The following is a 115,343-nucleotide window of genomic DNA, read 5'->3' as shown; positions in this document are numbered from 1 at the left end:
AACACGACTAACAGCGGATTATGTGATGCCAACCGAGCGCCAGGATCGTGCGCTCGGTTTTAAGCAGTGTGATCCGGCTTAATTCGCATCCAGCAGAATCAAATTGTTACGGTAGTAGCGCAGTTCCTCAATGGATTCCTTGATGTCATCCAAGGCCTGATGGCTAGCACGTTTTTCAAAACCACCCAGAATACTCGGCGCCCAGTGACGCGCCACCTCTTTGAATGAGCTGACATCCACATTGCGGTAATGTAGCCACTCGCTCAACTCTGGCATGTACTTGTAGAGAAAACGGCGGTCCTGACAAATACTGTTGCCGCACAGTGGTGCGCGGTTTTTGATTGTGTGCCGTTGAATAAAATCCAGCGTTTCAATCTCTGCCTGACGCTCCGTAACCCGGGACGTCTTCACCTTGGTGACCAGTCCGGTTTTATTGTGCGTACGAGTATTCCATTCATCCATGCCATCTAACAATTCTTGTGGTTGGTGAATCACGATCACCGGCCCTTCCGCAATGGTGCGAAGGTCGCCGTCGGTGATGATGGTCGCCATCTCAATAATTCGGTCTTTCTCTGGGTCTAAGCCGGTCATTTCGAGGTCCATCCAGACCAAGGCATTAGGGTTTTGTGGCACAGGCCATCTCCTTACTACGTTTAAATTAGTGGTATAGTTTCAAAAAATCAGCTGGCAAGAATACTATGAACGACGCAATCAATAAACTTCTCAATTTAAACTGCCGAGACTATTCTGATCAGCCACCGCCGCTGAACCTCTCGCAGATCGAGGAGTACCGTCGTCAAACCCCCGAATGGCAGTATTGCGCGACCGAAAATGAACTCAGCCAGACTTTTCGTTTCGCCAACTACGCCGACACCATCAAATTCGTCAACATCGTTGCCGACGTCGCCGAACACGAAGACCATCACCCAGAAATGGAAGTCAGCTTCAAACGCTGCAAAGTCACGTTCTACACACACACCGTACGCGGCGTGACCCTAAAAGACTTTATCTGCGCCGCTAAGATTGATCACAAGACTGAACATGTGACGGCGTAAACAACCTTGATTTCAATCTGAAGTTGATTTGCAAGGCGGGTTTTAACGAGAAAACAAAACTTTAAAAATTAAGGCTTACGAAAAACTACGAGATCGCGTAGTTGTATTTTTATTCATAAGCAAATAATACTCAGCCTCTCTGAGTGTCTTAGTGGTGATCAACGATGAAGAGCAGCTTACAAAACAGTCCCGGTTATTCTGACATTCCCCCTAAGCGCGCCCGGTACGGGCTCGCCATTGAGTATTCCAATCTCGCCTATAAACTTTTTATTCCATTGTGTTGGGTACTTTTTTGTGGATTTAGCGTCGTCGTCATACCCACTGCCGGAGTAATAATCGCTGGTGTTTTAGATGGAAAAACATTATCGGACTTAGTCAATGTGGAGGTGTTATCGACGCCGTCGGTGATGCTTGCACTTGTCGCATGGCCATTAACCTTGGCGCTGGCACTCGCATTCACGCGTCGGGTTAAGGGCATCAATCTACGTGAACAGCGTGCCTACTATGTAAAAGGAAGTGTGCCCGAACTAAATAGCGAGCAAGAATCCGCATTAAGGCTAACCATTGTTGACGGGTACAATGACGGCGCCTGGACTCAAACGCTCGAGTATTGGCCGTGTGAGGCTCGCCTGCCGGAGTTAAAGCGCTTCAAGTTTTTAGCGCTAACTACTAATAACGAGCAACGCGGGCTGCTGGAACAGTGGTGGGGTATCGTCAATGCAAAGCAGTACCACGATATGGTAACGAATCTGCTTGAAGGCCTACATTCCAAACTCTTTTTTGAGGACGCACAGAGCGACCAAAAGACCGCGATGGTGGAACGACTCGCAGGGTTGGTACAACTACCTGAATCCTACATTGAGGGCTGTCTCGACCACAGCTCAGAAGCGCCCGCAAAGTTATTGTGGGGCTTCGATCTCTACCGAATCATTGCTATTGCTCGTTCAGCCTATATGGCAGGTTATATCAGCGAGGAAGAAGCGTGGTCAGATATTCTCAAGGCTGCCAATTATTCACACGCCATCTTTGACAGCTATGAAGACTTTTACAACAACTACCGACTGGGGAACGCTTTCTGGTCAAATGATTTTGAAACTGCCCGTGAAAAGTTGGAGCGCTGGCAGAATTACAATAAAAATTGCAGGTGGCCAATGCGCACCCTTCCTTGGCCAGAGGTCTGTATCACTGAGCTGACGCCACAAATTCGTGATGGTTTTTCGACAAATCAAACGGCACCAAAGTTAGGGTTTATTTGATCCTACTCAGGCGCGTGGCTGTCACTGTCTTTAGCGACAAAACTCTTGCATGAACTCCGTCACACACGTCCGGACATGACGAAAACGATCCGCGCCTAAGTGCACGCCGCCGTACCAGCGTGTGACGATAATGAGGCGATTATGAAGTTGTGCCTGATCGAGTATTTTTAGCATGATATTGCCTGCCCCACTCTCGCCATCGTCGTCTTTGACTTGTTCGCCATCGGCGAAAATCACGGCCCAGGTGTTGTGCGTGGCTTTGGCGAATTTCTTCTTCTGACAGAGCTTTTTCAGAACTTTCTGAACGTCATCTCGAGACGCTACCTGAGCGCCACTGACCGCGTATTTAGACCCTTTGTCGGTCAGCACGTTGGCTATTTGTTGGATTTTCATCAATGCAGCTTCCTCTGGCGCCCATTTTACCGGTTCGCCAGAGGAGATACAGGGCGATTACAACTTGAGAATGTTGTTACCCGTGTCGCGATCAATAAACCGCACGAAGGGATCGACACCGATGTACTTGGGTAATGAGTCCACCACAAGCTTGACGGTATTGCTACCCGACACCAGAGTAACGCGTTTCTGATCCAGCACCTTAGATCCGGCCGCAAAGTCATTAGGATCGCCATCGAAGGTCACGATCTCCACCGACTCTGAAAATGGCTGCTCGGTTTCCTTACCCGTGCCGTCGGCGCTGAATTGCTGCGCGTGCACGGTGAAGCTGAGCTCGTATCGCCCGTCTTCCAACGCTTGTTGTGCCACCTCTTCTGCCCGCAGATCGTACAAGGTTATCTGATTAAACAAGGCATCGATCAAGTCTTGTTCGGTGTCGCTAGTGCCGGTTTTCAGGTGCCGCACCAAGTCCAGTGTCGTTGGATACGGGTCACTCTGATAACGGTACTCTTCGAGTAGCGCTTTAAGGGCAGCGTTGATACGTGTTTCGCCCAGGTGGTGCCGTAATGCCATCATCACCACCGACCCTTTGCGATAATGAATGTACGACTGGTCTTCAGCCCGCAACAGCGGCATTTCTTCAATCAATTCGCTGGTGCGCCCGGTGAGGTAGCGATCCAACTCGTAGGTCAGAAATTTACGCAAAGCTGTTTCGCCGTAGCGTTGCTGCATGACCACCAGTGCGCTGTACTGAGAGAGCGTTTCCGATAAAATCGCTGAGCCTTGCACATTAGCGGCACCCAGTTGGTGCCCCCACCATTGGTGGGCCATTTCATGTGCTGTCACATAGTAGACATAATCGATGTTGTCTTCGTCGCGCAGGTCTGCAGTAAAACCGATCTCTTCCGAGTAGGGAATGGTATTCGCAAAACTCTGGGCAAAACTGCGGTAGCCCGGAAACTCGATGATGCGGAATTGCTTGTGCTGATACGGCCCAAACGCAGCCTGAAAGTAGTTCAGAGAATCTTTAGTGGAATCCACCATGGTTTGCAAATTCCAGTTGTGCTCAGGGTGGTAATACACTTCGATGGCGACGCCGTCGTGAGACTCGTTGAGCACGGCGTAACGCCCCGAAGTGATGCTGAAAAAATTCACCATGGGTTGGTCCATCACATACCGGAAATACCGTCGACCGTCTTTCTGCCATTCTTTCTCAAGATACCCGGGTGCCATCGCAATTTGGTCTGCGTCGGTCGAAATGGTCGCGCTGAATTCAATAAAGTCGATAGAACGATCAAAAAAGCTCTCGGTGTATCGGCTTTCATCTTCCAGAAGGTACGCGCGCTGAACAGGTTCGAGATCACGTTTTCGACGGTCATGTTGATCGACGAGTTGAAAACGTGATTGATAGCCGAATTGCGGCAACAGTTGTGCGTTATTGATAAACGTGCCGTTCTCGACCACGGTAAAATCATGGCCTCGGTCCTTAAAACCTTGGTGATCTATCTCGGCTGTGAGTACCCCAGCGCGACGCTCGCCTGGTTGCATTGGCGTATTAAACACGAACCAGCCGGCACGCAATTCAGGGTCACTTAGCTCGAATTTGCCGCCGTGGATCGCCACAGTGCCAGTTTTGAGGTGTTGTGGCAAGGACACTAAGAAGCGCTCGATTGGCTCCTGTCCTGTGTTCACGACGTCAATGTTTGCCGTAGCAACCACTCGGCGATCCGCCGGATAGATAGCCACCTCAACGTCCACGCGTTTGGTGATCGGCAACGGGTCATCTCGATACTGGCTATAGTTCTTTTCATACTTAGCCTGCCTGTCCTTAAACTGTTCGGCGCCGACAAAGGTATTCAGAACCCGCGTGTTATAGAAAATGTAGCTTCCAGCAGCAACGAACACCATTAGCGCTACCGCGATGGTCGCGAAGCCGCCGCGACCCAGCTGATACCCGAGCAAGCGCCATCGCGATTTCAGCGACGTTAATGTGCCGCGTCGCCACAAACCATAACTCAGTACGGCGAATACCACCGCCAAACCAGACCAATACAGCATGTACCAGTTATGTGGCGCAAGGAACAATCCGTAGCCGTTCATATCGGAGTAAACCAGATCAGGAGAGCCGCCGTAGTTCGCCATATTGTGCTCGATGCCAAGCTGTGGCAGCACCAACTCCATCATCGCGTAGGCAAAGAAAATCAGCAAACCGATGTATTTGCCCGGGCTTAAGGTCTGAATAAAAAAGGCGAGTATCACCAGCATCGTAATGGGCAGCAGGTAAAAATAAAATACGCTGACGCCGTACTGAACAAGATCAAGGTTTGTGTACCCAGACAGCAATTGGTAGACGATAGTGATCGCCATCGCAAACAAGTGAATGGCCACCAACACGGCCACCACCGCCACCACCTTGGACGCCCAAAATACGCTGTTTGAGGCGGGCGTGCTATCAACCAATTCGTGCATACCAACCGTGTGTTCACGCCACACGACCTCTGCGGTGTAATAGGCCACCACAATAATGGTTAGCAACGCGAAGCCCCCGACCACCATGTCGACCATGTTTTTGGTTAACGGCCAGTTTTCAGTCCCAAAGGAACCGCCGCCCAGTAACATCTGAGCAATCAGCTGCATTGCAGAAAAAGCGCTCAACAACAAAAATGCAGGACTTAAAAATACCTGACGCATCTCAAATTTTGTGCGCGTTATAAACTGTGGCCACCACTTTCCAGCACTACCTTTGGTACGGTGAAATGTCAGCGTTGGTGCCGGCGCATGGTCGGCTTGTTGCTTAGCCGGTTTAACTGCTCGATTGAACACGGTTAAGGGTCGAAACAGACGACCGCCGAGCAACAATGCCGCTACCCCGATACCGAGCCACAACAAACGGTTCTGCAAAATAACGCCAGTCATCCCAGCTAGCGCTCCGTTCCGTTCGAACGGCGTCCAGTAACGCGTGAAGTCACGGTAAGCATTCAAACCAAATGGGTCGGTAATAGCGCGCATAAAACGTTGATGCGGTTCATCGAACACTTGGCCTGCCAGGGTATAAGCCACGAACAGCCCGAGCGCAAACATGTAAACCAGCATTAAGCTGCGGGATCGTTGAGCGACCGCGTAAAAAACCGCCGCTAAGATAAACAGCGTCGTGATCGAGAAGATGACAAATGGTTGCAGATACGCGGCCAAATTTAGTGGTCCCAATCGTTCCGAATCCACCGAGGGCATCCAAGTGCCCACCAAAGTACCCAATGGCACCATCGCAAACACCGTCACACAGATCAGGTAGGCGCCAACAAATCGACCTAACTGATACCCGAGCGGGCGAATCGGCTTGGTATAGATGATCTCAGCCATCTGGCTGGTCTCATTGCGCAAGGCGGTGTCACCAACAAAATTCACCACCATGAACATGCTGAAAATACTTAGAATCAACAACACCTGTGCGATGGCGTAGGGACTGTTAAATAAGACGTTGCCACCAGAGCCAATCTGTACCTGAGGCACGACCATGGCCAAGAAAGGCAGTAAGAAAAACACCAGACACGTCACGATAAACGATGGCTGACGTACGAAATAACGCCATTCAAAGGCGAGCATTTTTAGGAACATGATGCCTCCTTACGCCGCGTTGCGCGCTTGAATCAAGGTAGAGAAATACACGTCTTCCAGGTTTGCTGGCGTGCTCTCAAACCCTGCGGGCGCCGCATCGGCGAGCACATGCAACACCGATTGTCCTGCGTGCAGGCGTTTCGAGATCACGGTCATATCAGACTCAATGGCGGCGACATCCTCCGGTGCCACCGTCCTGCGCCAGATACGGCCATCTAATTGACTGGTAACCTCTAACGGATTGCCTTCGAGCAGAATTTGTCCGTCGCCGAGCACCGCCATCTTGGCACACAATTCAGACACGTCTTCCACGATGTGTGTCGACAGAATAATGACTTTTTCGGCGCCCAAACTCACCAGCAAATTATGAAACCGGTTGCGTTCTTCTGGGTCTAACCCCGCGGTTGGCTCATCCACGATCAGTAAGTCCGGGTCTCCCAACAATGCTTGTGCGATGCCGAATCGTTGGCGCATGCCGCCCGAGTAACCGCTCACGGCTTTCTTACGATGTTGATACAAATTAGTTTGCGCGAGCAAGCCGTCCACCACCTCTTTGCGCTCTGCTTTGTTGTGAATGCCTTTCAGGATTGCCAGATGTGTTAGAAGGTCGAGTGCGCTAACGCGGGGATACACACCAAAATCCTGCGGCAAATAGCCAAGACGTTGACGCAACTCGTTGGGTTGAGTCAGTACGTTGATGCCATTAAAGTCAATTTGGCCTTGATCTGTCGGTTGCAAGGTTGCCAGCGTACGCATCAAGGTGGATTTACCAGCACCGTTCGGCCCCAGTAATCCGAACAGGCCTTTATCGATTTGCAGGTTGACGGATTTCAGCGCAGCCACGCCATTTGGATAAGTCTTGGAAACATTGTCGATTTTGAGCATGGTCGGGGGCTCCTTGAATGATCATTTTGGGGTTATTAAACCACGCTGTGACGTTTTCCCGGCATGTTATCTCGAGTCACAGACGCGCACGTTGAAACTTAGATGCGCGCCTGCAGGATTCGGATTCAACTTTCTGCAATTTTTTTCGCGGCGTCAACCACCCTGTCAACGCCGTCGACGGCCTGCCTATTTCTTAAATGCGGCGGCCAGTTTTTCCGCCATCGCGTTATTCGCCGGCATAGTGCGTTGTTTGTTGGCGCGTGCTGGTTTGGTGTTTCGTGGTTTGGGCTTACCGGCACCTTGACCACGATCACGCCGTTCAGCGCTGGTTTCCTGCAAGCGCATGGTCAGTGCAATCCGTTTACGCTGCACGTCGACCTCTAACACTTTGACTTTAACAATCTGGCCCGCCTTCACCACTTTGTGCGGATCGTCGACAAATTTATCCGCTAGGCAAGAGATATGTACCAAACCATCTTGATGCACACCAATATCAACGAAGGCACCAAAGTTCGTTACGTTGGTAACCGTACCTTCGAGCACCATGTCTTCGACTAAATCTTTAATGGTTTCAACCCCATCACGCAGGGCAGCAGTCTTGAACTCAGGACGCGGATCTCGACCCGGCTTATTCAGCTCGTTGATAATGTCGGTGACGGTTGGTACACCAAATTGTTCCGTGGTGTAGTCCTCCGGTTTCAGGCTCTTTAGGAACTGTGTATCACCAATAATCGAATTGATTTCACGACCGTTTTTACGCGCAATCGCTTCCACTACCGAGTATGCCTCTGGGTGCACACCCGACGAATCCAACGGATTAGCATTAGTTGACACGATACGCAAAAAGCCCGCCGCTTGCTCAAATGTTTTATCACCCAGGCGTGGCACTTCTTTAAGCTGTTCACGGCTATTGAATTCACCGTGTTGGTTGCGGTACATCACGATATTATTCGCAATGGTTTCGTTCAAACCGGACACCCGGCGTAGCAATGGCATGGACGCCATATTCAAATCCACGCCAACGTCGTTCACGCAGTCCTCGATCACCGCATCCAATGAACGACCCAGCTGAAACTGGTTCACATCATGTTGATACTGGCCCACACCAATCGATTTGGGTTCGATTTTAACCAGTTCCGCCAGCGGGTCTTGCAAACGACGTGCGATCGATACTGCGCCACGGATCGTTACATCAAGATCTGGAAATTCGCGTGCTGCAAATTCAGATGCCGAATACACAGACGCGCCGGCTTCGTTCACCATCACTTTGGTCAGTCGCAGTTCAGGGTGCCGCTTAATCAGGTCTCCGGCCAGTTTGTCGGTCTCACGAGATGCGGTGCCATTGCCTATCGCAATCAACTCCACACCGTGTTTGGCTGCCAGAGCAGCGATCACTGCTATGGACTGATCCCACTGGTTTTTCGGTGCATGCGGATAAATCGTGGCCTGATCTAGGTATTGACCAGTTTTGTCTACTACCGCAACCTTAACACCGGTCCGTAACCCGGGGTCCAACCCCAGTGTAGCCTTGGCACCGGCTGGCGCAGCTAACAGCAAATCTTTCAAATTCAATGAAAAGACACGAATCGCTTCGGCTTCGGCTCGCTCTCGCAGATCGAACATCAAGTCACCTGAGAGATGCAATAAGACCTTGATTTTCCAGGTCCAACTTACCACTTGTGTCAGCCATTTATCCGCAGGCCGCTCTTGGCTTTGAATTCCCCAATGTTCCGCTACCATTTGCGCACAAGGGTGTGCCAACTCAGACTCCCAACCACCTTCCGGTGCCGCGATATCCAGCGTGGAATTTAAAATGCCTTCATTACGTCCACGAAAGATAGCGAGTGCCCGATGCGGCGGAATCGCATTGAACGGTTCTTGATAATCAAAGTAGTCGCGAAACTTGCTCCCCTCTTGTTCTTTATCCTTCGCCACGTTAACCGTTACCACCGCATTAGCCTGCAAGTAATCGCGTAGGCGTGCTAATAGTGCTGCGTCTTCGGCGAAGCGCTCCATCAGAATGGCGCGCGCACCATCGAGCGCGGCTTTGGTATCAGGGACCGGTGTTTCGTCACTGTCATTTAGGTATCCCGCCGCCTCAGTCTCTGGATCCAGCATGGGATCGCCCAACAGCGCGTCAGCCAAAGGCTCCAGACCCGCTTCGCGCGCAATTTGACCTTTGGTGCGGCGTTTTGGCTTATACGGCAGGTACAAATCTTCCAGCGAATTTTTCGTTTCCGCTGTCAGAATCGATTTTTTAAGATCATCATTGAGTTTACCTTGTTCTTCGATACTCGATAAAATGGTCGCTCGACGATCTTCCAATTCGCGCAAATATTTAAGTCGATCTTCCAACTCGCGTAATTGAGAATCGTCCAGTCCGCCAGTGACTTCTTTTCGGTAGCGAGAAATAAACGGCACAGTAGCACCTTCATCCAATAAACCGATGGCCGCGATTACCTGGCCCTGCGCAACACGGAGCTCATCCGCAATTCGAGATTCAATAGACTTCATAATGTAGCTTAATAGTTAAAATGAGATGGCCGATTGAATTCGGCTCAATAAGATATTCTTATAATGGGTTAGTTGCGTGATTCGGCACGCAGTGGTTCTTCTTTTATTGACTGGTAGCGCGCCTATCCTTAAACGCCGCAGCCAGAGTACGTTGGTCCATATATTCGAGTTCGCCACCAACCGGTACTCCGCGTGCCAAACGTGTGATCTTTACGTCGTATGGCATCAGCATTTGCTGTGTATAGTCGGCGGTGGTTTCACCTTCGGCAGTGATATTAGTGGCAATGATGACCTCGTGAATCTCATTCTCGGCAACAATTTGATTCAAACGCTTGAAACCAAGCTGGTCCGGGCCGATACCCTCCAATGGTGAAAGCTTGCCCATGAGTACGAAATAAAGCCCTTGGTACGCGCCAACTTGTTCTATCGCCTGCAAATCGGCCGGTGTTTCCACCACACACAACAACGATTTATCACGCTTCTCAGAAGCGCAGATATCGCAAAGCGTGCTTTCGCAAAATGTATTGCAGCGTTCACAGGAGGTGATTTTCTCCAAGGCATTATTTAATGCGTCCGCGATTTTTTTCGCGCCCTCTCGATCACGTTCCAATAAGTGAAACGCCATTCGTTGCGCATTCTTCGGGCCCACACCTGGAAGCGCTTTGAGCGCCTCTTTCAGTGCTTCAATTGCCGATGATAGAACCATTGGGGAGCGTGTATCGTGCGATTAGAACGGCATTTTCATGCCGGGAATATTCAAACCGCTGGTCAGGCCTGACATTTTATCCTGCGACGTTTTTTCGACCTTGCGCACGGCGTCGTTCATGGCGGCGGCGATCAGGTCTTCGAGCACTTCTTTGTCATCAGGGTCACTCAACAGTTCGGGGTCAATGGTGACACTCTTGACATCATGGCGACAGGTCATGGTTAGCTTTACCATGCCACCACCAGACTCTCCAGTTACTTCAATATTGGCGAGCTCAGCTTGGGCTTTTTGCATGTTTTCCTGCATCGCCTGAGCTTGCTTCATTAAATTACCTAATCCACCTTTCATTTAGGTTAATCCTCTTATTGGGTTACGTTGACCGCGATTCAAGTTAGCGTGAATGCGGCTTTATCGAATCTTCGTTCAGGGTGGCGCCAAATTCACTCATCAGCGCCTGTACCCCTGGGTCTTCTTGAAAACTTTGCTTAGTGCGTTCCAACTCCTCATGCCCCAATCGGGCTAGGCATTCCGCCGGTGTTTCTTTGTCGGAGTCTTCCACGTCGATGTCCAGCTGCACCGACGCGTTCACCACATCACGCATCGCCGCGCGAATCTTTTCCAGACGTTCGGGTTTTAATAAGTGTCCAAGACTCGGCGTCAAAGACAGTTGAATGCGGTCCTCAGCTAAACGCTCGCACGCGCAATTCATGGCCAATTCTTTGGGCAGACCGATTAAATTACTTTGTTCCACCAGTTCGCCCCACTCGTTATGTCCCGCCAGCACGACTGCAGCAGACGTCGGCTGTGGCGCTTGTGGCGCGGCTTGTGGCGCGGCTTGTGGCGCCGGACTTGGCGCCGGACTTGGCGCCGGACTTGGCGCCGGACTTGGCGCCGGACTTGGCGCCGGACTTGGCGCCGGACTTGGCGCCGGACTTGGTGTCGGACTTGGTGTCGGACTTGGTGTCGGACTTGGTGTCGGACTTGGTGTCGGACTTGGTGTCGGACTTGGTGTCGGACTTGGTGTCGGACTTGGTGTCGGACTTGGTGTCGGACTTGGTGTCGACGCGGCCTGAGCCACGGGTGTGGACTCGGCCTGAGCCACGGGTGTGGACTCGGTCGGAGCTATCGCAGTCGTACCACTGGATGCCGATTGATGAACTTGATTGCCAGACGACGGTGCCGGCTCAAATGCCAACATTCGCATAACGGCCATCTCAAACCCAACCCTCAAACTCGGTGCCAATGCGAGATCACGCTTACTTAAGAGTCCGATCTGGTAATACAATTGAACTTGTTCAGCCGGCAGGCTGGCGGATAACTCCTGAATCAGAGCCTGATCGCAGTCTGCAACATTGGCGCTGGCTGGTGCAACTTGCGCCAGGCTGACGTAATAAAGGTGCATCATCACATCATCGAGTGCGGCCGAGAAATCCACTGCGTGATCCGCCATATCACGCACCAAATCCAAAGCGGCGTCAATATCTTGTGAGGCAAGTGCACGCAACAGGCCTGCGATGTGTTCGGCTTTGATGGTGCCAAGCATACTCTCGACCTCGGCCAAACGAACCTCACCATCACCTTGAGCGATCGCTTGATCCAGCAGACTTAAGCCATCGCGCATACTGCCGTCAGCCGCCTTTGCCAACGCTTGCAGCGCCGACTGATCGAAGCCAATGCCTTCATTGCCAAGAATTTTGACCAGCTGATTTTCCACCTGCTCAGGACGCATCGCACGCAGATTGAACTGAAGACAACGTGACAGTACCGTGACTGGTAATTTTTGCGGGTCGGTGGTTGCAAACAGAAATTTGACGTGTTCTGGCGGCTCTTCGAGCGTTTTCAGCAACGCGTTAAAACTGTGCCCAGAGAGCATGTGCACCTCGTCGATCAGGTACACTTTGAACTTGCCTGAAGTTGGTGCGTATTGCACGTTTTCGAGCAGTTCACGCGTGTCGTCGACCTTGGTTCGCGACGCCGCATCGACCTCAATCAAGTCAACGTATCGCCCTTCATCAATCGCGACGCAGGTATTGCACTGCTGACACGGCTCGGCACTCGTACCCGATTCACAATTCAGTGATTTGGCAAAGATACGCGCCAGGGTCGTCTTACCGACGCCACGCGTACCGGTAAAAAGAAAAGCATGATGCACGCGCCCCGAATCCAGGGCATTCGACAGAGCCTGCACAACATGCCCTTGACCGACAACTTCGGCGAAGGATTTAGGGCGCCATTTTCTGGCCAGTGCAAGGTATGCCATAAACTGCCAATTCTGAGGAGGTGTTTGGGGTTGTCAGTTAGGCGTTCTCTGTAACCGAGAACGAATTATCGCATTGTATTCGAGCAACACGATGGATGACAAGGCTGCAAATTTTCGCGTTTTGCCACACACCGGCGCACATTCAGTGGCAACCTGCTTTGTGCAGTTCAGTGAGGCAAAATTATATTAAAGACGGCGGCGGCTAACCTGATCACAGCACCCGAATCGATCGCTACGGCTGCTCCCTTCCGGGCCTGACCGGGTTCACCATCTATCGCCACTGTGGAGACTAACCACCACCGCCAGCGGATTATAACGAACCATTTCGGTCTCGCCTACCGGCGCGTCCAACTTATCGATAAAAATCCAATTTTTTTTTCACGACCATGCATTTAGTCTAGAATGCACATCAATGGCCAAATCCGTAAACCCAATAGTTTCCCGCGCAGCATGAACCAGAACCCCACCATTTTTAAGGTCAGCGAACTGGCTGATGAAATGCGTCGCTTAATGGAAGCGAGTTACCCCGAAATCTGGATCGAAGGCGAATTGTCGTCGTTGAGCTCTCCCGCGTCTGGGCACCTTTACTTTAGCTTGAAAGATGAGCGCTCACAGTTGCGCTGCGCCATGTTTAAGGGGCGGGCCAGCGTAAACCGTTACCGCCCCAAAGTGGGCGACCTGGTGCGAGTGCGGGCAAAAATTTCGGTCTATACTGCGCGTGGTGACCTGCAATGCATTGTGCAATACATCGAAGAAGCCGGCGAAGGAATACTGCAACGGCGCTATGAAGAGCTTAAACAAAAATTGAATGCTGAAGGCTTGTTCAGTCAAGCACATAAACAAGCGGTGCCGAAGTTTGCCCAGTGCATTGGTTTGGTTACCTCGAGTTCGGGGGCCGCCGTGCGCGATATTTTGACCACGCTGCAACGCCGCTGCCCAGGCATTCCGGTTATCATTTATCCGAGCTTGGTCCAGGGCGATACGGCAGCCGCATCCATCGTGGCTGCCATCAACGCGGCAGTTGCGCATCAGCATTGTGATGTTCTCATTGTGAGTCGCGGCGGTGGTTCACTCGAAGACTTGTGGAGCTTTAATGATGAGCAAGTTGCACGTGCTATCTACAACTGCCCCATTCCGGTGGTGAGCGGTGTCGGTCATGAAGTCGATGTCACCATCGCGGACTTGGTCGCGGATTTGCGCGCGCCAACACCGACCGCGGCTGCCGAACTGCTAAGCCCAGATACCACTCAATTGCAGACTCAGCTGAACGCACTTGGGCAGCGCTTACCACTGAGCATAAAGCGTCAGTTCCAACGACGAGCACAAAATGTGGACATGACTGGCCGACAGCTCGTGCATCCTCGGCAACAGTTAAGCAATAAATTTGAGCGACTCGGGAAACTCAGTGCAGCCTTGGTCAGCGGTCAGCAGCGACAACGTCAATACCGGCGAGACCGTCTCAACGCGCAAGGTCAACGCCTCACTCGCAATAACCCGATCAAACAAATTCGACAACACCAGGCGCAGCAAAATGACGTGACAAAACGACTGCGAGGTGCCGAACAACGACTCTTGAACCACGCTCAGGAGCGATTGCGTGCCATGGGCAATCAATTGCATCTTGTCAGCCCACTGGCGACACTCGATCGCGGCTTTGCGATCGCCCATACCGAAAACAACGCCGTTCTTAAGCACGGCGCTCAAACCTCGGTCGGTGCCACTATTCGGGTGCGTGTGTCGGACGCACAGTTAGGATGCACCGTGGATGAGATTACCCCGAATGATTAAAGTACGCATCTTGGCAGCATGGTTACTGGCAAGCCAACTACTCAGCGCCACACCTGTATACGGACAAACTAATTACCCTGGTGGTGTGGTTGAGTTAGAGATCGAGAAAAAATCAGACCATGTGCCGGAAGTGCGCTATGGCTTGTATGAAGCGGTCGTGCTTGAGAAGCCCGAAGCCTGGCGTGTATTGATCGGCATCGACCTCGATACATTACCGGGTGAATACGTCGTATACATCGACGACCATCAGCAAACGTTGGATAACTTCCGCAGTATCGAGATCATCCATCAACCCATCACTAATCAAACGACGGACCCGCTAAGCACAGATTACGCGCGTAACTTAGTACGCGAACCGTCGAAATGGAGCGAGATTGAGTTTACCAATACGCAACAACCAAGTTTACCACTGAGACGCCCCGCAGAAGGTGACTGGCTCATGCGTTTCGGTGACAAAGTCGCTGACGAGAACAGCGGCAAGATCCTGACGATCAATTCAGTATCGATGACCACCACTGAGTTGACTAACGTGATTGCCCCGCAAAACGCGATCGTGTCTCGCGTATCCACCGACACTGAAACGGGGCGCTCACAGATTTACCTAGATCACGGACGCGGACTATTCAGTTTGATTGATGGCGTATTTGATGTGACGGTCGAGCCGGGTAACGGTGTCATCGCCGGCGCCATGCTCGGCAACACTGGGTCACCCAGCGATCGCTCGGAACCCGTGACCTTATACTGGCAAACCAGAATGAATCATACCTTAGTCGACCCTGCGATTCTCATGCAGCTCTCACCAAATTAGAACCACGCCTTACTTTTTACTACTATTACTGCGTCGACCACCGCGATATTTAACATGGTCTTTGCTTTTACGAGAGACCTTTGCCGCTGGTTTGTACGGGTTTTCTGAGGTCTTGAACGACAGTCGAACCTTGGTTCCGATGAGATCAAATTCTCGTTCGAAGGTGTTAGACAGATAGCGCTGGTAGGTCTGTGGTAACTTATCGAGCTGGTTACCATGTATCACCACATGCGGCGGGTTCATGCCGCCCTGATGTCCAAACTTCATCTTGATTCGAAAATTCCCCACCATTGGTGGATTTCGCTTTTCTTCCGCGTGTTTCAGAATGCGGTTGATTCGTCCGGTGCCCATGTTGGTCATCGCGCTCTCATAGAGGCGGTCAACCAACGGCATGATCACATCAACACCTTTTGCCAGTTTGGCCGAAATAAACTCGATCGGAATATTGCCCATATGCCCGAACTTACGGTCAATCTGGGTGCGAACCTGGTCACGCTCATAGCCGGACATACCATCCCATTTATTGACCAAAATCATCAAAGAACGGCCACTTTCAAACACTAGGTTTATGAGTCGATTATCCTGGTCGACAATTCCATCTCGTGCGTCAAGGACGATGGCCACCACTTGCGCAAGTTCCACCGCACGGAGGGTTTTCATTACCGAGAATCGTTCAACGCGATCATCAATGCGTGATTTCTTACGCATTCCCGCGGTGTCAATTAAGACATACTCTTTTTCGCCAAATTTAAATGGGACATGAATGCTGTCCCGCGTGGTCCCGGGCATGTCATAAACTACCACACGCTCTTCGCCAACTAAGGTGTTCAATAACGTCGATTTTCCAACGTTAGGTCGCCCCACAATGGCTAGTTTGGCCACGCCTTCCGGAATCGCGTAGCCGTCGTTTTCTGCTTGCCGACGCCCTTCGGTTTCAGACAGAACGCGGTTAAGTAAACGAACAACACCATCACCATTTTTACCTGAGATAATGCTGGGTTGATCAAGTCCAAGCTGGTAGAAATCAGACGCCACTAATGCACGGTCCAACCCTTCGGCTTTATTGACCGCAAGGTAGACGGTGATTTGAGGCTTTTGCCGTAGCTGCTTCGCGATTTCAATATCCACCGCTGTTGCGCCATCGCGTCCATCAACGATGAAAATCACCGCATCGCTATCCTGTAATGCGAACTCTACCTGATCACGCATCAGACTGTGGATCTCTTCATTGTCCGATTCGATCCCACCAGTATCCACAATCCAGTAGGGGTTCGCGCCAACACGGCCGACACCAACCATGCGGTCGCGCGTCACGCCAGGGCGATCGTCAACAATGGCATCACGGCTACGCGTTAAGCGATTGTAAAGTGTGGATTTACCGACATTCGGCCGACCGACGATGGAGATAATCGGTTTCGCAGCCTCAATCGTGGGGGGTTGTTCAGTGTAATATTGCTCGTCCACGATTGGGTACCTGAGTGCTTGTGCGGGAAGAAACTAGCTTCGTATCACGACCCTCTTCCGCGCGTGATTAACTATCTTATTTACGATTCAGAATGCTGAGCGACTGCAACTTGCCATCGCTGTCGAGCACAAAAAAGGTGTCTGAATCGACCACTGGCTCACCGATAATCGTCTTGGCACCCAACGCGTGTTTGCCAAGCAGGCGACCATCCTGTTTGCTTAGAATATACAGGCCACCATCGCCTTCGCTCACGACCACGTACGGGCCAACTGAAACTGGCGCAGTGACAGGAAAAAGACGCAAAGCCGACTGTGACCAGACTTTATTGCCAGATGTACGATCAATTTGATGCACGACACCGCTCTTATCAACGATATACAAATAAGCCGCATCGTAGGCCATCGAATGGTATGACGAAACGTCCGCACTCCATTCAATACGCTTTTCCTGAATGTTCAATGCATGTGTGACCTCTTGATAGGACGACACATAAATAAAATTGCCAACGTGCAATGGATTGGTGTCAATGTCTGACAAACGCTCGATATCGTTGGTGCCACGAGGAAATGAGATTGGAAAATCCCAAAGCGCACGTCCTGTTTCCGCTTGTAACGCGGCCAGCAGCCCATCAGAGAACCCAGCAAATACAACCCCTTGTGTAACCACTGGGCGGGAATCACCGCGCAAAGTCAGCTTGGGTAACTGGCGACTGATGGTCCATTTACGCGACCCGTCAAATGCCGACAAACCATAGACTTTGCCATCACCGGTACGAGCGACCACCAAACTGCCGTCGATCACCGGACTGGAGAGTACTTCGCTGTCTAACTGCGTTTTCCAAGCCAGTGCGCCGTCGCTTTGATTCAATGCGTAAACAAAGCCCTCACTGGTACCGAATAACACCAATCCACCACCAACTCCAACACCTGCCGTGATGGTTTCTTTCTTGTCATAATATGCCCAGGCTACTTTGCCAGACTCGATATCGATTTTTTCGACTCGACCGTTAGTAGCTGCGGCATAAACATAGGCACCCAGCGATGCTGGCGATAAAACTGCATCGCCAGGCTTGATGCGATGACCAACGGTGCGCGACCAATTTCGCTGCAACGAGGTCGAGGTTTCGACCTTGGGTTTTTTGGGCTTCTCATCCGGACCAAAAAAGTCCGTCTTTTTAGATTTTCCGCCACAAGCTGCAACAAATACAAGCAATAAACACACTGCGATTGTTCGAAATTTATTCATAGTTACCCAACTTAATTCGTGTACTTATACAGGCGGAAATGCCAACTAACTTACTCTGAGGCAGACTGGTCGTCGGCGCTCACTGATTCCGCTTCAGGCAAACGCTCTAGTTTCAGGCTCAATACTTGAGCGTACGCAGACTGGCCCTCGACCAAACCATCGACCGCGGCTTGATAATAAGCTCGTGCGGCTGTGTACTCACCTTGCTCAACCGCAATATCACCCAGTACTTCTGAATAATGCGACGTAAATGCCTCGGATGGCTGATGTGATGCAAGCTGTTTGGCCGCATCCAAATCACCTTGCTCCAATCGAATTTTAGCCTGTCTTACACGCGCGGTGTGGACCAGCCCAGATTCCTTCGCGTTGTCGATCACCCATTGTAGTTCTGTAAACGCCGCATCCAAATCACTCTGCGCCAACTGGCGTGCCTTGATAAGCACTGCCTTAGCAGCGTATGGCGTTGCTGCATAATCTGATTTCAGCTGATCAACCTTAGTGCTGACATCCGCCAGCTCAGAACTCGTTACTTGCGCAACCGTCGCGGCATAGATTGTCGAGGCGGCTTGGGCTTTTTCAAGCTGTGATGTTTTGTAGTAGTCCCAGCCAAAAATAGCGCCGAGCCCCAATACCACGCCAACGATCAATGCGGGACCGTTATCCTTGAGCCACTGCCGTGCTCGCTCATCTTGTTCTTCCGGGGTCAGAAAAATATCGTCTGCCATGTGACTTTATCTCGTTGTGTTCTGTCAAAAGTTAATCTGGGGTTGCGCGCACTTACCCATTGGCGCCACCCAGGTCCCCACAAGGGGACTGTGCATTATAGCGATTCTAATAGATTAGTCACGACGTTCACGACATCGTTTTGTGCAATTGTTTGTTGTTCCAACGGTGCCTGTGACGTGGACTTAGGTCGTCGCAACGGCTTGACGCTTGCGGTGACGTCCTGCGCTTCCTGCTCACCAATCACCAAAGCAAGCGTCGCACCACTTTTATCTGCACGTTTAAATTGGTTTTTCATACTACCAGCGCCTTGATGACAGTTTACCGCCAGGCCAGCCTGAATCAGATCGCGCTGCAAGATCAACGCCTGGCGGCGAGCAGCCTCTCCAACCGATACGATGAACACATCTGTGAACCCAGTTTGATTGGCCGACTCAGCACCTTGCTCCTGCAAAATCTGAATCAGACGCTCGAGCCCCATACCAAAACCGAAAGCCGGTGTTGACTGCCCACCAAGCTGCGCTACTAAGCCGTCATAGCGACCGCCGCCGCACACGGTCGATTGCGCGCCAAAATCTTTATTCACCCATTCGAACACGGTGTCATTATAGTAATCAAGACCACGCACCAATCGCGAATTAATACGGAACGCGATGCCGAGGTCAGTCAGATACGTCTGCAAGGTTTCAAAGTGCTGTGCCGACGAATCACTCAAGAACGTCAAGATATTGGGCGCATCACCCAACAACGCTTGCACCTCAGCATTCTTACTGTCCAAAATTCGCAACGGATTTGTGGTCAGTCTTCGAACACTGTCTTCATCCAAGGCATCTCGGTGCTGGGAAAGATACGCAACCAAAGCATCGCGATAATTAGCTCGGGCGGTGTCGTCACCAAGACTGTTAATCTGCAATTCTGTATCTTTCAATCCCAAGCGATCGAATAATTGTGCAACCAGTGACAATACTTCCGCTTCAATATCAGGCGTATTCCAGCCGTAACACTCCAGCCCGACCTGATGAAACTGACGATAACGCCCTTTCTGAGGTCGTTCATGACGAAACATGGGCCCCTGATACCATAGGCGCTGTTGCTGATTGTAAAACAAACCGTTCTCGATCCCAGCTCGAACGGTGCTCGCCGTCCCCTCTGGGCGCAGAGTCAGTGAATCACCATTGCGATCTTCAAAGGTGTACATCTCTTTGGAAACAATGTCTGTCTCAGCCCCAATCGAGCGCGCAAATAACTGGGTGCTCTCCACCAGTGGTGTGCGAATTTGCTGATAGCCAAACTGCCGAAACACGTCGGCACATACCGTCTCAACATGCTGCCACAGCGCGGAATCCAGCGGCAAAATATCGTTCATGCCACGAATGGCTTTAATTTGAGATTGCTTATTCATGATGAAGCGGGTCGGGGAATAATGTTTTTTTCAGAACTGGCGTTGCGTATCTGAACCGGTCATTCGCCGATCGAGAATCGAGCGAACACACCTTCACGATGAGGTGTTAAGTCAAAATCGTCGCCGTTCACTTTAGCCGTCACCGCTGCGGCTTTGCCCAGAAAGACCGTGATGGGCAACTCAGACTGCACTTCCAGCTGTTCACCACCGGCGTAACTCTTGTAGGCCAGGCGTTTTCCATCGCTATCTCGAATATCGACCCAGCAGGTATCATTGAAATCCAGGACCAACACCTGGCCAACACGTTGTTGCAAGGACTCGTCTTCTAAGGATTCGTTGGCCGCTATGACTTCGTCAGCAGTCTGATTCAATGGCGATGTGGTTTGCGCTTGTTCACTCAGTTCGCTGGACGTTTCAACCACGGTCGTGTCAGGTATCTCAGTGGACGTATTTGATTCAGCCGGCTGAGTTGCTGTCGGACCCGCGGTCACGCTTTGCGCAACTGGCGCGGTTTGATCGCCAAGCAATCCATCAAATTTTCCCGTGTACCATAAGGCAAACACGCCGGCGACAATGGCTACCATGACCAATTTACCAAAGCTAAACACGCTGCTACGTTCTGAGTCGGATGCCGAGCCGATACCACGCGGCAGGTCATCTAAACGCGCGCCCTTCTGCCAATTTGGGTTCAGGTAGTGCTCCAGAACTTGCTCTGGATCGAGGCCCAGTAGACTCGCATAGGAACGAATATAACCGCGTACATACGTCGGTTCCGGCAAACCTTCGCTCTGATCAAGCTCGATGGTCCGTATCTGTGTCACCGACAAATTCAATTCGTCAGCGATTTCTTCAATCGTGCGGTTTTGTTGTTTACGCGCCGCAGCCAACAAACTGCCGCTGCCTTCTTGCGGCATAGTGCGCACATCATCAGTAAGTTTATTTTTCTCTTCCATTACAACCTCAAACCAACCCAAACCCAGAACGACTCGACGCTGAGAGCATATTCTCAGTATCAAACCTAATTTTAGGAAATTTTCTTAGTCTCTGCTCTGACGTACCGTCGAGGCTTCTTTTGAGCCAGGGAATTCAGTCAATAACTTGCTGCGATAACTCTCAGCAACATCACGAGCGTCAAGTGCGGATTCTATTTTATACGCGAGTAAAAGCGACCCAGGTTGCGGATTAGTAATGGCAAAGTAGCGCTCGATGTACGCGCGCGCGGACATGTACGACTGCTCTTCAAATTTCAGTTTAGCCAGCTGATACAAAGCAGGTCGTAGACGAGGATTTAAGGATAAGGCTTTTTTCAGATATTGTTCTGCCGCCACCTCCTTGACCTTGAGCAAGCATTCGCCTGCGCGCATGTAGCTTAGCTGCGCCTTATCGAACAAGGGATTGGACACGGCTATCTCGAAATACTCTACCGACTCACGCTCTTTACCAATTTGACACAAAAACACCCCAAAATCATGGGCCGCTGCGGAGTTCTCTGGGTCAGTTTTAACTGCTCGTGCAAAATAACGTTCGGCCTGGCGGTTTTGCTCTAGCTTGAGCATTAGTAAAGCCATAACATAGTTTGAATCGGAATGGTCCGGGTCGATGCTCAATGCCCGTTCAAGTTGCTGTTTGGCTGTGGCGTACTGCTCTTGCTTTAAATACCCTTGGGCCAATTTAGTGTGCACCATGGCACGGTCAGCGCGCGACTTCTTAGCCTTGGTAATTTGTTTTGAGCCACCGCCGGAGCTCACACACGCAGTCAAAAATACAATTAGGAATACGCTTAAAAAAGCGCGGATAAGTGCTGAAAATGAATAGGTATTTTTAGGCATAGACCTCATTGTATTTTTTTGGCCTGGGTTTGTCTAAATTTTTCGGAGCGACGCGTCCTATCCATCACGTCGCCAGCCAATTGGCCGCATGCCGCTTCAATATCATCACCGCGGGTTTTACGTATCGTCACGATCACGCCCGCTTTGTGCAAAATATCGCGAAAGCGGTGAATTCGGTTATTTGACGAGCGCTCATAGTCGATGCCTTCAAAGGTGTTAAACGGAATCAGGTTAACTTTACCTGGCACCGTTTTCATCAAGTTCGCCAGTTGACGAGCATGCTCGGGCTCGTCGTTCACGCCGGACAACATCACATACTCAAAGGTGATACGCGCCCGCTGCGAGTCGGCCACATACCGATTGCATGCAGCCATTAATTCTTTGATTGGGTATTTTCGATTGAGCGGCACGAGTTCATTTCGCAGCTCATCGTTCGGCGCGTGTAACGACACCGCTAGGCTAACCGGGCAGGCTTGTTTCAATTCGTCAATTTTAGGTACCACGCCAGCAGTGCTCAGGGTGATTCGACGTTTGGATAAACCGAAACAAAAGTCGTCCTGCATGATATTCATGGCCGAGACCACATTATCAAAGTTCATCAACGGCTCGCCCATACCCATCATCACCACGTTGCTGACGATGCGATCTTCGGTTTGGTATTGCTCAGCCAATAAATGCTTGGCGATCCAAACCTGCCCAATAATCTCTGCAGTGGTCAAATCGCGGTTATAGCCTTGCTTGCCGGTGGCGCAAAACGAACAATTCAAGGTACAACCAACTTGCGATGAGACACATAAGGTGCCACGCGAATCCTCCGGAATAAACACCATTTCGATCGCGCTTTTGCCCGGCACACTCAACAGCCACTTCCGAGTCCCGTCCTGCGATAAATTGTCCGAGATGATAGTCGGAACACGAATCTCAGCATTTTCGGCCAAAGATGCACGCAGTGCTTTGCTGAGGTTTGTCATCTCAGCAAAGTCACTGACACCAACCTGGTGAATCCATTTCATAACCTGGGAGGCACGAAACGGCTTTTCGCCGATGGAAGCAAAATACGCTTCCATCGCACTGCGATCTAGGCCCATCAGGTTAATTGGTTGTTCGGTCGGTGTCATAGTCAGATCACGTCAAGGCTTAGCGAGTGCGTGGGCAAACACCGTCTTTGCCGAAGAAAAACTCGATTTCCTGTGCCGCAGTCTCTGGTGCATCTGAACCGTGGCAGGCATTTTCATCGATGCTGGTCGCAAAGTCTGCACGAATCGTGCCTGGTGCTGCTTCCGCAGGATTAGTTGCGCCCATCACATCACGGTGTGCGGCAATTGCATTCTCACCTTCCAGCACTTGAACGATCACAGGTCCCGATGTCATGAAAGACACCAAATCCCCATAGAATGGACGCTCTTTGTGAACGGCATAAAACTCACCTGCTTGTTCTTCAGACAAGTGCATCATGCGTGCAGCAACGATTTGCAAACCAGCTTCTTCGAAACGTGCGTAAATTTTACCAATCACGTTTTTAGCAACAGCATCAGGCTTGATAATAGAAAGGGTGCGTTCAACAGCCATTTTAAGACTCCAGTAGAAGTAGATATAATTCAGTTAAGTAATTCTCAGCACTGCCTACGGGCAGGCCTCAAGCGGCGCATATTCTAACGCCTAGTCCGGCGAAATACTAACCGCCATGCGCAAAGTTAGTGGATATTTGCCACCAAAAACTCATTCTCCAGGGCTTGATATACCACTTTCACCCATTTACCTTGTTCAACCTGCGCTTCTGGGACTAACACAGCGAGGTAATCTTCGGCTCGACACACCATAAAACCCGCTTTTTGCGCTTTTTTCTCAGGCAAAACCCATGCCGACTGACCTAGTCTGCCTGCCCGCAATGCGGCTTGTATTGGTGCGGCCGCTGCGCGCAATCGTTTATTGCGCGCTTTCCGTTCTGGCACCGGTACTTGACGGTCAGCAGGAATTCTTGCCGCCGGTGTACCTTCGCGTTCAGAGTAAGAAAATGTATGCGGGAATGCCACCTCAATCTCACGCACCAAGTTCTCAGTATCCATATAGTGTTGGTCCGTTTCGGTTGGAAAGCCGACCATAACATCGGCGCTGATAACAAGCTCTGGCATAGCAGCACGCAGCTTAGCGATACGCTCACGAACATGTTGCGCATTGTAGCGCCGCTTCATGCGCTTCAGGATCAAATCATTACCGCTTTGCAGTGATAAATGCATGTGCGGACAGATTCTCGGTTCACTCGACCACAACGCGACGAGACGATCGGTAATGTGATGCGGGTCGATCGAACTCAATCGGATTCGAAACGGGTTTTCTGGATCGCACTCCAAGGCCAAAAGTTCTCGCAGCAAGTCAACAAGATCAAACCTGGAATCTGTGGTCGCCAGATCATCGCCGTAGGACCCCAGATCCACGCCACAAATAACCACTTCAGGGTACCCATTCAAAACTAATCGCTGCACTTGACGCTTGATCAAGCTTGGTGGCAATGAACGGCTAGGGCCACGCGCGACATGAATAATGCAAAATGTGCAGCCTTGGTCACAGCCTTGCTGAATTTGCACAAAGGCACGAGTGTGCGCCTCAAAACCGGTCAAAATACTATCTGGTAAGCTTATATGCTGATCCAAGTCACCAACCAACACTTGCGGCAGACCACCTTGCTCCAGCTGCGGCAAGAGAGCATGCACATCGAGCTTTCGATCGTTGCCGAGCACCAAGTCCACGCCAGGAATCGACGCACAAGCATCGGGATCCATCTGCGCATAACAGCCAGTCACAACGACCAACGCGTCCGGGTTCCGCTTGATCGCTTTACGCACTTCCTGCCGAGCCTGACGGTCTGCTTCACGCGTGACCGTGCAGGTGTTGATCAAGTAGAGATCGGCAGACTCAGTATTTGGGACTACTGCCCACTCCTGTGTTTTGAGCGTTTCGGCGATGAGCTCCGACTCGTAGGTATTGACCTTGCACCCAAGCGTGGTGATACCAACGCGTTTGGAGTTTGCATCAATGGCTGGAGTTGCCTCTTCCGTTGCGGGGCGGCTGCGGCCAATTTGCTCAAGTTTTATTTCAACACTGGACATAGTACGTTACCTGGCATGGAGATCAGTGCACGCTTGGCACTCACTACAAACAGAAAAAGCGGCACGAGGCCGCTTTTTCCGGTTGCGCGGATTGTACGCCTATTTAATTAAATAGCGAACACCGGCACTGAACATTTTATTGTCAGAAATTGAACCATGGTTTGGCGAATCACTGTCGAAGACGCGACCTTCAAGGAACCATTGCAGGTCACTTTTGCCAATATCACCACCAACGATGCCAAACAAAGACGCGTCACGGTAGTCGCTTTCATCAATATTTGCAGCACCGATACCACCGCCAATGAATGCACGTTCGCTCAACTTGCGCTCAACACCAACGTCTAGGAAGAAAGTTTCTTCCGGGTAAACGTTGCCTTGGTTAATACCGTCGCGGTCAACATAAGACAATTGCGCCATAATGGCTGTTTTCATAGACAACGGCTTGATCAAACCAGCACGAAAACCAACCACGCCAGACGAATCTTTCATGTCCATGTCCCAAGCGGGCTCATAACGAGCACGCGTTTCTGTGCCGATAAACAAACCAACAAATGGAATTAATGCCAATAGGTCAGCGGTAGGCTCTTTCTCAGCGACTGGAGCAACTTCTTGTACTGGCTCCGCCACGACTGGTGGCGCCACACATTCAGTAGAGGTGTCTGGCTGAACCGATACCAGAGAAATGTTACAGCACTCTTTTGGTACGGCGACTTGGTAAACCTGACAATCCGTAGACACGTCTATTTGAAATGCTGGAAACGATTGCGAACCAGCCCACTCACGGTAAGGCTTGGCGACATAGTCGCCTTTCACTTTGGCGCCCATCCAAGCAAACTTGGATCCAACTGGGTAAGTCGTCTCAGTCACTTCACCAGCGGCAACAGCAGCCATCAAATCATCAGCACTGCCACTCCAGCCAGAATCTGCTAAAATTTTGCGTACCACGTTTGGATTGTCGGCGAAAAAGGCCTGCAGCTCTGCCAGTGTTTGCACACCAGTTGAACACACCGCTTCGGACGTCCCTAATCGCGTTAATTTCTTGTACTCTTGAGCCGATACCACCGGGCTCGAAAGCGCCAACACCAAGCCGAAGCTGGTGGTTAATACTTGGATCATGCGAGTAATTTTCACGGCAAATTGCCCTCTTCTTTAGTTTTGTGGTTGGAAATGAAAGCGTAACACAGACCCATTCTGTTCCACGCCTTCTGAGGCGCTATTCTATGCGTTTTCGTCAATAATCAAACAAAATTATAGATAATTATGGTTAATTTTATGTTAACCATTGCGCGGCTCATCACACCGTCATTCAACAGCGCTCGTGTAGATAGTGCAATCTATACGGCAAAACTCTCTCCGCAACCACATTCATCGGTTGCTTTTGGGTTAGAGAATTTAAATGTTTGATTTAAGCCTTCAGACACATAGTCAATCTGCGTACCAGAAACGATCGGCAGACTCTTGGCATCCACTGCAACACGCACACCATACTGTTCAAACACGGCATCTTCAGGCTCAATGTCGCGTGCGAAGTCCATCACATAGGCAAAACCGGAACACCCAGACTCCTTGGCCCCAAAACGCAAGGCGATGGCGTCATTTTTCGCGATTTGATTGGCAATACGTTTTGCCGCTGATTCTGTGAGCGTAATCATTAAATAATCGAAAGTGCTTGCGATACAAGTACGGTTAAAAGTTGACAGACTAAAACGGTGTGGCAACAGCGCTCTTACGAATGCCGAGACAACTACAACTAATATAAGGCATCAGAGTAAAAAAACAAGCCAAGTAGGCCGTATCAGTCTTTATCCATCGGCTCCAGCTCGATGCAGTCGGTTTTTATCTCCGGTGGCTCGATATCCGCCACCGACACGCCGGCATCGCGTAATTTTGCCATGAGTTCGTGATTGTACTTATTCATGACCTGCAATTGCTGACACAAACCATGGATAGCCAAAGCCACCGGATCATCCGCAGACGGCTTATGACCATAGGCTGCAAACTTGCCATTGGCCCGATCGTACTCATCGGAACCGACCGCATGCGCTGGTAAGCCCACCATCGTCGAGCCTGTTTCGACATTTTTTACCACCACCGAATTCGAGCCAATTCGGGCATTTTCACCAACCGTGATTGGCCCTAACACCTTGGCCCCTGCACCAATGACCACATTATTACCGATGGTGGGATGACGCTTACCCTTATTCCATGACGTGCCGCCCAAGGTGACACCGTGATAGAGCGTGACGTCATCGCCGACTTCGGCGGTTTCGCCAATAACAACCCCCATGCCGTGGTCAATAAACAGTCGTCTTCCAAGGGTGGCACCTGGGTGAATTTCAATGCCGGTCAACCATCGTGATATATGCGCAATAAAACGACCCAACCACTTCAAACCAACGCGCCAACACGCATGTGCAAGTCGATGCAGTAACACCGCATGAATACCTGGATAGGTGGTCAGTATTTCCAACGTATGCCGCGCCGCTGGATCGCGCTGAAAAACGGTTTGAATATCTTCTCGAATTCGCTCAAACATAATCACTTCTTCGGTCGCGCATTTCGCAACAGCTAAGGTTAGGAAGGCGTCAACTTCTGATCAACAGAAGCTAAAATACCGCGCAGGATTTGAATCTCCTCCACCGTCAGGTCCGCCTTATTGTACAGCCGTGTTAATTTTCGCATTAACACTGTTGGGGGATTTACTTTAACAAAGTCTAGGGCCACAAGTGTGTTTTGCAAGTGCTCCAGGAAACCCTCACGTTCGGCTTTAGTGGCCGGGCGTTGGCGGGCCGCCATACTAGTCGCTGCCGGCTCAGCCTGATCATCGAGACCGGTAGACTGATTGATCGCTTGCATTCGGATTTCGTAATTAATCAATTGTACGGCGCTGGCGAGATTCAACGAGCTGTATTCAGGGTTGGCTGGAATGCGTATTTGAAACTGACACTGATCCAGCTCAGCATTACTTAAGCCGCTGCTTTCGCGCCCGAATAAGATTGCCGCCTGGTGTGTCGGTGACGCAACATGCTGGATAATCGACTCCGCTGCCGCGCGGGGATCCCGGGTTGGCCAACTGACTTCACGATCGCGCACCGATGTACCTAAAACCAAGGTACAGTCACTGATTGCCGCGGACAATGACGTAACCACCTCAGCTTGATCCAACACGCTTTCAGCACCGGCAGCCAGCTTGCTTGCCTCGTAGTGCGGAAACTTCTTCGGATTGACCAACACTAGGCGGCTAAGCCCCATGGTCTTCATGGCTCTGGCAACTGATCCGATATTGCCAGGATGCGTTGGCTCTACGAGCACGATCTTGATGCGGGTTGACTGTTCCACCGAGCTGATTTACATATCTGGTTTAGTTTGGGCTATGCATTCTAACGCAGCTCGACGCTGTAAACACCACGGAACGCGTCGGCCAAGCGCTATTTTTGCTCAGCGCGGGACAAAGCGCGTCGATTACGAGTAATACCACGCGATCAAGTTCCCTAGCAACAATGTCTTTATCTGCGGAGCCGTAAATTAACTGCGACAAAAATATCGTTTTGACCGACCCTCACGGCTTTTATTCAAAGCACCACACGCGTACAATCCGACACTGCTTTTTTACAATCTATTGTTCGGAACTTCTGTATGGAATCCAATCTAATTACGGGCGCACTCAACGTCGCCACGACGGCTGCGCGTGAAGCCGGCAAACTTATTGCACAAAACATCACACAACTGGATCGCGTCAAGGTCAATCGCAAGACAGACACTAAAAGCCGCACAGAACTGGTTTCGGAAATAGATCTTATGGCGGAACGCACCGTGATTCATCATTTGGATGCGGCCTACCCCAACTACAATATTGTTAGCGAAGAAGCCGGTGACTTGGGCCGCGAAAGCGAGTTCTGCTGGATCATCGATCCACTGGACGGCACACACAACTTCCTACATGGTCATCCACACTGCTGTGTGTCGATTGCACTAAAACACAAAAACGACATCGTCGCTGCCGTGGTTTACGATCCGCTGCGCAATGAGCTGTTCACGGCACGCAAAGGTGGCGGCGCGCAACTCGATGGGCGTCGAATCCGCGTGTCCGATATCAGCCGGTTTTCAGACAGCCTACTGTGTACGGGATTTCCGTACCGTGAAGGCAACACAACCAAATTATGGCTAAAGACATTTGCCGCTTTAATGCCACGCGCACAAAGCGTACATCGCACCGGCTCGTCAGTCCTCGACCTAGCCTATTTGGCCTGCGGTCGCTACGACGGCTTTTGGGAATTTGGATTACAAGACTGGGATATTGCCGCTGGAGCTCTCTTGGTAAAAGAGGCAGGTGGCTTGGTAACCGACTACTCGGGTAGTACTGACATATTCAAATCTGGCAATGTCGTTGCTGGCACGCCGCGCGTGCATGAAAAGCTCCAGCACATTATTTCCAATATTACGTAACACTTTTTCTCTACCAAGGCTTTACCCTAATCGTGGCAAATAGCAGTAATTCGCAACATACCCCGATGATGCAGCAGTATCTGCGCATCAAAGCTGACTATCCAGACACCTTGGTGCTGTATCGCATGGGTGACTTCTATGAGGTGTTCTATCAGGACGCCGAGCTGGCCGCAAAGTTGCTGGATATCACCCTGACACAGCGTGGCAAGTCTAATGGCGAACCAATCCCGATGGCGGGCGTGCCGTTTCACAGCGTGGACCAGTACCTCGCCAAATTGGTAAAACTTGGCCGGTCGGTCGCCATCGCTGAACAGATTGGCGATCCAGCCACCTCAAAAGGACCGGTGGAACGCAAAGTGGTTCGCGTGGTGACCCCCGGTACGCTGACTGAGGATAGCTTGCTGGACGAACGCCGAGATAACATTCTGGCGGCACTGTACGCAAGGGATGGCCAGTTTGCGATTGCCACCTTGGAGCTCTCGATCGGTCAGTTCAAAGCACAGCAACTTGATACCCTAGACCAGCTGCATGCTGAGCTAGAGCGACTAAATCCTGCCGAAACGCTCTATGCCGATACGGATGAAACACTGAAACCGACATTAGGTGAACGTAACTGCCATGCCGTGCCAAGCTGGTATTTCGATCATGATGTTGCCACCGACCTGCTATGTCGCCAGTTCAACACAACGAATCTAGTGGCTTACGGTTGCCAGGATTATCCACTGGCAGTCAGTGCGGCGGGCGCGTTACTGCAGTACACCAAAGACATGCAATACGATGCTGTGCCGCATATTGCTGATTTTTCAATCACGCAAAAAAGTGATTTTTTAGTCATCGACGCGGCGAGTCGGCAAAACTTGGAAATAGAGACCAATTTATCCGGTGGCAATAAATTCACCCTAGTGGCATTGATGGACCAATGTGCCAACCCAATGGGCGGCCGATTACTGCGACGTTGGCTGCACGGCCCAATCACCAATCAGGTTGAACTGGCACACCGCCAGCTGGCAGTCGGCGAGTTTATCGACCGCCTGGATCAGGCAGAGGTGCATCGTTTACTACGTCAATGTGGGGACGTCGAACGAATTTTGACCCGCATCGCGCTCGGCAACGCGCGCCCGCGCGATCTGACTCGTCTGCGGACAGCGTTACAATGCTTACCCGCGATCCACCATGCCATCGCCAACGCTGAGAGTGACTTACTTCGATCGTTGAGTACTCGACTGGGGCCATTTACCGACAGTCAACAACTGCTTGAAGCAGCAATTTTAGAGGAACCTGCTGCGGTAATTCGAGATGGTGGCGTGATTCGACCAGCGTTCGATGCAGAATTTAATGAGCTGCACCGATTGAGTAAGAATTCCGGCGAGTTTTTATTGGAACTCGAACAGCGTGAGCGTGAGCAAACCGGGATCGCCACACTCAAAGTCAAATACAATCGCGTGCACGGGTTCTACATAGAGGTCAGCAAGGCACAAGCGAGTTCGGCGCCGAATCACTATATTCGACGTCAAACGCTCAAAAATGCCGAGCGATATATCACCGAGGAACTCAAGGACTACGAAGACAAGGTCCTGAGTGCCAGAGAAAATGCTCTGGCGCGCGAGAAACGGCTTTACCAAGACGTAATAGACCGACTGCAACCCGACGTTCGCGCCATGCAGCACATGGCCTCAGCGCTGGCGCAATTAGACGTGTTGGCCAACTTTGCCGAACGCGCGGTGTCGCTCAATTTTTGCCGCCCAACACTGACCGATCAACCAGGCATCGACATCCGCGACGGTCGCCATCCGGTCGTGGAAGCCAATCAAAGCAGCCCATTTATCGCCAACGACTTGGTGCTCAATGACACCACGCGCATGAATGTGATTACCGGACCGAATATGGGTGGTAAAAGCACCTATATGCGACAAAATGCGCTGATTACCCTGTTGGCGTACACCGGCAGCTATGTGCCAGCGACCCAGGCCACAATTGGACCAATCGACCGAATATTTACGCGCATTGGTGCTGCCGACGACCTCGCGGGCGGACGCTCGACGTTTATGGTCGAGATGACTGAAATGGCCAATATTTTACGCAACGCCTCGCCCAATAGTTTGGTGTTGGTAGACGAAATCGGTCGTGGCACCAGTACTTACGACGGCTTGTCATTGGCTTGGGCATGTGCACTGGATCTGGCGGAGCGGCTACACGCATTTTCCTTGTTTGCAACGCACTATTTTGAGATTACTGCGCTGGCCGATCAGCTGTCCACCGTGTCGAATGTTCACTTGGACGCGGTTGAGCATGGAAATAGCATCGTCTTCATGTACCACGTGAAGCATGGACCGGCTAACCAAAGCTACGGTATTCAGGTGGCACGCCTAGCAGGTTTACCCTCACAGGTATTAAACACGGCATCGCACAAGCTCACTGAACTTGAACAGAGTCAGACACAAGCCCCCCAAATTCAGCACACACTGGATTTCCAGGCGCCGGCACGGGAATCTGAAATTGAACAGTGTTTACGCAACACAGAAGTTGATGATGTCACACCCAAACAAGCTCTCGAGCTGTTGTATCAACTTAAGCGCAAACTGCAATAGCACACAGCGCATTGATTTACGCACCGGCAGCACATAAAATACGCGATCTTTGGGCGCACCGTGAGGTGCCACTATATTCAGATTCGCACACGTAGCGGAGAAATAACCGATGACCTATGTAGTAAAAGAAGAATGCATCAAGTGCAAATACACGGATTGTGTTGAAGTCTGCCCGGTGGATTGTTTTCATGAAGGGCCGAATTTTCTAGTGATTGATCCGGAAGAATGCATTGACTGCAGCCTATGTGAACCCGAGTGCCCAGTAAACGCGATCGTGGCAGACGACGACCTGGAAGACAAGGATCAACACTACTTAGCGTTGAACGAAGAACTGTCGGCAATTTGGCCAGTCATCACCGAGAAAAAGCCAGCGCTAGAGGACGCTGACCAGTGGGCAGAAAAAGAAGGCAAACTGGAGTTGCTTGAGCGCTGATAATACGCTCGAACATAGAATCAAAAAAAAGGAGCCGATTGGCTCCTTTTTTATGGTCTTGATCGGCGGCAAATCAAAACGTAATCGATCAACCTCGCCTACGTTTACGGTAACCCGCCTTACTCTCCGGCCTGCTCTGCGATACCCAAACGCTCTAATATAACCGTGTAGGGCACATAACCCGGCGTGACGGTACCATCATCCAGAATAATAGTTGGCGTACCCGACACACCGGCTTTACGGCCCAGTTCGTAGGTCTCGGCAACCGGGTTTTCACAACTTGCTGGCGGCACGTTCTTACCGGCTTTTGCATCGGTTAACGCTGCTTGTTGATCGGCATTACACCATACGGACACGTACTTCTTGTGACTCTCTGAGCCCACGCCGGCACGCGGGAAAGCCAGATAACGGACTTGCACGCCAGCCTCATTAAGGTTTGGCACTTCCAAATGAAGTTTACGACAATAGCCGCAGTCAATGTCGGTAAACACCGTGACATGACGTTTCGCATCTTTTGGACCGTACACAATCATTTTGTTCAAAGGTGTGCCCTCGATCAACGCTGATGTGCGCTCAGCTTTCGCCACCTCACCTAAATTAATCTGATCTTTGGTGTTGACCAAATCACCAAACAAGATGTGATCCCCATCCACGTAAGCGTAATAAAAGCCGTTATCGAGCTCAAGACGATACACACCATTGACTGGCGTCTCCAAAATCGGCGCATCACTCGCTGGCGGCACCATCTTTACCAGTTCTGCACGCACCTTGTCGACATCCTCTAGCGGGCCTGCTTGCGCCGCCGTTAGACCTAAGCCAACGAAAAGACAGATAGCCAATATTGATGTCATATTTTTTAACATATGTTGCATAATTTTTTCCATTAATATAGTACGATCCAGCCAGAATCGATTAGTCTCGAAAATTATTAAATTGCAGCGGAATACCCGCATCCGCTTGCTTTAAAAAAGCGATCACAGCTTGCAAGTCGTCGCGCTTCTTCCCCGTGACACGGAGTTGATCACCTTGTATTGCGGTTTGCACTTTTAGTTTCTGATCTTTAATTTGTTTCACCAGTTTGCGACCAAGATCTGAGTTGATGCCCTCACGTAGCAAAAGGATCTGCCGAGCTTTACCGCCACCAATTTCCTCTATCGGGCGATATTCCAGGCAGGCCAAATCAATACCACGTGCCGCGAGCTTCAAGCACAAGACATCAACTGCCTGCTTAACCTGAAACTCATTGTCGGCAAAGACGGTCAAACTTTGTTCGTTAGACTCGACCCGTGCATCAGTACCCTTAAAATCGAACCGAGTACTGAGTTCTTTATTTGCCTGATGCAGCGCGTTCGCTAGCTCAGGCTTGTTTATTTCAGACACAACATCAAAAGAAGGCATACAGATCACCGAGGTTTGTGTGGCAATATCGAATCAAGCTGAACTATTGTCTAATTCGGACTGTACCACAGCGCAAGTTAATACTAATATTCACCTAGAATAACAAAGACTTTGATTAGGACCTTGTTGCACCACATTAACTTACATAAAGATAAAATAAATGTGCATCAAGTCTCGGGAGGTCGGTGCAGGCCCAGTGCCTATCTGCCTTGATCCTCCCCAACAAGAGTAGCTAACTTTAATCATGCGTGAATCATTTTTCGCCAGCATTATACGCCTTAAAACCGTGTTGCTGCTATCGCTAGTTGTGATGACCTGCACCTTGTCGGCGGCGCAGGCGACGGTGTTCGTTTACCTGACGCCCGATGGTAGCAGACTCATCACCGATAAAAAGGTTCGTAAACCTGGGTACAAACTAGTGCGCAGTTATGCAACCAAGCCCTACGGTGCAACACGCCGTAATGCGCCGTATATGCACAAACCAATCAAATCGCAATACGATGCACTGATCGTGAATGTGGCGCTCAAATACGATTTAGAACCATCGTTTGTTAAAGCCGTCATTCATGTTGAGTCTGCGTTCGACCCAGCGGCTATTTCGCATGCTGGGGCAATGGGACTGATGCAGTTAATGCCCGCAACCGCGTCAAGCTACCAACTAAACCAAGACCACTTCAACCCCAATCGAAATGTTGAAGCTGGGGTACAACACCTCAAAGACTTGATGGAACGCTATAACAGCAACAAAGAACTTTCTCTGGCGGCTTACAATGCGGGAGAAGGCGCAGTCAGCAAGTACAATGGCATTCCGCCCTACCCTGAAACACAGGACTATGTAAGCAAAGTATTGCGTCTCTACAAGCTATACAAGAAACAAATCTAAGTTAAAGCCCAGCGCCTTCACCATCGAGACGCGCACCATTCATGATTTGCTTCATCGCGAACACCGCTTCATAAAAGCCAGTGATCGCCGCTCTCGAGACGATGGCGTGACCAATATTCAAGCACACAACTTCGGGGATTTGTGCGATTGGTACAACGTTTTGGTAGTGCAAGCCATGCCCCGCATTAACCTGCATACCAAGCGCATGCGCGATCTTGGCCGCATCTCGAATACGGATTAGTTCGGCCGCGGCGCCGTCACCTTGGGCGTCGGCGTATTGCCCAGTGTGCAGTTCGACAATCGCCGCACCGACATGCTTACTGGCTTCAATCTGCGCCGGCTCAGGGTCAATGAATAACGACACCATAATTCCCGCAGCACTAAGCTCACCAACGTAATCCGTCAGCGCAGCAACCTGTGACAACACATCCAGACCACCTTCGGTCGTCAATTCAGAACGCTTCTCGGGTACCAAACAACACTCTTTCGGCAGCACTTGCAACGCAATTTCGAGCATTTCCTTCGTGGTCGCCATCTCTAGGTTCATTGGCAGCGCCACTTCACGTCGAATTCGATACACATCCTGATCCTGGATGTGACGTCGATCTTCACGCAGGTGCACAGTGACACCATCCGCCCCAGCCTGGCGCGCTATATCAGCGGCCTGAACCGGACAGGGATACGTGGTGCCTCGAGCCTGTCTTAAGGTTGCGATATGATCCACATTAACGCCTAATTCAATGACGTGATGCTCTGTGTGAGGTTGACTCATAACTCTGCTTTCTTAGGTTGTGTTTCCGGTCAGCAACACTGACTCAACTATTTGGGTGGTTGCGGCTTTGCTTTCGGGTAGAACAATGCACGACTCACGATCTCTTTGTGGCCAAGGCTATGGCGCAAAATGTCACGCATTATACGTTTCCCTTGTGCTTGCTGGTGAGGTGGTGTGTTTTCATCCATACCAACAGACATTGCTCGGATTGTACTGCCTGACACCGTATTATTGTGTGGATGTGGCATGCGAATGAACCCTTGCCCGGCATGAAACTGATAATGGCCGTCGTCCCGCAAAGGTGTTTTACCATCACTTTCGTGAACAAAATTAACTTCGTATCCAGTTTCCTTGATGATCGTGCGCTCAAAACCGCGCAGCACCGAAGACAAGCGGCTCGCGTTTTCTGGGTCCGACAAGGACTTTATTGTCTGGTGATAACGATCAAACAAGTCGTGATGCGGATCGTGCCGGTGTAGCAGTCGTGTCAGCAACTCGTTGCAGTAAAAACCGCAAACCAACGCATCTCCGGTCATTTCCTGAACGTAGACATTAAAGTCACTTAAATCAATTTCCGCTGCGGTCAGTGTAGGCACTTCGCCTTTACCAGTCCAGCTTAACAAGGTCGGCTGAAACGGCATTAACACACTTTTGAGCTTGGATTTAATTCGACGCGCACCCTTAGCCATCAATGCGATTCGCCCGTACTCCCTGGAAAACACCTCAACAATCCAGGATGTCTCACTGTAGGGACGATTAAGTAAAATATAGGACGGTTGTTGATGGGTACGCATACAAGACCCGAAAACGGATTGACTCGATGGATAGAGACCGGCTAAACGCCCTCATCATAACCCAAGCTGTACAGATCACGGGCATTATCTGACCAGCCTGAGCGAACCTTTACGAATAACTCCAAGAAGACCTTTCGTTCCAACAAGCGTTCACAATTCAAACGTGCAGCAGTACCAATTTGCTTCAGCGCCTCCCCTTTTTTGCCAATCACCATGGCCTTATGCGAATCCTTTTCAACCCAAATATCGCAGTTAATCAGCGCGCGCTTATCCTCTAACTGGAATTCCGTCACCTCCACCGCAGTGGCATACGGTAACTCATCTCCGAGGCGGCGGAATAACTGTTCACGCACCAACTCTGAGACTAAGAAACGATAACTTCGATCCGTAATCTGATCCTCATCGAAACCCGGCGGTGCGTCAGGGAGGTGAGTAGTGAGCACGTCCAGCAAATGATCGACATTGTCATTACTACCGCGTCCCAAGGCGCTAATCGGTACGATGGCGGCAAAGGGATACAGCTCATTAGATTGGGAAATCAGGGGCAACAGGTCATTAACCGACTTCAGTTTATCGAGCTTATTGATGACTAAAACCACTGGCGTTTTATAGCCTTTTAATGCGGTTAGCACGTGGCGATCGGCATCAGTCCATCCGCTAGCGGGAATCATCAGACAAACCACGTCGACACCATCGATACTGGTGATCGCTGTCTTGTTGATCACACGATTGATGGTGCGTCGATTTGACTTTTTAGCCACCGAATGAATGCCGGGAGTATCAACAAACACGATCTGTTTTTGATCATCAGTGTGAATCCCCAGAATTCGATGACGCGTGGTCTGAGGTCGATGCGAGGTAATACTGATCTTCTGACCGATAATCCGGTTCATCAGTGTCGACTTGCCCACATTCGGTTTGCCAATAATGGTGACATAGCCAAACTTGTACTCGGATTTCATGACCTTATTTTGACTGCTCGTTAACTTGTTTAACTTGTCGCAGCACATCGGCTGCAGCCTTTTGTTCAGCCAGGCGTCGTGATCGCGCGGTGGCCTCGGAACGTATTGGCATATCGTCCAACACGCACTCCACGGTAAATCGTTGATTGTGCTGTTCGCCCATGGTCTCGACAATGGTGTAGGTCGGAAGACTCATACCGCGCTTTTGCATCGCTTCCTGCAATCGGCTCTTTGCATCTTTAAACGTGGATTCGTCCGAGATATTCTCAAATTGAGCACTGAAGTGCGTATGAATAAACTCACTGGCAACCGAGAAGTCGGCGTCTAGATACAGCGCGCCGATCAGACTTTCAACCGTATCCGCTAAAATGGAATCACGGTTAAAACCACCGCTCTTTAACTCTCCCTCTCCTAGAATAAGGTAGCTCGACATATCTAACTCGCGCGCCACCGTGGCCAAAGTCTCTTTACGCACTAGGCTGGAACGCATTCGGCTGAGCTTACCTTCAGCCAAATGCGGAAATTTATGGAACAAGAAGTCCGCCACCACAAAGCCTAAAATGCTGTCGCCCAGAAACTCCAGACGTTCGTAATTTTTGGCTCCCTTGCTACGATGCGTCATCGCCAAAGACAACAGCTTTTCGTCCTTGAACTGGTAGCCAATCTTTCGCATCAATGCGGCAAGCTTATTCTGCGCCATGGACAGCTGGACTCATTGATTGAACGTGACTATTTCTCGCATCGACCATTTAAGTCACAATCGACGATGGGGTTAAAGTCGACGGTCACACTTAGATTTGAGAACAATGGGACCTTGGCTTCGTAGTCCGCTTCAACAGTAAATCGGTTTCGGCTACGCTTTACTTTCAAATCGTTTTTGTAATCGAGCGCTTCGTGCGAACTATCCATATACAACTGGCGTTTCATACGTTCAATAATTTGCCCACGTGATACTGTTCTTAGATCAGACCCTTCAACCGCGACGATCATTGCGTTTCTAATATTCTGATTGGTGGAATAAACTGGCACAAGTTGCATTCCCACGTAGGCAAAGAACAGAATCACACCCATCGTAAAGGCGAGACTCCAGAACGTCCAGCCGGCCTGACGCGAGAAACGAACCATTGGCTTTTGTCGAGTCATTGTTTGCATTGGTCTCATTCTATTAATCCTCATCGAGTTGATTGTATACAGGGTATCTCAAGCGTTTACTCAGCACCAGTACTAAGCGTCTCAGCTTGGATACGCGTCCCTATTCGTTCAAAGTCGATACCGCCACCATTCGGGTTGTCTTCATTGCCCCAACTCATCCAAACAAAGAAGGCTTTGCCAACAATGTTTTCTTGCGGTAAAAATCCCCAAGTCCTGGAATCTGCACTGCTGTCACGATTATCCCCCATCATAAAATACTGACCTTCGGGCACTTTCCAGGCACGCTGAGCACTTGAACGATGGTTACTAAATAGTGCAAGTGTCTTGAATCTAACCTCACTGGCAGACGCTGAGTTATCAACTGCGATGGTCTGCTCATACTCGGTGCCACGAATACGTTGCCCTTTTTGATCTACATACTCATATTCACCCAATTTGACTGGGCTGATCTTCTGGCCATTCACGAACACCGTGCCTTGGTAATACTCAACTGTGTCACCCGGCAAACCTATCAAACGCTTAATGTAGTTTTGGCTCGGGTCTTGGGGATAACGAAAGACCACAATATCACCGCGTTTTGGCTCTCCAACCTCCAATATTTGGGTGTGCAGGATGGGCAACTTAATCCCGTAAGCGTATTTATTCACTAGGATAAAGTCACCAATCTCCAACGTCGGGTACATAGAACCTGACGGAATTCGGAACGGTTCTGCAACAAAGCCACGCAGCATGAACACCAGCACCAAAACGGGAAAAAACGACCGGGCGTAGTCCAAGTACCACGGCTCGGGTTCGCGTTTTGCCAGCTGCGGAAACACATAACGACACGCTAAAATCACCACACCACACAGGACGATGAGGCCAAATAATACTTTCTCAAACACAATTAATCCCCACTGGTCTTGAGTACTGCCAGGAATGCTTCCTGCGGAATTTCAACCGATCCAATTTGTTTCATCCGTTTCTTACCTTCTTTCTGCTTTTCGAGCAACTTACGTTTACGTGATAAATCACCACCGTAACATTTGGCAGTCACGTTTTTACGCAGCGCTTTCACTGTTTCACGCGCAATCACTTTGGAACCAATCGCGGCCTGAATCGCCACATCGAACATTTGTCGAGGTATCAATTCACGCATACGTTTGACCAGTTCCCGACCACGATAAATCGATTGCTCGCGATGCACCAGAATCGCCAGTGGATCAACCTGGTCACCGTTAATCAGAATATCGACTTTAACCATATCACTCGCGCGGTACTCTTTAATCTGATAGTCGAGTGATGCGTAACCGCGACTCACGGATTTCAAACGATCGAAAAAGTCCATCACGACCTCGTTCAACGGCAGTTCGAAATGCAGCATGACCTGCCGACCAAGGTACTGAATATTCTTCTGAATTCCACGCTTTTCAATACACAGCGTCATCACAGCACCGATATACTCCTCGGGCATGAGCATATTAGCGTCGATGACGGGCTCTTGGATTTCTTCGATTTTCGACAAATCTGGCAGAGCTGACGGGTTATCTACCTCTATTAATTCGCCGCTCTTGAGTAACACTCGATACACCACGGTGGGGGCCGTGGTGATCAGATCCATATCGTATTCCCGCTCTAGGCGCTCCTGGATAATTTCCATATGCAGCATACCGAGAAAGCCGCAACGGAACCCCAGACCCAGCGCGTCGGATACTTCCGGATCATAGACCAAGGACGCATCATTCAAACGCAACTTACCCAACGCATCGCGGAACGAATCATAGTCCGCTGAATTGATCGGATACAGACCCGCAAACACCCGAGGCTGTACCTCTTTAAAACCCGCCAATGGTTTGTCGATGCCGTGTTTGGCCAACGTTATTGTGTCACCAACCTTAGCCGCGGTAATTTCTTTCGCGCCAGAGATCAGATAGCCAACCTCGCCGACCAGTAATTGTTCTTTTGGAACTCGCTTGGGCGTGAAGACCCCGAGGTCTTCCACGCCATACTCCACACCCGTGGACATCATCTTGATGCGATCGCGTTTTTTAATCGACCCTTGAACCACACGAATCAGCGACACAACACCGAGGTAGTTATCGAACCAAGAGTCCATAATCAACGCTGACAGCGGTGCATCACCATCGCCAGTGGGATGTGGCAACTCCGTGACAATTTGCTCCAGTAGCTCTTCCACACCAACCCCGCTCTTGGCGCTCACATGCAACGCGCCTGAGCAGTCGATGCCGACCACATCTTCGATCTCCGCACTGACACGATCCACGTCGGCAGCAGGCAAATCAATCTTATTCAAAACAGGCAGCACTTCCAGACCGAGGTCAACCGCGGTGTAACAGTTCGCCACCGTTTGCGCTTCAACACCCTGCGATGCATCCACCACCAGTAACGCACCTTCACACGCCGTTAGAGAGCGCGATACCTCGTATGAGAAATCCACGTGGCCTGGTGTATCAATCATATTCAACTGATAAGTTTGACCATCATTCTTGCTGGTAAAGGATAAGGCCACACTTTGTGCTTTGATGGTGATCCCGCGCTCGCGCTCGATATCCATGGAGTCCAACACCTGCTCCGCCATTTCACGTTGCGTCAAACCGCCACAGACGCTGATAAAACGGTCTGCCAGGGTCGACTTGCCATGATCAATGTGAGCAATAATCGAAAAATTTCGAATCTTGGTAATATCGTGCGCCATCGTCGTCTAAATCGAGGCGTTTAAAGCGCACTCAGATTGGGTTGAGAATCATTTTTGTTAACAGCAAATACAAACGCGAGCGTCCTGCGCTCGCGACGCGCTATTTTAGCAAACCCCTGTTACGAATAGTACGCAAAGTTTCAAGGATTTACTCAAATAGCGTATCCGCTGGGCTATACTCCGCATTAAATCCAGAACAACATCTATTCGTTTGCCTCATGACTACCCATCTCTCTGATGTCTTGATTATTGGTGGCGGTGCCGCTGGACTCAGCCTAGCACTGCGCTTGGCCGATGAGGACGTTTCAATCACACTGCTGTCCAAATGTGAACTGACCGAGGGTTCCAGTTTATACGCGCAGGGCGGAATCGCCGCAGTACTTGATAAAGAAGACAGTTTTGAAGCGCATATCGACGACACACACACCGCTGGTGCCGGCCTATGTAAAGACGCCGCAGTACGCAAAATCGTAGAGGGCGCGCCAGACGCCATTAACTGGCTGGTCGAAAAAGGCGTGCAATTCACTCTGGTCGACGGTGCAGAGTACGACGGACCTGACAGCGACTTTCACTTGACTCGTGAAGGCGGCCATTCCCATCGACGTGTCATTCATGCCAAAGATGCCACCGGACGCGAAGTGGAAACCACCCTGGAACAGCATGTTCGAGCGCAGAAAAACGTCACCATTCTGGAAAACCATATCGCGATAGATCTAATCACATCACAAAAACTGGGCCGATCCAGCACACGCTGCTATGGCGCTTATGCGCTTGATATTGAGCAAAATACGGTGAAAACATTTGGCGCCAAAGCGGTGATCCTATCCACCGGTGGCGCCTCAAAAGCATACTTGTACACCACCAACCCAGACACCTCCACCGGCGATGGTATTGCCATGGCGTGGCGCGCAGGCTGTCGGATCGCCAATATGGAGTTTGTGCAATTTCATCCAACTTGCCTTTACCATCCCTATGCTAAGGGCTCACTAATCTCCGAAGCAGTTCGTGGCGAAGGCGGACTACTCAAGCTGCCCAATGGTGAGCGATTTATGCAAGACCACCACGAGCAGGCAGAACTGGCACCACGTGACATCGTGGCACGCGCAATCGACTACGAGATGAAAAAAGGTGGCTTTGACTCTGTTTTCTTGGACATCAGCCATAAAGGCGCTGATTTCATTCTGGACCACTTTCCCAACATTGCTGAGAGCTGCACTCAATACGGTTACGACATGACGCAGCAACCCATTCCCGTGGTACCTGCAGCGCACTACACTTGTGGCGGCATTTTGACCGATCTGCGCGGCCGTACCGATTTAAAACGCCTTTACGCGGTCGGCGAAAGCAGCTGTACCGGCTTACACGGTGCAAACCGGTTAGCCAGCAATTCCCTACTGGAGTGTCTGGTTATCGCCGAGTCAGCAGCGGCCGATATCCGCAGTTTGTTACGCAAAAAAGATAAAGCCAACTTCCCGAAATTACCGGCGTGGGATGAAAGCAAAGTATCTGATCCCGATGAACGCATTGTGGTGTCACACAACTGGGATGAAATGCGTCGATTCATGTGGGACTACGTTGGGATTGTGCGCACTAAGAAGCGCCTGCAACGCGCCAAGAATCGCATCCAACTGCTCCAGGAAGAAATTGTCGAGTATTATGGAAATTTTCGCGTGAGCAACGACCTAATCGAGTTACGCAACCTAGCCACGGTGGCTGAGCTGACCATCGAATGTGCACTCACGCGTAAGGAGAGTCGCGGTTTACACTACACACTGGACTACCCCAATATGCGCCCCTTCGCTACCGACACCATTCTCACGCCAAACAATTTTGTGAGTCATGCGCCGATTCGCGATTGGGCAAACTCATAAATCTCGTTCATGACGCTGATGCCTGACGCGGTTTCTTGTATTATGTGTTGCTTGATACGTAAACAATAACAATTATTAACTCGTCGAGAATTACTATGCAGGACCCATTGTCTCGGATCGACCTGAATCTGCTTGTGTCGTTTCAAGTATTGATGCAGGAAAAGAATGTCACGCGTGCCGCAGAGCGCTTATTCGTGACACAACCGGCTATGAGTAAAACGCTGAATCGGTTACGCAACCTCCTGGAAGACGAGTTATTCGTGCGCTCATCGCACGGCCTGACTCCAACACCCAAAACGCTGGAGCTGGAAAAACCGGTCAACGACATACTCAACCAACTGACCGAATTAATGGTCAGCAATCAGGAATTCGACCCTGCCAATACGGCGGCGACTATTTCGCTAGCAACGCTCGGCACCTCCGCCAGTGTGGGAATGCCAAAGTTCATCAATAGGCTGCGACAACACGCACCCAAGGTCATGCTATTAAGTCAAAACATTGACGATAAATGGGAAGATCGGCTGCGATCTGGCAGCCTGGACTTTGCGATCGTGGCGAAAAAAACCTTCAGCGACGATTTTGTCACGCACAAACTGATGAGCATCAAACCAGTGCTCTATATGCGTAATGACCACCCATTAGCCAAGGTGGATCACATCACGCTAGAGCAACGTCGCCAGTACCAACACATGGCGGTCTACTTTCCCAACTTTGAAACCACTAAAGACGACGTTAAGAAACTGTTTGCCTCGTTCGGCATTCTCTCCAATGTTCCGTTCTTGACCACCAATCTGATGGTATGCCTAGAAACCTTGCGCGAGACCGACATGCTAATGATCGCGTCGGACCGACTAATGGATTCGAGCTTGGTATCGGAGAACTTTGTCAGCAAACCACTGGAAGATTTGATTAATCTGAAAATCGACGCCCTGTCGCTGGTGCAGCACGTGCGCACCAAGAACTCGCCATTGCATAAATACCTTACGGAACTGATTGTGCAAAGCTTCTTGGAAGCGGAAGCGTTAAACGCAAGCCGCCGCAACCAGGCCGCAGCAAACGACTAACTATCCCGTTCGCAACTGCGTTGAGAAACCCTGCAAGCGCCGGATAATGCCGGCCAACACCACATCGTCTGGCTCGATGCGGTCAAACAACCAATCCATAATGGTTGGATCTTGAACCTCGAGCAATTGCTGGAAAGCCGACTGCGTGTCCAGATCCAGCGTTGCGTACTCTCGGTTCAGGAACTCAGTGAATAACACATCAAGCTCCCGAACCCCGCGACGGCAACGCCAGACCAATTGTCGTTCGTTTAACAAAACGTACCCGATTTAGAGCGCGCGCTCCGCGATCAGTTTTTTGATCTCACCAATCGCTTTCGCCGGGTTTAGACCTTTAGGACAAGTATTGGTGCAGTTCATGATCGTGTGACAACGATACAATTTAAACGGATCTTCCAACGCGTCAAGACGCTCTCCAGTCGCTTCGTCACGACTGTCAGCCAGCCAGCGGTAACTTTGCAGTAAAATCGCCGGACCGAGATACTTATCGCTGTTCCACCAGTAACTCGGACACGAAGTTGAGCAGCAGGCGCACAGAATACACTCGTAAAGCCCATCCAACTTCTCGCGATCCTCTTTTGACTGCAAGCGCTCCGAGGCCGCCGACACTGGTGTCTTGGTCTTCAACCAAGGCTCAACGGATGCGTACTGAGCATAAAAGTGTGTCATGTCTGGAACCAGATCCTTCACCACTGACATGTGCGGTAACGGATACACCTTAACATCACCCTTACACTCATCGACGCCTTTGGTACACGCCAGCGTGTTGGTGCCATCAATGTTCATGGCACACGAGCCACAGATGCCCTCACGACATGAACGACGGAAGGTCAGGGTTGGGTCAATCTCATTCTTGATTTTGATCAACGCATCCAGAACCATCGGACCACAGTTATCCATATCGATATCGTAGGTATCGATATGCGGATTCTGGTCATCATCAGGCGACCAGCGGTAAATATGGAATGAGCGCACATTTTTAGCCCCGTCTGGTGCTGCAAAATGCTTACCCTGTTTGACTTTGGAATTCTTCGGTAAAGTAAACTCTGCCATTTTCGACTCTCCCTAAACCTTAATAAACGCGTGGTTTTGGTTTAATGTATTCAACATCATCGGTCATCGTATAAGAGTGCACCGGACGATAATCGATGGTAGTTTTATGCTGCTCGTCACACCATGCTAGCGTGTGCTTCATCCAGTTCTCGTCATCACGGTCTGGCAGATCATCACGTGCATGCGCACCACGACTTTCGTCGCGGTTTGCCGCTGAATTCATGGTCACCGTCGCCTGACTCAACAGATTTTCCAGCTCGAGTGTTTCGATCAAATCGGTATTCCAGATCAGTCCGCGATCTGTGGTCTTTACGTCAGCAAATGAAGCCGCTGTGGCAGCCATTTTCTTCACGCCCTCAGCCATCACGTCACCGGTACGGAATACCGCGCAATGCGCTTGCATGGTACGCTGCATTTCCAAACGAATTTCTGCCGTCGAGCGAGATCCGTCTGCATAGCGCAACTTGTCGAGACGCGCGAGTGTTTCTTCGCCAGCGTTATCCGCAATACTCGGAATTGGCTCACTTGGGTCAATGACATCTTTGGCGCGCAACGCCGCTGCGCGTCCAAATACGATCAAATCCAGCAGCGAGTTCGAACCCAGACGGTTCGCGCCGTGGACAGACACGCAACCGGCTTCACCGATGGCCATCAAGCCGGGTACCACACTGTCTGGATTCCCGTCTTTTAGGGTCACCACTTCACCGTGGTAATTGGTTGGAATACCGCCCATGTTGTAATGTACGGTAGGCAACACAGGAATCGGCTCTTTGGTCACATCCACTCCAGCGAAAATCTTCGCTGATTCAGAAATACCGGGCAAACGCTCTTCCAACAGATCCGCGCCCAAGTGCTCCAAGTGCAAGTAAATGTGGTCCGCGTCCGGACCAACGCCGCGACCTTCGTTAATCTCGATGGTCATGGAACGACTCACAACATCACGCGAGGCCAAATCTTTGGCATTCGGCGCATAACGCTCCATAAAACGCTCGCCTTCCGAGTTAGTCAGGTAGCCACCTTCACCGCGTGCGCCCTCGGTGATTAAACACCCAGCGCCATAGATTCCGGTTGGATGGAACTGAACAAACTCCATATCTTGCAGTGGTAGTCCGGCACGCAGAACCATTGCATTCCCGTCACCAGTACAGGTGTGTGCCGACGTACACGAGAAATAAGCTCGCCCATAACCACCGGTCGCGAGGACCACTTTTTTGGCACGGTAGCGGTGAATTTCACCGGTCGCCATGTCGATCGCGATAACACCTCGACATTCCCCGTCCTCCATAATCAGATCCAGCGCAAAATACTCGATGAAAAACTGAGCATCGTGCTTAAGCGCCTGCTGATACAGAGTGTGCAGAATCGCGTGACCAGTTCGGTCCGCTGCGGCACAGGTGCGCAAGGCTTGGCCTTCACCATAATGTGTGGTCATACCACCAAATGCACGCTGATAAATTTTGCCTTCTTCAGTACGCGAGAAAGGCACACCATAATGCTCCAACTCGTACACTGCGGCTGGTGCGTTTCGGCACATATACTCGATCGAGTCTTGATCACCCAACCAATCAGAACCTTTCACGGTGTCATACATGTGAAAACGCCAATCGTCTTCACCCATATTACCCAGCGCTGCACTCATACCACCCTGCGCAGCTACCGTGTGACTGCGAGTTGGGAATACCTTGGTCAAACACGCTGTTGATAAACCCGCAGCCGCCATGCCAAAAGTAGCGCGGAGACCCGCACCACCTGCACCGACCACAACCACATCATACGCGTGGTCTACAATTTTATAATCGCCCTTCACCGCCTAGCCTCCTAGAACAATTTTTAAAACGGAAATGATTGCCAGGACAGCCATCACCACCGCGGCAAACTTTACCGAAAGTAGTAAAGTCAGATTGACCCATTTGGTGTGCACGTAATCCTCGATTACGACTTGCAAACCGGTTTGTGCGTGGAACAAGCTGGTCAGCACAAACAACAACATGATGGTGGCGTTAATCGGTGAGGACAACCAGGCCACGGCCTGCTCGTAACCACCACTCATTGCGCAAATAACCGCGTAGAGAAACCACAGCGTCAATGGGATCAATGCGACTGAGCTGACGCGTTGCCACCACCAGTGAGAGAATCCGTGTTTCGCAGAGCCTAGGCCAACCGCTTTCGATAGGGGACTTCTTAAGCTCATGCTGCACCTCCAGCCCATGCGGCGCCAATCACGATCGCAGACAGCACCAGCGCACCACCGGCAACCGCAAGGTCCGACTTGCGCAGCACGTTCAATTCGTAACCGCGTCCAGTATCCATCACCAAATGGCGGATACCGTTGCAAAGGTGATAACAAAGCGCAAACGCCCAGCCGCCAATGGCTAGCTGCACAATCGTGTACGCCAAGCATACTTCCAGCTTGGCGTAGGCGGCGGGACCAGCGGCTAATTGCATTAACCAGTAAATCAAGAACGGTGTCCCTAAGGACAACACAACGCCGGTCCCTCGGTGCAAAATAGACAATAAAGCAGTTGGTGGAAGTTTATACACCTGCAAATGCGGTGATAAGGGTCTCTCTTTTTGCATAATCGAATACTCTTAATAAATATGTAGTATTTTTGGCGCCTGTCGTGCAGGCATGCGCATTCTACCTTAGTTACTAGCCTTAGGGGAGTAACGCTCAGCAAATCTTCGATATTTGTTGAATCGGATTACATCAATGATGGTGTGACAGAATAGCCAGCTGAACGTCAATTAAAAGTCGACGCAGCGACCTTTGGACTCCCAGTCACCGTATCGCGTTGGCTCTGGACCACGCGGACCGTTAATCTCCTGCGGCTTCGTGCCGTTCGGCTCACTGGCTTTGGTTAATTCTTGCTCCTGCGTTTGGCTCTCGGCATCCTGCAACGAAGTTTCAATTTTCTTGTCAGACATAATCTCACACGCTAGAGTTGATTTTGAGCAGCAAACCATCACATTGGAACCGCCTGATTGCTGCTTTTTGACGCGGCGGATAATACCATGAGACATTGAATCAGACTTCACATACTTGCACAGGTCATTCCAACATCGGGTCTTGGCATGCAACCAAACTAAAACTTGCGAGCCGCAAAACACCGGCCCATCAAACGACTAGCATATACTCAAGTAATGACAAACCCCATCACTCTGACACACCTAACCCTAATCCGAATCCACGGCGACGATTCAGCTCAGTTTCTACAGGGACAACTTACTAACGATGTGCACATAGGCGAGGACCAATGGCAATTCACTGGGTACTGTAACCCCAAAGGCCGGCTGCTCGGCGTGTTCCAATTATGGCGAACAGAACAGGCGTTTTTCATTCTAATGGAAGCGTCTCTGGCAGCCAGACTTCTCAAGCGTCTGACTATGTATGTGCTGCGCAGTGACGTCAAAATTGACGCTCTCACAGCCGCAAAAATTACCGGGCATATACTCGACACGACACCAAACACCGCGCAACCTGGCGCGCACATGGTAGAAACTGTATCGGCGACGAGACACCGACTCTGGTATACGGGACGCCACATAGACGTGGATATCGACGGTAGCGCACCAACCACGGCGCAAGATGCTCTGCTGCACACTTGGTTGGCAGCCGACATCGCCGAGGGGCTGCCTCGCGTGACGGACACCACAACCGAGCAGTTCGTGCCGCAAATGATCAACCTCGATGCGCTTAATGGCATCAACTTTAAAAAAGGGTGCTACACCGGGCAAGAGATCGTGGCTCGAATGCATTATCTCGGAAAATTAAAACAACGCATGTTCTTGTGCAAATTATCGACGACAAGCAGCGTGATCGCACCCGGCGACAAAGTCTATGCCAACAACGACGACGCAGAGCCGGGGCCACAGACGGGCACCATTGTATCCGCGATACCCGGATACAACTATCTGCTTGCTGTCTTCAGAATCGAACAACTGGACGGCAATCACACGCTCATCGATGGCACTTCGATGTCGGTAGTGGCTGACCAGCCATATTTGCTACCGGCAGCGCGACAAAAGCCCTGAATGCGGGCGGTTAGAAATGTAATAGGGCCGCATTCGTGCGGCCCATGGAATTTCAATATTAGCAGATCTCAAGCTCCAAATCGCAACGCATCAGCTTAACCAAAGGTGTTGCACGCTTGGATATCGCCCGTTTGCATGCCACGCTGGAACCACTCCATGCGTTCTTGCGAGCTGCCATGGGTGAAGTTTTCACGCCTGGGTGCTCGCCCCGCTTGCTTCAATAACCGGTCATCGCCAACCGCGGCCGCCGCCGCCAAGCCCTCTTCAATATCGCCTGGCTCCAGTAGCGCTGCCCGTTTCTCAGTGTGATTGGTCCAAATCCCGGCATAACAGTCGGCCTGCAATTCCAACCTAACCGACAAAGCATTCGCCTCTGCGCGTGATGCCCGTGACTGCAATTGTCTGACTTGGGTGGCGGTACCAGTTAGATTTTGAATATGATGACCAACCTCATGCGCAATCACGTACGCAAAAGCAAAATCACCAGGCGCGCCCATACGACGCAACTCATTTAGGAAGCTCAAATCGATGTAAATCTGGTAATCACCCGGACAGTAAAATGGCCCAGATGCAGCGGACCCAACGCCACAGGCAGACTGCACTTGATCCTGGTACAGCACCAGTTTCGGCGGTTGATATCGCTGACCGGCCTGGGCAAACACAGCCGCCCAGGTGTCTTCCGTCTCTGCCAACACCACCGACACGAATTGCTTAGCCTCGTCGTTTTGCGCTGGCGTCGAGCTCTGTTGCGGGGTACTTGCGGTTTGTGTCCCGGGGTTCCCGACAAATAAGGATAAGATTTTTTGCACGTCTTCTCCAAAAAATAAGCCCGCGAGAATCAGGATAATCATGGCGCCGCCGCCTACCCCCTTCTTACTGCGTACCAACCCCCTTCCGCGTCGATCTTCTACATTGCCACTTTGTCGTCTTCCACGCCACCGCATCGCTATTGCCTCATAGTTTGGTGTCTAATTTTAGTTGCAGTCTACCGCCAAGCACAGGGACGCCGCAATAGCGGCCCTTGTCACTCCACACCACGCAGTTTCAGCGCCACCTCATCCAGCATGCGCGCCAACGCCTGACGCCCAACCTTGTCGGTTTGCAATTCTTCTTTTTGTTTTTCAAGCCTTGATGTCAACTCTGCCTGGGTGCTAGCAGTTTGTTCCAATAAGTCATTATGACTTTCTTCTAGCGATAAACGAACTTCGGCTAAGTCTTGGTGCGCCTGGTCTTCCATCTTGCCAATGGCCTCATTCAAGCTAACTTCAGCCTGCGCAATTTTATCTTGTAGCGACTTAAACTCCTGATCACGACGCTGATGCTCCGCACTAATGCGCTGTGTCAAGGCGTCAATGGTGTCAGTGATTGTCTGATCGAGTTTGGTCATCTTTGCGAACAGACGCTGTTTTAAAGCCTCAAAATCCGCTTCCAGCCGCGCTTCCAAGACGTCAAATCGCTGGTCCACGCCGATTCCGCCGTCGGTTGACGGCTCCGAGTCGTGAGCACCTAACTCATTAAAGTCAACATCAAGCTGTTTATCCTCATTTGACATACGCAGTGTTTACCTCGCTATCTCCGCGAACGGCGGTCACATCATCCGACGCCGCTTGTTCCAGACTATAGCGCAGCCGAACCTTAAATGAGAAATGAATCCAACGCTGACCGATCAATTTCATTGGGTTTTGACACCTTAGTCTTTACCAATGCCCGCAATCCCGATAAGGTGCTCTCCTCGAAACCCGTTCCGCTATTCACGCACACGCACAGAGGCGGTAAACTGGCTTAACTAATTCAACACGCGCGTTATTTTCTGATGTCTGACAACATAAATCTTCTAATCGGCGGCAATGGTGAACAAACCGTTTTCATGGACGCCAGCATGGCGAATCGACACGGCATGGTGGCGGGCGCTACCGGCACGGGTAAAACCGTGACCCTGCAGATTCTGGCTGAAAATTTCTCCAAGGCCGGTGTGCCAGTTTTCCTCGCTGACGTAAAAGGCGATGTGTCTGGGGTTGGAAAAGCGGCTAAGCCACACCCAAAAATCGATGAGCGGATCAACACCATCGGCATCGAAGGCTATGAAATGCAGGGTAACCCGGTGGTTTTTTGGGACCTGTTTGGTGAACACGGGCACCCAATTCGAACCACAGTAAGTGAAATCGGACCACTGCTTTTGTCCAATCTACTGGAGCTCAATGAAACTCAGACCGGCATTCTCTATTCCTGTTTCAGAATTGCCGATGATGAGGGCATGCTGATCCTGGATCTAAAAGATCTGCGCGCAATGTTGATTTGGATGGGCGAAAACCGTGCCCAACTCAAGTCGGAGTACGGTAATATTTCAACTGCCAGCATCGGCGCCATTCAACGTGGCCTACTGGTGCTAGAGGAACAGGGAGCGGAATTTTTATTAGGCGAGCCGGCGATTGAACTACGCGACCTGATGAGCCGGGACTTTTCTGGGCGCGGTGTGATCAATATTCTGCACGCCAGCACACTGATCCAAAAATCACCGAAGCTCTACGCCACGTTTTTGTTGTGGCTACTTTCGGAGTTATACGAGTCACTACCCGAAGTCGGGGACGCAGCCAAGCCGAAATTTGTGATGTTTTTTGACGAAGCACACCTGCTATTTGACGATGCGCCGAAAGTTTTAATCGATAAAATTGAACAGGTCGTGCGCTTGATTCGCTCCAAAGGCGTTGGCATTTACTTTATCTCGCAAAGTCCATTGGATGTACCTGAAGAGATTCTGGGCCAGCTTGGATTAAAAATACAACACGCGCTGCGTGCGTTCACGCCTAAAGACAAGAAGGCGGTGAGAACGGTGGCTGAAACATTCCGACCCAATCCGAAAATCGACACGGGCGCCGTGATCACGGAGCTCGGGGTCGGTGAAGCATTGGTTAGCACACTGGACGCCGACGGTGTGCCAACGGAGGTTCAGCAAATACTAATCCGTCCACCGGAATCACGCATCGGGCCGATGAATAAAACCGAACGGGCCGAGCAAATTGAGCGTTCGCCGTACCGGGGTCGCTATGATCAAGCCGTGGATCGGGAATCAGCGTATGAAATGCTGGCTAAACGCGCTGCAGAGAATCTAGCACGCGAGGCGGAGCTTGAACGCCGAGAGGAATTAGAACAAGCGCAATCGCGCAGTTCACGCAGTAGCAGCCGACGATCACGACGCCAAACACCTACCGAAGCTTTTGTAAGCAGTGCAGCGCGCGCGATTGGCTCACGTTTAGGTCAGCGTATCGTGCGCGGCGTTTTAGGCTCATTGTTCAAAGGGCGATAGGTCTTTTCAAGAGCTGAATGTACGTCAAAAGTGTTTTTCCAACTCAGCAGATAAGCTATAATCGCCCCCGTTTTTATCCGGCGGACGCTGTGCATCCGTCGTTTTAACCAGAGACACAGTGCGCTCGCGGACCGGTACAGCGAGCACTCTACAATGCGACGTAAATCAGCCAACTAAAAATAGGAAGCACAAATGAGTGAATCACAAATGAACGATTCAACGTTCTCACGTTTATTTATCATCATGATACTCGCGATGACCGCGCTGACTATTCTGTTAGTCGTTCTCGCCAGCTTCGCTTCCAGCGATGTGAATGCACGCCTCGACGAACAGTATGAGCTGGAAAACACACAGTCCGTTGCTGAGCGTATCGCCCCAGTTGGGACCTTTTCGGCGGACTCCGTATCCGCCCCTATTGCGGTTGCGACAGCACCGAAAACCGCTGAACAAGTGTATGCTAGCTGTGCCGCCTGTCACGATAGCGGCACCTTGGAAGCGCCCATTGTCGGCGACGTTGCAGGTTGGGCGCCGCGCATCGCGAAAGGCATTGAAACTCTTTACAATAATGCAATTAACGGCATCAACAATATGCCGGCTAAGGGCGGCAACGGCGCGCTGTCTGACGACGAAGTGAAAGCCGCAGTTGATTACATGGTCAGTAAATCCAAGTAATAAAACCCGTATTAACAACATAAAAAAGCCCGCATTTAGCGGGCTTTTTTATTATTTGCCGAAACGAATTTGATTAAACACGGTTAGCGCACGAAAGTGACTCGAATCTCTGCGGTATTTGGCTTGTCTTCGACCCGCTCGGCCGTAATTTGCTTGATATCCACACCATACTGTTTGAACAAGCTGTCGATCCAAGTAATCCATAAGTTAAAATTAACGTCCTCCAGCACAACACGCACCTCTGCGCCGTTGGCAGACGGAGTGAGTTGCTGAATTGACTGGCTGATTTTCTGTCGATTGGCGGTTTGCTCAATCACCGAAATCAACGATTGATTCGCGCCGCGGATCTGCGGCTTTGATGCCGTCGCACCGCCTGCTGCCAACATATCACTTTGTTGGCGCATCCACACTAAGTTACTTCGCAATGCTTGAACGGAGTTCTCCATATAGTCAATCGCGTGGTGCCAAGGCCGCCATATCGCCATGTAAAACACGATCAAAAATGCCAGCATACCGCCGATACCTAGCGTAATACGCTCACGCTCTTGGAGTCCGAGCCAGTATTTTTTTAATTTATCCATATCATGCCCTAGCCTTGTCGAATACTGTAACTGGCGATCACTTTCCCGTCTTCCGACGCTGAGGACTGCAGTGTAGAACTAATTGATTTTCGAGCGTTTAATTGCGTATTGATCAAATCTACTTGAGAGAAACTATTCAATAAGCAGGTCACAATCAACTCCTCATTGCGATACACAATGCTGGTTAGCGTCACCTTATTACGTGCTAGTACCGCAGCGACCTCCGCCAAGGCGGAGTGAACGCTTTTCTTACTGGCAGGGCTTTGACGTTGCTGGATCGCTCGCTCAATCAGCGATCGCTCCGACCCAGCGGGTACGTCACCAAGCTCAGGAAACGTACTCTTTATGACATTTTGCGCTTCTCGCTGAATTGCCGCTATCTCACTGTGCAATGAAACATAGCGGTAGGTGTCATACCCCAACTTTAACAGAATCGCCCCAACCACCAAAATCACTGGGATCAACATTGCGCCTTTTCTTCGTCGCCGTACACGTGGCTGGTACTTATCGCCCCACAGGTCGACGGTTGCTTGCCACGGGTATTCCAACCAGTGCGCCATCTTGTGGCCAAATGGCCAGTGACGAAAATCTCGGTCTGGATGCTCTGCAATCAATGCCTCGGTCAGTGACTCGTCATTCACCGCAATCGTGGTGGTAACAGGCATATCGAGCAACCACACGTCCAACAGATCACGATCTAGACTAATGCCGTAGCCATTTCGATTGTGTGCGATCACTTGTTCACCCTTGAGGGCAAGTGAGCAATCAGCCGCTTCATGAAAGGGTACCATTGCATGACTCGGCACCAGCTGCTGCACCGGCAATTGATTCTCGGTTGCCTGCGCCTGCCATTCACGCATTTTCTGTTTAGACACTGTATAGACATTACACGCTTCTCCCGGCTTCCAGACTGGGTACACGAAATGCACGTTCTCGACGTCTTCCGAGATCGCTTCTTCTAAAGCATACGGTAATGCGGTGGCGAATTGTTTGCGGGTTTTGGCCGGTAATGTCACACGATGCATGGTCACCGCCTCGGACGGCACGATCCCAACCACCTCATCGTCGTCCCCTATCGGGTACTCATTGAGGCCATCGACTTCACCGAACGCTTCTACCTTCAATCCGTTGACCCGAACCCATTCAAAAGGGGGTTCAAGATTTAGAAATATCTTCATCGCTGTTATTTGTTGTCGTACTTTGGTCTTCGCAAAGCGTATTATGTTGGCGACTCAGCACACTCACCTTAGGTGTTTTTGCAGACTCTTGCGTGGCACTCTCTCGCAACACCACGGTTTGCATGCAATACACATAATCACCCAAAGTGACCTTGCTATTGATTTGAAAAAACTGGCTGTTTACCTGCATCATGGTGTTGCTTGCAGGCTGGGCTCCAAGCACAGAAACTCGAATAATAGCAGTTTTAGCGTCCTCAAGTTGCGGCGGCTGAAAACCTTGAAACCCAGGTTGTTCACGCTGTGCAAGAAAGGCAGTCACGGAGCCCATATCGGTTACTGGAGCACTGCTTAAACTGGCCAGCACCTCGGGTGTGGTGGTGTTGATATTGATGGCCGCATTATCCACTGGCAAGACCGTCACATAGGGTGCCAGCGCGTTGATAATGTCTTCAGTGTAACCGTCCACAAAACGTAATTCACCGAGCGAGGTCAACTTTTGATCTGCCGCGTAGTACGGTACGGTTCTACTTGCATAGGTGCCACTCTCGACCCCATTCGGGGAAATCGCATCGTTTTCATCAAGCCAGTCTATTAATGCGCCGACTAGCTGGTCTCGTTCATCAAATTCACCTATTTCGAGCACTTCTAATAAGTTCAAATAGATGCGCTTTTGTTGTTGCACCAACGTTTTATCCGCCGCCGCAAGGTTATTTAAATTGTAACGACCTTGCAGGTCATCAATACTGTACTCAATACCATCTATGCCAAAATCGAGTACGACTTTTTCTTCTTCCTCTTCTTCTCGGCTGCTGCGAGTATCCAGTGAAAAGCTGTCGTCTTCGCCCTCTTCGGGAACCGGCTCGGGGCGTCCAAACTTGGCCCACTTCTCGCCAAGGTGATCCACTGTGCGGTTTTGATCTTCGTGCAGCACACGCTCAGCCCATGCAGTGACGCCTTGCGCGTAGTGAAAACCCTGATCGGATATTTTCTGGTTACCGAGGCGACGTACCAAGATGTGTTGATCTTCGATCATCAGGGCCAGCAAGGTCACCATTAGCACCACTGCCGCGACCACAACCACCAGCACCACTCCGGCCTGTTTACTGCGGAACGCAAACCGGGGTTGATGGCGAAGACCGAATCGCGAACGATTATTGATATTCATTAATCTCCATCCTGGTCCTGAGGTCGAGCTTGGCCTTGCGGCTGACCCTGGCTATTGGTGCTGGCAGCCACGGCGGCAAGATTGTCTCCGCTCAGCATCGTAAACAAGCGCTCGTACTCAGCTTTGTTCTCCAAGGTAATAGTGACTTTGATCATGTCGGGTAAGCGCGTCTTTTCCTTCCAACGCTTACTGGTGCTGTCGCGCCCATCTTCCACTTTACTCAGTTCGAACTCCACGTCACGAACGCCATCGAGTAATTTCTGCTTGAATACCCGAGTATCACCATCGGGGTCCATGACCGGCGATTGTAGACGATACAGCGCTTTCTCTTCCAATACCCAGCGTACCCGGCGCGGCACGTTCAAACCAGCAAGATTTAGATCCGGATACATCGCAGTGAGGTCGATCAGACTGTCCTCGCCAACTAACAGGGTCGCGTCACCAAACTCGCCGTACTCATCTTTGCCTAGTCGATTGGCGGCAAACCGCAGGTCTTTCGACATAAACAGGAAGGTCTTTTGCAATTGCTCGATCTGTTCATGCTTTGCAAGTACCCGGTCGCGAATATCGATAAACTGAATCAAGGCGGGAAACACAATGGCCCCGATCACGGCAAAGATCGCCACCGACACCATCACTTCGATCAACGTAAATCCGGATCTGCGCTGCGCCCGCATCTTAGTTGCTCTCCGTAATCGCAGTGGTTACTTGTGCATACAATCCCCGGTCCACATCTTCGTCATCACGCACCTCAACGGTGAGCATAAACACGCGCTCGATCTCAGTTTTTTCAATCTTGGCGCGCGTACGCCAACGCATACCGCCCATTTTAACGCGATCATTTTTATTCCCAGTACGGACTTTACTGGTTTTCGCCTCGTATTGAATTTCGGCCACTTTGTTGCTGGCCACCCAGCCAGCCATAGCCCGTTTTTCCAATTCACTTAGATTCATCACATGCTGCGATGTCACCTCAATGACGGTGGCGATACCCAGCGATACGAAGATCAGCGCAATCATGACCTCGAGCAATGTGAACCCAGACTCACGGTGTGTCATCGTTCTCATCGCGTGATCACCGAAATCCCAGCTGCGCTTTCTCTTGACGCTCGAGCATGCCTTCGTCGTTCACGCGCACAATGTAGTCTGTGTTATCGCCGCTCAAGCGTAACTCAAACGGCGTTAACTCGCCCAATGAGGTGATATAAACCTTAGGCGCCACATTCGAATCTTCTTCCAGAATTTCGAGTACCGTCCATTCAATTTCAACTTCGTCGCCAATGGAGCGCGCGCGGAACAAGTCATCACCGACACTTGCCGGTGCCCCACTGCGTGTGGATTCAAAGGAATAGGTGTGCGACTTTTCATCCATATTCAACAAATAACCCGTACCTGCGATGACCGCCTCATCACGCACCTCATTAATCACCGCCATGAAGCGATCCGCTTCTAAACGCGCGGTCCGATCCGTCGAACGTCCAAAACTCAAGGCAACCGAAACCGAGACCACAGCGATGATCATCACGACCACCATGATCTCAATGAGCGTAAATCCTGACTGGCGTCGAAGTAATTGTGGTTGGGTGTTGTGATTCAATGGCCTAAGCGCTGTCCCTGACGACGCAATGGTTTGCAGAGTATTTGGCGGAATCTTAGCATTCTGGGGCCGTTGCCAACACTCTCTAAACCCTTATTAATTTAGCCACCCAAAAAAAAATCAGAAACAGGCAACGTTTTGCGAATAACTGAGGTATAGCATATAACAACTAACCAACTTTAAAGGTATCTCCATGGAATACTTTCCATTTGTCATCGCAATACTCGGTTTACTGTTTCCGCTGGTACTGTTACCCATTATTTTTGGCTTTGAGAGTCGCAGCGAGGCCCGCTTTCACGACACGCTAAAGAGCATGATCGAGAGCGGTCAGACATTGGACGAACAAACTCTGAGTGGCATACCGGGCTACAAGAAGAAAGGCCCGCGCAACGACGTGCGCTCCGGTTTGATCACCACCGGCACCGGACTGGGTATTGCGTTGCTAGGCAAAGTGGCACTTGGATCAGTTATTTTTGGTGCAGGCTTACTGGTACTTTGTATTGGCGCATCAATTGCGGCATATGGGCTATTTGGTAAGCATTTGAGTGCCGCTGCGACCCGTTCTGACCAGGCCTAGTTGATGCTTTCTGACGACACACTGGTTGCTCGCACACTCAGTGAGGGCAACCACCATTTTGGGGCACTGGTTAAACGCTATGCGGATTACTTGTTCGGATATGGGCTCCGATTAACGGGCGGCAATGCGAGTCTGGCTGAAGACCTCTCGCAACAAACATTCTTACGTGCGTTCAAATATCTGCCAAGCTACGACAAACAGCACCGTCTACGACACCAAAATAACGAATATCGATTCCGTAATTGGCTCACCGGAATTGCCACAAATTGTTTTCGTGACTTAATCGGCATCGAGCAGCGCTATCAGCCGCTAGCGCACGCAGCAGAGCCTATCTTTGATCCAAGCTACCGCGACTCGCATGCATTCTTCTCGCTGATTAAACCTTTGGGGGCAGAAGACCGTGTGCTGTTTGTTCTGCGCTACGTATACGAATTCAGCATAGACGAAATCAGCGAGCACACCGGTGTAAATTCCGGTACGGTGAAATCCCGCTTAAGCCGTGCCATGCGCAAACTACGAGACACTCATCATGACTGACATCGAATCCATTTTGGCAAACGAACGCACACAACGCCACGCGCATACCAATTCAGACTTGTTGGCATTCGCTGTACTCAGCGAAATAAGCTACGCAAATGCCAGTGCCAGATCCAGTTACCGCCTAAGGATGTTTGTAATAACCTCGATCGCTGCGGTCATGCTGGTATTGCAGGCTTTGCTACTAAGTCAATTCGACTTCACCGGTGCGATGACCCAGGCAACGCAATTCTTAATCGAGTTTCCATATGCAATCACCGCGGTTAACCTAGCTCTCGTGACGACGATATTACTTGTTCGGCGTTATCGTTGGTTTGGGTGAGCACCGTGAATGCAGGTTACTGAATCCAACCTCGTTCACGAAGTGTAAAGTCGACCATCTGTGCCACGAGAGCGGCGCCCAAGTAGGACAAATGTCGACCGCCGTTGTAGAGCGGTCCATAGTCCTGTTTTACATCCAGACAACGATTTTGCTCGAGATCACACAGCGCCGCTACCGGGTCCACAACCAAAACCGAATCGCTATCAAATTCGGGATACCGAAGTGCGTCCTGGCGCAGGAGTGCGGCCGGATCGGTGTTGTTATACACAGCCGGAAAGTCCATGTTTTGCACATACTGAAGGTTTTCAGCCAACCATTTCCCCCCATCCAAGGTTGGCTTTGGAATGGTTCGTATCAACACCACTTTGTGCCCCAAACTGGTCAACCAGCGGATGTGTTCAAAATAGGATGACCAAGCGACCGATGAATCGAGCTGCCGCCCCTGCCGACGCCGCTTTCGTGCATCCTCGAGCGGACTTTCGGTACGTTGTTTGGGAACTCGAAATTGGCCTTCATTGACGGAAATGACGAAGATTTTAGGCGAACCTAAACCTAAAATGAGTGCTTTGCGCTGCTCGTTAACCAATGGACACTCAGCAAAATTCCCAAACCAAAGATGCTCGGACACAAAGGGACATTGCTCATAAGTGAGTGAAATAAACCCCAGCCCCAAAGTATCAATAAATGCTCGCTCATAGTGACCGACAAAACTATCACCCAAGTAAACAACCCGCTCATCGCCAAATCGGCATGCTTGCTCTGGTATTCGCATATTGCATCGGTCGGTGACCGTACCATTTCTCAACCTAGCGCCCACCTGACCCGTCGGATGAACCAGAGCGCGATACTCTTCAACGTTAAACCCTTGAATGATCAGTTGTTCACTCTTGGTGTATCGAGACCAGACCCCGTCTGTGTATTTGATGTAACACATCAATGCCGACACCATCGCAACCGCAACAAGCATCACCCACCACATGGTCCGAGAGCGAATTTGTTGGCGACTTCGAAACGGTGTTTCGATTACAAAATACGAGAGTATCGACAGAATAAAGGTAAGTGCAATCCACAGCAGTTTATCCAACCTACTTGGGTCACCATCGGCGAGACGAGAAAATGCAAATATTGGAAAATGCCATAGGTACGCAGAATAACTAATTAGTCCGATACCGACTAACATCTTATTACCCAATGTCCGTCCGATTGGTTCTCCGGCTGAGGCGAATCCAATAACCATGGCCACACCGGTAACCGGAACCAATGTGTAGATTCCAGGGTGCGGCGTCGCACCGTCAAAACTCACAATGCTGAAACCAATTAAACTCAACCCGACAGCAGTCATCACACTACGCGTTAAGGCATTAATCGAGAAGCGATAAAACACATCACTAAATGCCAACAGAGCACCGACCGCCAACTCCCAAAAACGACTAAACGGAAGATAAAAATTCAGGTCCGCGTTATTTGGCCCTGTCAGCTCAGCGAAACATAAGCTTGCCAAACTCAAAAACACGAATGCGCCAAGTAGATATCGCTTACCAAACCTGAACAGAGCCACAGCGAGCAAGGGGAATAACACGTAGAACTGCTCTTCAATTCCTAAGCTCCAGGTATGCAGCAAGGGCTTCAACAACGAACTATCTGCACCATATTCGGTCGTATTAAAAAAAAAGTAGATGTTCGAGGTGAAGAACAAAGAGGCCAACACACTGTCAGCGTAATCAACTATGTCAGCAGGTAGTAATCGAAGCCAAGCAAATGGAATCGAGACGAGAATCACCGCAAGCAGCATGGGCATGATCCGTCGTGCCCGCCGTTCGTAAAAGTTTAACCAACTGAACGATCCTTTTTCGCACAACTCCGCAAAAATAATACGGGAAATAAGGTAGCCACTGATGACGAAGAAAATATCAACGCCGACGTATCCACCTGTAAACCAGTCGCGAGACCAGACCGGGAGTTGAGCGTGATACAAAATCACGCTGACGACCGCTATGGCTCTAAGGCCATCTATTTCAGCTCGATATGCTAGTTTGTGACCGTTCACATAGAGCCTCGCGTCGTTCGTACCACCCGTGGGATCAGTGAAGATCCTCGATAGTATTGATTAAACCAAGTTCGTACGATTCATCGGGTAAGCGACCAGTACGCAGATTAAGCTATCTTACTGGCTTAAAAACCACCTACTCCCACTCGATCGTGGCCGGTGGTTTCCCTGAGATGTCGTAGGTCACGCGGCTGATGCCACGGACTTCATTGATAATTCGGCTGGAGATATTCGCCAAAATATCGTAAGGAATTGGGGCCCAAGTCGCAGTCATAAAGTCCACGGTTTGCACCGCGCGTAACGCGATCACATAATCATATGAGCGGTTATCACCGACGACGCCAACCGACTTCACCGGCAAGAACACCGCGAAAGCCTGACTGGTTTTTTCGTACCAGCCGGTGGCGTACAGTTCAGCCATAAAAATCGCATCCGCTTCTCGCAGCACGTCGGCATATTCCTTCTTCACTTCACCCAAAATGCGCACACCCAAGCCAGGCCCAGGGAATGGATGGCGATGAATCATTTTTGCTGGCAACCCTAATTCCAAACCGATACGACGCACTTCGTCCTTGAACAATTCTCGCAGTGGCTCCAGCAACTTGAGTTCCATGCCTTCCGGTAAGCCGCCAACGTTATGATGGGACTTAATTACCTGAGCTTTGCCAGTTTTAGAAGCCGCAGATTCGATCACATCGGGATAAATTGTGCCTTGAGCGAGCCACTTGGCATTGTCGATTTTTTTCGATTCTTCCTCGAAGATTTCAACGAAAACGCGGCCGATGATTTTGCGCTTTGCTTCAGGGTCGTTTACCCCAGCCAGCTCTGACAGAAAACGGTCTTCGGCGTCCACTCGAATAACGCGAACGCCCATGTTCTCAGCAAAGGTTTCCATAACTTGGTCGCCTTCGTTTTTGCGCAACAAGCCGTTGTCTACGAAAATACAGGTCAACTGATCACCAATCGCTTCGTGCAGCAATGCAGCCACAACCGAAGAATCCACACCACCCGATAAACCCAGTATGACGTGGTCGTCGCCAACTTGGGCGCGCGCGGACTCGATACAATCTTGAATTATGTTACTGGCTGACCAGTCGCGCCCACAATCGCAAATCTGATGCACGAAACGACTCAGAATTTGCTCGCCAAACTCACTGTGCGTGACCTCAGGGTGGAATTGTACGCCGTAGAAACGGCGCGACTCATCCGCGATTGCGCACAACGGCGCATTATTCGACTTTCCGATCACCGTGAACCCTTCAGGTAATTCGGTCACTTTATCACCATGACTCATCCACACGCTCTGGCGCGTTTCAACGATCAGGCTATTCGCTTCGCAAACATCCACTTCAGCGTGTCCAAATTCACGCTTGTCTGAGGTCGATACCTCACCACCGAGCATCGCGGCCATGCATTGAAGACCATAGCAGATGCCCAGCACAGGAATACCGAGATCGAAGACTTCTTTAGGTGGTCGTGGCGTATGTTCTTCAGTCACTGTAGACGGACCACCTGACAAAATCAGACCTTTAGGCGCGAAGTCTCGGATCGCGCTGATGGGGTTGTCATACGCCCATATTTCGCAATACACACCCAATTCGCGAATGCGTCGTGCAATCAGCTGAGTGTACTGTGAACCGAAATCGAGAATAAGGATTTTGTCGTTGTGAATGTCAGTCATGACGGAAATACGGTTTAACTCCGGTAATTAGGCGCTTCTTTGGTGATGGTAACGTCGTGCACATGCGACTCTGCGACACCGGCATTGGTAATCTGTACAAATTCACAGTTGCTGCGCATTGCACTCATGGTTGCGTTGCCCGTGTACCCCATACTGGAACGCAGGCCACCCATCAATTGATGGATGATGTGGATAGCCGGCCCCTTGTACGGGACGCGACCTTCAATTCCTTCCGGCACCAGTTTCTGCACCTCAGATTCATCGGATTGGAAATAGCGGTCTTTAGATCCTTGCTCCATGGCACCGATCGACCCCATGCCACGGTAGGACTTGTACGACCGACCCTGATACAACTCAATCTCACCCGGCGCTTCGTCAGTGCCAGCCAACAAACCACCGACCATGACACAACTGGCGCCAGCAGCAATGGCCTTGGCAACATCGCCCGAAAAACGCAGACCACCGTCAGCAATTAATGGAATGTTTTTGCCCTTCAACGCCTGAGCAACATCATAGACCGCCGTGATTTGCGGGACCCCAACACCGGCCACCATACGCGTGGTACAAATTGAGCCTGGGCCAATGCCGACTTTCACCGCGTCCGCTCCAGCAGCAACCAAATCCAGCGCTGCTGCCGCGGTCGCGATATTACCTCCGACAACTTGAATCTCGGGGTACTGTTGTTTAATTCTTCGAACCGTCTCAATAACCCCAGCTGAGTGACCATGAGCAGTATCCACCACAATGACATCAACGCCGGCCTGAGCCAGTAATTGTACGCGTGTCTCCGTATCGGCACCGGTGCCAACCGCCGCACCAACACGCAAATTACCATTATTATCTTTAGATGCGTTCGGGTGGTCGGTCGACTTTTGAATATCCTTGACCGTCACCAATCCCTTGAGGTGAAAAGCGTCATCAACCACGAGCACTTTTTCAATACGGTGCGCGTGTAACAAGCCTTGAATTTCGTCTTTACTCGCGCCTTCTTTCACCGTCACCAACTTGTCACGAGGCGTCATAGCCGTTGACACGGGTTCGTCATACCGCGTCTCAAACCGAAGATCTCGACTGGTGACAATGCCCACAAGATTATCGCCATCGACGACGGGCACACCGGATATCTTGTGTTTACGCGTCAGAGCAATTACTTCACCGATGCTGGTGGCCGGTGAAACTTTAATGGGATCATTGATGACACCACTTTCAAATTTTTTGACCTTGGAGACATTGCGTGCTTGCAGCTCCGGACTCATATTTTTATGGACAATACTCAATCCGCCTTCTTGCGCTAGGCAAATGGCCATACGGGCTTCGGTAACGGTGTCCATTGCCGCCGATAAAAGGGGAATACCGAGTCGAATAGATTGGGTAAGCTGAGTTGACAGGTCAACATCCCTGGGCAGCACATCGGATTTTGCCGGCACCAGCAGGACGTCATCAAAGGTGAGAGCTTGTTTGATATTTTCCATCGCGGGATTATACGTAACTCCGCACTAGATTCAATACGCCGAGCTCACGGTTTCACGGTTTTTTTTAACCTAACGTGGCGCAAACCAAAAGGAATACACCACACCACGCCCCGTCAGCCGATCACCAGCGACGGGGTAGCAACAGAGACGAGTTTTATGGGACTTGCAAGATTTTCAACGTGTTGGTGTGACCGTCAACACCAACCACATCACCATAGGTAATCGCCACATAGTCACCCGACTCGAGGTCCACGGCCTTACGCACGTACTGGATAACGTCTTCTAAACGAGTTGTGTTCTCAGACTCACGCGGTAAATGGGCCGGGCGCACGCCCTTGTACAGAGCGACACGGTTCAACGTATCCTGACGCGGCGAAATCGCGACCAATGGCAAATGTGTTTTAATGCGTGACATCCATAACGCGGTGCTACCGGACTCGGTCAAACATACGATCGCCTTAACAGCTTTAAAGTGGTTTGCTAGATACATCGACGCCATGGCGATGGATTCATCCACATACTGAAACTCTATTTCAACTCGGTGCTTAGACACCTGCGTTAACGCGTGTTTCTCGGTAGCAGTGATGACGTCGTACATCGTTTTAATAACTTCAACTGGAAACTCACCGACAGCGGTTTCCGCCGACAACATCACCGCATCCGCGTAATCAAATACCGCATTCGCCACATCGGACACCTCCGCGCGCGTTGGCACGGGACTATCGATCATACTTTCCATCATCTGCGTGGCGACGATAACGGGCTTATTCAGCGTGCGTGACCGCGCGATAATTTGCTTTTGATACGAAGTAACCGCCTCAAACCCAACTTCTACCGCCAAATCACCACGCGCGACCATCACACCGTCGCAGCTGTTAATCATGTCGTCGATGATGGCCTCAGAGGCAACCACCTCAGCTCGTTCTAGTTTGGCGATGAGTTTGGAACTGCATCCCAAAGCATCTAACTTTTCTCGTGCATCCAGCATGTCCTGCGCACACGCAGGGAAAGACACGCAGATGTATTCCAGGTCCTGCTGCGCAGCGAATGCCATGTCGTGCATATCTTTGGGTGTCAACGCATCCTCAGCTAGACCACCACCTTTCAAATTCAAGCCTTTGCGTGACGAGAGCTTACTCCCCGCGATGACTTTGGTTCGTATCGCGTTCCCATCCACCGACTGCACTTCCAGCTGCACTCGACCATCATCCAACATCAGCACACGCCCGGGATCGCAGCTCTCTGCCAAGGTATTACACACATAGCTCACACCCTGTGGACTCCCAGCATCATCCGGAATATCGGAATCAAGTAGCAACTCCTGTCCCTCGTGTAACGGAAACGAATCACCTTGAATCGCGCCAATACGAATTTTGGGGCCCTGCAAGTCACCCAGTATGGCTACGTTTTGACCGAGCTCGGTCGCAGCGGCACGGATGTTCGCGATGGATTTACCATGTGACTCGTGTGAGCCATGAGAAAAATTGATCCGAAACACACTGCAGCCATTCAGGATTAACTTTTCCAGCACAGCGACCTCTGATGAGGAAGGGCCGATGGTTGCAATAATTTTAGTTCGGTTGAGGTTCTTAATTTTGTAATTATCTTTCATTGTGAACCAAGTATGTGTTCATTCATTGTCGCCTTAAGCGAATTACCGCACCACAAGAATTAATTGTGATGCTTACCGCTAACTATAATGTAAGTATATTACATTTTATCGATGCTGTATGGCACGCCGTATATAAATTATACAGCGCAGAGATTTGAGCATATGTTTATCTCGCCGTGATTGTCGCTGTGATACACTCGCGACACTTGTTTATGGTCAAACTATCGCCATATAAAAACCTTGTTTTTTGACGATTATTTTAGGAGTGTTAAATGTCATTTGAATTACCAGCCCTACCTTATTCGCGCGACGCGCTTGCACCACGCATCTCTGCGGAAACCATTGACTATCATTATGGCAAGCACCATCAAGCGTATGTAAATAACTTAAATGGCTTGATTGAAGGCACTGACCATGCGGACAAGTCGTTGGAGGAAATTATTCGCAGTAGCGAAGGCGGCTTATTTAACAACGCCGCACAAGTCTGGAACCACACGTTCTACTGGAACAGCTTGAGCCCCAACGGCGGCGGCGAACCAAGTGGTGAACTCGGCGATGCAATCAATGCCAAGTTCGGCTCGTTTGCTGAGTTCAAAGACAAATTCACAGCCAGTGCTGGGGGTAACTTTGGATCCGGCTGGACTTGGCTGGTGAAAAATGCTGACGGCTCACTGGAAATCGTGAACACGAGCAATGCAGACACACCAATCACTGACCCAAGCGTCACACCACTATTAACCGTGGATGTTTGGGAGCACGCTTACTATGTGGATTACCGCAATGCCCGCCCAGAGTATCTGAAAAACTTCTGGGAATTGGTCAACTGGGAATTTGCAGCGAGCAACTTTGGCGGCTAGCAACCCGATGCGTAAAGCAAAAAGCCGACTCGAACGGGTCGGCTTTTTTTATGCAATTTTCGATCGTCAAAAACCACCACCGGTAGTAAATCCGCCGCCATCACCACTTCCGCCCCCTCTGGAAGGAAAGTTAAATCCGCCACCACCACGACGTGGTTTTGGCCAGTGCCACGTGGACCGAGAGCGACGAGAACGCCGGCTTCCACGCAGCAACTCATCGGACAAAATATCGCCAATCTGCCCTAAGCCGCCACTGCCAAAATCGGGCGAGGCGCCAATATCTCGATAGCGTTGATGACGTTGTATGACACGCCAGACATCAGAACCTGAGACCAGCCCCTGAATGAACTGGCCTAACACGGTTGCAATCAGCGCTTCATTGTCAAACCCTGAACGAACATCATCGAAGCGTGAATTTTTGAAGTCACGCCGAACCTTCTCGAGTTCCTTGAGCTTGTCTAGGCGGCGCTCATGCATCGCGCGCACATCTTCCAGGTCACTTTTCAACTCAGACAGTTGACGATCCACACGGTGAATTTCATCCAATCGCACATCATCGACAGATGAGCTGGTTTCGCGAACGTAACTGTTAACCGACGCCAAGTCTGCTTGCTCCATCGCATCACGTAGTGTCGCGAAACAACGCTGCATGTATTCATCTGCGCCGGTAACAAACGCATCACGCTGCGAGATCAGTGCATTTAAGTCACTTTCCAGCGTTTCGATTTCATCATCTTGTTCATCGACCGACGTACGCAACGCTTGCAATTGCACTTCAACCTGTTCTGCTCCAGCGGCGTCTAGATGCTGCTTTTCGATCGCCTGGACCGCCTCAAACTCAATCTCCGCAGCTTCTTTCACACCATTTGCATGCGCCAACAGACGTTCAGGGATCGCAGTTAGATTCCAATAATCCACGCGCGCCGGTTCGAAGCCAATCAAACGCGCAACCCAAGAATCCATAAATCGAGCAAACAAATTTGCCGAGTAGTCTGGGGTACCGAAATGACGCTCCCAAAGATACATAAAAAGCTTATCAGCCTGATACGGTTCGGCTTTTTCGGCCATATCGGTGCGTGCCTGCGCCACTTTGTGCGCCGCTTGTTGGGCAATCGACTCAGCTTGACGAGCCTGTGACAACTGCGCCTGGTAAACGGAATCACCCTGCAACTCAGATTGAACAGCCGCCTCAATGTCCGCCAAAGCTTGCGACTTCTTATTCACTGCCTCGAGCAAATCATGACGGCGTGATTCGGCAGCTTGCACCGCCTGGTGGCACTGGGAAACACGAGCATCAATGTCGGTGATGGCCAGGTCTCGCTGTGACAAGATATCCAATGCTTGTTGATCCGCGCTGCGAAAATTTGCCTTTATCTCACCAACATCCAGAGCTGACAGCCTGACCTCCGCAATGTCATTCAGCAACTGAACACGCTGGCGCTGCAACCCACCCTGTCGATGCGTTAGCTGTTTGAGTTCATTGTCAAGTCGCACCACATCGTTGCGGATGGATTGCAAGCTCTCATCAATCGAGCTCAGTGCTCTGGGACCCGTCCACATATTACCACTCCGTGATGGTTGCGCCGCTGGTCGCAATTCGGTACTCAGGCTCCAGAACCCCGACCGGTTTACGCCCCACAATATTATTTTGAATGATACCGTCGTCTTTTTTGTCCGCGGCAACGGCCATGAATGTTGCCTCGTCGACCCGCAGCCCCCAGACTTTAGTGCGCTTAGCCTGATTGTTTTCTTGATTAAAAATCAGCAGTTCCACCGGCTGCTTGTCAGTGCCAATCGCTTCCACAATCAAATAGTAATTACGCCCTTTGGCGTTATTCGGCGGTCGACGCCAGATTCCAGAGTTTTGATTCTGTCGCGCCACAACTCGGATGTCATAGCTGCGCTTCAACTTCGCTTCCAGATCTTGGAGATTCGACAAGATCGACTGCGCGATGTCGGTATTACCTGAGTCAATCGCTCGCATTGCATTGCTGGCCAGCGTCTGCGCATCAGAAGCCACCGTCGAGTCTTTTGCTGTTTGATTGATCTCAGTGACAACCCGCTCAATCTGAGTTGGCAAGCCGACCAGCATCTTGCGCTCTGGCAACACGTCGGTCACGAAATAAACGCTGTAGAACACCGCGCCAACCACAGCTAGAAACCCTACCGGCTTACCCCAGCGACCACGACTGATCCAAATATGCGCCAGTTTGGTTCGCCAACTACTGGGAACTGGTTCATATTTAAAGCGCTCTTCTTCGAGCGCGGCAATCCCCTCCTGCAACACATGATCCGGCACCTCAATTCCTTGCGCGGCATACATAGTACGCAACCGCTCAAGTAATCGTTCGCGCCGCGATTCAACATCAAGTTCTCGGTCAACCAAGGTCTGTTGGTGGCGCAGATTGTCCACCACGTCCATGGCCACCATAATGTCCTCCAATGGTGCCGCGGCGTGCTTTTCAGCCATAATCAAATAACCTATGTCGGCGATAAATTAAAATTTGTGTGCCAGTGGTAATGAGCCACCACGCTGAATTATTTTCGCCATGCGCTGCTTGCCATCCTCAACCGAATCTCGAATTTCTTCCGCATTCTTGGTCGAAAGAACACGCATCTCATCAATGATCTCACGTGAGCGTTCCTGAAAATTAACGACCGAATCAACCAGTTTTTTAACAGCGTCGGCGCGAATTGTTGGTCCATACCCGGCACGAACGGCGGCTTCCTGCACTTTACCGCCGATATCTGCCAAGTCTTCTAGACTCTTGGAAACGCCCTCTTTCATGGCTTCTAAGGTCTGAGTGCTCTCATGCAGACCAAACAGACCGGTAAACGATGCCGTTAACGCGGTCAGTACTGATTCATTGGTACCGAAGAACGTGATGGCTTGCTTATAAACACGTTGTTTGGCGCTATTGGTCTGCATGAGACGTGCCATAATGACTTCAGACGTGTTGTAGCTCACGGTTAGATTATCAGAAATATCTTTAGCGACCTGATAGCGATCTTCCGCATCCTGAAAGTCACGCATACGTTCATCACGCGCCAATTCAAGTTTGGCTCGCTCAGTCATATCGTCTCCAGCGTAATTTTCAACCGTGGTATTCGCCTGTTCCAATGCGCCCTTAGCTGTGTTCCATATTGCTTCAGCTTGCTTCAGTACATCCAGCGCGAAGATTTCGGACTGCTTAATCGCGCCGCGAAAGTCCTGGTAGGCCTCAAGGATGATCTGTTCACGCTCGATCTGCTCACGTGAATCTTCGGCGACTTCCAAATACGTTTCTTTAATGTCGTCAAAACGTGACGCAATGTCGCCGCGGGTCACTTTCATCCAGACATTATTGATGCGCTCAAACGTATCCACCTTGCCATCTTCCAGCTGATCCACCATCCGTTTCGCATCGCCGCGAATCGAATTAAATGACTCAGTAATGTTTTCGTAGCGCTCACCGACGCGCATTTCAGATACTTGCTCACGCACGATCTCGTTAAACACTGACGCTTGAGTTAGCGTGCGTGCGATAGCCACCACCTTAGCCTCATCAATATCTGTCAACCTTTGTAGCAGCGCGACCACAGGGGCTTCGTCGACCTTCTCCGGCATCAGTCCGAGATCTCGAACTTGAGAAAGTGCTTTGTCTAAGTAGTGAAAGGTTGATTCACCCATGATATCTCTCCAATGTGTAAGAAGGTTAGGTCTTGGTATCCCTGCACGCTGCTGCGAGCGGCCCAAATGTGGTTATGCTAGAGGTGTTTAAATTAACGATCCCCAGACAGCAATTTATCGAACATGTCACAAAACTTCAATCGCCATCTAGAGACTATCCGCAAGAATCACGACTGGCCCTGAGTTGACAATGATACCGATGACTCGGTTCATTAACTCGCACATTTGATACGCGATTATACTTGCCAGCAAACCGGCTTTGTGTATAGTCAGCCAGCGGTGGTGCAAGGCAGTTCAGTTATCCACAAAAACTGTGGATAACTTTGTGAACAACCTTGGACTGGCGCACGTAGTATCACAGATAAGCGCAATTGATTAAATTTTAATCAATTGAAATAAATGATATATTTCAATATGTTACAAAACCTTTGTGATCAAAACTGCGAGATAAGTTCATTAATCTGCAATAATTGGGCGTGATTTTAACAACTGTGTACAACTCACCTAAGCAGTGGATAACACCCGTTTCCAGATATTAACCTGACCGAGAGCCAGACAATGCGAACTGTAGGATTCTTTAAACGCCTGTTGATCATGATTTACGACGGATTATTGTTGTTCAGCCTGGTCTTTTTATCTTCGGCGCTAATCGCCGCAATATTTAAATTTGTGCTCGCACCAGAGGCACTCATGCACGTGACTACGAGCGAAACCTTACCGACGCTCAACCATACAGGTAGGTTAATTGGGACGCTATTGGTTGCCGCAAATGCAATTACCGTGAGCGTCATCTACTTTGGCTGGTTTTGGACACACGGTGGTCAGACCCCAGGAATGAAAGCCTGGAATTTGTATCTGATCAAACCTGACGGCAAGTTTGTTGACTGGCCCTTGGCCATCAGGCGCTGTGTCTTTGCTGCCCTGTCTTGGGTGGCTTTAGGTCTTGGTTTCACCTGGATTTTATTGAATCGACGACAGCGCGCCTGGCACGACATTCTGAGCAACACGCAAATAGTGCATCATAAGCCGAGCCAGCAATAGGTCAGACTATTCGTCGTATCATGACAAAACTAAGTCCGCAAACCAGCATCGTCGGTAAGGCGGCACCAAGCATCGGCGGAATACTGAACAGGGTCACAAAGTAACTAAAGGCCTGATTGAGAATAAAGAACCCAAGCCCGATCATAATGCCGAAAAACAAGCTGCGCCCAAGATTCCCGCTACGGGCTTCTTTAAACACGAAGGGCACCGCAAGAATCAACATCACCAAGGTCGCAAACGGCGTTACAATCTTGGACCAGAACGTCAACTCATAGCTTGACGTATCCTGCTTGTTCGACTTTAAGTGCGCGATGTAATTTCGAAGCTGCCAGATCGACAATTGGTCGGCTTTAGTTTGAAACACGCGTAGAATTTCCGGTTCTACCACGGTGCTCCAGTAAGCTGCGTTCACTTCATCCGCAGCTGAGCTCTGATCATTAATCATGGTACGACGCAGGCCCTTCAAGACCCAGCGTTGATTATCCTGGTTGTACTCACCCTGCTTCGCGGTCGACAGAAAGCGCAAATAATTTTGATTATCAAACTCAAAAATTTTGATATTCAGCAGCGTGAGATCCGGCAACACCTCACCGATATTGACGTACGTATTATCATCGCGCATCCACACGCCGAAATTGCCTTTGCGGCCACCTTTGTTCTGAATCGATTCGGCTTTGACCTCAAGCGCCCGAGTTTCGGTATACGGCGACACCACCTCGCCCATGATCATAGCAATCACAGCAAGAACAATCCCAACCTTAACCACGGAAAACACGATCCGTTGCACAGACACACCGGCAGCCCGCATCACGATCAACTCAGAATCACGTGCCAAGGTCGACAATCCGAGAATCGAGCCAATCAGCGCTGCCATCGGAAACACTTCATAAAGCGTCTTGGGGATACTGAGTACCACGTGCTGTAGAATCTGCATGATTCCGTAGCTGCCGCGATCTAAATCGCTCAATTCATCAATAAAACTGACGAACGTGAAAAGCCCAAGCAATACCACGATGGTCACCATTATGTGCCGCAGTAGAATCTTGCCGATGTACATATCGAGTATGCGCATTTTAAAGCGCCTCCGATTTGTCAGCACGCACACGGAACTCGGGGATCAGCGGCAGATTATAGTTACGCCGATACAAACAGTAACACGCCAGAACAAAATACGCGGCGTGCACCAGCCAAATCGGCGTGCCGCTCGTGGCCTGGCCTTTTTTAACCAGGGCGACGGTGTAACCCAACATATTGGTGTAAGTTAAATAGACTAGGAACGCGAGTACCATACCGGTTGATTTTCCGCGCCGCGAGTCGACATGACTCAAGGCCAATGCGAATATGGCGAGTATCGGTAGCGTAAACACCTTGGCGATGCGCCAATACCACTCGCTTCGAAGTTTCGGGTCTGCTGATTCAATTAACTCATTATTGGGACGAGATCGAATCGGCAAGTAAATCTTAGTTTGGTTTTTCGGTTCAATGCGAATTGCGTACTTCTCAAAGTCGACCACGCGGTAGTCAGGTGAACCTGGGTTGCCTTCATAACGGGAACCATTCACCAACACCAGAAAATTGTCCTGTGTTTTTTCGTCTTCCATACGGTATGCCGTTTTAGCAACAACCACACCTTCGCGTTCAAATGATGCACGGTACGCAAAGACGTTTTCATAGTTTCCTGTCTTACGATTGTAATCTTCGATGAAGTACACACCATTACCGTCTTTTGCTTCAACGAAACGCCCCGTCACAACCCCAGACACTTCGCTGCTTTGCCTGAATTCCTGCTCGAGTTTGTAGCCCTGCGCCAGTGACAACGGGGTCAAATAGAACGAAAAAAACGCCACCAACCCACCGAGAATGAAGATCAACACACCCAGCGGGCGGAGAAAGTGAAATACACCCAACCCTGCGCTGGCAAGCACTGCCATTTCCTGGTCCGCATACCAGCGGTTCAGCACCATGATCAGGGCGATGTAAAACATAAGTGGTAGCATGACATCGAGGTAGGACACCATTTTCAATACTACCAGGCTGAGTACGCCACCAACGGGAATAATTCCTTCCGCCGCTTGGCTCAAGAACCCCATGACTCGCATCACCAGAAAGATGCTGATGATCACAAACGTCACCGCTAACGCTGTGCGCAATACTTCGGTAATAAAAGCTTTGTTGACTATCATGTTAAAAGCGCGAAGCGGAGGACTCTCAGTATGGGGTTTTTCAGGCTATAATTATCATCAGCGCCGTATTGTAACAAGCAATACTAATTATTTGGCGAAAGACTAAACATTTAGATAAGGAACCGACGTGAAAATTCAGATAAAAGCAGCGAAAAACTTACAACAGAAAACCGACTGCCTGGTGGTCGCGCTTAAACCATTGAAAAAGATTGCGTCCCAACAGGCAGAGATCAATGCCGCGACCGATGGTGCGCTAGATCGGCTGCAAACCAGTGGCCAGTTTTCTGCCGACCAAGGCGAACTTGCTAGCATCCGTGTTCCTGCCGGATTACAGGCGGGTCACTTGCTGGCGCTTGGCGTTGGTAGCGAGAAAAACCTCGATACCGAAACCGTGCGTGAGATTCTAAGCGGTCTCGCAAGCAAAGTGAAAGCCTTGAAAGCAGAATCGGTGCTCTGCGACCTGCAAGCACTGATCGCTAAGAGCGATATTGAAACAGTCAGTCGTCAACTGGTTGAAGCATTTGGCGATCACGAATATCAATACATCCCACAACCCAAAGCCGCACGAGGTCCCAAAACCACACCCGAATTTAAGCTCACTATGTGGTGTGATGATCGCAAGCAACTGGCAACCGCAAAACACGCCGCCGCGGTCGGGTTGGCAATCCACAATGGTAAAACCTTGGCTCGCGACCTTGGCAATATGCCCGGCAATGTTTGCACACCAAGCTTTCTGGCAAGCCAAGCTAAGAAGCTCGGGCGCTCGCATGAACTAAAGGTTAAAGTCTTAACCGAAAAACAAATGCAAGAACTCGGCATGGGCTCACTGCTCTCAGTAAGCAAAGGCAGTCGTGAACCAGCCAAACTAATCATTATGGAACATCGCGGCGCAAAGAAAGCCAAAGACGCACCGCACGTCCTGGTCGGCAAAGGTCTGACTTTCGATGCCGGCGGCATTTCCATTAAGCCATCCGCCAAGATGGATGAGATGAAGTACGATATGTGCGGTGCAGCCAGTGTCTTCGGTGCGGTCCTAGCCGCGGCTGAGCTTGAGTTACCAATCAATGTTGTTGGCATCGTGCCAAGTTCGGAAAACCTACCAGACGGTCAGGCCAATAAACCTGGCGATGTGGTGACGTCGATGTCGGGTCAAACCATTGAAATTCTTAACACCGATGCGGAAGGTCGCTTGATTCTGTGTGACGCGCTGACCTATGCTGAGCGCTACAAACCGGCTTCAGTGATTGATATTGCGACGTTAACGGGCGCAGTGATTGTCGCCCTTGGACACCAAACCAGTGGTGTCATGGGTAACGATCAGGAAGTCATCGACAACCTGCTTGCTGCCGGTGACAAAAGCCTGGATCACGCTTGGCAGTTACCGATAAAAGAAACCTATAAAAAACAACTCAAAAGCGACTATGCCGATCTGGCAAACATCGGTGGCCCGAGTGCGGGCACCATTACGGCCGCCTGCTTCCTCTCCTATTTCACGGAAAAATTTCGCTGGGCGCATTTAGACATCGCAGGGACCGCCTGGGGCGGTAGTGCCGGCAAACGCGCAACCGGTCGAGCTGTCCCGATTCTGACTCAATATCTGATCGATCGCTGCTAAGCCGAGGCTAACTCAGTATGAAGCAGGTGGATTTTTATCTGATTTCAAATCGGGTGAACTTGGCGAAATTTAAACTGGCCAGCCGCTTAGCCAATAAGCTTCAGCGGCTGAACCAACGCGCTTTAATCATCACCGACTCGCCCCAGGAGTCGTCGCAGCTGGATCAGTTATTGTGGTCCTTCTCCGACGCCAGCTTTGTAGCACATGACCCAATCAGCGAACCGGCCCCACTATCAACAGTTCACTACGGCGTCCACAACGACGTCACGCCGAACGTACTTGAGCGGGATTACGATGTATTGATTAATGTTGGCAGCACGGTTCCCTTGTTCAATCATCACTTCGCCCGTATCGCCGAAATTGTGGACTCGGACGACCAGTCCAAAGCCGCTGCGCGGGGTCGCTATAAACGCTACAAATCCGAAGGCTTCGAGCTTAAGACACACGACATCGAACTATAGCCTCAGTCCTAAACTGGAACTCGACGTTTCGGTCCAATTAGGGCGTTAATTGCTACTGATTCCAGTGATTCAAAACCGTATAATATTGCGTTTGATCAAACGTAATTCCACACAGCCAGACTAACAACCATGACTAACGCGCTCGACAATCAGTATCAGCCTAGCAAAATTGAACAGGCGATCTATCAACGCTGGGAATCAAACAATAATTTTGCGGCGCGCGAGGCCGAAAATGCTTATTGCATCATGATCCCGCCGCCCAATGTGACTGGTAGCCTGCATATGGGGCATGCGTTTCAAGACACGATCATGGATTTGTTAACGCGCTATCATCGTATGAAAGGCGACCAAACCCTGTGGCAGGTCGGCACAGACCATGCCGGCATTGCAACCCAAATGGTGGTCGAACGCCGACTGGCTGCCGATGGCATCAGTCGACATGACCTGGGACGCGAAAAATTTATCGATAAAGTATGGGAATGGAAAGCGGAATCCGGCGGCACCATCACCAAACAGCTGCGTCGCATGGGGGCCGCCATAGACTGGAGCCGCGAACGCTTTACCATGGATGACGGCCTCTCGGCGGCGGTCCAGGAAGTCTTTATCAAGCTTTACCAGGAAGACCTAATCTACCGAGGTAAGCGCCTAGTGAACTGGGATCCAGTGCTGCACACAGCGGTGTCGGACTTAGAAGTTGAGTCAGCTGAAGAAAACGGTCACTTGTGGCATCTGCGGTACCCGTTGAGTGACGCACCCGATCAGTTTTTGATCGTTGCAACCACACGGCCAGAAACCATGCTCGGCGACAGTGCGGTCGCCGTACACCCGGAGGATGAACGCTATCAGCACCTGATTGGCAAAACCATTGACCTACCCTTAACCTCGCGTCGTATACCCGTAATCGCTGACGAGTATGTTGACCCAGAATTTGGTTCCGGCTGCGTCAAGATTACGCCCGCGCATGACTTTAACGACTACGACGTCGGCAAGCGACATGATCTGGAGATCATCAACATCCTAGATAAAAATGCCGCCATCGACCTACCTAACTCGCCTTACCATGGCTTGGATCGCTACGTTGCGAGAAAGAAAATTGTGGCAGACTTCGAGGTCGCCGGACTCCTCGAGCGTATTGATGACCACAAATTGATGGTGCCGCGCGGAGATCGCTCGGGCAGTGTGATCGAGCCTTATCTAACCGACCAGTGGTATGTTCGGGTTGAGCCCCTGGCAAAAGAAGCCATCAAAGTGGTCGAGGACGGCGATATCAAGTTTGTTCCCGAGAACTGGCAAAACACCTATTTTGAATGGATGCGCAATATCGAAGATTGGTGTATCTCACGCCAAATATGGTGGGGTCACCGAGTGCCCGCTTGGTACGACCAGCACGACAATATCTACGTCGCTGCGTCGCTGGAAGAAGCGCAACAACAAGCGGGGCCGCAGGCAGAGCTAAGACAGGATACCGATGTCTTGGATACCTGGTTTTCCTCTGCCTTATGGCCATTCTCAACGCTAGGCTGGCCGGACAATACGCCGGAACTAGACAAGTATTACCCAACCAATGTCTTGGTCACCGGATTCGACATTATCTTTTTCTGGGTCGCCCGCATGGTGATGTTTGGTCTAAAGTTCACCGGCAAAGTGCCGTTCAAGGAAGTGTATATTCACGGACTTGTGCGAGATCAGGAAGGTCAAAAAATGTCCAAATCCAAGGGCAATGTTCTGGACCCCATTGACTTGATCGACGGCATCGATTTGGAGACATTAGTCGCCAAGCGCACGCACGGTCTGATGCAGCCGAAAATGGCTGCCAAAATTGAAAAAGCAACACGTAAACAGTTCCCAGATGGCATTGCTGCCTTCGGCACCGACGCGTTGCGTTTCACCTTCGCCAGCCAAGCCACCTTGGGTCGTGATATTCGCTTTGATCTGGCCCGCGTCGAAGGATACCGCAACTTCTGTAATAAGCTGTGGAACGCATCTCGTTACGTGTTAATGAACACTAGCGAACACGATTGTGGTCAATCAGGCGACGAATATGAGCTGAGCCTTGCGGATCGCTGGATTATCTCGCGCTTACAACAAGTCGAGCAAGACGTCACCGCCAAACTCGAGAGCTACCGTTTCGACCAGGTTGCACAGTCACTCTACAGCTTTGTATGGGATGAGTATTGCAGTTGGTATGTGGAGCTAACTAAGACCGTCTTAAACGATGGCAACGCCTCGGCCGAGCAATTGCGCGGCACACGCCGAACCTTGGTGCGTGTACTGGAGACTACACTCCGTTTACTGCATCCGATCATGCCGTTTATCAGCGAAGAAATCTGGCAACAAGTCAAGACACTGGCCGCTTGCAAGGGCGAGACGATTATGGATTGCGACTTCCCGGTCGCTGACATAAGCAAGGTAGATCAAGCTGCGCTGGACGAAATGCATTGGGTTCAAGCCGTTATTACCGGCGTCCGCAATGTACGTGGTGAGATGAATATCAGCCCCAGCAAAGCCCTGCCAATTTTACTCGAAGGGGCAGACCAGAATGCCGTGGACTACCTGCAACGAAATCGAGGATACCTAACCAAATTTGGCCGTTTTGAGTCAATAGACATATTGCCGCAGGGGGAATCCACGCCTGAGTCCGCCACGGCCTTGGTTGACGAGATGCGGGTTTTAATTCCGCTTGGTTCGTTTATAGACGCCGCGGCAGAAATAAAGCGTCTAACTAAAGACCTCGAGAAAGCAGAACGCGACATCGCTGGAGTCAAGGGCCGTCTCAGTAATTCTGCGTTTGTTGATAAGGCGCCGGAAGCCGTCATTGCCAAAGCCAAGAAGCAGTTGGCTGACGCTGAATCAGCCAAGCGTTTGCTGCTGGAACAAATTGATCGTATGCAACAATTCTTGACCACTTAAAACAACGGGCTTTGCTAAGCAAAAGTGATTGACAGCATTGAACTCAGAGCCCACACTAGCTGCATGCTATTTCAAATCATGACAGTCACCTCAGCGCTTGTTCGCCGTGCACTCTGTACACCAGTGTGGCATTGTGTGCGTGCCTCTGGAAGCGTGTTTTGAAGTAGATCATTTTATTTTTCATAAAACCGCATTCCACATCGGGTGCGGTTTTTTTTTGCCCGACGTGGTGCCAAACGCTCCCACAAGAGGAAGTCATGAACCGGCTAAGTACCACCATCGCAGTGATAAGCGTCATCCTTATTTGGAGCACCACACCGCTGGCCATCCAATGGAGCTCAGTGGACGCGCCGTTGACCAGCGCTCTGCTGCGTATGTTGATCGGCGTACTGTTTTGTGGCTCGGTTGTGACGCTCTTGCGTCAGGGTGTTCCAATGCATCGTCCGGCCTTAACGATTTATTTGGTTGGCGGCGTGACGACATTCTTGTCTATGACGTTATTTTACGCTGCTGCACAGCGTATTCCCTCTGGTTGGATCGCCGTTTTATTTGGGTTATCGCCGTTAATGACGGGCGCCATATCAGCACTGGTCGAGCCTGAAACGCGCCTGACACCTGCCCGTGTCATTGGCTTATTGCTAGGCTTAGGCGGTTTGTATCTGGTTTTCTCTGCAGGACTGAATGTTGAGCAGGCGTCGCTGGGCGGTGTGGCGCTCACGCTATTGGCAACGCTAATCAGTTCAGCGACCTCCGTAATCACGCGCCAATTGGTCAAAGCACAGAGCATGTCTGGTATGCAAATCACGACGGGCAATTTGCTGATGGCGATGCCATTGTTCTTCGCTGCCACGCTGATAATGGAACCCGACTTTGCGTTAGATAACTCGTTCCGCGCGCTCAGCAGTCTTGTCTACCTAGGTTTGATTGGTACCGGCGTTGGGTTCACGCTCTACTATTATTTATTAAAACGAGTCTCCGCAAACCGTTTATCCCTGATCGCGCTCATTACTCCGATTACTGGGCTGTGCTTAAGTAGTTGGCTGAACAATGAGCCTATGGTAACCGAAGTCTGGATTGGCGCCGCCTTGGTATGCGTTGGACTGACACTCTATGAGTTCAAACCTCGACTCGGATTGCGTACACTCTGAGTATGCCTAAAGCCAATAAAACCTTACTCATCGTCGCACACACGCCATCCCCTAATACGCGAGCTTTAGCCCATGCTCTATTGGGTGGTGTTAACGCTATCACAGAGCCGACGCTTAACTGTGAATTGAAATCACCCTTTGAGTGTGAAGCTGAGAATGTCCTTAACGCCGACGCGTTGATCCTGTTCACCACTGAAAACTTCGGTGCCATGAGTGGTGCGCTGAAAGATTTCTTCGAACGTATTTACTATCCTTGTCTTGATCAACCAGCGCGCAACGAAGCCAAACCCTACGCTCTGGTAATTCGCGCTGGACTAGATGGGTCAGGCACTGAAATTGGTGTACACAGAATCACCACTGGGCTTAAATGGCGTGAAGCGCAAGACGTACTTTTGTGTCGGGGCGAATATACGCGTACATTTCTACCCCAGTGCCAGCAACTCGGTGAAACCATGGCCGCCCTATTGGTAAACGACATTCTTTAATAGCCTTGGATGACTCCTAATTCTTATGAGCGATACCACACAAATCGAAGCAGCAGTGTTCCGCAAACTCCTTGCACACTTAGATCAACACAAAGAGGTACAAAATATTGAACTCATGAACCTGGCCGACTTTTGTCGCAACTGCCTGGCCAAATGGTATGTGGCAAGCGCAGCCGATCAGGGAGTAGAGCTTGACTATGAGCAGGCGCGTGAAATTATATACGGGATGCCCTATAACGAATGGAAGTCACACTACCAGACCGAGGCGACCCCGGCGCAATTGGCCATTATGCAAGCCAAGCAGGACGCCAAGAAAAGCGTCGACTGATTTCAAAACTGAGACAAAAAAGCCCCGTGTTTTCAACACAAAACACGGGGCTTTATATGGATCTCCAGGCCAGTCAAAACTAACCTGTTACATGCGCCAGCGATTAGCCAAGCAAGTGCTCAATCGCCGCACGTTCTTGACGCAACTCGTCTTCCGTGGTGTTCATGCGCGCACGGCTGAATTCGCTGATTGCCAAACCCTCAACGATGCTGTATTTACCATCGTTGCAGGTCACTGGGTAGGAATACATGATGCCTGGCTCGATGCCGTAGCTACCGTCACTTGGAATCGCCATGCTGACCCAGTCGCCCTCTTCAGTACCAAGCGCCCAAGTTCGCATGTGGTCAATTGCCGCAGCCGCAGCTGACGCCGCACTGGAGGCACCACGTGCCTTGATGATAGCCGCACCGCGCTCTTGCACCGTTGGAATGAAATTATCTTCCAACCATGTTTGATCTACCAACTCAGAGGCGGCTTTTCCGTCAACCGTGGCATTCGAAATATCTGGGTACTGGGTGTTTGAGTGGTTTCCCCAAATCGTCATTCGCTTGATTTGAGTGGTGTGCGAACCAGTTTTTTCCGCCAATTGACTCAATGCGCGATTATGGTCCAGACGTGTCATTGCAGTGAACTGACCTGCGTCTAAATCCGGTGCATTAGACGCGGCGATCAAAGCGTTGGTGTTCGCTGGATTACCAACCACCAACACTTTAATATCACGGCTAGCTACTTTATTGATGGCTTTACCCTGCGTTGAGAAAATCGCTGCATTCGCTTCCAGCAGATCTTTACGCTCCATGCCTGGCCCACGCGGACGAGCACCTACCAAGAGTGCGTAGTCAGCATCTTTGAACGCGACTTCTGGGTCATCTGAAATGACCACGTCGTGCAGCAACGGGAACGCACAGTCATTAAGCTCCATCACGACACCTTGCAGGGCGCCCATCGCTGGCGTTATTTCTAGCAGTTGTAGAATCACAGGTTGGTCTTGACCCAGCATAGAGCCGGATGCGATGCGGAAAAGCAATGCGTAACTGATTTGGCCGGCGGCGCCGGTAACGGCAACGCGAACTGGTTGTTTCATGATCTGTCCTCGTTTTATCTAGAAAGGAGTTAAACTGGCAGGAGTGTACTAAAAATGCCTGAAGCTGGCTATGCGAGATCACCGTTTGACGAAAATACCGGGCATTACTCGGTAAGATAACAATCCGTCGACATAACGACCGATGGTTGATTGCTATCAACGCACAAACTTATTATTATCAAGTCACCAAAATAAAGGCAGTACTCGACACCACCTGTCGCAACTTGGAAGCTTTTGGTCACACGCTGTTTGGGATACCAACCTTACCTTCTGAGCCTTTTCAGGCGGCACTGCCGACAATTACTAACTCGGTATGGATAACTCTAGGTTTAGCACCCTGGTTTACCGCATTATCGGTAAACCAGAGCGTTGGCATGATGACTACCTTGATATCATGCAAGAAGTTCTCGATGAAACAGATTCGTTCGAAGAACCCGGCAAACTCACTGAACTGGAAATAGGCGACGAGATCCTCAGTCGCCTCAGTGACACGAATGAGGCGCTGACAGCGTTTGGCACGCTGCTGGATAAAAGTCGCTTCAAAATGATTATTCTGGATGAAGAGTTTACCCCTATCTACTTCAACCAGAACGCTGAACGGCTGTATCGGCAATTATTGAGCAAGGTGGATGAAGGCAAACTTAATCCTAAGGTTCTGCAACTGGCTCGCGAAGCGGCACAGAATAATACGCGCAACTATCTTGCCGGAAATCGCAGCAACCTAACCTCAATGAACTACCTCGACAGTAGCGGCGAGCAAGTCTATCTGCGCTCGATTCATAATCAAACCTCGCCGGACGCCGAACCAACCCGCTTTTACCTGCTTTTGGTACTGGACCAAACCCGCAATGATAAGCAACTCAACCCGGACTTCTGTGCGCGCTACGAACTCACTGATCGAGAACAGATGGTACTGGTTAAATTAATGCACGGTAAAACCATCAAGGATATTTCAACCGAATCGTTTATCTCTGAGAATACGGTAAAGACACACCTCAAATCACTGTACCGTAAAACGTATACCAAGTCTCAAGCTGACATTGTGCGCCTGGTCTTGACGCACGAATCGCAAATTCTGGACTCCTATTTCGGCACTGGTGGTGGACTATTTATGCCCGACAGTGAAAAAACCAAAGACAAATTCACCACGCTGTCAAACGGATTGCGATTGGCTTATCGCGATTATGGCCCTGCTGACGGTGACGTCGTTATTGTGATGCATAACGGTTACGGTTGTCGGCTCTCGATTCCACCAGGTTACGAAGCCATGCTGGCGCGCCAAAACAAGCGTGTCATCATTCCAGACCGACCAGGTTACGGGCGCACACGCTATCAAAAGGGACACCCAAAAGATTGGCACTCGCAGTTCACTGAATTCATTGATCAACTCGGTATCCAACGCTATGAATTGGTTGGTCACGTATTCGGGTCAATTCTGTGCCTCTGCCTGGCAACCAAAGCCGACGATCGACTCAAAGCGGTCAAACTTTGTTGTCCAGTGTTGGTTAATCAGCAATCTGATACACAGTATTTATCCGGCATTCTGGTGCCCACCGCGAGACTGGTTCGCGCTTCAAAACGCGTGGCGCGCGAAATCTATGAATTATGGCTCAAGAGCATGAACATGAACCTGCCAGTACATTACCGCAGTATGCTCAACTCCAGCATTGGTTCGGCCGAGCAGGACACCTTCAACCAGCAAGGTATTACCGATGTGGTGGTTGAGGGTTTTCGTGAGGGCAGCAGCAACTGTTTGGAGGGTATTTCTAACGAAATGATCTTCTGCCTGTCACCGCGCAAATTGGACCTGAGCAACATACAGGTGCCTGTTTCACTGTGGTGGGGAACGGAAGACATTCGAGTGACTCGCGAAGGTGTGGATCACCTAGCTGCACAACTACCCAACGCGACCACGCACATCAAAGAAGGCTATGGGGAACATCTCTATTTCTCCCTGTTTGAAGAGATTATCGCTGAGTAAACTGGCGTCTGCCGACAGATTCTATTGACCCAATTTGTTATTTTTTACGTCGCACGCTTAACACATTCGGTAATTGATCCAACTTGGCTAACAATTTGCTCATGGCTTCCAAGCTGGTGACTTCCACCACCACTTCCATCGTCACTGACGCATCTTTAGGTTCGGTGTAGGTACTGAGCTCGAGCACATTGACACGCTCGTCAGAAAACACCGTAGACACATCTTTCAGCAAGCCTTTACGGTCAAATGCATGCAACAAAATCGTCATCGGGTAGGTCTGTTCACTTGCCTGCCCCCAGTTGACTTCAACTACGCGCTCACCAGCTTTGTGCTTTTGATAAAGAATATTAGGGCATGATTCACGGTGAATTGTTATACCAGTACCACGTGTCACAAAGCCAAGCACCTTGTCACCGGGGACCGGCTGACAACAACGCGCAAGATTAGTCATTAAGTCGCTAACGCCCTGAATCGTCAGATTGGCTGGACGAGCATCGTCGTTCGCCGCTTTCGCGGTGCCTTTAAAACTGATCTCCAGCGACTCATCGTCATCCGTCTCTGGTTTTAGAATACGTTGGGCAACGACGGCAGCACGACCGGGTTTAATTGACCCATCCACTAATTTAAAAAACAGCTCGTCGGTATCATCCGCACCGAGCTGCTTGGCTAAGGTGTCGAAATTAACATCACTCAGGTTCATGCGGTCCAACTCACGCTCGAGAATCGAACGCCCATGCGCGATGGTCGTATCACGATTTTCATGCCGAAACCAATGCTGAATACGCGCCTTCGCTCGGCGGCTACGCACATACCCTTTGTGCGTGTCCAGCCAATCTAAACTCGGGCCACCCGTCTTTGACGTAATAATGCTGACCTGCTCACCGGTATTGAGCTTATAGGTCAACGGCACCATTTTGCCATTGACCTTGGCGCCACGACATCGATGTCCCACTTCCGTGTGAATTGCGTAAGCAAAGTCAATTGGGGTACTGCCCCAGGCTAAGTCAACAACCTTTCCTTTCGGGCTGAACACGTATACTCGATCCTCGAATACTTCATCTTTGACTCGGTCGACAAACTCGCTGGCATCGGCAACCTCATCTTTCCATTCAAGCAGCTGACGCAACCATAGAATTTTATTATTGACGGCTTGGTCATTGTCACGCCGGCCTTCTTTATAGCGCCAATGCGCCGCAATCCCCAGTTCATTGTACTCGTGCATTTCATGCGTACGGATCTGCACTTCGACCACCTTGCCAGTTGGGCCAATGACCGCAGTATGGATCGAGCGATAATTGTTCTCCTTTGGCGTCGCAATGTAATCGTCAAATTCTCCGGCGATGTACTTCCAGTTCGTATGGATACAACCCAGTGCAGCGTAACAATCCTGTACCGAATTTACCAATACGCGAACCGCACGCACATCAAAAAGCTGCTCAAACTCGAGCCCTTTTTTCTGCATCTTGCTCCAGATACTGTAGATATGTTTCGCACGACCACGAATCTCGGCATCCACACCATCTTCTGTCAGCGCCGCGGTCAGGTCGTTGATGAAACTATTAATGAAGCCTTCTCGATCCACTCGTCGTTCTGCGAGTTTCTTGGCGATACTCTTATAGATCTCTGGCTCAATATAACGAAATGACAAGTCTTCCAATTCCCATTTGATTTGCCAGACCCCCAAGCGATTTGCCAACGGGGAAAATATCTCCAAGGTTTCCGTCGCAATACGCTTTTGTTTCTCCGCCCGCATCGAGTCCAGTGTGCGCATATTGTGTAAACGATCACATAACTTGATCAGCACCACACGAACGTCGTCGACCATTGCCAACATCATTTTACGTAGGCTTTCGGCCTTGGCGTCCTGATTGGAACGCCCTTGATTGGTCTGGTCCGACAATTCCTGAATCACTTCCATTTTGGTCACACCGTCAACCAGATTCGCCACATCAGCACCAAATTTATGAGTGATATCGTCGAGTTCTACCTCGGTATCCTCGACAGCATCGTGCAACAGCGCCGCGATCACCACGTCTGAATCCAAACCCAGCTCGTGCACAATGGCTGCGACCGCAAAGGTGTGATTCACATAGTCTTCGCCAGACGCTCGTTTCTGCCCTTCGTGTGCTTTGATCGCGAAATAGGCAGCCTCTTCGATGCGCACCAGATTTTCTGGCGTACGGCCATTCGCTACGCCTTCCAACCAAGTTGGAACATTATTTGCAGGCAACTCCATTTCAGAGAGCGATTTGATAGCAGCTAAAACCATAAAAGAGACAGTGTGATATAACTTGTGCGCTTGAGCTCAGTTACGCGCGATTTATTCAGAGTATATCTAGTGTTTTACGCTTTGATCACGGGAATTTCAAGCGAAAGTGTTTGTTACTGTGCATCAGCCTTCTCCGGAAACAGTGCAGCGAGCAACTTTGAGGCTTTATCCAGCAGCTCCTGGTATTCACCCTTTGCATCAGAGTCGATTACCAGCCCCCCGCCAGCCCCAAACCGAACGACACCGTCTTTTACCACCATCGTCCGAATGGCAATATTGGTTTCGAGGCTACCATCTATGCCCAAATACCCAATCGCACCACAATATAGACCTCGACGACAGGGTTCGAGTTCTTCGATAATCTGCATGGAACGAATTTTTGGTGCGCCTGTAATCGATCCTCCGGGAAAACAACGACGCAACAAATCCAATGCGTGCAGATTATCGCGTAATCGCCCGGTTACTCGACTTATCAAGTGATGCACATTGGCAAAACTGTGGAGTGCGAACAGCTCTGGTACCTGAACGCTACCCAGTACACAGCTGCGACTCAGATCATTGCGCATCAAGTCTACGATCATTAGATTCTCGGCTCGATCTTTCGGACTATTCAAGAGCGATTGTGCCACCTCCTGGTCGCGGAGGGCGTTGCCGCGGACACGGGGTCGCGTGCCTTTGATGGGACTGGTGACGACCTCCCGGTCGCGGCACTGAATAAAGCTTTCTGGCGAGTTCGAGAGCACCGTCGCGAACGGCAAATTGAGATACGCCCCATAGGGTGCCGGACTGATTTGTCTTAAATATTGATATGTTTTCCAGGCATCACCATGCGCTGATGTCGCGAACTGATTGGTCAAATTAACCTGGTAACAATCTCCCTCCACAATGTATTGTTTTACCCGCTCAAATGCCTTCTGGTAACTGGATTCGCTGAAACTCGCCGCCAACGCATCACAGCGCAGGCCGCCCTGGTTGGCTGGATGACAGCTTGACTGCAGCGTAGGATTCTCTTCGCCCTGATTACTAAGTACGACCTTGATCAGGCGTACCCAATGTTGAAACAATTCAGACGCGCCTGATTGGCGCGGATCGGAAATCAATACCGTTTGATGTTTGGCATGGTCGATAACCACGATTACCGAATAAAGCCCCACTGCCATCGGCGGGAGTTGCTCAGCATCCGATGCCTGAGCTGGGAGCGATTCAAACGTTCTTGCCAAGTCGTATGAAAAATAACCCAATGCACCAGGCATATACGGCAAATCCTGCGCCTGATCTGGCATCGCCGGCATGTGCGCTTTAACTATGTCCAACGGATCTCCAGGCACACTGCGTGATGGCGCCGTGCCGTGTCGAATCTCCGTGTCAGACCCATCGTACACCAGCGTCGTGTATGGACGCACAGCAAGCACATCATACCCCCAGGATAATCTACTACTGGGTTGTCGCGCGATGGTGCCGGAATCCAACATCACTGCCCAAGCTTCGTGCGCCACTAGGTCAAATAGCGCAGCCGCATCCAAATAAGCAAATTGGGTTTGGTTAAAAGTCATGGTTCGAGCTCAGCTCTGATCTGTCTCGGCAATACATTCACGTAGAACCGACGTTGCAAACTGGCCGGCGTGAAGCGTAAACGTTAACGCCAGCTGTGTGCCCTGTATTTGCCACTGCAAATTTTCGACACGGGTACGCAATGGTCTGCGGAGACTAGCCACGTCAACGCGCTGTAACCCATGTACCAAATCCTGATAGCCTTCGAGCCAAGCCATTTCCTGTGCTTCAAAGGCACTGTCAGGCCCACTATGCCGACCTACCAACGGTCCAGTGGGATGGATATCTAGTTCGGCTAAGCGTCGCTGCTCGTCATCGCTGCCGGTACTGGTGAACACACTATTCGAGCCATGCAGATTGGCTGGCTCGTTTGGCAACAGTCGATTCCAGCTAGCTGCGCTGACACGCTCAGATAAAACATGGTTGAATAGCCAAGAGCGAGCGGCGGAGATAACAATGCTTTTCAGGTGACGTTTTTTAATCGCCACGCCATCGCACAAATGCGATACCGCCAGCGGCATGTTATTGAATTGTCGACCAAATCGTTGGGCGCCAAAATAATTTGGCACACCGTCACAGCCGACACGCGCCAAGCTTTGCTCCAGAACAGATGTCGGCCCAGCCAAATCTCGGACGATAATCTCGAACCGATTCTGCTGATGTGTGCCACGCTTCAGTTTACGAGTATGCCGCTGCACACGTTCTATTTCAGTCCCCGCCAGTGTAAAACTTTGCCAATCAGTGTTCTTGTCGCCAGGCAACCATACGCTGAACCATTGCCATGTGACCGCATGAAAATCTTTCATACCGGAATAGGAAACATCCCGATACGCAACCCCAGCATGCTGCGCTAGGGCTTTCGCTACTTGCTCGGTATTTTGCTGCCGCTTTCTGACCCATAACCAGACGTGCTCACCCTGACCTTCGGGCTCGAACCCCATTAGCTCTGTCACTTGAAAGTCTTCAGGTACGGATTTGATTGCACCATGGACCTGCGGGCAACCGCCGGCGTAACCCAGTCGGGAAAACGCACGCTGCCAGTCCATGCTGTCGGCACGGTGGTGCAAAACGGAATTAGAATTCATAAGCTAGATGTGCTGGTTAAGCAATGTTAGGCACCAAACGATGCTTGTAATTTGGCTCACAGGCCCCATATTATAGCTGGGTTCGGTTAACACGAATGGGCTTATCATTGCCGCTGGCCAGTGCGTGACCAAAAACATAGTTTAACTGTTTCAATACGCCAATAGTAACAACGCAGGATGGTAAAAGGGACCTGGTCGCGGTGCGCGACACCCTGCGCGTTGAGGCCAAAACTTGGTCACTGCGCGTTATTCGTTGCGAATTGTAAACGACTGACCACCTGAGTACCCCCTCGAGACGCGAACCACGCGCTTCACGCCTTGATTGGTCTTATTTCAGTCTCGACAACAACAAGTTCATTCGTTTTAGCAGCCCCTAATAACAACTCTTAAGGAGACAACAATGGAATCGTGGTTTTATATTATTGGCGCAGGTGTCATTTTACTCTTTCTCAAAGCCATGGCGGTTGTGGTGCCACAAGGTTTTGAGTACACAATAGAACGTTTTGGGCGTTACACCAAGACACTCAAGCCAGGTCTGGCATTCATTATCCCAATATTTGATCAGGTTGGTAAAAAACAGAACATGATGGAACGTGTCCTGGATGTCATGTCGCAGGAAGTTATTACCAAAGACAACGCGGTAGTGCGTGTGGATGGTGTTGTGTTCTTTCAAGTGATTGATGCTGCCAAAGCGTCGTATGAAGTGAATCAACTGGAGGTCGCAATTCTCAATTTGACCATGACCAACATTCGAACCGTACTCGGTTCCATGGACTTAGACGAGTCATTATCGAAGCGAGATGTGATCAATTCTGCACTTCTTACCGTGGTGGACGAAGCCACCACACCGTGGGGCGTCAAAGTCACCCGGATTGAAATTAAAGACATTGCGCCACCACAAGACCTCGTGGATGCCATGGCTCGACAGATGAAAGCAGAACGGGAAAAACGCGCTGCTATTTTGGAGTCAGAAGGTTTCAAGCAGTCTGAAATTCTACGTGCAGAAGGTGAAAAAACCGCCGCCATATTAGAATCTGAAGGCCGCAAAGAAGCCGCCTTTAGAGACGCCGAAGCACGTGAACGAGAAGCCGAGGCGGAAGCGCGCGCCACCAATATGGTGTCACAAGCGATCAATGAAGGCAGTGTGCAGGCAGTAAACTACTTTGTCGCTCAGGACTACATTAAAGCACTCACCCAGATGGCAAGCTCACAGAATCAGAAAGTGATCTTTATGCCACTGGAAGCGGCCAGTGTAATCGGGTCAATTGGCGGCATTTCAGAATTGGCTAAAGAAGCGTTTGAGAAGAAGTCTTGATTGCAGGAGGTGGAATGATTGATTTTTTTTATAACCCAACCTATTGGCACTGGCTGATACTCGGCTTTATTTGCTTTGGGCTCGAACTGTTTGCGCCCGGCGCGTTTTTTCTTTGGCTAGGCTTTGCTGCCATTGCGTCGGCTGCACTGAGTTTACTCATGCCTGATTTGAACTGGGCGATCCAGTACTTCATCTTCGGTGTATTCAGTGTTGCGTCGCTGGTCATGTGGAAACAACTGAGCAACAAGTCTGAGTCAGAAGAGACTGATCAGCCCTACCTGAATCAACGCAGCAAAGCCTTTCAAGGTCGTGTCGTAGTGCTTTCGGAACCGATTGTGAACGGTTTCGGTAAGGTCATCATCAACGACAGTCACTGGAAGGTGACTGGACCGGATGCCGCCGTCGGCAGCAAAGTCCGAGTAACCACAGTTGATGGCAGCCTATTGCATGTAGTACCCGAATAAACCCAGGGGTTCCAGCTAGGTCCAATCTCAACGCGAATAGAGACCGGATCAGGTATACTCCGACGCGAATTCACCGTCCAACAAAAAGCGGTTGTGCTGAGCATGATCGCTTTTTCAATTTGATCAAGACATGAAGACTTACCAATCTGGAAAATCAAACCTACTGTTTATCGTTATCGCCATTGCCGCCATCGCTGTCGGCTTCTTGGCACAGTTATCAAATAGCCCAGATAACCAAGCACCTGATTTTGAAAAGACAATACTTCTGCCACAGCCGAAGCCAATTACTATGGTGCCGTTTAGTACGCACTTAGACCAACCATTTGATGCTGTAGACTGGCAGGGTCGATGGAGTATAGTATTTTACGGCTTTACTAACTGTCCTGACGTTTGCCCGACGACGATGCAAACCTTGAAACAGGTCAAAGCAGACTTGGTTACCGCCGGCGTATGGCAGAATTTTCGCATCATTATGGTGTCTGTCGATCCCAAACGTGATACCAGCGAACGGTTGGCTCAGTACGTGCCCTTCTTCGATGCAGAGTTCATCGGCTTACGAGCAGACACCGAATCAACTACCGAGTTCGCTAAACAAATGGGAATTCTGTTTATAAACGGACAAGATAGCGGCGAAGCCAACTACGATGTCGACCACAGTGCCTCGATCATTTTAATCGACCCGCAAGCTCGCTACGCCGGTGTCATGACGGCACCACACAGTGCAGAAATCATGACGCGTGATTTGATCAAGCTGGCATCGTATCGCCCTGCAACAGCCGCCGCAGTGACATCACCTGCAACGCTAACGCGCGAGGTCAACGCCATGCCCTCTTCCGCGCAATCGGCAGTCAACGCTGAAGGCAGCGCTGTGACTATCACCAATGCCTGGATCCGCCCAGCACCGAGTACAGCAAGCAGCATGGCGGCATATCTGGACATTACAAATAATACTTCGGTCGACGTTACTTTCACCACGGTGGAAGCGGACGGCTTCGCAATGAGCATGTTGCACGAAACGATGACTCAAAATGAGATGACCAGCATGCGCCACGTTGATGAACTGAACGTCCCTGCTGGCCACACAGTGCATTTGGCACCGATGGGTAAGCACATCATGCTCATGCGACCAGAGAAGCCTTTGCAGCTTGGCGACGTACGTCGGATCACACTGATAACCAGCGATGGAGAACGCTTTTCGCGCGACGTTGAGGTTCGCACACCGGAGGTCAATTGATGGCATTGGCGTATCGCATCATTCCGGTCACACCGTTCGCGCAGAACTGCAGTATTGTCTGGTGTCGCGACACCAAGCTGGCCGCCATTGTGGATCCCGGTGGCGACTTACAGCGCATACGCGACGAATTCGATAAGCTGGACCTAGAACTCGACAAAATTTTAGTGACACACGCTCACTTGGACCATGCTGGCGGCTGCGCTGAGCTGGCACGATCAACCGGTGTACCGATCGTCGGGCCGCACCGTGATGATCAGTTTTGGATCGATTTGCTACCAGAACAATGCCGACAGTTCGGATTTGAAGGCGATGCGTTCAGGCCAGACCAGTGGTTACAGGATGGCGATCGTGTCGTCCTCGGCAATCTCACCTTCAACGCGATACATTGCCCTGGACACACACCTGGCCATATCGTGTTTGTGGAGGATGACGCGCGTTTTGCACTGGCCGGTGATGTTTTGTTTCAAGGCTCGATTGGACGCTCTGACTTTCCTCGCGGTGACCAACACGCTTTAGTAAACTCCATCCGACAAAAACTATTTCCCTTAGGCGACGACATCCAGTTTATACCTGGTCATGGGCCGATGTCGACGTTTGGCCAGGAGCGCAAAACGAATCCATTCGTCGCGGACCAACGCTTCGGTTAGACCCGCCACGGTTGTTAACATAGCGAGCGCTATATATCCCAGTAAATCGCTTGCTCTAACTGACGGTCGGCCGAGTGCAGTCCGCGACTGGAATGGCTAACAATCACCAGATTGCCTCCGCGCACTGGCTTCACTCGTGTCACCATACCTTGATACGCCGTATCCACTATTTCACCGACAGGCTCACCTTTAATATAAGCGAACGTCACTGTGCCCTCGGGTGTTTCAAGACTCGCATGAATACCTCGGTATCGGCCCATCGGACAAATTTTAGAAAATTGTAAGTTATCTAAATATTTCAACTTCATGTTTGGCTGATAGCTCGCCAGCAGCGTATTCGCCGCGGCATTGGCTCGCCCGACCTCCCAAACAGGGGTCATCGGCACGGCCTCCATATGCTCAATCACGCCGGCCAACATTGCCTCGTAATCGTCGCTTACCTGCTGCTGAAATCCAAACCAACTGGTACTCAATATGCCGGCGACCAAAAACACCACCACAAAACTCGCGGCGATCGCGTATCGAGGCTGACGCCAGATTGCGGCCCGGTCAAGGTCATTCCGTGCCTCCATCCCCTGGTGCAACTTCAGACGCGCCACCAAATCTGTCGGCATCGAGACCTCAAGACTCGCGGCCAAGCGTGTGTCCATTTGTTTAATTCCACTCAGATACTTCTGACACTCAGGACAATTTCGCGCATGCGCAACAAACTCTTGCTGCTCGCTCTGCGGCTCAGCCAGTGCCACTCTCTTAAACTCTAAACAGTTCATCTCTTAGCGTAACCCTACTCTTACTTCAACGATACCCGTCGGGAACTGGTGATCGGTTAATTCATCGTGCAAAATATGCCTCATTGCTTCATACCGCTTAAGCTAGGCAGAACGTCATCATTCAATAGTTCGCGCATTTTCTTGCGCGCACGGAATAAACGTGTCATCACGGCACTGCTGCTGATATCCAATATTGTGGCAATCTCATCACAGGAAAAACCACCGAGGACCTGCATCTCCAGAGGTTCTCGATAATCGGCAGGTAGACTACGCAAAGCGGTACGCAAGGCAAATGCTTCTGGGCGATCATCATAACCAATCTGCGCATCAGCTAACGTATCCATTTCCTCAACATCGTGATATTGAAATTGCTTGCGCTCAAACTGGCGGGCATGCTCGCGCCGAAAAATCGTAAATAGCCAGCCTTTAGCTGCTTTCGCCTCGCGCAGACTATCCAACGACTTCCAGGCACGCAAAAATGCTTCCTGCATGACGTCCTCGGCCATATTTTTATCCTTACACAACCAAAGCGCGTACTTATATAAGTCCTGCGCATGCGCTTCGATCAATAAGGCGTATTTGTGATTCTTATCTAACATGTCATAGTTGACCTGTTCAGAACTGGTTTTATTACCCGAATCAGACATTTTTTTAATCTCGCTGTATGAACCCGAGCAGCGCCTGCAACACCCGCTTCGGTTGTTCCGCATGTAACCAGTGGCCGGCATTCGGCACCGACTCAAATTCAGCCTGGGAGAAGTGCTGTCGAATCAGGTCATGATGCTGCGCTTTGACATAGTTAGAGTTCTCGCCGTACAGGAACAAAGCTGGCACTGAGACCACGGAATGGTCCAAGGCGGATTCAGGAAAACCAACGATTTGCGGCATATATTCCAGCAAAACAGGTAGATTCAACCGCCACTCATAGTCACCCGGCGAGCCTACCAGACTCTGCAACAGAAACAGTCGTGTCGCGGTATCCTTAATCGCCGAAGATAACTGCCGATCTGCATCGCTACGCGAGTTTAGTCGTGCCAAATCGATCTCAAGCATGGCACGCACAAAGTCGACATGCGAGTGACGATAGATCACCGGAGCAATATCAAGCACGGCCAATTTACTGAGCCGGTCCGGGTGCTGATGCGCAAACAGCATCGCCACCTTGCCACCCATTGAGTGTCCACACAAGATTATCTGGTTGAGATTGTGATGATCTAAAAACGCCAACAGGTCATCCACCATATCCTGATAGCTGTGTGTATTAGCATGTGGAGAACGCCCGTGATTTCGCTGATCCAACACCACGACTGGGGCGCTCCGAGCGAGCTTTTTTGCAAACCCTCGCCAATTGGTGGTGGAGCCGAATAGGCCGGGCAAGATAACCACTGGGGGCGTCGTAGAATCAAACGCCGACAGCGCTTCAGGATACGCTTCATAATGTAAATTCATGGCGCTGAGTGTACCAATTTATTTTGCTCCTTGCGTGTTCAATCAGCGCCACTTTTGGTTACAATCCGCTGCATGCTTGAACTTATCATACTCGCGATCACTGGCGTCGCTACTGGATTCCTGAACGTCATGGCCGGCGGCGGCTCAATGTTGTCCGTCCCGGTGATGATTTTCATGGGCGTGCCCGGCACCATTGCCAACGGCACTAACCGCATCGCGATTCTGCCGCAAAATGTGTCGGCAGTCTGGGCTTTTTGGCGCAAAGGCTTTTCCAATTTTAAACTCAGCTTCAGCCTTGGCCTGTGTACCATTCCAGGCACCTTGATTGGTGCCACACTCGCTGCACGACTTGATAGCGCTCAGTTTAATACACTGCTAGCGGTCATCATGGGCTTTGTACTGATTATCATGTCGCTGCCTCAGCCCAAAACCATTAACATCCAGGCCTTGCCTTCACGAAATCGGCTAATTGCCGGTCATTTACTCATGGTGCTGATCGGCTTTTGGGGCGGATTTATTCACATTGGTGTCGGCTTTCTGCTGATGCCCACGCTTAACCGTGTCATGCAGCTCGACTTGATTACCACTAACGCGCACAAGGTTTTTATCGTCTTGTGCTACACCATCGTCGCGTTAATCGTGTTTGCCTCCGAACTCGAGCTGGTGTGGGCATACGGGATTGCATTGGGTGTCGGCACTTGGACTGGTGCTTGGCTGGCCGCAAACATGCAGGTCAAAAAGGGCATCGGCCCTATCAAGCTCACGCTGAATATTGTGATCGTGGCCTTTATAATCAAACTGTTGTTTTTCTAATGACCGACCCGTTGCAATTTGACCGAGCGCACATTTGGCACCCGTATACCTCTGCCACCAACCCGCTGCCAACGTACCTGGTCGAGCGCGCTGACGGGTGTCGACTGCACTTTAATGACGGCAGCGACGTAATCGACGGCATGGCTTCCTGGTGGTGTGCAATCCACGGTTACAACCACCCAGTGTTAAACGACGCGCTGGCGCAACAAAGCAGCCGCATGTCACACGTGATGTTTGGCGGTATTACACACCAGCCGGCGATTGAATTATGTGAACAGCTTCTAACTCTGGCACCCGACGGATTGGAACATGTGTTTCTAGCCGACTCCGGGTCCGTAAGCGTGGAAGTCGCCATTAAGATGACGATCCAGTATTGGCAAGCCCGCGGCCGACCAGAGAAACACAAATTGATGTCTCTGCGAGGCGGTTATCATGGAGACACGTTTGGGGCGATGTCGGTATGCGACCCCGATACAGGCATGCACCATTTATTTCAGGGTGCCATACCACAGCAGCATTTCACCGAACGCCCAACCTGTCGATTCGATACCGCCTTTGATTCAACCAGCGTGCAGGCGCTGGAGCGAGACATCAAGCAGCACCACACTGAATTAGCGGCCATCATATTGGAACCGATCGTGCAAGGCGCTGGCGGCATGTGGTTTTACCACCCAGAGTACCTGGCCAAAGTTCGTGCACTGTGTGATCAGTATGAGGTTCTGTTGATCGCCGACGAAATAGCCACCGGCTTCGGAAGGACAGGCAAAATGTTTGCCTGTGAATGGGCCTCGGTCAGTCCCGACATTCTGTGTGTCGGCAAAGCGCTCACCGGTGGTTATATGACCCTAGCGGCGACAATAGCCACTCGCGAAGTGGCGCACGGTATTTCCAGCCAGGGCGGCGTCTTTATGCATGGCCCCACCTTTATGGGAAACCCGCTAGCCTGCGCGGTCGCGAATGCTAGCTTGAAATTGCTGAGTGCGTCAGGCTGGCAGGCGAACATCGCACGCATCGAGAACACGCTTCAAACCGAACTAACCAAAGCGTGCACGCTCAACTCGGTGAGAGACGTTCGAATCCTCGGCGCGATCGGCGTGCTGGAAATGACCGGACCGGTCGACGTAGCGCAAGCCCAAACCTTTTTTGTCGAGCGTGGTGTCTGGATACGTCCCTTCGGACACCTACTTTATATTATGCCGCCGTATGTGATCACGGACGATGAGTTAAAAACGCTATGCGTCGCATTGACCGATTACGCAAAGAAACTAAGTTAAGCGCGTTTTTTCTTCAGCTCACTAAAGTAATCGACATTGGTTGGTAGACCCAGCACCTCGCGCCGGACTAAATCCATCGCAATCGCGGTCGCGGTCTTTTGAAAAGCCAACCTTGGTACTGGGAAAAAGAATCGTCGCGCGGAGATTGCACCTTTACGTCCCCAAGCCATCCACACAGTACCAACGGGTTTGTCTTCGGTGCCGCCGTCTGGGCCAGCGATACCCGAAATCGCCAGAGCCATATCCGCGCCTGACTTGTTCAGAGCACCTTCAGCCATCTCGCGCACCACGACTTCGCTGACTGCACCAAAGGACATCAGGGATGCCTCGGATACACCTAGGGTATGCTGCTTGATCTTATTTGAATACACCACGTAACCTGCTTCAAATACCCGTGATGCGCCCGCCTCACTGGTGATACCAGCTGCAATTAGACCGCCAGTGCAGGATTCCGCCGTTGTGAGGGTTAAGCCTTGATTGTAGAGTGCCGTATTCAAAGCTTCGGTGAGGCGCGTGCTGTCACGGCCAATAATATAATCACTGAATCGCGTACAAAACTTCTCGGTCCACAGCGCATTCAGACCACGCGCCTGTTCACCAATCGTTGCCAGCTTGACCTCGATGACCGGCATCTGAACTCGAAACCCGAGTTCGACTTCCGCAGGCCAATCCGGAAACTCGGCATCCACCATATCTTGAAGACCGGACTCAGTGATACCAAAGATGCGAATCCTGGTAATCTCACTAACCACGTCAAGGTGACCATGAGCACGAATCAATGGCAGTACAGACGCTTCCACCATATGCTTGAATTCGCCCGGCACACCGGGTGTGCATATAATCAGACAGCCCTCGTGTACACAATGAAACCCAACCGCCGACCCTCGCGGATTCTCAATGACCTTGCACAGCGCCGGCAACTCAGTTTGTTTCAAATTAGACTTGGTAATCACAAATCCGCGACGCTCAGCCCAGGCCTCGAGTTTTGCCATTGCCTGCGGGTTCTGCTGCAATGGCGAATCAATGGCAAGGCTCAACGCTTTGGCTGTCAGGTCATCCACGGTCGGCCCCAATCCGCCATTCACTATTAGCACGTCGGACACCGCTGCCAGTTCTTTGATTGAACTGACCAACAGACTCAAATCATCACCGACTACTTTCTTGATGTACGGGACCAGTGTTAGATCTTTCAAAGACTGTGCCAGATAAGCTGAATTTGAATCAATGGTGTCACCGGTCATTAATTCATTGCCAGTGAGCAGTAAGGATATTTTCATACAGGAAGGATTGTTTTTAGCTAGACTTCGGAGTCTGCATGCTTCCTTATCGGACTGCAAGCGGCATTCAAATTGATGCTTGTTTGACTAAAACGCTAACAGGTAAACTACGCGCTTCTCCAGGACATGCGCCAATAACGATGAGTACACTATGAAAAAAGCGCTATTCAGCTCGATCTTAATCCTGTTCACCTATGCACTGTTCGAAATCACTGCATTGGTGGCGTACAAAATCAAATTCGGCGAATACAACCTACACGCGCTGCAATTAGCCAAACAGGACGCAATTGAGGCGAAGGACCAGAGTACGGTATTCGTCCCAGAAGCAGCCGTCGAGAACGGCGTAATCCAGACTCCGATACTCCATCCATATGTCGGGTTTTCTGTTGACGGTAAACGTATCGACCCGAATTGCCAATCCGCAGACATTATGGACTGCGCGACTCGAATCCGAGTTGATACCGATCGATCGTTCGCAAAACGATCAGATAAAGTCGCCGTGATTGGTATTCTCGGCGGCTCTTTCGCAGATGGCACAGCACGGGGCGGCAGCAAGAAATACTTCGACCATGTGATGCAATATATCCCCGCATTCAAAGACAAAGAGGTCGTGGTCTACAATATGGCGATGGGGGCCTACAAGCAGCCGCAGCAGTTGATGCAATTGTCTTACTATCTAGCGTTGGGCGCAGAGTTTGATGTCGTTATTAATCTAGACGGATTTAATGAACTGGCTGCCACCTATTATGGGTGGCGGGATTCCGGCCTGCATCCTGCCTTCCCGAAATCGTGGAATCACCGCGTCAGTTCATCTATAAGCCGTGAAGGCATGTTGGCCTATGGCAAAAAATTTCAACTCTTAGAGAGTCGATCTGGTCTGGCGGAGTTTGCCAGTGGCTTCCCGACCCGCTGGAGTCCAATGATCAATTTTTTCTGGCGAATTATGGATCCTGGCTATGTGAACCGCATCGTTGCGGTCGATGCCCAAATTGATGCACTGAGTAGAGTGCCGGAGGACCAACGTGACTTTGCCTATGAAGCTCTGGGTCCGGACATGACCCTAAACACACCGGACGAAATGGCGAATTATGCAGCCGATCTCTGGCTAAACAGCTCATTAGCCATGCGTGATCTGGCCGAGGGAAACGGTGCGCGGTACTATCATTTTCTGCAACCCAATCAATATATTGAAGGTGCCAAACCGTTGAATCCAGAAGAACGCAAGATCGCAATTCTGGATTATGGTGGTTATGGCAATGCTTACAAGCAATTATTCCCTGCGCTACTTGAACGCGTTACATCGCTGAAAGATCGCGGTGTCCATTTCTACGATCTGACCTACATGTTTAGCGACATACCAGACACACTGTATATCGACAATTGCTGCCATTTGAACCCCAAGGGCTACGACATGGTGGCACGTAAATTGATGACAACAATCAGCGACGATTACTACGCTTTGCCAACGTTAGACTGACGTTCACGGTACCCAAAAAACGGACGTTCAATATAGGAGTAGGTCAATACCGCCATCAGGTAAGTCGTGGCAAAAGCGAGCGCGGTCGTCATCCAAGAACGCTCACTCGCCCCGCTCAGACCCAGAATTTGGGTTTGCAGTGCGTAGGCCATGTCGATGCCGATTCCGTGTAGTAAATAAAAACTAAATCCAATAACCCCGACAGAACGAAAAACCGGGTTTGCCAATAGATATTTAATCCAAGTGTCTGCGAACTGCAAGCACAACACAATCATTGCGAGGCTGACGACACACTTGGCAAAGAAAGGTTTAATCAACACGTGCGCCCAAACTGGCGGCTGCACTGGCGCAGACCAAGCAATCGACATGAAGGTCAGTGCGATCAGCAACCAAGGTCCGAAGGCGCCAACCCAGGCCGGTTTCGGTCGCCTCAATAGACCATAATGAAGGTAGGCGCCAGCCACACCAAAAACAAAAGCATAAAGATAGAACTCCTTGAAGAATCGTCCGTTATAGTAAGGTTTCCAATCAGAAAATAATTGGTGCCAGATTACCGCTAACACACTCAACACAATTACCGGTAGCCAACGATGCTGCCGCCAAAGCCAAGACGTGACCAGCAGCACCAACGGCAAACACATGTAGAAGGTGAAAATCTGTGTCATTGGCCATAGATGTCCGGATGCCTCTATAAAAAGCACGTTTCTCACGACCGTATCGAATTCGTATGCCAAGCCATACGTGATAAAAATAAACGTGTAGTACATCGGCAAGATGCGCTTGATACGCTTAACCAGGTAGCGCTCAATCGTATCCCAGCGAAAGATTCGCTGAGAGTCTAAAACGAACGGTTTGCTTAATAAAAAACCACTGATCACAAACAGCAGAGCGATCCCCATGTTGACGGCTTCGAAACCGGGGGCAGCGTGACTGAACAGTACCAAAAGCGCCGCTAACCCGCGGAGGCCATTCACTGCATCGAATTCCGTACGACTCGAAATCTTGGGGCCAAGTAGCAAATCCTTGAACGCTGGCAAATCACGCAAGCGGTGATTGCGCACCACAAGCGCAAATAGCAGACAAATAAACACCGCAGGCCAGATCGCCCAAGCAATTGAAGCACTGGGTAACTCGGTTTGACTAACTAGTATCGCGGACCCCATCTCGCCTTTCAGTGAAATAAAGTCGTCGTTTTTACCAAAGAACTGCTGGCTGGCGAAAAATTTCGGCAAGGTCCGTTTTGATACCACCGTGAGACCGGCGAAAGGTTGTTCTATTTGCACATTATAGATATTCACCACGCGTTGCGGATTGGGCAAGGTGACGCCTTTAGGCAACGAAAATACTAGCGCCAGTGACGCTGCAGGCGCATTCATTCGGGTTGTCCCGACGCGCTTCTTTACATTGATTGCCTGATCGCCGAGCGCGATCGTCTCTGTTCTCATGCCTCCAAACGCATTTTTAACCTGCACTTGCAACACCGCGCCCGGAGGAAACTTGCCTTCAATCGACAAGCGACCTACCGTCGCACCGAAATACCAGTGGAGCAAGTAAAACACCGCCAGAGCGACACAGAGCACAATGAGTGAAGAAGTAAAACGTCGGATTGTCACTGACAAAGAACCACGGATTGATCCAAACCAACGATTATAACCAAGCTTGGACGCCAAGCCTATGTGCCAGACGATTGTCACGATTTACCGACACAATATTTCCGCTCAAAACACCTTGGTCAAACCAGCACGCTTCATGCGATCTTACAGCCCGCATGCGGTTGCAATAACCGCGACATTCGACTCATAAAAAATATAATCAGCCACCAATTCAGTTACGTAACCATAAGATCTCTATGAATCTAAGCACACTATTAACGGTGGCATTTATTACCTTTCTTTCTATCTCGAACACCGCAACAGCAGCTTTTCCACAAGATTTTAGCGATATGGTATTTATTGAATCACTAACGGTAAAAGACTGGCCGGTCACGTCACGCCTAAATGTCTCAATCGGTGGCGGCAACATCACCATGAGCTATGACAAAGCCAACGTTTGACCTCGCTCATCTCGTTTGGGTGGCTGCCGTGTCGCTAGTGCGTGGGGCTTTGTAAAAGTCGCCGGCATCTGGCACGCAGGTACTTGGGAGTATTTGCGTCCTGGCCAAACCACTAAAAAAGAGAAAGCATTTGGTGGTTACTGTCACTTCCGGTCGCCCATCAACAAACTTAACAAAGTGAACCGCGAGATCTACGGCTTTATGGTATCTGGTGTGGCACGAGATAACCTGTCTGGTAACAACGTGCGTGAACGAACCAATGTGGTACTTTATCGCTGGGATTCTGGCGTTGTTCCATTCGAATGGCGGTGGCGGCACTCCTGAAGAAGAAAAAGTACCAAACGTCGGACCTGCTATCGATCTACTTCTTGCTGATGAGGTAGACGGGTAACGCGAAGCGTCGATAAATTAAAAAAAGCGCGTGCTCCAAATTTTTTTGGGGTTCGCGCTTATTTTGCCTGGTCAAACTTTCATCCACCAAACAGGTGAGTATCGTGCTAGCGCCCAGACTTAGCCAGGTCTGGGGGCCGACCCACACCGACAATCAGTCTTCAAGTAATAAGGGGAGGATCGGTGTAATGAGTGACAGTTCAGGCTTAATCGCGGAACGCAAATATTGATCAAACCAGGTCTCGGCAATGATCATATACCCTTCATCAGTTGGGTGGAATCGAACTAACTTGCCCGTAGTAGTACTTACTTCTTGTTGCAAAATACTACGCCATCCACCGGACTGGTTCACAAATCGCGTAAAATGGTCTACCACAGCCACACCTTCATCGCTAGCCGCGCCATTGACGGCGGAGTTGTACGGTGAAATATCACGATCATCTCTCGGTGTGAGCGTTCCCAAGACGGGCGTGTATCCCAATGCACGGGCGCTCTGAATCATCTGTCTAAGATTAAAACGTGTGGTCGATGTACTGATACCAGAATTAAAATCGTTAGTACCGTAAATTATCAGAGTGATATAAGCCTTACCCACGTGGTCGGTTTTAGTTTGTGCCAGATTCGAGGAAATGCGAGAGATACCGCTTTCCGTGGTACTTCCGCCAATTCCCCAATTCGCAACGATCACGTTACGCTTTTGGGTATTAGCATCAAAAATGGGAGAATCGTAAATCGTCGTTGGGCAGCTTTCGGGCGGCTCTATCTGAGGTGCGCGCAGCAACAAATTGGTTAGCAAGATCGTCGGGCAACCTCGAGTTGTCGTGCCGTTACCGTAGCGATCACCGAAGTTGGCGTTAAAGCCAGTCGTGGTGCTGTCTCCGAATAATGCGATCACCGTGCGTGATGCATCGCCAGCTATTACGTCACCAGCAACCAATGAACCAGCGGCAAGAGCAACACCAACCAGTGGTTTAATCCAGTGTCGCCCCAACCTGCCCACACTTATTTTCTTGTTTAATAATTCCATTAGTAAATGGCCACTACTGCTAATTAGTTCAAACGCACAGACTGAACGAGCCGGTTATTTGGAAGGTGTAGAGATACCATGGCATAACCCGGTAAAAAACCAGGTAACGCTATTTCTTCCGGCCGCATATCCGATGCAGGGTCCAGCGGAGTTTTATAGCGAGTTTTAGCCGAACTATCAAGCGCAAACTGCTTTTGATCTGATCTATATCCGCCCAGATGGAAGTCAAAAGTTTGCCATGAGACTAATACATCACCATCAACCTGAAGCACTATTTCTGGCCGTATGTCCGGCACATCATTATCAGCACTCAACTGAATAGCATCGGTCCACGCGCTGCCTGGCTCACGTATGGCTAGAAAAATATCGTCCATGCCACCGGGATTAGCGGCCCAGACTAACCAGAGGCGCCCCGTTAAGTCGACCAGCGCCGCGGGCGCAGTACTCTCGTTGCCATGGTTACTTACAATGCTTGCTTGCCCCCACGTCGACGCACCTGCATTGCGACGCTGTGACATCAGGACCAACTTCTTCTTTCTGCGCTCACTCCACACCAGCCACTTGTCACCGGCAAGGTCCGTGACCAGAACCGGACTGGCCAGCTCGTTTTCGCTCTGATAAACCGCTTGCGGCTCGGACCAGTCCTCTCCATGCAAGCTTGTGATGAAAATTTGATGGTTATTCGCTGCAGACTCAACCCACACGAGCTGCGCCATAACCGGTTCGTCTTGAGAGGCCCGAGCCATGCCCACGTACGCCAGCGATAAAACCATCAACAGCCTGAATAGAAACACAAAGCGCACCATCAGTCCGCCGAGCCTTGTGTTAGTAGTTGACGTGCCGCGTTCTGCATCCGGGTACGTTCCCACAGCAAACGAAACCGCCCGCCTTTTTTCTGTTGCCATAGGACTGCCGCTCTAAATGCTGCTAATAACAATGCCCGGATTTTTGGTGGGATATCCGGGTTCTGGAGGTGACCGGATTCACCTTGAACAATGATCTGCGGACGCATGCTGCTGATATGTTTCTGATACACATCGGAACAGGCCTCCAGCATAGTATCTTCCGAAAAACTGGAGAGTCGCTCGACATCATTGGCAAACTGATCGAATTTTTCCGCATCCCGATATAGCTGTGCCTGCAATTGTAAAATCGAGACAGCATAGCGGAGCAATTCGATATCCTTGCCCTGAGTGGAGGTAAATACACCCTCTGCAATCATGCGTAAGCCTGCTCGCACACCGCTCAGACCACCAAATACAGCTGGCGTACTCACCGCGTCGAGCACCAAGATAGACTTTAAGCTGCTAGCCATCTCACCCTGACTGGCACTGCCCTCACGGGCCAGTGACTGAACTTGCTGGCAAGCTTGTAATACACCAGCGAGCGCGATCGTGCGTTCTTCGATTAAGTCCATATGATCCGTTGTTGTTCAAATAGTTGTGATTCAAATTTGGTGACGCACCCAACATTGTTGCGCCACCCTAGGTTTATTTTAATACAGCTCGATAAAATGCCAGCTCACGGTCAAGTGCATCGACGCAATTGGCCAATTGACGAAAGCCGTGACCCTCCTCCGCATATTCGACATACTCATGCCAGAGTCCGGCGCGCTGCAATTCAGCTACCGTTTCTTTTGCCACATCAGGCGGCACCACTTTATCCAGAGCACCTTGAAACACGATCATCGCGCTTTGGAGTTGGTGCAACTTATGCACGGGTGAGCGGCGATAATAGCGACTCACCGACGTATCCTCCGAGCGTGCTGCGTAGGCTTCGCCAATCAGTCTGTCGGTGTAAAATTTTTCAAACTTATGGGTAACTTCGGCCAGGGTGGCAAGGTTACCGATTCCGTAATAGCAGGCTCCTGCGCGAAACACTTCAGGGTATTCGGTTAGCGCTCGTAACACTGCGTATCCCCCTGCACTTTTGCCACGAATGCAAACCCGCTGAGGGTCGACCAAGCGTTGGTCGATTAACCAACGAATAGCATCGACGATATCACTGGTATCCAATTCGCCCCATTCGCCGTACAAGGCGTCACGATATCGTCGTCCGTAACCGCTGCTACCCCGATGGTTGACATCCAATATTGCGAAACCCCGCGACGTCCAAAATTGTTTTTGAATATCAAAATGGCCGTAGGCTCTGGCTGTCGGCCCGCCATGCACCATGACAATCAAAGGTGGTAACGCGTCGCGGTCAGTGTGTTTCTCACAGGCTTCATTACTCGGATCATAATAAAACGCATAGGCACTACCACCATCTCGCGTAGAATACTCGACATGCGTCGCATTGGAGACGCTGGGCAGTTCAGCACCGTCATCCAACAATACGTCGGCTTCAAAATGAGTACGATCCAGGCTTATGCGTACCAACTTTGGACGTGCGTCGGGTTTCAACAGCATAGCAGCCAACACGCCATCGCCATCCGCACTCAAGTGTTGAATGGTGCCTTTATCACCGTCTAAGGCATGAACGCGCAAGTCATGCAGGTCAATCGCAAACAATAGATCACTCTCTGGCGTGCTCCCGATAGTCACCAATGTATGCGGGTCAGCCTGTACAATCCGGTGGTCGCCATATTGCCAGTGCGGATAACCGAATTCGATTGCTTCGCGTGTAACCGATTTAACGGTTTTTTTGCGCGGGTCCCACACATGGACATTCCAATAATTTTTCGGCCACTCCGACAACGCGTAATCCGCAGAGAAAAACAAGCGCCCATCACTGGCATACATCAGTTGACACACACTTGCTGAAGGCTCGAGCGGGACGCGTGAACAACCCGCTATCGCCAAGTCCTGACCTTTATCGAGGTTTGCAATCCACAACTCTGTCTCATCCCACGGCATCGCAGGATGACACCACTGCACCCAAGCAATCTGTTTCTGCGACGGATTCACGATCAGATTACTGTAGAAGTCAGCACCATCAACCAACACAGTTACCGGTGACTCAGGAGAGTGAATTAAACCGATAAACATGCTGTTATCGGCGCCGTTATCCGATGTTGCCTGCTCTACGATCGCCAGCAGGTCGCCGTTTTCGATTCGGTGTACGTCGGTATACATATACGGATGTTGAGTGTGCTGCGGTGATATCCGCTCAGGCGCGCTCGGCACCGAGGTATCCCAGCCATCGCCTTTCGGCAGTCGAATCTGATACAAACACTGATCGTCACTGTGACTGAAGATGATCTCCTGCCCATGTATCCAGTACGGTTTGCCGCCATACTCATTCACGCGAGTGCGCAAATTAAACGGCGCCGGTGTTAAACAGTGGTGCCGCTCACCATCGAACAGCATTAACGCTGACCGACTTTGCTCCTCTTTGAGCATTGCCACATACAGTAGGCGACCCGAACCATCCGCCAGCAGCGTCGGGTAACTGTATGCATCATTTGAGGCAAAGACGTCTTCGGTTGTGATCTCGGAAGACCAATCCAGATAATCTAACATACCAGTATTCGAATATGACTCACAGTGCCACTACTCAACCGAGGCTGCTGGTACCTGCCACTGAATGACAGCACCAAGGTCCACGCGCAAGTCTGAGAACAACCCTGGCCGCACTTCCAACGCGGCAATCACAGGTTTGTTCGGACCATAAAGAGGCTTGTTTCTAGAACCCAGCACATACGGCTGCATTGCTTGTATGCTATCAATCGCGCCCGACTCGTGAATAAACGCGATGTCAATCGGCGCAACAACATTGTGCATATGAAACTGCGGTTTGAATGCGCGTGGAAACACAAACAGAATGGGGGTATCTGCAATGGTCGACGCACAAACACGCTGAAACCCAGCCGCTCGTGTCGCATTATTATCGGCCAAACGTGCATTCAGCGTGTGCTGTGATCCGTCTGATAACCCGATTGAAACTTCGACCATTGGCATTGCACGTAAATGCGCATTATCTGTTTGGCACGATGCCTGACGAGCAGAGGCCGGCTGGCTGATAGCAAGCCCAAAAGTTAAATAAAAAACCAGGTAAATGATTGCCCGATTAAACATTGGACACCGAGTCGCGCATGATCGACTGTATTTGCTCTGCCAGCTGTAAAGCGCGCAAACCTTGCAGACCGGTCACCATCGGCATTGCAAGACCTTGTGCGACTTCGACAAAATGGGCGAGTTCCACCTGCAGTGGTTGTTCAGTTTCAAACTTCACGTGATCCACCTCCAAACCAGGGAAGCGGCCTTCGACAGGGGTTTCACCCTTAGTGACGATGTCCAGTTCTTGATCCATTAAATTGATGCCGTAGTAGCCTTCGGGCCCGAACACTCGAAAACGCCGGAATCGTTTATTCGAGACACGGCTGGCGGTGATGTTCGCCACGGCACCGCCCGGGAACGTCAACCGAACATTCGCCAGATCGACATGCTCAGTGATCACGGAGGCGCCAATTGCTTGCACATCACACGGTTCTTCGTCCACCAACGACAAGACTAAGTCCAGGTCATGAATCATAAGATCAGTGATCACATCCACATCAGTCGCGCGCTCAACAAACGTGCCCAACCGATGTACCTCGATATATTTAGGTTCAGCAACCTGGTTTACGACTTCACGCATAGCCGGGTTATATCTCTCTAAATGCCCTATTAGAAACGGCGCTTCGTTTTGCGCTGCCAAATCCACCAGCTTACGTGCTTCATCCACGGTCGCGGCGATCGGCTTCTCCATCAGCGTCGCGATACCGGCTTCCAGAAAAGGCTGCGCCACATCGTAGTGCAACGACGTTGGCACCACAATACTCACCGCATCGACCTTATCGATCATCTCCAAATAGTTGGTAGTGACTGCGCAACCGTATTGCTCACCGAGCGCGGTGACGGTTTCCAGGTTGGTGTCCGCCAGCATCACCAGCTCGACATTGTCCATCTGGTGATAAATCTTAGCGTGAATTTGACCGAGGTACCCGACTCCGACTACGCCGACCTTAGTTTTTTTTGTCATAAGTTGTTGGGCTTCTACCCGCTCTTCAAATTGCACTCAGGATTATACGTGAAAATCCCGCGCAGGAGGTTTCAGTAAACACAGATTGCTAAGTTTTAAGCATCAGAGATTATCAGTCTACATGCTTTGGTGTACACTCCACGACACGCTGAAAGACCGATCAATCTGCATAATACTCGTGGCCAACATTATACTGTTAAACATTTCTGGCGATGACCGCATCGGCCTGTCATCGGACTTTTATTCCGTGATCAGCGAAGTCGACGTTCGGATTCTAGACATCGGTCAATCCGTTATCCACGACCAAGTCTCTCAAGGCATGATGCTTCAACTACCTGAGGACCAGGATGTAGAACAAACTAAATCGCAGTTGAAAAAGCACGCGAAGCGACTTGGGTTAAAAATTAAGATCCGCGATATCAGCGCTCAGGCGTATGAGAAATGGGTCGGGCAACAGGGTGCCGAACGCTATACCTTGACGCTCTTGACGCGCGAGGTTTCCGCAGAAGAAATCGCCCGAGTAACCCAAGTGACGGCAGAACAAGGGCTGAATATTCACGATATCGTGCGTCTTAGCGGTCGCGTCCCACTCAATCAACCGATCAGCAATGAGGTTAAATCCTGCATCGAATTCTCGGTTCAAGGATCGCCAAAGAACTCAGCTGCCATGCGCGCCAGCTTCTTGAAAATTGCCTCTGAACTTGACATCGATATCGCCATCCAGCGTGATGATGCATTCCGCCGCAATCGCCGTCTGGTGTGCTTTGACATGGACTCAACACTAATCAAAGCCGAGGTTATTGATGAACTCGCAAAACGGGCTGGCGTTGGCGATCAAGTGGCTCAAATCACTGAGTTGGCAATGCAGGGTAAGCTCGATTTTACCGAAAGCTTCACACGCCGCATGGCTTTACTCGAAGGTTTAAGTGAAACGGTGCTAGAGGACATCGCAGCGACCCTGCCGTTAATGGAAGGGGCGCGTACACTCATCAAAAACCTCCATGCCTACGGTTACAAAACCGCGATCCTGTCGGGCGGGTTTAGTTATTTCGGTCACCATCTGCAACGCGAGCTCGGCATCGATCACGTGTACGCAAATTCGTTGGAAATCGTCAACGGGAAGCTAACTGGCCGCGTCATCCACCCAGTGGTGAACGCCGAGCGCAAAGCGCATCTACTCAAACAAATCGCCGCCGAGGAGGGCCTTGACCCGCAGCAGACCATTGCCGTTGGCGACGGTGCTAATGACCTATTAATGCTGGCCGAAGCCGGGCTTGGTATTGCATTTCGTGCCAAACCACTGGTGCGTGAATCGGCTAAGCAATCCATGTCGACACACGGACTGGATGGTATTCTCTATCTGTTAGGTTTTAAAGACCAAGATATTCAGCGCGCCTAATCTGCTGCGGATAAGGACACTTCCAGATTATCAATCAAGCGTGCGTTACCCAACTGTGCGGCGGCGAGAATTACCAGCTCTTCATCACCACGTTTCGCAGGTTGAAGATCGTCCTGTCGACACACCGTAATGTATTGCGGCGCCCAACCATCCGCAGCCAGTCGCTTTTTGGCATCGTCTTCTAACTGTTTCAAGGCCTTTTTAGACGCCACCGCGCCCCGTGACTGAAGCTCCGTGGCGATCGACTGTAACGCCTGCTGCAACGCCGGGGCCTTGGCCCGCTCAACGTCGCTCAAATACCCATTGCGTGACGACAATGCCAAACCATCGTCTGCGCGCACGGTGTCGACGCCGACAACCTGTATCGGATACGCCAAATCCGCGACCATGCGACGAATAATTGCCAATTGCTGGTAATCTTTCTTGCCGAACACCACCACGTCGGGTTGTACCATATTGAACAAACGACTGACCACGGTGGTCACACCATAGAAGTGCTCAGGCCGATCTTGACCGCAATAAAGATCGCCGATCTTAGGCACATAAACAACCGTTTGCTCAGCCAGATCGCCCGGGTACATGGTTTCTTTCTCGGGTAAAAACAACAAATCAGCACCCAATTCTGCCAAGCAACGCGCATCTTCTTCTGGCGTGGAGGGATAGTTATCCAGATCTTCGTGCGCGCCAAACTGTGTTGGATTGACGAAAATACTGACCACAACGAACTCTGCACGCTGTTTGGCCTGGCGCACCAACTCTAGATGCCCTTCGTGCAAGTTCCCCATGGTGGGCACAAACCCAACTATTTTTTTATCTTTACGTGCGGCGGATACAGCTGCGCGCAACGACGACACCCTTTGTACTTTATTCAACTGCGGCTCCCCGAAAAAGCGGACTGGCGTCCGCGATACGACTTACTTAAAACTGTGCTCATCGGCTGGAAAAGTCCCCGCTTTCACTTCCGCAATATATTGCGATACCGCATCGGCAACCGATTGATTCCCCGTCATAAAATTCTTACAAAACTTGGGACTTTTATGCGGGTAGATACCGATCATATCTTGCAGCACCAAAACTTGTCCATCGCAGTCAACGCCAGCACCAATCCCAATGGTCGGAATGGTGAGTTTTTCGGTGATTTGTGCTGCCAATGCGGCGGGAACAGCCTCTAGCACCACCGCAAACGCACCGGCCTCCTGCACTCTTCGAGCATCGTCAAGCAGCTGTTGTGCTGCGTCGCCACGGCCCTGAACCTTGAAACCACCCAGCTGATGTACGGACTGCGGTGTTAAACCAATGTGTGCGCAGACAGCAATACCGCGCTCGGCGAGAAAATTAATTGTTTCGACCTGCAATTCACCGCCTTCCAGCTTAATCGTATGCGCACCAGCCTGCATCAACTTAACCGCATTCTCATACGCTTGTTCTTTACTGACTTGGTAACTCCCAAACGGTAGATCGCCGACAATCATGCAGTTATTGACACCGCGCGCGACACATTCGGTGTGGTATGCCGCGTGTTCAATGGTGACCGGTACCGGTGTGGCATGCCCTTGCATCACCATACCGAGTGAATCGCCAACCAAGATTGCGTCGATGCCAGCATTATCGATTAATGCAGCAAAGCTATAGTCGTATGCCGTCAACCAGGTGATTTTATCCCCAGCTTCCTTCATCTTTCGCATGGTGGTGACAGTTACAGCCATCAAACTTTCCTCTTTCAGGGTGGTATCAATCGTGGTGTTGCATGCCAATCAGTCAAGCATGGCGTTTAAGCGCGGCCGTGAGGGCCCGAGCTTAAGGCACTAACGGATTGAAGAAGTGTTTCCCCGCATCAATCCGGTCTATGTGTTGCAATAGAGCCTGATAATGCGCCTCGTTCTCTATGGGATTTATATCGGCTGCATTCACGATAAGCAAGGGCGTTTTTGAATAGCGGTGAAAATAAGTGGTGTACGCATCGCTTAAACGCTGCAAGTAATTGGCATCAATGTCTTGCTCATACTTGATGCCGCGTTTACGAATGCGTTCTTGTAAAACGTTGACCGGCGCCTGCAAATACACCATCAAATCGGGTTCCGGTTGATCAATCGCCAGGTTATTGAACACTTGCTGATACAGACGAAACTCATCATCGTCTAGAGTCATCTGCGCAAAAATCGGGTCCTTGTCCAACATAAAGTCAGCAACGCGCCCCGGCGAAAACATGTCTTCTTGTTTGAGGTTAGACAGTTGCCTTACACGCTGAAACAAGAAAAACAGTTGGGTCGGCAAAGCGTAGCGCTTGGGAGACTTATAAAACCGGGCTAAAAACGGGTTTTCTGCTGGCTTTTCCAACAACAGAGGGGAATCGAAGGTCGTCGCGAGCTTGCGACACAAACTCGACTTCCCCACACCAATAGGCCCTTCGATGACAAGATACTTACTGGCGGTGGCAGCACTGACTTCGACAGAGTCTGCACTGTTCGACTGAGATTCGCTTAACTTCACGATAAAATAGACGGCGTTGATAACAAGCGCGAAGTATAAATAACTTTAACTCTGATCGGGTTAAAATTTCGCGTATCATTACTTAATCTAAACCAGACCAAAACCGAACCATGAAACACCTACTCCTGTCCGTTTTATTGATCAGCGCACTGACAATTAGTCTAATCGCACGCGCAGACACGCCAAGCTTCACCTATGTTGGCCTGGAATACGTAGCTTCCGGTAGTTTGGAAGTCTCGGACGACACCACGTCGGTCGACCTCAATCTCGATGGCTTCGCACTGACCGGTAGCGTTGAACTCGGGATCTTTTTTCTGCAGGCCAGCCGCTTCGAACTCGAAAGTGATGAAATCCTTGGTGGCAATATTGAAGACAACATTTCATCGATTGCATTCGGTTTAACGTTTGAACTGCCTCAGACCCAAGTTTATGGACTGATTCGCGGTCGCCGCGATGAGTTGTCATTACGCGCAGGCGGCTTTGAAGAAGATGAAGACTTACATTACGTTGGCGCGGAGGCTGGTGCCAGAATTAACTTGACGGATCGCTTCGAGATCAACGCGCATATTGGCAAACCCGATGCAGATGAAGGCAGCACCTACGGAGTTGGTGCGCAATTTTTTGTAACGGATAATTTGGGAATCACTCTCGATCTACGTCGCTTGGAAGCAGAAGAAGATGGCATCGAAGGCTCATTTGATACCACATCTATTGGTGTTCGCCTAAGCTTCTAATTCGATAAAAGCCGACTTATGACTGACCCAAAAACAACCACTGAGATGGAATCAGCGCAGGCCAGCAACGCGCCAAAACCGGCCGGTGCCAGCCACTTATTCGTCGACCTGATCGTTTGCGTAATCATCCCCACCCTGATTCTGAAGTATACGAGTGGGGATGATCGTCTAGGACCAACCTACGCGCTGATCGTGGCGCTCAGCCTACCTGCTGCGGTTGGTTTATGGGGCTTTATCTCTGAAAAGAAAATTGGCTTCGTGCCAGCGCTCGGCTTTATCAGCATTCTCTTGACCGGGGGCATCGGCATTCTGAAATTGCCGAAAGAGTACATTGCTTACAAAGAAGCGTTGATTCCCGGCATCATCGCGCTGGCGACCATTCTCTCAACTTATACAAAAAAGCCTTTGGTGCGACTGTTTCTATTCAACGACACCATTCTGGATACCGAGAAGGTTGAGCACCACCTCAAATCGAATGGCAGAACAACCGAATTCGATAGCATGCTGCGCAACGCAACCTGGATGCTTGCCAGCTCGTTCGTGCTCTCATCAATACTAAACTTTCTGCTTGCTAAGTGGATTGTGGTTAGCGAGTCCGGCACCGATGCATTCAACAGCGAATTGGGAACCATGAATCTCTATAGTTACCCGGTGATCGTGGTGCCGTGCATGGTAATCACCATCTTCACCATGATCTATGTGTTCAAAAACATTGGCCGCCTAACCGGACTAAAAATCGAAGATATCGTACGTCAGTAGCGCCAGCCAAGGCGCTTAAAACATTGTGATCAGGCCCTAAAACGGTTACATTAGCGGGCTTATTAAAGCCCACTCGTCACGCGTATTTACGATTCAATGTCTGACCCAATTTCGCCACGTAAAATCCTGATCACCAATGCGCTGCCATACGCCAATGGCCCGCTCCACCTTGGGCACATGGTTGGTTTCATGCAGGCCGATTTCTGGGCACGTTTTCAACGACTCAGAGGCCACCAAGTCACGTTTGTCGGCGGTGATGATCAACATGGTACACCGATTATGCTGGGCGCTGAAAAGCAAGGACTTACCGCTCAGCAATTAATCGATCAGGTCGAAGCACAACACGCTGAATCGTTAGCAGGATTTCATATCCACCTGGACAATTACAGCGGCACACATCACCCTGAAAACCAACGTCTGAGTAGTGAAATATACCAGCGCATCAAAGCCAAGGGACACATCGATGTACGCACCATCAAGCAAGCCTATGACGAAGAAAAAGGCATGTTTCTGCCGGATCGATACGTCAAAGGCACCTGCCCCAAGTGCAAGAGCCCAGATCAATACGGCGATAACTGCGAAGTTTGCGGCACGACGTATGACACAACTGACTTAATTGACCCATATTCAGTCTTGTCTGGCAAGCCGCCAGTCGAACGTGAAAGCGAACACTACTTTTTCAAAGTCAGTGATTTCGAAGCCATGCTGAATGAGTGGAAAGACTCACCAGCCCTACAACCCGAGATTGCTAACAAACTCGGCGAATGGTTTGAGAGCGGGCTGATTGATTGGGATATCAGCCGTGACGCGCCCTATTGGGGCTTTGAAATTCCTGACGCACCTGGTAAATATTTTTACGTCTGGCTCGATGCCCCGATCGGTTATATGGCAAGTCACGAGGTGGCGTGCCAACAAAGTGGCGACGACTGGCACGCATACTGGGATGCCGGTAACCACAACACCGAGCTATATCATTTTATCGGCAAAGATATTGTTCGATTCCATACCTTGTTTTGGCCAGCACTACTACACGCAGCAGATTTTCGGATTCCTACCGGCGTGTTCGTGCATGGATTCTTAACCGTTGATGGCGCCAAAATGTCGAAGTCTCGCGGCACATTTGTGATGGCGGAAACCTATCTAAAACACCTGAACCCGGAATACTTACGTTACTACTTTGCAGCCAAACTCAGTAATAATGTTGTCGACATGGACTTGAACCTTGAGGACTTCGCTGCGCGCGTGAATTCCGATGTGGTCGGCAAAATGGTTAATATTGCCTCGCGCTGTGCAGGCTTTATTGGCAAACGATTTGACGGCTACCTAGCCAAGGCTTCTGCCGCGCCGGAGCTGCATCAAGCCTTCGCCGACGCAGCCGATGCCATCGCCCAACGCTATGAAAAGCGTGAATTTTCCATTGCCATGCGCGAAATAATGGCGCTGGCCGACAAAGCCAATCAATTTATTGACGAGCACAAACCTTGGGTGTTAATCAAAGACGAGGCTAAAATTGACGAAGTGCAGGCTGTGTGTACCGCGGGAATCAACGCTTTTCGTGCGCTTTGCATTTACTTAAAACCGGTGCTGCCCGACCTCGTTTCCCGAGCGGAGGCGTTTCTAAATGTTGACCCACTGCGCTGGGACGACTTGCAGCAACCTCTGCTCGACCACCAGATAAATAAATTTACCCCGTTAATGACCCGAATCGAAAGCGATTCGATTGATGCCATGATTGAAGAGAGTAAAGAATCCCTTGAACCGACGCTGGACCCGAACTCGCCACTCGCCAAAGACCCAATCTCGGCGGAAATCAATTACGACGACTTTGCCAAAGTCGATTTGCGTATTGCCAAGATCGTTGATGCGCAGCATGTAGACGGCGCCGATAAATTACTACAACTGACTCTAGATTTAGGCGGCGAACAACGCAATGTCTTTGCCGGCATCAAATCCGCGTATAAACCCGAACACCTGATCGGCAAATTAACCGTGATGGTGGCCAATCTGGCACCTCGAAAAATGCGTTTTGGTCTGTCGGAAGGCATGGTGCTGGCAGCCGGACCGGGTGGTAGTGATTTATTTATTCTCAACCCGGATGATGGCGCTGAGCCAGGTATGCGCGTCAAGTAAGCTCTCACGCCATGCAACGCGACGCAAAAATCAAAGCCATCGACGAATGGTTGCCGCAGACGCAATGTACGCAGT

The 115,343-nt window shown here is 50.6% G+C and carries 112 protein-coding genes and 1 other RNA gene (2 of these 113 only partly in view); 40 read left to right on the top strand and 73 right to left on the bottom strand.

Annotated features, from left to right (window positions below; genetic code table 11):
• Window positions 1-11, top strand: the final stretch of a protein-coding gene (gene rimO, locus IE055_RS09680; protein WP_189400191.1) for a 30S ribosomal protein S12 methylthiotransferase RimO. 1,330 nt of this gene lie to the left of the window's left edge; only the last 11 of its 1,341 coding nucleotides appear in the window; its start codon lies beyond the left edge, outside the window; it ends in the stop codon at window positions 9-11.
• Between the two features lie 67 nt (window positions 12-78).
• Here rimO and orn read toward each other — a convergent pair whose 3' ends face one another.
• Complete coding sequence (gene orn / locus IE055_RS09675; RefSeq protein ID WP_189400189.1) at window positions 79-633, bottom strand: oligoribonuclease; 555 nt, start codon at window positions 631-633, stop codon at window positions 79-81.
• Between the two features lie 65 nt (window positions 634-698).
• Here orn and IE055_RS09670 point away from each other — a divergent pair, with 65 nt between their 5' ends.
• Both IE055_RS09670 and IE055_RS09665 read left to right on the top strand, forming a co-directional pair.
• Window positions 699-1,055 carry a 4a-hydroxytetrahydrobiopterin dehydratase gene (locus IE055_RS09670; RefSeq protein ID WP_189400186.1) on the top strand — a complete coding sequence of 119 codons (357 nt, stop codon included), beginning with the start codon at window positions 699-701 and terminating at the stop codon, window positions 1,053-1,055.
• 164 nt (window positions 1,056-1,219) lie between these two features.
• A complete protein-coding gene (locus tag IE055_RS09665) occupies window positions 1,220-2,311 on the top strand; it encodes a DUF1266 domain-containing protein (RefSeq protein ID WP_189400184.1) in 1,092 nt (363 codons plus the stop codon).
• Window positions 2,312-2,341: 30 nt separating this feature from the next.
• Here IE055_RS09665 and IE055_RS09660 read toward each other — a convergent pair whose 3' ends face one another.
• The 8 genes from IE055_RS09660 to ffs form a co-directional block, all read right to left on the bottom strand.
• The gene (locus IE055_RS09660; protein WP_189400182.1) at window positions 2,342-2,704 is read right to left on the bottom strand and encodes a YigZ family protein; all 363 of its coding nucleotides are present in this window, start codon (window positions 2,702-2,704) and stop codon (window positions 2,342-2,344) included.
• Between the two features lie 57 nt (window positions 2,705-2,761).
• The gene (locus IE055_RS09655; protein WP_189400180.1) at window positions 2,762-6,319 is read right to left on the bottom strand and encodes an ABC transporter permease/M1 family aminopeptidase; all 3,558 of its coding nucleotides are present in this window, start codon (window positions 6,317-6,319) and stop codon (window positions 2,762-2,764) included.
• 9 nt (window positions 6,320-6,328) lie between these two features.
• Complete coding sequence (locus tag IE055_RS09650) at window positions 6,329-7,204, bottom strand: ABC transporter ATP-binding protein (RefSeq protein WP_189400178.1); 876 nt, start codon at window positions 7,202-7,204, stop codon at window positions 6,329-6,331.
• A 186-nt stretch (window positions 7,205-7,390) separates the two neighbouring features.
• On the bottom strand, window positions 7,391-9,718 hold the full coding sequence (locus tag IE055_RS09645; protein ID WP_189400176.1) for a Tex family protein: 2,328 nt from the start codon (window positions 9,716-9,718) through the stop codon (window positions 7,391-7,393).
• Between the two features lie 103 nt (window positions 9,719-9,821).
• A complete protein-coding gene (recR, locus tag IE055_RS09640) occupies window positions 9,822-10,424 on the bottom strand; it encodes a recombination mediator RecR (RefSeq protein WP_189400174.1) in 603 nt (200 codons plus the stop codon).
• Between the two features lie 21 nt (window positions 10,425-10,445).
• Window positions 10,446-10,772 carry a YbaB/EbfC family nucleoid-associated protein gene (locus tag IE055_RS09635; protein ID WP_189400172.1) on the bottom strand — a complete coding sequence of 109 codons (327 nt, stop codon included), beginning with the start codon at window positions 10,770-10,772 and terminating at the stop codon, window positions 10,446-10,448.
• A 43-nt stretch (window positions 10,773-10,815) separates the two neighbouring features.
• Window positions 10,816-12,684 carry a DNA polymerase III subunit gamma/tau gene (gene dnaX / locus IE055_RS09630; protein ID WP_189400170.1) on the bottom strand — a complete coding sequence of 623 codons (1,869 nt, stop codon included), beginning with the start codon at window positions 12,682-12,684 and terminating at the stop codon, window positions 10,816-10,818.
• 198 nt (window positions 12,685-12,882) lie between these two features.
• Window positions 12,883-12,978, bottom strand: an RNA gene (gene ffs, locus IE055_RS09625) — signal recognition particle sRNA small type.
• 156 nt (window positions 12,979-13,134) lie between these two features.
• On the opposite strand from ffs, the gene xseA reads away from it, so the two are divergent.
• Both xseA and IE055_RS09615 read left to right on the top strand, forming a co-directional pair.
• Window positions 13,135-14,472 (top strand): exodeoxyribonuclease VII large subunit, encoded by a 1,338-nt coding sequence (xseA, locus tag IE055_RS09620; protein ID WP_189400168.1) that lies wholly within the window; start codon window positions 13,135-13,137, stop codon window positions 14,470-14,472.
• Complete coding sequence (locus IE055_RS09615) at window positions 14,465-15,280, top strand: peptidoglycan DD-metalloendopeptidase family protein (protein ID WP_189400166.1); 816 nt, start codon at window positions 14,465-14,467, stop codon at window positions 15,278-15,280. The genes xseA and IE055_RS09615 overlap by 8 nt, the downstream gene beginning before the upstream one ends.
• Before the next feature lie 9 nt (window positions 15,281-15,289).
• Here the strand turns inward: IE055_RS09615 and der are convergent, their stop codons facing one another.
• From der to IE055_RS09550, 13 genes are all read right to left on the bottom strand, one after another.
• Window positions 15,290-16,744, bottom strand: coding sequence for a ribosome biogenesis GTPase Der (gene der, locus IE055_RS09610; protein WP_229794222.1), 1,455 nt, complete (start codon window positions 16,742-16,744; stop codon window positions 15,290-15,292).
• Between the two features lie 76 nt (window positions 16,745-16,820).
• Window positions 16,821-17,990, bottom strand: coding sequence for an outer membrane protein assembly factor BamB (gene bamB, locus IE055_RS09605; protein WP_189400164.1), 1,170 nt, complete (start codon window positions 17,988-17,990; stop codon window positions 16,821-16,823).
• A gap of 50 nt (window positions 17,991-18,040) precedes the next feature.
• A complete protein-coding gene (locus IE055_RS09600; RefSeq protein ID WP_189400162.1) occupies window positions 18,041-18,715 on the bottom strand; it encodes a YfgM family protein in 675 nt (224 codons plus the stop codon).
• Window positions 18,716-18,810: 95 nt separating this feature from the next.
• Window positions 18,811-20,115 (bottom strand): histidine--tRNA ligase, encoded by a 1,305-nt coding sequence (hisS, locus tag IE055_RS09595; RefSeq protein WP_189400160.1) that lies wholly within the window; start codon window positions 20,113-20,115, stop codon window positions 18,811-18,813.
• A gap of 59 nt (window positions 20,116-20,174) precedes the next feature.
• A complete protein-coding gene (locus IE055_RS09590) occupies window positions 20,175-21,068 on the bottom strand; it encodes a helix-turn-helix domain-containing protein (protein WP_189400158.1) in 894 nt (297 codons plus the stop codon).
• Between the two features lie 84 nt (window positions 21,069-21,152).
• The gene (gene pilW, locus IE055_RS09585; RefSeq protein WP_189400156.1) at window positions 21,153-21,944 is read right to left on the bottom strand and encodes a type IV pilus biogenesis/stability protein PilW; all 792 of its coding nucleotides are present in this window, start codon (window positions 21,942-21,944) and stop codon (window positions 21,153-21,155) included.
• A 5-nt stretch (window positions 21,945-21,949) separates the two neighbouring features.
• Window positions 21,950-23,062 carry a dual-specificity RNA methyltransferase RlmN gene (gene rlmN, locus IE055_RS09580; RefSeq protein WP_189400154.1) on the bottom strand — a complete coding sequence of 371 codons (1,113 nt, stop codon included), beginning with the start codon at window positions 23,060-23,062 and terminating at the stop codon, window positions 21,950-21,952.
• 19 nt (window positions 23,063-23,081) lie between these two features.
• Entirely contained in the window at window positions 23,082-23,513 is a 432-nt protein-coding gene (ndk, locus tag IE055_RS09575) for a nucleoside-diphosphate kinase (RefSeq protein WP_189400152.1), read from the bottom strand.
• Between the two features lie 125 nt (window positions 23,514-23,638).
• On the bottom strand, window positions 23,639-25,051 hold the full coding sequence (gene mtaB / locus IE055_RS09570; protein WP_189400151.1) for a tRNA (N(6)-L-threonylcarbamoyladenosine(37)-C(2))-methylthiotransferase MtaB: 1,413 nt from the start codon (window positions 25,049-25,051) through the stop codon (window positions 23,639-23,641).
• Window positions 25,052-25,150: 99 nt separating this feature from the next.
• Window positions 25,151-26,167 carry a hypothetical protein gene (locus IE055_RS09565; protein ID WP_189400149.1) on the bottom strand — a complete coding sequence of 339 codons (1,017 nt, stop codon included), beginning with the start codon at window positions 26,165-26,167 and terminating at the stop codon, window positions 25,151-25,153.
• A gap of 218 nt (window positions 26,168-26,385) precedes the next feature.
• Window positions 26,386-26,703: a HesB/IscA family protein gene (locus IE055_RS09560; protein WP_189400147.1), complete on the bottom strand. Its 318-nt coding sequence runs from the start codon at window positions 26,701-26,703 to the stop codon at window positions 26,386-26,388.
• A gap of 143 nt (window positions 26,704-26,846) precedes the next feature.
• On the bottom strand, window positions 26,847-27,587 hold the full coding sequence (gene cysE, locus IE055_RS09555) for a serine O-acetyltransferase (protein ID WP_189400145.1): 741 nt from the start codon (window positions 27,585-27,587) through the stop codon (window positions 26,847-26,849).
• Between the two features lie 38 nt (window positions 27,588-27,625).
• A complete protein-coding gene (locus IE055_RS09550) occupies window positions 27,626-28,390 on the bottom strand; it encodes an RNA methyltransferase (protein ID WP_189400143.1) in 765 nt (254 codons plus the stop codon).
• A gap of 297 nt (window positions 28,391-28,687) precedes the next feature.
• Between IE055_RS09550 and IE055_RS09545 the strand changes: the two genes are divergently transcribed.
• The 3 genes from IE055_RS09545 (at window position 28,688) to fdxA (ending at window position 32,518) form a co-directional block, all read left to right on the top strand.
• Window positions 28,688-29,497: an inositol monophosphatase family protein gene (locus IE055_RS09545; protein ID WP_229794221.1), complete on the top strand. Its 810-nt coding sequence runs from the start codon at window positions 28,688-28,690 to the stop codon at window positions 29,495-29,497.
• A 65-nt stretch (window positions 29,498-29,562) separates the two neighbouring features.
• Complete coding sequence (gene mutS / locus IE055_RS09540; RefSeq protein ID WP_189400344.1) at window positions 29,563-32,085, top strand: DNA mismatch repair protein MutS; 2,523 nt, start codon at window positions 29,563-29,565, stop codon at window positions 32,083-32,085.
• 109 nt (window positions 32,086-32,194) lie between these two features.
• The gene (gene fdxA, locus IE055_RS09535; RefSeq protein WP_189400141.1) at window positions 32,195-32,518 is read left to right on the top strand and encodes a ferredoxin FdxA; all 324 of its coding nucleotides are present in this window, start codon (window positions 32,195-32,197) and stop codon (window positions 32,516-32,518) included.
• A 119-nt stretch (window positions 32,519-32,637) separates the two neighbouring features.
• On the opposite strand, the gene IE055_RS09530 is transcribed toward fdxA, so the two are convergent.
• Both IE055_RS09530 and IE055_RS09525 read right to left on the bottom strand, forming a co-directional pair.
• Entirely contained in the window at window positions 32,638-33,390 is a 753-nt protein-coding gene (locus IE055_RS09530; RefSeq protein ID WP_189400139.1) for a DsbC family protein, read from the bottom strand.
• Between the two features lie 40 nt (window positions 33,391-33,430).
• Window positions 33,431-33,916, bottom strand: coding sequence for a YajQ family cyclic di-GMP-binding protein (locus IE055_RS09525; protein WP_189400137.1), 486 nt, complete (start codon window positions 33,914-33,916; stop codon window positions 33,431-33,433).
• A 244-nt stretch (window positions 33,917-34,160) separates the two neighbouring features.
• Between IE055_RS09525 and IE055_RS09520 the strand changes: the two genes are divergently transcribed.
• On the top strand, window positions 34,161-34,799 hold the full coding sequence (locus IE055_RS09520) for a lytic transglycosylase domain-containing protein (RefSeq protein WP_189400136.1): 639 nt from the start codon (window positions 34,161-34,163) through the stop codon (window positions 34,797-34,799).
• Between the two features lies 1 nt (window position 34,800).
• On the opposite strand, the gene pdxJ is transcribed toward IE055_RS09520, so the two are convergent.
• From pdxJ to lepA, 7 genes are read right to left on the bottom strand one after another with little or no spacing between them, the layout of a single operon-like run.
• Entirely contained in the window at window positions 34,801-35,571 is a 771-nt protein-coding gene (gene pdxJ, locus IE055_RS09515) for a pyridoxine 5'-phosphate synthase (protein ID WP_189400133.1), read from the bottom strand.
• Window positions 35,572-35,618: 47 nt separating this feature from the next.
• Window positions 35,619-36,365 carry a DNA repair protein RecO gene (gene recO, locus IE055_RS09510; protein WP_189400131.1) on the bottom strand — a complete coding sequence of 249 codons (747 nt, stop codon included), beginning with the start codon at window positions 36,363-36,365 and terminating at the stop codon, window positions 35,619-35,621.
• Between the two features lie 41 nt (window positions 36,366-36,406).
• Window positions 36,407-37,327, bottom strand: a complete 921-nt coding sequence (gene era, locus IE055_RS09505) for a GTPase Era (protein WP_189400129.1) — start codon at window positions 37,325-37,327, stop codon at window positions 36,407-36,409.
• Between the two features lie 4 nt (window positions 37,328-37,331).
• Window positions 37,332-38,027: a ribonuclease III gene (gene rnc / locus IE055_RS09500; RefSeq protein WP_189400127.1), complete on the bottom strand. Its 696-nt coding sequence runs from the start codon at window positions 38,025-38,027 to the stop codon at window positions 37,332-37,334.
• Between the two features lie 29 nt (window positions 38,028-38,056).
• Window positions 38,057-38,479 carry a DUF4845 domain-containing protein gene (locus IE055_RS09495; protein WP_189400126.1) on the bottom strand — a complete coding sequence of 141 codons (423 nt, stop codon included), beginning with the start codon at window positions 38,477-38,479 and terminating at the stop codon, window positions 38,057-38,059.
• Between the two features lie 56 nt (window positions 38,480-38,535).
• Window positions 38,536-39,363, bottom strand: coding sequence for a signal peptidase I (gene lepB, locus IE055_RS09490; RefSeq protein WP_229794219.1), 828 nt, complete (start codon window positions 39,361-39,363; stop codon window positions 38,536-38,538).
• A gap of 2 nt (window positions 39,364-39,365) precedes the next feature.
• The gene (gene lepA, locus IE055_RS09485; RefSeq protein ID WP_189400124.1) at window positions 39,366-41,174 is read right to left on the bottom strand and encodes a translation elongation factor 4; all 1,809 of its coding nucleotides are present in this window, start codon (window positions 41,172-41,174) and stop codon (window positions 39,366-39,368) included.
• 218 nt (window positions 41,175-41,392) lie between these two features.
• On the opposite strand from lepA, the gene nadB reads away from it, so the two are divergent.
• On the top strand, window positions 41,393-43,045 hold the full coding sequence (gene nadB, locus IE055_RS09480; protein WP_189400122.1) for an L-aspartate oxidase: 1,653 nt from the start codon (window positions 41,393-41,395) through the stop codon (window positions 43,043-43,045).
• Between the two features lie 95 nt (window positions 43,046-43,140).
• Window positions 43,141-44,109 (top strand): LysR family transcriptional regulator, encoded by a 969-nt coding sequence (locus tag IE055_RS09475; protein ID WP_189400120.1) that lies wholly within the window; start codon window positions 43,141-43,143, stop codon window positions 44,107-44,109.
• Here the strand turns inward: IE055_RS09475 and IE055_RS09470 are convergent, their stop codons facing one another.
• From IE055_RS09470 to IE055_RS09445, 6 genes are all read right to left on the bottom strand, one after another.
• Entirely contained in the window at window positions 44,110-44,364 is a 255-nt protein-coding gene (locus IE055_RS09470; protein ID WP_189400118.1) for an FAD assembly factor SdhE, read from the bottom strand.
• A gap of 12 nt (window positions 44,365-44,376) precedes the next feature.
• On the bottom strand, window positions 44,377-45,159 hold the full coding sequence (locus IE055_RS09465; protein WP_189400116.1) for a succinate dehydrogenase iron-sulfur subunit: 783 nt from the start codon (window positions 45,157-45,159) through the stop codon (window positions 44,377-44,379).
• Window positions 45,160-45,178: 19 nt separating this feature from the next.
• Window positions 45,179-46,966, bottom strand: coding sequence for a succinate dehydrogenase flavoprotein subunit (sdhA, locus tag IE055_RS09460; protein WP_189400114.1), 1,788 nt, complete (start codon window positions 46,964-46,966; stop codon window positions 45,179-45,181).
• 3 nt (window positions 46,967-46,969) lie between these two features.
• Complete coding sequence (gene sdhD / locus IE055_RS09455; protein ID WP_189400112.1) at window positions 46,970-47,350, bottom strand: succinate dehydrogenase, hydrophobic membrane anchor protein; 381 nt, start codon at window positions 47,348-47,350, stop codon at window positions 46,970-46,972.
• Window positions 47,347-47,736: a succinate dehydrogenase, cytochrome b556 subunit gene (gene sdhC, locus IE055_RS09450; RefSeq protein WP_189400111.1), complete on the bottom strand. Its 390-nt coding sequence runs from the start codon at window positions 47,734-47,736 to the stop codon at window positions 47,347-47,349. The genes sdhD and sdhC overlap by 4 nt, the downstream gene beginning before the upstream one ends.
• A 168-nt stretch (window positions 47,737-47,904) precedes the next feature.
• Complete coding sequence (locus IE055_RS09445; RefSeq protein WP_189400110.1) at window positions 47,905-48,084, bottom strand: DUF1674 domain-containing protein; 180 nt, start codon at window positions 48,082-48,084, stop codon at window positions 47,905-47,907.
• A 216-nt stretch (window positions 48,085-48,300) separates the two neighbouring features.
• Here IE055_RS09445 and ygfZ point away from each other — a divergent pair, with 216 nt between their 5' ends.
• The gene (gene ygfZ, locus IE055_RS09440) at window positions 48,301-49,191 is read left to right on the top strand and encodes a CAF17-like 4Fe-4S cluster assembly/insertion protein YgfZ (RefSeq protein WP_189400108.1); all 891 of its coding nucleotides are present in this window, start codon (window positions 48,301-48,303) and stop codon (window positions 49,189-49,191) included.
• Between the two features lie 95 nt (window positions 49,192-49,286).
• Here ygfZ and ypfJ read toward each other — a convergent pair whose 3' ends face one another.
• From ypfJ to IE055_RS17960, 3 genes are all read right to left on the bottom strand, one after another.
• Window positions 49,287-50,135 (bottom strand): KPN_02809 family neutral zinc metallopeptidase, encoded by an 849-nt coding sequence (gene ypfJ / locus IE055_RS09435; protein ID WP_189400106.1) that lies wholly within the window; start codon window positions 50,133-50,135, stop codon window positions 49,287-49,289.
• Window positions 50,136-50,215: 80 nt separating this feature from the next.
• The gene (locus tag IE055_RS09430) at window positions 50,216-50,743 is read right to left on the bottom strand and encodes a hypothetical protein (RefSeq protein ID WP_189400104.1); all 528 of its coding nucleotides are present in this window, start codon (window positions 50,741-50,743) and stop codon (window positions 50,216-50,218) included.
• Window positions 50,733-50,867, bottom strand: a complete 135-nt coding sequence (locus tag IE055_RS17960; RefSeq protein ID WP_268244535.1) for a hypothetical protein — start codon at window positions 50,865-50,867, stop codon at window positions 50,733-50,735. Before IE055_RS17960 ends, IE055_RS09430 begins: the two co-directional genes overlap by 11 nt.
• A gap of 137 nt (window positions 50,868-51,004) precedes the next feature.
• Here IE055_RS17960 and IE055_RS09425 point away from each other — a divergent pair, with 137 nt between their 5' ends.
• On the top strand, window positions 51,005-52,495 hold the full coding sequence (locus tag IE055_RS09425; protein WP_189400102.1) for a helicase HerA-like domain-containing protein: 1,491 nt from the start codon (window positions 51,005-51,007) through the stop codon (window positions 52,493-52,495).
• A 192-nt stretch (window positions 52,496-52,687) separates the two neighbouring features.
• Window positions 52,688-53,167 carry a c-type cytochrome gene (locus IE055_RS09420; RefSeq protein ID WP_229794218.1) on the top strand — a complete coding sequence of 160 codons (480 nt, stop codon included), beginning with the start codon at window positions 52,688-52,690 and terminating at the stop codon, window positions 53,165-53,167.
• Between the two features lie 83 nt (window positions 53,168-53,250).
• On the opposite strand, the gene IE055_RS09415 is transcribed toward IE055_RS09420, so the two are convergent.
• From IE055_RS09415 to gspH, 6 genes are read right to left on the bottom strand one after another with little or no spacing between them, the layout of a single operon-like run.
• Window positions 53,251-53,748 (bottom strand): type II secretion system protein M, encoded by a 498-nt coding sequence (locus IE055_RS09415; RefSeq protein ID WP_189400100.1) that lies wholly within the window; start codon window positions 53,746-53,748, stop codon window positions 53,251-53,253.
• A gap of 8 nt (window positions 53,749-53,756) precedes the next feature.
• Window positions 53,757-54,926: a type II secretion system protein GspL gene (gspL, locus tag IE055_RS09410; protein WP_189400098.1), complete on the bottom strand. Its 1,170-nt coding sequence runs from the start codon at window positions 54,924-54,926 to the stop codon at window positions 53,757-53,759.
• Window positions 54,904-56,091: a type II secretion system minor pseudopilin GspK gene (gene gspK, locus IE055_RS09405; protein WP_189400096.1), complete on the bottom strand. Its 1,188-nt coding sequence runs from the start codon at window positions 56,089-56,091 to the stop codon at window positions 54,904-54,906. Before gspK ends, gspL begins: the two co-directional genes overlap by 23 nt.
• Complete coding sequence (gene gspJ, locus IE055_RS09400; protein WP_189400094.1) at window positions 56,091-56,768, bottom strand: type II secretion system minor pseudopilin GspJ; 678 nt, start codon at window positions 56,766-56,768, stop codon at window positions 56,091-56,093. The genes gspK and gspJ overlap by 1 nt, the downstream gene beginning before the upstream one ends.
• 1 nt (window position 56,769) lies before the next feature.
• Window positions 56,770-57,159 carry a type II secretion system minor pseudopilin GspI gene (gene gspI / locus IE055_RS09395; protein WP_189400092.1) on the bottom strand — a complete coding sequence of 130 codons (390 nt, stop codon included), beginning with the start codon at window positions 57,157-57,159 and terminating at the stop codon, window positions 56,770-56,772.
• A gap of 7 nt (window positions 57,160-57,166) precedes the next feature.
• The gene (gene gspH / locus IE055_RS09390) at window positions 57,167-57,688 is read right to left on the bottom strand and encodes a type II secretion system minor pseudopilin GspH (RefSeq protein ID WP_189400090.1); all 522 of its coding nucleotides are present in this window, start codon (window positions 57,686-57,688) and stop codon (window positions 57,167-57,169) included.
• Window positions 57,689-57,881: 193 nt separating this feature from the next.
• Between gspH and IE055_RS09385 the strand changes: the two genes are divergently transcribed.
• The 3 genes from IE055_RS09385 to IE055_RS09375 are packed head-to-tail and all read left to right on the top strand — an operon-like array spanning window position 57,882 to window position 59,124.
• Window positions 57,882-58,265: a DUF6249 domain-containing protein gene (locus tag IE055_RS09385; RefSeq protein ID WP_189400088.1), complete on the top strand. Its 384-nt coding sequence runs from the start codon at window positions 57,882-57,884 to the stop codon at window positions 58,263-58,265.
• A gap of 3 nt (window positions 58,266-58,268) precedes the next feature.
• Complete coding sequence (locus IE055_RS09380; protein ID WP_189400086.1) at window positions 58,269-58,802, top strand: RNA polymerase sigma factor; 534 nt, start codon at window positions 58,269-58,271, stop codon at window positions 58,800-58,802.
• Window positions 58,795-59,124 (top strand): hypothetical protein, encoded by a 330-nt coding sequence (locus tag IE055_RS09375; RefSeq protein WP_189400084.1) that lies wholly within the window; start codon window positions 58,795-58,797, stop codon window positions 59,122-59,124. Before IE055_RS09380 ends, IE055_RS09375 begins: the two co-directional genes overlap by 8 nt.
• 16 nt (window positions 59,125-59,140) lie before the next feature.
• Here the strand turns inward: IE055_RS09375 and IE055_RS09370 are convergent, their stop codons facing one another.
• The 4 genes from IE055_RS09370 to pyk form a co-directional block, all read right to left on the bottom strand.
• Window positions 59,141-61,171 carry an acyltransferase family protein gene (locus IE055_RS09370; RefSeq protein ID WP_189400082.1) on the bottom strand — a complete coding sequence of 677 codons (2,031 nt, stop codon included), beginning with the start codon at window positions 61,169-61,171 and terminating at the stop codon, window positions 59,141-59,143.
• Window positions 61,172-61,307: 136 nt separating this feature from the next.
• Entirely contained in the window at window positions 61,308-62,852 is a 1,545-nt protein-coding gene (guaA, locus tag IE055_RS09365; protein WP_189400081.1) for a glutamine-hydrolyzing GMP synthase, read from the bottom strand.
• A gap of 14 nt (window positions 62,853-62,866) precedes the next feature.
• On the bottom strand, window positions 62,867-64,324 hold the full coding sequence (guaB, locus tag IE055_RS09360) for an IMP dehydrogenase (RefSeq protein WP_189400079.1): 1,458 nt from the start codon (window positions 64,322-64,324) through the stop codon (window positions 62,867-62,869).
• 154 nt (window positions 64,325-64,478) lie between these two features.
• Window positions 64,479-65,936 carry a pyruvate kinase gene (gene pyk, locus IE055_RS09355; RefSeq protein ID WP_189400077.1) on the bottom strand — a complete coding sequence of 486 codons (1,458 nt, stop codon included), beginning with the start codon at window positions 65,934-65,936 and terminating at the stop codon, window positions 64,479-64,481.
• Window positions 65,937-66,208: 272 nt separating this feature from the next.
• Between pyk and sodB the strand changes: the two genes are divergently transcribed.
• Window positions 66,209-66,793 carry a superoxide dismutase [Fe] gene (gene sodB / locus IE055_RS09350; RefSeq protein WP_189400075.1) on the top strand — a complete coding sequence of 195 codons (585 nt, stop codon included), beginning with the start codon at window positions 66,209-66,211 and terminating at the stop codon, window positions 66,791-66,793.
• Between the two features lie 66 nt (window positions 66,794-66,859).
• Here sodB and IE055_RS09345 read toward each other — a convergent pair whose 3' ends face one another.
• Genes IE055_RS09345 through IE055_RS09335 form a run of 3 tightly spaced genes read right to left on the bottom strand, consistent with a single transcriptional unit; the run spans window position 66,860 to window position 70,463 of the window.
• Complete coding sequence (locus tag IE055_RS09345) at window positions 66,860-68,353, bottom strand: coiled-coil domain-containing protein (protein ID WP_189400073.1); 1,494 nt, start codon at window positions 68,351-68,353, stop codon at window positions 66,860-66,862.
• A gap of 1 nt (window position 68,354) precedes the next feature.
• Window positions 68,355-69,263: a DUF6384 family protein gene (locus IE055_RS09340; RefSeq protein ID WP_189400071.1), complete on the bottom strand. Its 909-nt coding sequence runs from the start codon at window positions 69,261-69,263 to the stop codon at window positions 68,355-68,357.
• A 27-nt stretch (window positions 69,264-69,290) separates the two neighbouring features.
• Window positions 69,291-70,463 (bottom strand): cell surface protein, encoded by a 1,173-nt coding sequence (locus tag IE055_RS09335; protein WP_189400069.1) that lies wholly within the window; start codon window positions 70,461-70,463, stop codon window positions 69,291-69,293.
• Window positions 70,464-71,021: 558 nt separating this feature from the next.
• Here IE055_RS09335 and IE055_RS09330 point away from each other — a divergent pair.
• On the top strand, window positions 71,022-71,504 hold the full coding sequence (locus IE055_RS09330; RefSeq protein WP_189400067.1) for an RDD family protein: 483 nt from the start codon (window positions 71,022-71,024) through the stop codon (window positions 71,502-71,504).
• Between the two features lies 1 nt (window position 71,505).
• Here IE055_RS09330 and lptG read toward each other — a convergent pair whose 3' ends face one another.
• Together lptG and lptF are read right to left on the bottom strand one after the other, a co-directional pair.
• Window positions 71,506-72,576, bottom strand: a complete 1,071-nt coding sequence (lptG, locus tag IE055_RS09325) for an LPS export ABC transporter permease LptG (protein WP_189400065.1) — start codon at window positions 72,574-72,576, stop codon at window positions 71,506-71,508.
• Window position 72,577: 1 nt separating this feature from the next.
• Window positions 72,578-73,687, bottom strand: a complete 1,110-nt coding sequence (gene lptF, locus IE055_RS09320) for an LPS export ABC transporter permease LptF (protein ID WP_189400062.1) — start codon at window positions 73,685-73,687, stop codon at window positions 72,578-72,580.
• Window positions 73,688-73,814: 127 nt separating this feature from the next.
• Here lptF and IE055_RS09315 point away from each other — a divergent pair, with 127 nt between their 5' ends.
• From IE055_RS09315 to IE055_RS09290, 6 genes are all read left to right on the top strand, one after another.
• Window positions 73,815-75,302 (top strand): leucyl aminopeptidase, encoded by a 1,488-nt coding sequence (locus IE055_RS09315; protein WP_229794217.1) that lies wholly within the window; start codon window positions 73,815-73,817, stop codon window positions 75,300-75,302.
• A gap of 17 nt (window positions 75,303-75,319) precedes the next feature.
• Complete coding sequence (locus IE055_RS09310) at window positions 75,320-75,763, top strand: DNA polymerase III subunit chi (RefSeq protein WP_189400061.1); 444 nt, start codon at window positions 75,320-75,322, stop codon at window positions 75,761-75,763.
• Between the two features lie 129 nt (window positions 75,764-75,892).
• Window positions 75,893-78,673: a valine--tRNA ligase gene (locus IE055_RS09305; RefSeq protein ID WP_189400058.1), complete on the top strand. Its 2,781-nt coding sequence runs from the start codon at window positions 75,893-75,895 to the stop codon at window positions 78,671-78,673.
• A gap of 257 nt (window positions 78,674-78,930) precedes the next feature.
• A complete protein-coding gene (locus IE055_RS09300; RefSeq protein ID WP_189400056.1) occupies window positions 78,931-79,821 on the top strand; it encodes a DMT family transporter in 891 nt (296 codons plus the stop codon).
• Window positions 79,822-79,823: 2 nt separating this feature from the next.
• Window positions 79,824-80,306 carry a flavodoxin family protein gene (locus IE055_RS09295; protein ID WP_189400054.1) on the top strand — a complete coding sequence of 161 codons (483 nt, stop codon included), beginning with the start codon at window positions 79,824-79,826 and terminating at the stop codon, window positions 80,304-80,306.
• 25 nt (window positions 80,307-80,331) lie between these two features.
• Window positions 80,332-80,634 (top strand): DUF1244 domain-containing protein, encoded by a 303-nt coding sequence (locus tag IE055_RS09290; RefSeq protein ID WP_189400052.1) that lies wholly within the window; start codon window positions 80,332-80,334, stop codon window positions 80,632-80,634.
• 103 nt (window positions 80,635-80,737) lie between these two features.
• Here the strand turns inward: IE055_RS09290 and IE055_RS09285 are convergent, their stop codons facing one another.
• Entirely contained in the window at window positions 80,738-81,718 is a 981-nt protein-coding gene (locus IE055_RS09285) for a malate dehydrogenase (protein ID WP_189400051.1), read from the bottom strand.
• Between the two features lie 313 nt (window positions 81,719-82,031).
• Between IE055_RS09285 and IE055_RS09280 the strand changes: the two genes are divergently transcribed.
• Window positions 82,032-83,699: a bifunctional helix-turn-helix transcriptional regulator/alpha/beta hydrolase gene (locus tag IE055_RS09280; RefSeq protein WP_189400049.1), complete on the top strand. Its 1,668-nt coding sequence runs from the start codon at window positions 82,032-82,034 to the stop codon at window positions 83,697-83,699.
• A gap of 37 nt (window positions 83,700-83,736) precedes the next feature.
• Here IE055_RS09280 and relA read toward each other — a convergent pair whose 3' ends face one another.
• The 3 genes from relA to truD all read right to left on the bottom strand — a co-directional run bounded on the left by relA (window position 83,737) and on the right by truD (window position 88,604).
• Complete coding sequence (gene relA / locus IE055_RS09275; RefSeq protein ID WP_189400047.1) at window positions 83,737-85,968, bottom strand: GTP diphosphokinase; 2,232 nt, start codon at window positions 85,966-85,968, stop codon at window positions 83,737-83,739.
• A 113-nt stretch (window positions 85,969-86,081) separates the two neighbouring features.
• Window positions 86,082-87,521: an aminodeoxychorismate synthase component I gene (pabB, locus tag IE055_RS09270; RefSeq protein WP_189400045.1), complete on the bottom strand. Its 1,440-nt coding sequence runs from the start codon at window positions 87,519-87,521 to the stop codon at window positions 86,082-86,084.
• Window positions 87,522-87,530: 9 nt separating this feature from the next.
• A complete protein-coding gene (truD, locus tag IE055_RS09265; protein ID WP_189400043.1) occupies window positions 87,531-88,604 on the bottom strand; it encodes a tRNA pseudouridine(13) synthase TruD in 1,074 nt (357 codons plus the stop codon).
• Window positions 88,605-89,061: 457 nt separating this feature from the next.
• Between truD and IE055_RS09260 the strand changes: the two genes are divergently transcribed.
• The 4 genes from IE055_RS09260 (at window position 89,062) to IE055_RS09245 (ending at window position 92,264) form a co-directional block, all read left to right on the top strand.
• On the top strand, window positions 89,062-89,919 hold the full coding sequence (locus IE055_RS09260; RefSeq protein WP_373299194.1) for an SPFH domain-containing protein: 858 nt from the start codon (window positions 89,062-89,064) through the stop codon (window positions 89,917-89,919).
• 14 nt (window positions 89,920-89,933) lie between these two features.
• Window positions 89,934-90,383 (top strand): NfeD family protein, encoded by a 450-nt coding sequence (locus IE055_RS09255; RefSeq protein ID WP_189400039.1) that lies wholly within the window; start codon window positions 89,934-89,936, stop codon window positions 90,381-90,383.
• A 130-nt stretch (window positions 90,384-90,513) separates the two neighbouring features.
• Complete coding sequence (locus IE055_RS09250) at window positions 90,514-91,617, top strand: SCO family protein (protein ID WP_189400036.1); 1,104 nt, start codon at window positions 90,514-90,516, stop codon at window positions 91,615-91,617.
• Entirely contained in the window at window positions 91,617-92,264 is a 648-nt protein-coding gene (locus IE055_RS09245; RefSeq protein ID WP_229794216.1) for an MBL fold metallo-hydrolase, read from the top strand. The genes IE055_RS09250 and IE055_RS09245 overlap by 1 nt, the downstream gene beginning before the upstream one ends.
• Before the next feature lie 29 nt (window positions 92,265-92,293).
• Here the strand turns inward: IE055_RS09245 and IE055_RS09240 are convergent, their stop codons facing one another.
• The 3 genes from IE055_RS09240 to IE055_RS09230 all read right to left on the bottom strand — a co-directional run bounded on the left by IE055_RS09240 (window position 92,294) and on the right by IE055_RS09230 (window position 94,483).
• Complete coding sequence (locus tag IE055_RS09240; RefSeq protein WP_268244534.1) at window positions 92,294-93,034, bottom strand: DUF3379 family protein; 741 nt, start codon at window positions 93,032-93,034, stop codon at window positions 92,294-92,296.
• 80 nt (window positions 93,035-93,114) lie between these two features.
• Entirely contained in the window at window positions 93,115-93,681 is a 567-nt protein-coding gene (locus IE055_RS09235) for a sigma-70 family RNA polymerase sigma factor (RefSeq protein WP_189400033.1), read from the bottom strand.
• Between the two features lie 4 nt (window positions 93,682-93,685).
• Window positions 93,686-94,483 carry an alpha/beta fold hydrolase gene (locus IE055_RS09230; RefSeq protein WP_189400031.1) on the bottom strand — a complete coding sequence of 266 codons (798 nt, stop codon included), beginning with the start codon at window positions 94,481-94,483 and terminating at the stop codon, window positions 93,686-93,688.
• Window positions 94,484-94,555: 72 nt separating this feature from the next.
• On the opposite strand from IE055_RS09230, the gene IE055_RS09225 reads away from it, so the two are divergent.
• Both IE055_RS09225 and bioA read left to right on the top strand, forming a co-directional pair.
• Window positions 94,556-95,296 carry a sulfite exporter TauE/SafE family protein gene (locus tag IE055_RS09225; RefSeq protein ID WP_189400029.1) on the top strand — a complete coding sequence of 247 codons (741 nt, stop codon included), beginning with the start codon at window positions 94,556-94,558 and terminating at the stop codon, window positions 95,294-95,296.
• Complete coding sequence (gene bioA, locus IE055_RS09220) at window positions 95,296-96,570, top strand: adenosylmethionine--8-amino-7-oxononanoate transaminase (protein ID WP_189400027.1); 1,275 nt, start codon at window positions 95,296-95,298, stop codon at window positions 96,568-96,570. Before IE055_RS09225 ends, bioA begins: the two co-directional genes overlap by 1 nt.
• Here the strand turns inward: bioA and IE055_RS09215 are convergent.
• Window positions 96,567-97,847 (bottom strand): CinA family nicotinamide mononucleotide deamidase-related protein, encoded by a 1,281-nt coding sequence (locus IE055_RS09215; protein ID WP_189400025.1) that lies wholly within the window; start codon window positions 97,845-97,847, stop codon window positions 96,567-96,569. The two genes, bioA and IE055_RS09215, sit on opposite strands and share 4 nt — an antisense overlap.
• A 151-nt stretch (window positions 97,848-97,998) precedes the next feature.
• Here IE055_RS09215 and IE055_RS09210 point away from each other — a divergent pair, with 151 nt between their 5' ends.
• Entirely contained in the window at window positions 97,999-99,324 is a 1,326-nt protein-coding gene (locus IE055_RS09210; protein ID WP_189400023.1) for an SGNH/GDSL hydrolase family protein, read from the top strand.
• Here IE055_RS09210 and IE055_RS09205 read toward each other — a convergent pair.
• Window positions 99,300-101,018, bottom strand: a complete 1,719-nt coding sequence (locus IE055_RS09205; protein WP_189400021.1) for an acyltransferase family protein — start codon at window positions 101,016-101,018, stop codon at window positions 99,300-99,302. The genes IE055_RS09210 and IE055_RS09205 overlap by 25 nt on opposite strands.
• 155 nt (window positions 101,019-101,173) lie before the next feature.
• On the opposite strand from IE055_RS09205, the gene IE055_RS09200 reads away from it, so the two are divergent.
• On the top strand, window positions 101,174-101,377 hold the full coding sequence (locus IE055_RS09200) for a hypothetical protein (RefSeq protein WP_189400019.1): 204 nt from the start codon (window positions 101,174-101,176) through the stop codon (window positions 101,375-101,377).
• A gap of 259 nt (window positions 101,378-101,636) precedes the next feature.
• On the top strand, window positions 101,637-101,768 hold the full coding sequence (locus tag IE055_RS17955; RefSeq protein WP_268244533.1) for a hypothetical protein: 132 nt from the start codon (window positions 101,637-101,639) through the stop codon (window positions 101,766-101,768).
• Window positions 101,769-101,921: 153 nt separating this feature from the next.
• Here the strand turns inward: IE055_RS17955 and IE055_RS09195 are convergent, their stop codons facing one another.
• The 6 genes from IE055_RS09195 to IE055_RS09170 all read right to left on the bottom strand — a co-directional run bounded on the left by IE055_RS09195 (window position 101,922) and on the right by IE055_RS09170 (window position 107,756).
• A complete protein-coding gene (locus IE055_RS09195) occupies window positions 101,922-102,794 on the bottom strand; it encodes an SGNH/GDSL hydrolase family protein (RefSeq protein WP_189400017.1) in 873 nt (290 codons plus the stop codon).
• Window positions 102,795-102,817: 23 nt separating this feature from the next.
• Window positions 102,818-103,588 carry a hypothetical protein gene (locus tag IE055_RS09190; protein WP_189400015.1) on the bottom strand — a complete coding sequence of 257 codons (771 nt, stop codon included), beginning with the start codon at window positions 103,586-103,588 and terminating at the stop codon, window positions 102,818-102,820.
• Between the two features lie 11 nt (window positions 103,589-103,599).
• Entirely contained in the window at window positions 103,600-104,211 is a 612-nt protein-coding gene (locus IE055_RS09185) for a lysogenization protein HflD (RefSeq protein WP_189400013.1), read from the bottom strand.
• 73 nt (window positions 104,212-104,284) lie between these two features.
• The gene (locus tag IE055_RS09180) at window positions 104,285-106,255 is read right to left on the bottom strand and encodes an alpha/beta hydrolase family protein (RefSeq protein ID WP_189400011.1); all 1,971 of its coding nucleotides are present in this window, start codon (window positions 106,253-106,255) and stop codon (window positions 104,285-104,287) included.
• A 30-nt stretch (window positions 106,256-106,285) separates the two neighbouring features.
• The gene (locus IE055_RS09175) at window positions 106,286-106,687 is read right to left on the bottom strand and encodes a DUF192 domain-containing protein (RefSeq protein ID WP_189400009.1); all 402 of its coding nucleotides are present in this window, start codon (window positions 106,685-106,687) and stop codon (window positions 106,286-106,288) included.
• Window positions 106,688-106,802: 115 nt separating this feature from the next.
• Window positions 106,803-107,756, bottom strand: coding sequence for a Gfo/Idh/MocA family protein (locus IE055_RS09170; RefSeq protein WP_189400008.1), 954 nt, complete (start codon window positions 107,754-107,756; stop codon window positions 106,803-106,805).
• A 178-nt stretch (window positions 107,757-107,934) separates the two neighbouring features.
• Here IE055_RS09170 and serB point away from each other — a divergent pair, with 178 nt between their 5' ends.
• Window positions 107,935-109,155, top strand: a complete 1,221-nt coding sequence (gene serB, locus IE055_RS09165) for a phosphoserine phosphatase SerB (protein ID WP_229794215.1) — start codon at window positions 107,935-107,937, stop codon at window positions 109,153-109,155.
• Here serB and panC read toward each other — a convergent pair.
• The 3 genes from panC to IE055_RS09150 form a co-directional block, all read right to left on the bottom strand.
• A complete protein-coding gene (gene panC / locus IE055_RS09160; RefSeq protein WP_189400004.1) occupies window positions 109,152-110,027 on the bottom strand; it encodes a pantoate--beta-alanine ligase in 876 nt (291 codons plus the stop codon). The two genes, serB and panC, sit on opposite strands and share 4 nt — an antisense overlap.
• Before the next feature lie 42 nt (window positions 110,028-110,069).
• Window positions 110,070-110,861, bottom strand: a complete 792-nt coding sequence (gene panB / locus IE055_RS09155; RefSeq protein ID WP_189400002.1) for a 3-methyl-2-oxobutanoate hydroxymethyltransferase — start codon at window positions 110,859-110,861, stop codon at window positions 110,070-110,072.
• A gap of 91 nt (window positions 110,862-110,952) precedes the next feature.
• Window positions 110,953-111,645 (bottom strand): deoxynucleoside kinase, encoded by a 693-nt coding sequence (locus IE055_RS09150; RefSeq protein WP_189400000.1) that lies wholly within the window; start codon window positions 111,643-111,645, stop codon window positions 110,953-110,955.
• 110 nt (window positions 111,646-111,755) lie between these two features.
• Here IE055_RS09150 and IE055_RS09145 point away from each other — a divergent pair, with 110 nt between their 5' ends.
• From IE055_RS09145 to IE055_RS09130, 4 genes are all read left to right on the top strand, one after another.
• The gene (locus IE055_RS09145) at window positions 111,756-112,379 is read left to right on the top strand and encodes a hypothetical protein (protein ID WP_189399999.1); all 624 of its coding nucleotides are present in this window, start codon (window positions 111,756-111,758) and stop codon (window positions 112,377-112,379) included.
• 18 nt (window positions 112,380-112,397) lie between these two features.
• Window positions 112,398-113,138, top strand: a complete 741-nt coding sequence (locus IE055_RS09140; protein ID WP_229794214.1) for a VC0807 family protein — start codon at window positions 112,398-112,400, stop codon at window positions 113,136-113,138.
• 108 nt (window positions 113,139-113,246) lie between these two features.
• Window positions 113,247-115,268: a methionine--tRNA ligase gene (gene metG, locus IE055_RS09135; protein ID WP_189400334.1), complete on the top strand. Its 2,022-nt coding sequence runs from the start codon at window positions 113,247-113,249 to the stop codon at window positions 115,266-115,268.
• Window positions 115,269-115,279: 11 nt separating this feature from the next.
• Window positions 115,280-115,343 carry the start of an RnfABCDGE type electron transport complex subunit B gene (locus IE055_RS09130; RefSeq protein ID WP_189399997.1) on the top strand. It continues 563 nt past the right edge of the window, so the window shows 64 of its 627 coding nt (coding positions 1-64); its start codon is at window positions 115,280-115,282; its stop codon lies off the right edge, out of view.

The organism is Arenicella chitinivorans (assembly GCF_014651515.1).
GTDB lineage: Bacteria > Pseudomonadota > Gammaproteobacteria > Arenicellales > Arenicellaceae > Arenicella > Arenicella chitinivorans.
The sequence above is the reverse complement of the archived record's forward strand: the minus strand, read 5'-3'. Positions and strand labels throughout refer to the sequence as shown.

Bases quoted from the DNA above. Each gene is read 5' to 3' on its own strand.
- IE055_RS09670 (WP_189400186.1), top strand. From the start codon at position 699: ATGAACGACGCAATCAATAAACTTCTCAATTTAAACTGCCGAGACTAT.
- IE055_RS09665 (WP_189400184.1), top strand. From the start codon at position 1,220: ATGAAGAGCAGCTTACAAAACAGTCCCGGTTATTCTGACATTCCCCCT.
- IE055_RS09660 (WP_189400182.1), bottom strand. From the start codon at position 2,704: ATGAAAATCCAACAAATAGCCAACGTGCTGACCGACAAAGGGTCTAAA.
- IE055_RS09655 (WP_189400180.1), bottom strand. From the start codon at position 6,319: ATGTTCCTAAAAATGCTCGCCTTTGAATGGCGTTATTTCGTACGTCAG.
- IE055_RS09650 (WP_189400178.1), bottom strand. From the start codon at position 7,204: ATGCTCAAAATCGACAATGTTTCCAAGACTTATCCAAATGGCGTGGCT.
- IE055_RS09645 (WP_189400176.1), bottom strand. From the start codon at position 9,718: ATGAAGTCTATTGAATCTCGAATTGCGGATGAGCTCCGTGTTGCGCAG.
- recR (WP_189400174.1), bottom strand. From the start codon at position 10,424: ATGGTTCTATCATCGGCAATTGAAGCACTGAAAGAGGCGCTCAAAGCG.
- IE055_RS09635 (WP_189400172.1), bottom strand. From the start codon at position 10,772: ATGAAAGGTGGATTAGGTAATTTAATGAAGCAAGCTCAGGCGATGCAG.
- dnaX (WP_189400170.1), bottom strand. From the start codon at position 12,684: ATGGCATACCTTGCACTGGCCAGAAAATGGCGCCCTAAATCCTTCGCC.
- xseA (WP_189400168.1), top strand. From the start codon at position 13,135: ATGAACCAGAACCCCACCATTTTTAAGGTCAGCGAACTGGCTGATGAA.
- IE055_RS09615 (WP_189400166.1), top strand. From the start codon at position 14,465: ATGATTAAAGTACGCATCTTGGCAGCATGGTTACTGGCAAGCCAACTA.
- bamB (WP_189400164.1), bottom strand. From the start codon at position 17,990: ATGAATAAATTTCGAACAATCGCAGTGTGTTTATTGCTTGTATTTGTT.
- IE055_RS09600 (WP_189400162.1), bottom strand. From the start codon at position 18,715: ATGGCAGACGATATTTTTCTGACCCCGGAAGAACAAGATGAGCGAGCA.
- hisS (WP_189400160.1), bottom strand. From the start codon at position 20,115: ATGAATAAGCAATCTCAAATTAAAGCCATTCGTGGCATGAACGATATT.
- IE055_RS09590 (WP_189400158.1), bottom strand. From the start codon at position 21,068: ATGGAAGAGAAAAATAAACTTACTGATGATGTGCGCACTATGCCGCAA.
- pilW (WP_189400156.1), bottom strand. From the start codon at position 21,944: ATGCCTAAAAATACCTATTCATTTTCAGCACTTATCCGCGCTTTTTTA.
- rlmN (WP_189400154.1), bottom strand. From the start codon at position 23,062: ATGACACCGACCGAACAACCAATTAACCTGATGGGCCTAGATCGCAGT.
- ndk (WP_189400152.1), bottom strand. From the start codon at position 23,513: ATGGCTGTTGAACGCACCCTTTCTATTATCAAGCCTGATGCTGTTGCT.
- mtaB (WP_189400151.1), bottom strand. From the start codon at position 25,051: ATGTCCAGTGTTGAAATAAAACTTGAGCAAATTGGCCGCAGCCGCCCC.
- IE055_RS09565 (WP_189400149.1), bottom strand. From the start codon at position 26,167: ATGATCCAAGTATTAACCACCAGCTTCGGCTTGGTGTTGGCGCTTTCG.
- IE055_RS09560 (WP_189400147.1), bottom strand. From the start codon at position 26,703: ATGATTACGCTCACAGAATCAGCGGCAAAACGTATTGCCAATCAAATC.
- cysE (WP_189400145.1), bottom strand. From the start codon at position 27,587: ATGTTTGAGCGAATTCGAGAAGATATTCAAACCGTTTTTCAGCGCGAT.
- IE055_RS09545 (WP_229794221.1), top strand. From the start codon at position 28,688: ATGGAATCCAATCTAATTACGGGCGCACTCAACGTCGCCACGACGGCT.
- mutS (WP_189400344.1), top strand. From the start codon at position 29,563: ATGATGCAGCAGTATCTGCGCATCAAAGCTGACTATCCAGACACCTTG.
- fdxA (WP_189400141.1), top strand. From the start codon at position 32,195: ATGACCTATGTAGTAAAAGAAGAATGCATCAAGTGCAAATACACGGAT.
- IE055_RS09530 (WP_189400139.1), bottom strand. From the start codon at position 33,390: ATGCAACATATGTTAAAAAATATGACATCAATATTGGCTATCTGTCTT.
- IE055_RS09525 (WP_189400137.1), bottom strand. From the start codon at position 33,916: ATGCCTTCTTTTGATGTTGTGTCTGAAATAAACAAGCCTGAGCTAGCG.
- IE055_RS09520 (WP_189400136.1), top strand. From the start codon at position 34,161: ATGCGTGAATCATTTTTCGCCAGCATTATACGCCTTAAAACCGTGTTG.
- pdxJ (WP_189400133.1), bottom strand. From the start codon at position 35,571: ATGAGTCAACCTCACACAGAGCATCACGTCATTGAATTAGGCGTTAAT.
- recO (WP_189400131.1), bottom strand. From the start codon at position 36,365: ATGCGTACCCATCAACAACCGTCCTATATTTTACTTAATCGTCCCTAC.
- era (WP_189400129.1), bottom strand. From the start codon at position 37,327: ATGAAATCCGAGTACAAGTTTGGCTATGTCACCATTATTGGCAAACCG.
- rnc (WP_189400127.1), bottom strand. From the start codon at position 38,027: ATGGCGCAGAATAAGCTTGCCGCATTGATGCGAAAGATTGGCTACCAG.
- IE055_RS09495 (WP_189400126.1), bottom strand. From the start codon at position 38,479: ATGCAAACAATGACTCGACAAAAGCCAATGGTTCGTTTCTCGCGTCAG.
- lepA (WP_189400124.1), bottom strand. From the start codon at position 41,174: ATGGCGCACGATATTACCAAGATTCGAAATTTTTCGATTATTGCTCAC.
- nadB (WP_189400122.1), top strand. From the start codon at position 41,393: ATGACTACCCATCTCTCTGATGTCTTGATTATTGGTGGCGGTGCCGCT.
- IE055_RS09475 (WP_189400120.1), top strand. From the start codon at position 43,141: ATGCAGGACCCATTGTCTCGGATCGACCTGAATCTGCTTGTGTCGTTT.
- IE055_RS09465 (WP_189400116.1), bottom strand. From the start codon at position 45,159: ATGGCAGAGTTTACTTTACCGAAGAATTCCAAAGTCAAACAGGGTAAG.
- sdhD (WP_189400112.1), bottom strand. From the start codon at position 47,350: ATGAGCTTAAGAAGTCCCCTATCGAAAGCGGTTGGCCTAGGCTCTGCG.
- sdhC (WP_189400111.1), bottom strand. From the start codon at position 47,736: ATGCAAAAAGAGAGACCCTTATCACCGCATTTGCAGGTGTATAAACTT.
- IE055_RS09445 (WP_189400110.1), bottom strand. From the start codon at position 48,084: ATGTCTGACAAGAAAATTGAAACTTCGTTGCAGGATGCCGAGAGCCAA.
- ygfZ (WP_189400108.1), top strand. From the start codon at position 48,301: ATGACAAACCCCATCACTCTGACACACCTAACCCTAATCCGAATCCAC.
- ypfJ (WP_189400106.1), bottom strand. From the start codon at position 50,135: ATGCGGTGGCGTGGAAGACGACAAAGTGGCAATGTAGAAGATCGACGC.
- IE055_RS09430 (WP_189400104.1), bottom strand. From the start codon at position 50,743: ATGTCAAATGAGGATAAACAGCTTGATGTTGACTTTAATGAGTTAGGT.
- IE055_RS17960 (WP_268244535.1), bottom strand. From the start codon at position 50,867: ATGAAATTGATCGGTCAGCGTTGGATTCATTTCTCATTTAAGGTTCGG.
- IE055_RS09425 (WP_189400102.1), top strand. From the start codon at position 51,005: ATGTCTGACAACATAAATCTTCTAATCGGCGGCAATGGTGAACAAACC.
- IE055_RS09420 (WP_229794218.1), top strand. From the start codon at position 52,688: ATGAGTGAATCACAAATGAACGATTCAACGTTCTCACGTTTATTTATC.
- IE055_RS09415 (WP_189400100.1), bottom strand. From the start codon at position 53,748: ATGGATAAATTAAAAAAATACTGGCTCGGACTCCAAGAGCGTGAGCGT.
- gspL (WP_189400098.1), bottom strand. From the start codon at position 54,926: ATGAAGATATTTCTAAATCTTGAACCCCCTTTTGAATGGGTTCGGGTC.
- gspK (WP_189400096.1), bottom strand. From the start codon at position 56,091: ATGAATATCAATAATCGTTCGCGATTCGGTCTTCGCCATCAACCCCGG.
- gspJ (WP_189400094.1), bottom strand. From the start codon at position 56,768: ATGCGGGCGCAGCGCAGATCCGGATTTACGTTGATCGAAGTGATGGTG.
- gspI (WP_189400092.1), bottom strand. From the start codon at position 57,159: ATGAGAACGATGACACACCGTGAGTCTGGGTTCACATTGCTCGAGGTC.
- IE055_RS09385 (WP_189400088.1), top strand. From the start codon at position 57,882: ATGGAATACTTTCCATTTGTCATCGCAATACTCGGTTTACTGTTTCCG.
- IE055_RS09380 (WP_189400086.1), top strand. From the start codon at position 58,269: ATGCTTTCTGACGACACACTGGTTGCTCGCACACTCAGTGAGGGCAAC.
- IE055_RS09375 (WP_189400084.1), top strand. From the start codon at position 58,795: ATGACTGACATCGAATCCATTTTGGCAAACGAACGCACACAACGCCAC.
- guaA (WP_189400081.1), bottom strand. From the start codon at position 62,852: ATGACTGACATTCACAACGACAAAATCCTTATTCTCGATTTCGGTTCA.
- guaB (WP_189400079.1), bottom strand. From the start codon at position 64,324: ATGGAAAATATCAAACAAGCTCTCACCTTTGATGACGTCCTGCTGGTG.
- pyk (WP_189400077.1), bottom strand. From the start codon at position 65,936: ATGAAAGATAATTACAAAATTAAGAACCTCAACCGAACTAAAATTATT.
- sodB (WP_189400075.1), top strand. From the start codon at position 66,209: ATGTCATTTGAATTACCAGCCCTACCTTATTCGCGCGACGCGCTTGCA.
- IE055_RS09345 (WP_189400073.1), bottom strand. From the start codon at position 68,353: ATGTGGACGGGTCCCAGAGCACTGAGCTCGATTGATGAGAGCTTGCAA.
- IE055_RS09340 (WP_189400071.1), bottom strand. From the start codon at position 69,263: ATGGCTGAAAAGCACGCCGCGGCACCATTGGAGGACATTATGGTGGCC.
- IE055_RS09335 (WP_189400069.1), bottom strand. From the start codon at position 70,463: ATGGGTGAATCAACCTTTCACTACTTAGACAAAGCACTTTCTCAAGTT.
- IE055_RS09330 (WP_189400067.1), top strand. From the start codon at position 71,022: ATGCGAACTGTAGGATTCTTTAAACGCCTGTTGATCATGATTTACGAC.
- lptG (WP_189400065.1), bottom strand. From the start codon at position 72,576: ATGCGCATACTCGATATGTACATCGGCAAGATTCTACTGCGGCACATA.
- lptF (WP_189400062.1), bottom strand. From the start codon at position 73,687: ATGATAGTCAACAAAGCTTTTATTACCGAAGTATTGCGCACAGCGTTA.
- IE055_RS09310 (WP_189400061.1), top strand. From the start codon at position 75,320: ATGAAGCAGGTGGATTTTTATCTGATTTCAAATCGGGTGAACTTGGCG.
- IE055_RS09305 (WP_189400058.1), top strand. From the start codon at position 75,893: ATGACTAACGCGCTCGACAATCAGTATCAGCCTAGCAAAATTGAACAG.
- IE055_RS09300 (WP_189400056.1), top strand. From the start codon at position 78,931: ATGAACCGGCTAAGTACCACCATCGCAGTGATAAGCGTCATCCTTATT.
- IE055_RS09295 (WP_189400054.1), top strand. From the start codon at position 79,824: ATGCCTAAAGCCAATAAAACCTTACTCATCGTCGCACACACGCCATCC.
- IE055_RS09290 (WP_189400052.1), top strand. From the start codon at position 80,332: ATGAGCGATACCACACAAATCGAAGCAGCAGTGTTCCGCAAACTCCTT.
- IE055_RS09285 (WP_189400051.1), bottom strand. From the start codon at position 81,718: ATGAAACAACCAGTTCGCGTTGCCGTTACCGGCGCCGCCGGCCAAATC.
- IE055_RS09280 (WP_189400049.1), top strand. From the start codon at position 82,032: ATGGATAACTCTAGGTTTAGCACCCTGGTTTACCGCATTATCGGTAAA.
- relA (WP_189400047.1), bottom strand. From the start codon at position 85,968: ATGGTTTTAGCTGCTATCAAATCGCTCTCTGAAATGGAGTTGCCTGCA.
- pabB (WP_189400045.1), bottom strand. From the start codon at position 87,521: ATGACTTTTAACCAAACCCAATTTGCTTATTTGGATGCGGCTGCGCTA.
- truD (WP_189400043.1), bottom strand. From the start codon at position 88,604: ATGAATTCTAATTCCGTTTTGCACCACCGTGCCGACAGCATGGACTGG.
- IE055_RS09260 (WP_373299194.1), top strand. From the start codon at position 89,062: ATGGCGGTTGTGGTGCCACAAGGTTTTGAGTACACAATAGAACGTTTT.
- IE055_RS09255 (WP_189400039.1), top strand. From the start codon at position 89,934: ATGATTGATTTTTTTTATAACCCAACCTATTGGCACTGGCTGATACTC.
- IE055_RS09250 (WP_189400036.1), top strand. From the start codon at position 90,514: ATGAAGACTTACCAATCTGGAAAATCAAACCTACTGTTTATCGTTATC.
- IE055_RS09245 (WP_229794216.1), top strand. From the start codon at position 91,617: ATGGCATTGGCGTATCGCATCATTCCGGTCACACCGTTCGCGCAGAAC.
- IE055_RS09240 (WP_268244534.1), bottom strand. From the start codon at position 93,034: ATGAACTGTTTAGAGTTTAAGAGAGTGGCACTGGCTGAGCCGCAGAGC.
- IE055_RS09235 (WP_189400033.1), bottom strand. From the start codon at position 93,681: ATGTCTGATTCGGGTAATAAAACCAGTTCTGAACAGGTCAACTATGAC.
- IE055_RS09230 (WP_189400031.1), bottom strand. From the start codon at position 94,483: ATGAATTTACATTATGAAGCGTATCCTGAAGCGCTGTCGGCGTTTGAT.
- IE055_RS09225 (WP_189400029.1), top strand. From the start codon at position 94,556: ATGCTTGAACTTATCATACTCGCGATCACTGGCGTCGCTACTGGATTC.
- bioA (WP_189400027.1), top strand. From the start codon at position 95,296: ATGACCGACCCGTTGCAATTTGACCGAGCGCACATTTGGCACCCGTAT.
- IE055_RS09215 (WP_189400025.1), bottom strand. From the start codon at position 97,847: ATGAAAATATCCTTACTGCTCACTGGCAATGAATTAATGACCGGTGAC.
- IE055_RS09210 (WP_189400023.1), top strand. From the start codon at position 97,999: ATGAAAAAAGCGCTATTCAGCTCGATCTTAATCCTGTTCACCTATGCA.
- IE055_RS09200 (WP_189400019.1), top strand. From the start codon at position 101,174: ATGAATCTAAGCACACTATTAACGGTGGCATTTATTACCTTTCTTTCT.
- IE055_RS17955 (WP_268244533.1), top strand. From the start codon at position 101,637: ATGTGGTACTTTATCGCTGGGATTCTGGCGTTGTTCCATTCGAATGGC.
- IE055_RS09195 (WP_189400017.1), bottom strand. From the start codon at position 102,794: ATGGAATTATTAAACAAGAAAATAAGTGTGGGCAGGTTGGGGCGACAC.
- IE055_RS09185 (WP_189400013.1), bottom strand. From the start codon at position 104,211: ATGGACTTAATCGAAGAACGCACGATCGCGCTCGCTGGTGTATTACAA.
- IE055_RS09180 (WP_189400011.1), bottom strand. From the start codon at position 106,255: ATGTTAGATTATCTGGATTGGTCTTCCGAGATCACAACCGAAGACGTC.
- IE055_RS09175 (WP_189400009.1), bottom strand. From the start codon at position 106,687: ATGGTCGAAGTTTCAATCGGGTTATCAGACGGATCACAGCACACGCTG.
- IE055_RS09170 (WP_189400008.1), bottom strand. From the start codon at position 107,756: ATGACAAAAAAAACTAAGGTCGGCGTAGTCGGAGTCGGGTACCTCGGT.
- panB (WP_189400002.1), bottom strand. From the start codon at position 110,861: ATGGCTGTAACTGTCACCACCATGCGAAAGATGAAGGAAGCTGGGGAT.
- IE055_RS09145 (WP_189399999.1), top strand. From the start codon at position 111,756: ATGAAACACCTACTCCTGTCCGTTTTATTGATCAGCGCACTGACAATT.
- IE055_RS09140 (WP_229794214.1), top strand. From the start codon at position 112,398: ATGACTGACCCAAAAACAACCACTGAGATGGAATCAGCGCAGGCCAGC.